The sequence below is a fragment of the Rhizobacter sp. genome (genome assembly GCF_046595475.1).
Lineage (GTDB): Bacteria > Pseudomonadota > Gammaproteobacteria > Burkholderiales > Burkholderiaceae_C > Rhizobacter.
The window spans coordinates 57,672-158,899 of sequence record NZ_JBKJOQ010000122.1 but is presented as its reverse complement, the minus strand read 5'-3'; the positions used below and the strand labels follow the sequence as shown (position 1 = coordinate 158,899).

Below are 101,228 nucleotides of genomic sequence, written 5' to 3'. Positions count from 1 at the left end.
CTGCACCTGCACCTGCACCTGCACCTGCACCTGCACCTGCACCTGCACCTGCACCTGCACCTGCACCTGCACCTGCACCTGCACCTGCACCCGGCGCGATCACCATCGGCATCGATGCCACGGCCGACGTGCACGCCATCTCGCCGCTCATCTACGGCGTCGCCGCGTTCGACAACGTCGCGAGTGTGCTGGGTGCGCTTAACAGCCCCGTCAACCGCCACGGCGGCAACTCGACCACGCAATACAACTGGCAGCTCAACGCCTCGAACCACGCGCAAGACTGGTACTACCAAAGCATCGCTGAAGCGTCGCCCAACCCCGGTCAGGCGGTGCTCGATCTGGTGAGCGCCAACAAGCAGGCCAGCGCTGACAGCATGGTCACCATCCCCACGCTGGGCTGGGTGGCCAAGCTCGGGCCCAACCGCGGCAAGCTGGCGGGCTTCTCGATTGCCAAGTACGGTGAGCAGCAAGACCGCGACTGGCAGTGGTTTGCCGACGCTGGCAACGGCAACCGCCCCAACGGCGCGCCCATCACCGGCCACGACCCCAACGATGCCGCCACACCGTCAGACGCCAACTTCCAGCGTGGCTTCGTCGACCTGCTGAAGCAACGCCACGGGGCCGCAACTGCCGGCGGCGTGAAGTATTACGTGATGGACAACGAGCCGGGTATCTGGCACGGCACGCACCGCAACGTGCACCCGCAGGGCGCGAGCCTCGATGAACTCTTCAACACCATCGTGGCGCACGCCGGCATGGTGAAGACAGCCGACCCCGGCGCGCTGGTGGTGGCACCCGAGGAGTGGGGCTGGACCAACTACTTGTCCTCCGGCAAGGACACGCAGGCCGGTGCGTATTGGAACGGCCCTGACCGCGCGGCCCACGGCGGCATGGACGCCATGCCCTGGCTGCTGCAAGCGCTCAAGCAGCACGAGACGCAAACAGGCAAGCGCCTGCTCGATGTGTTCTCGCTGCACTATTACCCACAAGGCGGCGAATACAGCAACGACACCAGCGCCGCGATGCAAGGCACGCGCAACCGCTCGACCCGCTCGCTGTGGGATGCCAACTACGTCGACACCACCTGGATCAACGACAAGGTCAAGCTGATCCCGCGCATGAAAGCCTGGGTGAACCAGTACTACCCGGGCACCCAGATCGCCATCACCGAATACAGCTGGGGCGCAGACGCCCACATCAACGGCGCCACGGCGCAAGCCGACGCCCTGGGCATCTTCGGCCGCGAAGGGGTGGACATCGCGACGCGCTGGACGGCGCCTGCGCCATCGCAGCCCACCTTCAAGGCGATGCAGATGTACCGCAACTACGACGGTGCGAAGTCGACCTTTGGCAACCAGTCGGTGCGCGCCAGTGTGCCCAACCCCGATGCGGTCTCGGCCTTCGCGGCGTTGCGCAGCTCAGACGGCGCGCTGACGGTGATGGTCGTCAACAAGGAAGCCGCCAGCCACGCACTCGACCTGCGCTTCAGCCACTTCGGCGGCGGCAGCGGCAACGTGCAACGCTGGCAGCTCACCAGCGCCAACACCATCCAGGCGCTCGGCGGCCTGGCCTACAGCGGCAGCCGGCTCGCCGACACGGTGCCGGCGCAGAGCATCACGCTGTACGTGATCCGCTGAGGCTTCCTGAGGCCTGTTGAGACAGTGACGACCATGCTCAAACCGCCACCGCCTCGTCTTCGGCACCGCTCTGCTGCAGGCGCCACATTTCGGCATAGCGCCCATCCAGCATCAGCAGCTCGGCATGCGTGCCGCGCTCCAGAATGCGCCCCAGCTCCATTACCAGAATCTGGTGCGCATCGACCACGGTGGAGAGCCGGTGCGCGATCACCAGCGCCGTCTTGTTGCGGGCCACGCCCTGCAGTTCGGCCTGGATCGCCCGCTCGTTGGCCGAGTCGAGCGCCGAAGTCGCTTCGTCGAAGATCATCAGCGGCGGGTCTTTGAGCAGCGTGCGGGCGATGGCCACGCGTTGCTTCTCGCCGCCGCTCAGCTTCAGGCCGCGCTCGCCCACGGCGGTGTCGTAGCCCTTGGGCGTGGACACAATGAACTCGTGGATGCGCGCTGCCTTGGCAGCCACTTCCACTTCAGCCTGGCTGGCGCCTGCGCGGCCGTAGGCAATGTTGTAGGCCACGGTGTCGTTGAAGAGCACCGTGTCTTGCGGCACGATGCCGATGGCCTGGCGCAGGCTGGCCTGCGTCACGCGGCGTATGTCTTGCCCGTCGATGCTGATGCTGCCGGCACCCACGTCATAGAAGCGAAACAGCAGCCGCGCCAGCGTGCTCTTGCCCGAGCCCGAGGGGCCCACCACCGCCACCGTCTTGCCCGCCGGTATCTCGAAGCTCAGGTCGTGCAGGATGGGCCGCGCCGGCTCGTAGGCAAAGCTCACGTGGTCAAACTTCACGTTGCCATGCGCCACCTGCAAAGGCTGGGCGTCGGGCGCATCAGCCACTTCGCGCTCGCGCTCGAGCAGGCCAAACATTTTGTCGAGGTCGAGCAGGTTTTGCTTGATCTCGCGGTACAGCACGCCCAGGAAGTTGAGCGGGATGTAGAGCTGGATCATGAAAGCGTTGACCATCACCAGGTCACCCAGCGTCATGCGCCCGTCGACCACACCGGTGGTGGCGCGCCACAGCATGGCCACGAGGCCGGTGGCGATGATGAGCTGCTGCCCGGAGTTGAGAATCGACAGTGTGGTTTGCGCCTTGAGTGAAGCTTTGCGCAACCGCTCCAGGCTCTCGTCGTAGCGGCGCGTCTCGAAGCCTTCGTTGTTGAAGTACTTGACGGTCTCGTAGTTGAGCAACGAGTCGATGGCTCGGCTGTGGCTCACCGAGTCGAGCTCGTTCATCTGCTTGCGAAATTGCGTGCGCCAATTGGTGACCGTGATGGTGAAGGTGATGTAGACCGACAGCGCCGCGATGGTGATCCAGGCAAACCAGGCATCGAACTTCACCGCCAGCAGCGTGAGCACCATCGTCACTTCGATCAGCGTGGGCACGATGCTGTAGAGCGAATACGAGATGAGCGAGTGCACGGCGCGCGTGCCGCGCTCGATGTCGCGCGTCATGCCGCCGGTCTGGCGTTCCAGGTGAAAGCGCAGGCTCAGCGCATGCAGGTGGCGAAACACGCTGAGCGAGATGCTGCGCGCCGTGCCTTCGGTGGCCTTGGCGAAGATCAACTCGCGCAGCTCCGTGAAGAGCGAGGTGCTCAATCGCAAACCACCGTAGGCCAGCAGCAGGCCGAAAGGCACCACCATCAGCGCGCGCGCATCACCGGGCTTGAGCGAGAGGTTGTCGACCAAGGTCTTGAGCAACAGCGGCACGCCCACATTGGCCATCTTGGCGCCCACCATGAAGGCCAGTGCCAGGCCCACGCGCCAGCGGTACTGCCACAGGTAGGGCAGCAGCTTGCGCAGGGTCAGCCAATCGGAGCGGGGTGCCACGGGGGCACCTGGCGCGGCAGGGGCGTCAGGCAGGGGAGCAGAGTAGGCAGCAGGGCGCATCGAGAGGCGAAGACCGGTGTTGAGTGAAAGTGAGCATCTGGGCGCGGTTTTCAAGGCGGGTGCCGAGTGTGCGCGCGTGAGCAGGGGCGGGAGCGTGGCCGACAATGCCACATCACGACCGAACAGGCGCAGCGCCATGACAAAACCCACTGCCAACGAGCCCACCCCCGTCGTCACCTTGCCCACAGACGGCGACCTGGTCATGCGCGTGATGCCCATGCCGTCTGACGCCAACGGCAATGGCGACATCTTCGGCGGCTGGATCATGGCGCAGGTAGACCTGGCCGGCTCGGTGCTGCCCAACCGCATTGCCAAGGGCCGCATCGCCACCGTGGCGGTGAACCAGTTCATCTTCAAGCAACCGGTGTCTATGGGCGACTTGCTCAGCTTCTATGCCCACGTGGAGCGCATCGGCCGTACCTCGGTCACGGTGCGGGTGGAGGTCTATGCCGAACGCAACCCGTCTGATCTGCAGGTGGTGAAGGTGACCGAAGCCAACCTCACCTATGTGGCGATCGACGCGCAAGGCCGGCCGCGCGCGCTGCCGGGGCAATAGCCGGTTCAGTGGCACGGCCGCAGCAGCTGGCCTTCAGGCCCGGCGCTGCCGCGTAGGCGTGGTCTCGGGCAGGCGCGGCACGATCTCGTTGGCGATCATGCCGGCGAGCTGCTCGGCCCACAGTGCATAGACCGGTGGGCCGGGGTGAAAGCCGTCTTCTGCCATCAACACGCTGCTCACCACGCTGTCTGAGGGCTGGTCGTTCACGAACGGCAGCGGCAGCCACCAGCGCTCAGGCCAGCGCCCCACCCACACGCTGAGTGCGCGGTTGTAAGCCTGCGCATCGGTGCCCAGCACCCAGCGCAAGGGGTTGGGCAGCAGCGGAAAGGAATGGATAGGCGGTATGCCGCTGTGCACGATGTGCTTCACGCCGGCGCGCTTGCCGGCGGCGCGGTCAAGCTTGTCCAGTCGCGTAAGCCACAACTTGATGGGTACCTGCGCGATCACGTCGTTCAGGCCCAGCGCCGTGACCATGACATCGGCCGGGTAAAGCGACAGGTTGCGCACGGCGGCCAGTGAGGCCTGCGTGGTGTCACCCGTGCGGGCAATGAGTTGCCACACCACCGCACCGCCCACGCGTTGAGACAAGGCTTCACTGAGCCGCCCCGCCAGCGCCTGGGTCTGGTTCTTGGCACCCACACCCGCCGCCGACGAGTCACCGACGATCAACACCCTGAGACACACCTTGCCGGTACCGGCCACGCCTTCACGCGGCCCCTCGGCCTCTGGCAGGCGCAATGCATTGCGCCGCACCTGCCGGCCCTGCCACAGCAAGAGCGGCAAGAGCGCGATTTTCAGAACGGTGAAGAGCCAGGGGCTCAAGTGAATTGCGTGAAGTCCGGCTGGCGCTTCTGGAAAAAGGCGCTGAACGCTTCTTTGGCCTCGGGGCTGGTGAGGCGCTCGCCGAAGACGGCGTTCTCGCCGTCGATGGTCTTGAACAGCTGCTCGGTCAGCGGGCCGCGCATCAGCCGCTTGCTGGCGCGCACGGCGCCGGGTGCCAGCGTGTTGAAGCGCTCGGCGATGCGGCGTGCGTGCGGCGCCACTTCGGCGGCTGGCAGCACGGCGTTGGCGATGCCGCACTCCACCGCGTCGGCGCCGGTGAAGGGGTCGCCCAGCAGCAGCTTCTCGGCCGCCTTGCGCTGGCCCATCAGCTGAGGGATCAACTGGCTGGACGCGAACTCTGGCACCAGACCCAGCGCGACAAAGGGCATCACCAGGCGCGCTTCATCAGACACATAGACGAAGTCGCAGTGCAGCAGCATGGTGGTGCCGATGCCTATCGCTGCGCCTGTCACGGCGGCGATCACCGGCTTGTCGCAAGCGATGAGCGCGTTCATGAAGATGCGGGCAGGCGATTCAGAGACACCGCCCGAGCGCTTCATGAAGTCTTCGAGGTCGTTGCCCGACGTGAAGATGCCGGGCTGGCCGGTGATGAGCACGCTGCGCACCTTGCCATCGGCAGTGGCGGCGTTCAAGCCATCGGCCATGGCCTTGTACATGTCGCCGGTGAGGGCGTTCTTCTTCTCGGGGCGCGCGATCTCGATGGTGTACACGCCGTTGAGCAGCGCGGTCTTGATGGCCATGGTGTCTCCTGTCTGGTCTGGGTTACTTGTCAATTGGCAGTATGCAATGCGAGCCACTGCGACACCTGCGGCCACAGCGTGGGCGCAAAGCGCTGGCGGAAGAAGCCGAAATGGCCAATGCGCTTCTCACCCACGTCTTGCGGCGCGATGCGGCGCATCTCGCGCGGCGCGCCGGCGTAGAAGGCATGCATGTCGGCGGTGTTGCGGGCCGACATGTACTCGTCGTCGGTGAACGAGAGCGACAAGATGGGCGTGCGGATGGCGGCATAGTCAGCACGCATCTTGGCGCCACCCACCCCCACCAGATAGTCACGGTCAAGACAGGCGCGCCGCCATTGCCGCATCACGCCCAGCGGCAGGTCGCCCACCTTGCGCAGGCGCTTGCCGGGGAAGTAGCCGTACAGCGGCATCACCAGCGGGCAGATGACAAACCACAGCCACCACACATAGGCTCGCACCTTGAATGCCTGGCGCAGCCAGTAGCCCGTGCCCACACCGATGGTGACGACGCGTGACACCCGCGAGCGGTTGGGCACCATGCCGAAGATCTGGCCGCCCAGGCTGTGGCCCAGCCAATGAATGGGTGTTTGCTTAACGACCTGTGTGTCTAGCCAGGCCAGCGCCGCTGCCGTGTCTTGCTCGGCCCAGGTGTTGATGTCGGTCTTGAGGCCGCGCAGCGAGCCCTTCATCTGCGCAGGGCGCGACTCGCCCATGCCGCGGTAGTCGAAGCTCATCACCGCATGGCCCTGGCTCACCAGCCACTGGGCAAAGTCGGCATAGAAGCGCTGAGGCACGCCCATGGCCGGCACGATCAGCAACGCCGAGTGGCATTGCGCCGGGTCGCCGTACAGCCGGCCTTGCAGGCCGAAACCATCGGCCGCGTGGAATTCGAAAGATTGCATCTCAACTCCTCCCTCGATCTCTGCGGCCGTGCTCGCTCCTCTGCGCACCCGATGAATCAGACGCGTTCGAAAATGCCCGCTGCGCCCTGGCCGGTGCCCACGCACATCGTGACCATGCCGTACTTCAGGTTGTGGCGGTGCAGCGCATGCACCACGGTCGCCGCACGAATGGCACCGGTGGCGCCCAGCGGGTGGCCGAGTGCAATCGCGCCGCCCATCGGGTTCACCTTGGCAGGGTCCAGACCCAGGCTGTTGATGACGGCGAGCGATTGCGCCGCGAAGGCTTCGTTCAACTCGATCCAGTCGATCTGGTCGTGCGTGAGACCGGCGTACTTGAGCGCCGCCGGGATGGCCTCGATCGGGCCTATGCCCATGATCTCGGGCGGCACGCCGCGAGCGGCAAAGCTCACGAAGCGCGCCAGCGGCTTGAGGTCAAACTGCTTCACCGCTTTTTCGCTGGCGAGGATGAGCGCACCGGCGCCATCGCTCGTCTGCGAGCTGTTACCGGCCGTCACGCTGCCCTTGGCGGCGAACACCGCGCGCAGCTTGGCCAGGCCTTCGAGCGAGGTGTCGGCACGCGGGCCTTCATCGAGGCTGACGGTGCGCACCTTGGTGCCTTGCTCGCCCGCTTGTCCGTTGTTCGCGAGGTTAGGAAAGCGGTCGACCACGTCAATCGGCGTGATCTCGGCGCTGAAGTCACCCGCCTTCTGCGCCTTGAGTGCGCGCAAGTGCGATTCAAGCGCGAAGGCGTCTTGCGCCTCTCGGCTCACCTTCCACTGCGCAGCAACCTTCTCGGCGGTGAGGCCCATGCCGTAGGCAATGCCCACGTTTTCGTCGCGTGCAAACACCTCGGGGTTGAACGACGGCTTGTTGCCGCCCATGGGCACCAGGCTCATCGACTCGGCGCCACCGGCGATCAGCACGTCGGCCTCACCGACGCGAATGCGATCGGCCGCCATCTGAATGGCCGTGATGCCCGAAGCGCAAAAGCGGTTCACCGTCACGCCACCCACCGGGTGGTTGAAGGCCAGGCCCACGGCGATGCGCGCCATGTTCATGCCCTGCTCACCTTCGGGGAAGGAGCAGCCGATGATGGCGTCTTCAATCGCCTTCGGGTCCAGGCCCGGCACCTGCGTCATCACGCTCTTGATGGCGGCGACCAGCAGGTCGTCGGGACGGGTGTTCTTGAAGAAGCCACGGCCCGAGCGGCCGATGGGCGTGCGGGTGGCGGCGACGATGTAAGCGTCTTGAACTTGTTTGCTCATGTTCTGGGCTCCGATCAGTTGCGGACGGGCTTGCCGGTGGACAACATGCCCATGACACGCTCTTGTGTTTTGGGGTGCTCAAGCAAGCCGCAGAAGTGCTTACGCTCCAACGCCATCAGGTACTCCTCGTTGACCAGCGAGCCGGCATCGACGTCACCGCCACACACCACATCGGCAATCAGCGCGCCGATGTAGAAGTCATGAGGGCTGATGAAGCCGCCGTCACGCATGTTGACGAGCTGTGCCTTGATGGTGGCGATGGCGTTGCGGCCCGCCACCGGGAACAGCGACTTCGCCGGTGCGCGGTAACCGCTTTCAAACATCGCTTTCGCTTGTTGCGTGGCGACGTAGAGCAGCTCGTCCTTGTTGGGCACGATCACGTCGCTCCACAAGAGGAAGCCATTCTTGCGGCTGTCGATGGCGCTGGTGCCCACCTTGGCCGTGGCCGCGGCGGTGAAGCCGTCGGTCAGAAATTTCATGATGTCGGCATTGGCATTCGCCGCCGTGGCCATCTCGGCCGCACGGCGCGCGATGTAGGTCAGGCCACCGCCGCCAGGCACCAGGCCCACGCCCACTTCGACCAGGCCCATGTAGCTTTCCATCGCGGCAACGCGCTTGGCCGAGAACACGGCCAGCTCGCAGCCACCGCCCAGCGCAATGCCGCGTATGGCCGAGACCACCGGCACGCTGGCGTAGCGTATGCGCAGCATCGCGTCTTGCAGCTTCTTCTCTTCGGGGGCGATGCCCTTGGCGCCGCTCTTCATGAAAACGGGCATCAGCGCTTCAAGGTTGGCACCGGCCGAAAACACGTCATCCGGTGACCAGATCACCAGGCCCTTGTACTTGGCCTCTGCAATCTCGACGGCCTTGAGCAAGCCTTCGATCACCAGCGGGCTGATGAGGTGCAGCTTGGCGGTGATGCTGGCGATGAGCACTTCACCGTCTAGCGTCCACACGCGCACTTCGTCGTTCTTGAACTCTTGCGTGCCCGACTTGAGCGGGTCAGCCGCGCCGGAACCGAACAAGGCTTCAGGGAAATATTGACGCTCGTAGACCGGCAGCATGCTCTTGGGCAGGTACTTGTTCTGCGAAGCGCTCCACGAGCCTTCAGCAGTGTGAACCCCATCGCGGCCATCAAAGACCCAGGCGGGCAGGGGTGCCTTGCTCAGCGCCTTGCCGGCGTCGATGTCGGCCTTGACCCACTCGGCCACTTGCTTCCAGCCGGCTTGTTGCCACAGCTCGAACGGGCCCTGGTTCATGCCGAAGCCCCAGCGCAGCGCTTGGTCGATCTCGCGCGCCGAGTCAGCCACGTCGGCCAGGTGCACGGCGGCGTAGTGGAAGCCGTTGCGCAAAATGGCCCAAAGGAATTGCGCTTGCGGGTTGGTCGACTCGCGCAGCAGCTTCAGGCGCTCGGCCGGTGCCTTCTTGAGCATGCGGGCGACGATCTCATCGGCCTTGCCACCACCCGCAACGTACTCACCCTTGGCCGGGTCGAGGCGCAAGATGTCTTTGCCGACCTTCTTGTAGAAACCAGCGCCGGTCTTCTGGCCCAGCGCGCCCTGGGCCATCAAACCGCCCAGCGCAGCTGGCGTGGCATAGGCGCTGTAGAACGGGTCGTCCTGCAGGTTGTCTTGCATGGTCTTGACCACGTGGGCCATGGTGTCCAGGCCCACCACGTCGGCAGTGCGGAAGGTGCCGCTGGAGGCGCGGCCGAGCTTCTTGCCGGTGAGGTCGTCGACCACGTCGTAGCTCAGGTTGTAGGTCTCAGCCTCTTTCATCGTCGACAGCATGTTGGCAATGCCCACACGGTTGGCGATGAAGTTGGGCGTGTCTTTCGCGCGCACCACGCCCTTGCCGAGCGCGGTGGTGACGAAGGTCTCAAGCTGGTCAAGAATCTGCGGCTCGGTGGCCGGGGTGGGGATCAGCTCCACCAAATACATGTAGCGCGGCGGGTTGAAAAAGTGGATGCCGCAGAAGCGATGGCGGATCTCTTCAGGCAGCACGTCAGACAGCTTGGTGATCGACAGACCCGAGGTGTTGCTCGCCACGATGGCGTGTGGCGCAATGAAGGGCGCGATCTTGGCGTAGAGGTCTTGCTTCCAGTCCATGCGCTCGGCGATGGCCTCGATGATGAGGTCGCAGTCGCGCAGCAGCTCGCTGTGCTCTTCGTAGTTGGCCTGCTGGATGAGGGCGGCGTCTTCGGGCACGCCCAGCGGGGCCGGGCTCAGCTTCTTCAGGCCTTCGACGGCCTTGGTCACGATGCCGTTCTTGGGGCCTTCTTTGGCAGGCAGGTCGAACAGGATCACGGGGACTTTCACATTGACCAGGTGCGCGGCGATCTGCGCACCCATCACGCCGGCGCCGAGCACGGCGACCTTGCGAACATTGAATCGGCTCATTGCTTCTTCTCCTGGGGAAATTTTTTGATCTGAAACTGAGAGTTATTCAGCGCGGTGCCAGGTCTGCGAACGGCCAAACATCGGAGCCCCGATGTAGCCACGCACCTCCAGCTTCTTGCCGTCAACGCTTGGCTTCAGGCGCAGCTTGTAGGTCTTGCCGTTGCCGGGGTCGAGGATGGTGCCGCCATCCCAGAGGCCATCGGTCTCGGCGTTCTTCGTGATCCCGCGGATGATGGTCATGCCAATGATGGGCTTGCCCTTGGCGTCACCACTGCATTCATCGCACACGGCATCGGGCTTCGCGTCGGGGCCAAGCAACTTCTCGATGCGGCCGGCGAGCACGCCGCCGCTCTCGGTGATGCGCACCTGCGACTTCTCGGCCTTGGTCTCATCATCGATCGTCTTCCACAAGCCCGCAGGGCTGGCCTGCGCCATGGCGGAGGACATCAAAAACGTAGCGCTCAGCGCCATCAGTACACGCTTCATCATCTCTCCTGGCAGTCTCGTTATGGGGAAGGGAAATGGGCAAGAAAGGGCAGCTTAGAACAAAGCCTCTTCCATCTCCATCAGCGGCGCCAAGCCCGCGCGCGCAGTGCGGATCAGCGACGCGGTTTCGGGCAGCAGCTTGGCGAAGTAGAAGCGCGCAGTGGCGAGCTTGGCCTTGTAGAACGGGTCACCCGAGCCTTGCTTCTCGAGCGCCACCTTGGCCATGCGGGCCCAGAAGTAGGCAAACACCAGGTGGCCGGCCACGCGCAAGTAGTCAACCGCGGCGGCGCCCACTTCGTCTTGGTTGCCGAAGGCCTTCATGCCCAGCTCGGTGGTGAGCTTGGTGAGCTTGTCGCCCAGGTCGGCCAGCGGGTTGATGAACTCTTGCATGGCTTCATTGGTGCCTTGGTCTTCCACGAAAGCCTGCACGATCTTGCCGAACTTCTTCAGCTTGGCGCCGTTGTCGCCCAGCACCTTGCGGCCCAGCAAGTCGAGCGACTGGATGGTGTTGGTGCCTTCGTAAATCATGTTGATGCGGGCATCGCGCACGTACTGCTCCATGCCCCATTCCTTGATGAAGCCGTGGCCGCCATAGACCTGCATGCAATGCGAAGTGGCGATCCAGGCGTTGTCGGTCAGGAAGGCCTTGATGATGGGCGTGAGCAGGGCCACCAGGTCGCCGCATTCCTTGCGCGTGTCTTCGTCGTCGGACGACAGCTCTTTGTCGAGCTGCAGCGCGGTGTACATCGACATCGCACGGCCGCCTTCGGCATAGGCGCGGGCGGTGAGCAGCATCTTGCGCACGTCGGGGTGCACGATGATGGGGTCGGCTGCCTTTTCGGGGGCCTTGGGGCCGCTCAGGGCACGCATCTGCAGGCGGTCTTTCGCGTAGACCACGGCGTTCTGGTAGGCCACTTCGGTCAGGCCCAGGGACTGGTTGCCCACGCCCAGGCGGGCAGCGTTCATCATCACGAACATGGCGGCCAGGCCCTTGTTGGGTTTGCCCACCAGGGTGCCCGCGGCGCCGTCGAGCGCGAGCTGCGCCGTGGCGTTGCCGTGAATGCCCATCTTGTGCTCCAGGCCCGTACAGAAAATCGGGTTGCGCGCACCCAGGCTGCCGTCGGCGTTGACCAAGAACTTGGGCACCGCGAACAGCGAGATGCCCTTGGAGCCGGCTGGAGCGTCAGGCAGACGGGCCAGCACCAGGTGAATGATGTTTTCAGCGAGGTCGTGCTCGCCGGCCGAGATGAAGATCTTGGAGCCGGTGATCTTGTAGCTGCCGTCGCCTTGCGGTTCGGCCTTGGTGCGCAAAAGGCCCAGGTCAGTGCCGCAATGCGACTCGGTCAGGCACATGGTGCCGGTCCATTCGCCGCTGGTGAGCTTGGGCAGGAAGGTCTTCTTTTGCTCGTCGGTGCCGTGGGCGTGCAAGGCCTCGTAGGCGCCGTGCGACAGGCCGGGGTACATCGTCCAGGCCTGGTTGGCCGAGTTGAGCATTTCGTAGATGCACTGGTTCACGGTGATGGGCAAGCCCTGGCCGCCATAAGCCGGGTCGCAGCTCAACGCAGCCCAGCCACCTTCGACGTACTGCTTGTACGCTTCCTTGAAGCCCTTGGGCGCCGTCACTTCATGCGTGGCCTTGTTCAGCGTGCAGCCCTCTTCGTCGCCGCTCTGGTTGAGCGGGAAGATCACCTGCGAGGCGAACTTGCCGCCTTCTTCGAGCACGGCATTGATGGTGTCGGCATCGACGTCGGCATGCTTGGGCAGAGCCTTCAGTTCTTCCGGCACGTTGAGCACTTCATGCAAGAGAAACTGCATGTCGCGCAACGGGGGGGTGTACTGGGCCATGGTGAACTCCTTGAATATGGAAATGGAAAGACAGATAACGGGTTATCGGCGCGTGGCACGCGAAGCTTGACGGGGTGCGGGCGGGGCCGCATGGCCGGGCTCGGCGTAGTAAGCAACGACGCGCTCAAAGCCATTGCGCGCCCGGTCGAGCACGCCGGGCAAACGCAGGAAGCGTGCGTCGTGGTGCACCGCCAGAATGTGGCCGTGAATCTCGAACAGCATCTGCAGCGGGTCGCTGTCTTCGCGCAATTGGCCTTCGGTGATCGACATGCGGATCGCGCGCTCCAGCGCCAAGTGCCATGAGCGCACCATGTCGACCAGAGCGTCGCGCACGGGGCCAGGCCGGTCGTCGAACTCGACCGCACCACTGATGTAAATGCAGCCCGAATCGACCTCGATCGACACGCGTTTGATCCAGCGCTCGAAGAGTGCGCGCAAGCGCGGCAGGCCACGCTCTTCGCGCAGCGCAGGAAAGAAGACTTCTTCTTCGAACTTGGTGTGGTATTCGCGGATGACCGAAATCTGCAGCTCTTCGCGCGAGCCGAAGTGGGCGAAAACGCCCGACTTGCTCATGTGCATCAGGTCGGCCAGGGCACCGATCGACAAGCCTTCCAGCCCCATGTGCGAAGCCAGGCCCAAAGCCGCTTCAAGAATGGCTGCGCGTGTTTGCTGGCCCTTTTGCATCTGCTTGGGGCTTTCGCGTACAGGCTTGTGGACAACACTCATGCGATGGCTTTGCTGGTGGCAAATAAAACGAACGATCGTTCTATTCTTACTCAGTTTCCAGAGCCGTGGAACGTGTTTTCAGCTGCCTTTGTCACCTTTTTTCTAGGCGTGGCTGCCTAGGCGGGGAGAAGGGTTCATTCACGCAAGGGTTAACCCTCAATTTTCGACCGCTAGGATCACCGCATGAAGATTGCCGTCGTGGGCCTTGGGGCCGTGGGTGGGTTGATTGCCGCGCGCTTGGCGCTGGCCGGCCATGAGGTGAGTGCCTTGGCGCGTGGCGCCACGCTGCAAGCGGTGCGCGCTCAGGGCCTGCGTTTGCGCATGGGTGGCAATGAGCAGGCGGTGCGCATCGCGACCAGTGACGATGCACAGGCGCTGGGCCCGCAAGAGCTGATCGTCATCGCACTCAAAGGCCAGGCTTTGCCCGAAGTGGCGCAGCAATTGACGCCACTCCTTCAGCCCAAAACTCTGGTGCTGCCGGCGATGAATGGCGTGCCCTGGTGGTTCTTGCGTACGCAGGCGTTGAGCGAACGGCTGAACCCCACGCTGAAGAGCGTCGACCCACAGGGCACGCTCGACGCGGCCCTGCCGCCGACGCAGGTGCTGGGCTGCGTGGTGCACCTCACCTGCTCACAAGCTGAGCCGGGCTTGGTGGTGCATGGTTTCGGTGAGCGCCTGATCATCGGCGAGCCTCAAGGCGCACTGAGTACGCGGGTAACGCAGCTGGCGCAAGTGTTCACCGACGCGGGTTTCCGGGGCGAGCCCAGTGCCGACATCCGGCGCGACATCTGGTTCAAGCTGTGGGGCAACATGACGACCAACCCGGTGTCGGCCCTCACCAGCGCCACTGCCGATCGCATCCTCGACGACCCGCTGGTGCGCAGCTTCATGCTGCGGGCCATGGCCGAAGCCGCAGCCATCGGCGAGCAGCTGGGTTGCCCCATCAGCCAATCGGGCGAAGAGCGGCTCGTCGTCACGCGCCAGCTCGGCGCGTTCAAGACCTCGATGCTGCAAGACAGCGAGGCCGGCCGCTCGCTGGAGATCGACGCGCTGGTCGGCGCCGTGCACGAAATCGGTTTGAAGCTTGGCCTTCCCACGCCGCATATCGACACCGTGCTCGGCCTCACGCGCTTGATGGCGCGAAGCCGCGGCCTCTATCCACTGGGCTGATGATCGTTTGATGACAATGTGGCGCAATCGCCGCTGCCTGGCGCGCCACTGTTGAGCTAAAGCGCCGGAATGGATTACTCTCTGCCTCAGGAGAATGTTCCGTGGAAGTGCTGCAGCTCGATGTATCCGGCCGCCCTCAATCGTGGATCTCGGCCAAAGAAGCGGCGATCCTCTACGCCAGTGATGGCGTAGCCTGGACGCTCGGCGACGCGTTCTACGTGCTGCGCGGCGGCATGCAGCGCCGCACCGGCCTGCAGTCGCGCATCGAGGTGCACCCCATCATCGCGGTGCGTGGCGCGGTTCCCAGCCGCGCCTGGCGGCAAACGCCAGCGCTCTCCAACCCCAAACTTTTCAACCGCGACCGGCTCGTGTGCGCCTATTGCGGCGGGCGCTTCCATGTAGACGACTTGACGCGCGAGCACATCATGCCCACGTCACGCGGCGGCCACGACACCTGGATGAACTGCATCACCGCCTGCCGCGCCTGCAACGGCCACAAGGGCAACCGCATGCCTGAAGAGGCGAACATGTCGCTGATGTACTTGCCCTATGTGCCCAGCCTGCACGAAGACATGATCCTGCGCGGGCGCCGCATCTTGGCTGACCAGATGGAATTCCTTCTGGCCAGCGTGCCCCGCCACAGCCGCTTGAGGGTCTAGCCTGGCTAAGACAGAGCCGCCAGGTCTGCCTCGACCTGCTCTGCGTCTATGAACTGAATAGCGTGCCAGCCCTTTGCACGCGCCATCTCGACATTCCTGGCCACATCGTCGATGAACACCGTCTGTGACGGTTCGATGCCGAAGCGCCTGATGGCCAGCTCGAAAATCGCCGGCTCGGGCTTGATGAGCTTCACGCGCGAAGAAAAAACACCGTCGGTGAAACGCGAAAAGAAGGCGTGGGTGTTCTCCAGATGCACGGCGTAGGGCTCAGGCATGTTGGACAAGAAGTACAGGCGGTGGCCGCGGTCGTGCAATCGGTGCAGCAGATCAACCGTGGCCTTCTGCGCCGCCAGCTCGCCCGGCACGGCCTCGATCACCGCCTGCACCTCGCCCAGCTCGAAGCCCAGGCGCTGTGCAATCAACGGGGCCAGCTCTGGGATTTCAATCGTGCCGCGGTCGAAGCGGCCCCAGTCGCCTTCGTAGTTCTGAAAGAAGTCGAGCACCAGCTGCTCGGCCGCCGCTTCGTCTACCGCACGCTGGGGCAAGGTACGTCGCAGCAGCTCGGCCGGGCGCCACTGGAACACCACGCCGCCGAAGTCGAACACGATGTGCTTCTTCACGCGCGTAGCCTTTCGATCAAGCCTGCGGTGGAAGCATCGAGCCCGCCTGTATCACCAGACGAAAGACGCGGCAACAGGTCGTTGCACAAGGCTTTGCCGAGCTCCACACCCCATTGGTCGAAACTGTTGATACCCCAAACCGCACCGCTGACGAACACGCGGTGCTCATACAAGGCGATCAATGCGCCCAGGCTGCGTGGCGTGAGCTGGTCCAGCAGCAAGGTGGTGCTGGGCCGGTTGCCGGGGAAGGTGCGGTGGCGCGCTAGCGTTTGCGCATCGAGCGCAGCAGACGCGGTAGGCGCTTTCTCGGCCGCCGCCTGCGCGGTGCTTTTGCCCAGCATCAACGCCTGGCTCTGGGCCAAGCCGTTTGCGAGCAACTTGGTGTGCAGGTCGTGCAACTGATGCGTGGGCCGCTTGACGAGGATGAACTCGACCGGGATCACGTCGGTGCCCTGGTGCAGCATTTGGAAATAGGCATGCTGGCCATTGGTGCCCGGCTCGCCCCAAACGACCGGGCTGGTCGCGAACGGCAGCGCCTCGCCGGCGAGGTCGACGCGCTTTCCATTGCTTTCCATTTCCAGCTGCTGCAGATAAGCCGGCAAGCGTTTCAAGCCCTGGTGATAGGGCGCCACGCTGCGGCTGGGAAAACCGTGAAAGTTGCGGTACCAGACATCCAACAGGCCCAGCAGCACCGGCAGGTTTTGCGCGAGCGGCGCCTGCGCGAAGTGCTGATCCATCTCGTGGGCGCCGCCGAGCATCGCGCGGAAGTTCTCTGCGCCTATGGCCAGCGCAATCGGCAAGCCGATGGCCGACCACAGCGAGTAGCGGCCGCCCACCCAGTCCCAAAAACCAAAGGTGGTGCCGATGCCAAACTCGGCCGCGGCCGCCACGTTGGTGGTCGTGGCGACAAAATGCTTGTGCGTGTCGGTGCCGCCGTGGGCCAGAAACCAGGCTTTCGCCGCCTGCGCGTTGGCCAGTGTTTCTTGCGTGGTGAACGTTTTGCTCGCGATCACGAACAAAGTGTCGGCCGGGTTCAAGCCGCGCAGCACAGGCGTGATGTCGTGACCATCGACATTGGAGACGAAGTGGAAGGTGAGGCCGCGATGCGAAAAAGCATCAAGCGCCGGCACCACCATCTGCGGCCCCAGGTCGCTGCCGCCGATGCCGATGTTGACAATGTGGCGGATACCGCTCTTGGCGGTGTCGCGCACCGTCTCGGCGTAGGCCAACATGCGGTCAAGAACCTCATGCACTTCGGTGCTGAACAAGCCCTCGCCTCGCGGCGCACGCAGCGCGGTGTGCAGCACGGCGCGGCCTTCGGTGATGTTGGCCACGTCGCCGCGCAGCATCGCATCGCGATGCGCCTCGACCTGGCACTCCGCTGCCAGGTCAAGCAAGAAACGCCGTGTGGCGACGTCGATCAGGTTCTTCGACAAGTCGGCGAATACTTCGGGCGCTTGCACCCCAAAAGCTTCGAAGCGCCCAGCGTCGCGGGCAAACGCCTCTCGCAGATCGAAGCCCCTGCCGTGCGCTTCGTAGTGGCCCCGCAGCGCCGCCCAGGCTGCAGTGCGGTCACAACGCTGCGCGCTCACTTCAGGCCCACGATGATCTTGTCGAGCTTGGCCGCGTCGACCGCGAAGGCGCGTATGCCTTCGGCCAGCTTCTCGGTGGCCATCGCGTCTTCGTTGAGTGCGTAGCGAAAGCTTGCCTCGTTGTAGGTGATCGCGTGCACAGGCGCATCGTGCGCAGCGCTGGGGTCAAGCGCGCGGGCCATCGGGGCCTCGCTGGCTTGCAGCTGCGCGAGCAGCTCGGGGCTGATGGTGAGCAGGTCGCAACCCGCAAGCGCCACGATCTGTCCGGTGTTGCGAAAGCTCGCGCCCATCACCTCGGTGTCGATGTCGAACTTCTTGTAGTAGGTATAGATCTGCGCCACCGACTTGACCCCGGGGTCGTTGATCCCGGCGCTTGCAGCCTCGTCCCACGCAGGGCCTGCAGACTTCTTGTACCAGTCGTAGATGCGACCCACGAAAGGCGAGATGAGCCGCACGCCCGCATCACCGCAGACCACGGCCTGGCAGAACGAAAACAGCAGCGTGAGGTTGCAATGAATGCCCTCGCGTTCCAGGATACGCGCCGCCTGCATGCCTTCCCAGGTGGCGGCAATCTTGATCAGCACGCGCTCGCGGCCTATGCCCGCCGCCTCATACAAGGCCATGATGCGGCGCGCGCGCTGCACCGTGCAGGCGGTGTCGAAACTCAGGCGCGCATCGACCTCGGTAGACACGCGACCCGGCACCACCTTGAGGATCTCGCGGCCGAAGCGCACCAGCACTTCGTCGACCACTTCTTCAGGCGGGCGACCGCGGTGCGCCGCCACGGTTTCAGCGAGCAAGGGTGCGTACTCGGGCTGTTGTACCGCTTTCAAGATGAGAGAAGGGTTGGTAGTGGCGTCGCGCGGCGCGAAGGCACCAAGCTGCTTGAAGTTGCCTGTGTCCGCCACCACGGTGGTGAACTGTTTGAGTTGCTCGAGTTGGTTCATGGTGAGGGCGCATGCAGCAGCGATGCGCCATTAGAACCCGAGCGCATGCCCCGTTGGGTCACGCGGAAACGGTTTGACGCAACCAAGAAACTTCGGCATCATTCTGATGAAACTAAATTACATTCACGGCCCTGCATGTCTTTCGATCTGGTCTTTTTTGGCGGCACCGGCGACCTCACCTGGCGCAAGCTCATGCCCGCGCTGTTTCAGGCCTTTCGCCACGGCAAGCTGCCGGCCGGCGGGCGCATCTTGTCGGTGGCACGTGACGAGCAGACCGACGACAAGTACCGCGGCTGGCTGAAAGAACGCTTCCAGGAAGTCGAGGGCCCCAAGCGGCCTAGCGATGAAGAGTTCGCCCGCTTCGCCGAGCTGCTGCACTACAAGCGCATGGACCTGTCGCAGCCGGCTGATTACGGCAAGCTCAAGTCGTGGCTCGAAGAGCGCGATGCCGACACCGCGGTGCTGTACCTCGCGACCAGCCCCCACCTGTTTCCTCAGATCTGCGAGCAGCTGGGCGCCGCCGGGCTCAATGGCCCGAGCATTCGCGTGGTGCTTGAGAAACCGCTGGGCCATGACCTCGCCAGTGCGCAAGAGATCAACCGCGTGGTGCGCTCGGTGTTCAGCGAAACCCAAGCCTTCCGCATCGACCACTACCTGGGCAAGCCTTCGGTACAGAACCTGATGGCGCTGCGTTTTGGCAACGCACTGTTCGAGCCGCTGTGGCGGCGCGAGAGCATTGCCAACATCCAGATCACGTTGGCCGAAGGCCTGGGCGTGGGCACGCGCGGCGACTTCTACAACCGCACCGGCGCGCTGCGAGACATGATCCAGAACCATGCACTGCAGCTGCTCACCATGGTGGCGATGGAGCCACCGTCGAGCTACGACGCTGACGCCATCCGCGACGAGAAGCTCAAGGTGCTGCGCTCGTTGAAGCCCTTCACCAACGAGAGCGTGACCCGCGACGTGGTGCGCGGTCAGTACCGGGCTGGCAACGCCGCCGGCAAACCGGCCGTGGGCTATCTGCAGGAAGAAAAAGTGCCGGCCAACAGCCATTGCGAGACCTTCGTGGCCTTGCGCACCGAAGTGCAAAACTGGCGCTGGGCCGGCGTGCCTTTCTACCTGCGCACCGGAAAGCGGCTGGCCGCGCGCGACGCGCAGATCGTGGTGAACTTCCGGCCCATGCCGCACAGCATCTTCCCAGGGCACAACCAGCCGAACAAGCTCGTCATCAAGCTGCAACCGGAAGACGGGCTGGAGCTGCACTTGCTCGCCGCCACGGGCGCGGGGCAACAAGAGATGCTATCGCCGGTGTCGCTCGACCTCGACTTCGACAAGGCCTTCGCAGAGAACCGCGTGGGCGCCTATGAGCGCTTGCTGCTCGATGCGATTGCTGGGCGGCTCAACCTCTTTGTGCGCAGTGACGAGCAGGAGCAGGCATGGCGCTGGGTAGAGCCGGTGTTGCATGCGTGGAGCAAGGACACGTCGGGCCCTCGCCCCTATGCCGCGGGTACCTGGGGGCCTGCGGCTGCGAGCGCGCTCGTTGCACGCGACGGCTACGCATGGTCCGAAGAACAGTGATGACCACCCCTCATCCCATGGGTACATGGGCCGCTCCCCCAAGGAGCGTGGGCCTTGCTTTGGGGCGGCACCGCGCCGCGGCCCTGTAATGCTCGACCGCATACGGGCCTCCATTCCCGCCCTGCCTCCCGCCGAGCAACGCGTCGCCAAGCTCGTGCTGGCAGACCCCCGCAGCTTCACCGCTCTCCCGGTGGTCGAGCTGGCGGTACGCGCCCAGGTGAGCAAGCCCACCGTCGTGCGGTTTTGCCGCAGCGTGGGCTATGACGGCCTGACAGATTTCAAACGCAAGCTGGCAGGCAGCGTAAACGAGGGCGTGCCCTTCGTGCACCGCGCAGTCGATGAAGATGACAAGCCCAACGACATCGTCGTGAAGGTGATCGACAACGCAGTGAGCGCGTTTCTCAAGTACCGCAACGACGCCGCCGGCCACGCCTTCGAGCGCGCGCTGACGGCGCTGGCCACGGCGGGCAAGGCCGGCCGTCGCATCGAGTTCTATGGCGTGGGCAACTCGGGCATCGTCGCGCAAGACGCGCAGCACAAGTTCTTTCGCCTCGGCGTCAACGCGGCTGCCATCAGCGACAGCCATGTGCAGGTGATGAGCGCGACCATGCTGCAACCGGGTGACTGCATCGTCATCATCTCGAACTCAGGCCGAAGCCGAGACCTGATCGACGTGGCCGAAATCGCTCGCAAGAAGGGGGCTACCTCCATCTTCATCACGGCGAGCGGCTCACCACTGGCACAGATGGGGCAAAGCGGCACGCAGCAGATCTTGCTGCCCGTCGACCACCCGGAAGACTTCGACCGCTACAGCCCGATGGTGTCTCGCTTACTGCACCTGGTGGTGATCGACATCCTGACCACCGGCGTGGCACTGCGCCTAGGCAAAGAGCTGCGCGCCACGCTGCAAGACATCAAGCGCAACTTGCGCAGCAAGCGCTACACGCCGCAGGAATAGCCCTAAGGCTCAAGCCACCGGCTCGGCCGGCATCAGCAAAGCATCGACGCCATACAGGCGCGCCAGTTCTGCGAGTTTCGGCGGCGCACTGCGCACCGCAAACCCCTTGCCCCACGCCTGAGCGAGACGCTGGCACTCCAGCAGCACAGCCAAGGCCGCGGAGTCAAACTGCTGCAAGCCCGACGCATCAACCGTGACAAGGGGGTCGTTCTGCGTCTTGATCTCTTGCTGCAGGGCCTGCGACAGCATGCGCTGCGTGTCGCGGGCTTCCTGTGTGGTGACGGTAGCGGGCAGCACCAGCATGATTAGCTCTTGCCTGCCGCTGCCTTGTTACGCTCGGCCAGCTTGGCGATCAGGCCGTCGATGCCGCCGGAGCTGATCTCTTGCGCAAAGCTGTTGCGGTAGTTTTCCACCAACCACACGCCCAGCACGTTCACGTCGTAGATCTTCCATCCGCTGTCGCCCTTCTCGAGGCGGTAATCGAGCTGGATGGGGTCACCCTTGCCGCGGATCTCGGTTCTCACGACGACCTCGGTGTCGGCTGCGGCGGCACGCATGGGCTTCAGCTGCACAGTCTGGTCACGTACCTGGGCGAGGGCGCCCGAATAGGTGCGCACCAGCAGGGTCTTGAACTCGTCTTGCAGACGCTTTTGCTGGTCGGGCGTGGCCTGGCGCCAATAGCGCCCCACCGCCGACGAGGTCATGCGCTGGAAGTTCACATGCGGCATGACCTTGGCCTCGACCAGCAGCATCACCTTGTTGACGTCGCCGGCCTGAATAGACTTGTCGGCCTTGGCCGAATCGAGCACCTCAGACGACACCTGCTTGACCAGGGCATCGGGTGCCTGCTGGGCCTGGGCCACACCCACCGCCGCCATCAACACAGCAGCAGCTGAAAACCATGACATGAAACGTTGGCGAAGCATTCTGTTTTCCTTTCAGTTCGCGAGCCCGGGGGGTCACCACCAGGCATTGGAGGTCACTCGAATCGATGAGTTCAACTCATAACGCGCCAGGCAGGCCCGCGGTTGGCAGCATTACATGGCAGCAACAATGGAACACCCGCCTCAGGGCTTGGGCTGCGAGGCCGCGGATGCTGCCGGCGCAGGCGCTCGCAGCGGGGGGGCATCTTCCTCTTCATACTTTTCTTCGGGCGGGTCGCCGTCGAACACCAGGCTTCGGCGTCGCTGCAAGTACGCATCTCGCACGAACACATATTTGTCGAGCGCAATGTCGTCCAGCAGGCCGCTGGCGCCGAGAAGGTTGGCACGCGTGTTGACCACCTGCAGGCTGGTGATGGCGTACTTACCGGCCTCTGCGGTGACCGCAAGCGCAGGCGACACCTGGGCGTCGAGCGGCAAGGCCAATGAATCGCGGAACGTGGAAGACCCGAGCACCGGCCAGATCACGTACGGCCCCGGCGCCATGCCCCAATAGCCCAGCGTCTGCCCCAGGTCTTCGCCCTGCCGGTCAGCACCGAACTCGCTGGCCACGTCGAGAAACCCCCCAAGGCCGAACAGGGTGTTGGTGCCGACACGTATCACGTCTTGCAGTCCGTTGGCGAGCTTGCCTTGAAGGAAGTTGTTGAGCGCCGACCACACGTCGGAAATGTTGCCGAAGAAGTTGTTCACCCCGCGCCTGATCGGCTGAGGTACCACCTTCGTGTAGGTCGTGGCCGCAGGTTTGAGCACGGTGCGATCAAGCGAATCGTTGAACGCGTAGACCTTGCGGTTCCACCTCTCCCAGGGGTCGATTTGCTGCGATCGCGTAAGGGAGGCGCCTGGCGCCGTGGTGGCACAGCCGGTCAGCAACACCAGTAGCGCGATCAACAACGACGCGCTCAGCCCTCGCATCACTTCTTGGCTCCGCCAGGTGCAGCGGTCGAAGCGCCAGCGTCAGCCGCCTTGTTGAAGAGAAACTGGCTGATGAGGTTTTCCAGCACCACGGCCGACTGGGTCTGCGTGATGGTGTCACCCGCGACCAGGTTCTTCTCGGCGGCGCCGGGCTCCAGGCCCAGGTACTGCTCACCCAGCAGCCCCGCGGTGAGGATCTTGGCCGAGCTGTCCTTGGGGAAGACAAACTTCTTTTCCAGCTGCAGCATCACGCGAGCCTGGTAGCTCTTGTCGTCGAAGCTGATCGATTCGACCCGCCCCACCACCACACCAGCGCTTTTGACCGCAGCGTGCGGCTTTAAGCCACCGATGTTGTCGAATTTCGCGGCGACCGCGTAGGTTTCATCGAAGTTGAGCGTTAACAAATTGCCCGCCTTGAGGGCCAGGAAAAGCACCGCCGCCGAGCCGATCAACACAAACAAACCGACCCATACATCGTGACGAGATTTTTGCATCGCCGTCGCTCCCATCAAATCGAAAACATCATCGCCGTCAAGACGAAATCAAGCGCCAGCACTGCCAGCGATGCCATCACCACGGTGCGCGTCGTGGCCGCGGACACGCCCTCAGGGGTGGGCCGACAACTGTAGCCTTGCAGCAGCGCGATGAAGGTTACCGTGAAGCCAAACACGATGCTCTTCACCACACCATTGCCCACGTCGGCCCACACTGAGACGCCGCCTTGCATCTGCGACCAGAAGCTGCCCGGGTCGATGCCGATCAGCGGCACCGCCACCACCCAGCCCCCGAGCACGCCCACGGCGCTGAACACCGCGGCCAGCAGCGGCATGGCCAGCACGCCGGCCCAGAAACGCGGCGCGAGCACGCGCTTGACCGGGTCGACGGCCATCATCTCCATCGCCGCCAATTGCTCGCCGGCTTTCATCAAGCCGATCTCAGCAGTGAGCGATGTACCGGCCCGGCCGGCAAACAGCAAGGCGGTGACCACGGGGCCAAGCTCACGCACCAGCGACAGCGCCACCAGCAAGCCCACTGCCTCGGCCGAGCCGTAGCGCTGCAGCGTGTAGTAACCCTGAAGCGCCAGCACGAATCCAACGAACAAGCCTGACACGGTGATGATCGACAGCGACCGGTTACCCAGGAAGAAAAGCTGGTCGACCACCAGGCGCAGGCGGCCAAAGGTGGGGCCGACCAAGGCCACCAGACGCGTGAACAGACGCGCGCCTTCGCCCACATCGGCCAGCCTGCTGCGCACCGAAAAGCCCACTTCGGCAGGGTTGAGCCAGTTCATCGCGCGCCCACCCCGAAGTCTTCAGCCACCGGCACGGCGGGGTAATGAAAACGAACCGGCCCGTCGGCCAAACCGCCGACGAACTGCTTGACCAAGGGGTCTTCGCTGGCCCGCATTTCGGCTGGCGTGCCCTGTGCCGCGATGCGGCCATTGGCCAGGAACACCACGTGGTCGGCGATGAGAAAGGTTTCGTCCACGTCGTGCGACACCACGATGCTGGTCACGCCCAAGGCGTGGTTGAGGTCTTTGATGAGCGTGGCGGCCACGCTCATGGAGATAGGGTCGAGGCCGGCAAACGGCTCGTCGTACATGATGAGATCGGGGTCGAGCGCAATCGCGCGCGCCAGCGCGACTCGTCGGGCCATGCCACCGGAGACCTGCGACGGCAACAGGTCACGCGCACCACGCAGGCCCACCGCGTTGAGTTTCATCAGCACCAGGTCACGGATCATCGCCTCCGCCAGGTTGGTGTGCTCGCGCAACGGGAATGCAACGTTCTCGAAGACAGACAGGTCGGTGAACAAGGCGCCGAACTGAAACAGCATGCCCATGCGGCGACGGGCGGCGTAGAGGCCTTGTTCGTCCAGGGTGGCCATGTCGACGCCGTCGAGCAGTACCTGGCCCGTCAGGGGCTCGAGCTGGCGGCCGATGAGGCGCAGCACGGTGGTCTTGCCGCCACCGGAAGTGCCCATCAACGCGAGCACCTTGCCGCGTGGCACGCTGAGGTTGACGCTTTCGAGAATGACGCGCTCGTCGTATCCGCAGGTCACATCGCGGAGTTCGATCAGGGGCGTGTCGGGGCCGGTTTTGTTGAGGGCGGTCATGAGCCTCGGGACGGTCAGGTCGTCTTGCGGGTCGCCGGATGATAGGCGAAGCGTGTGGTTGCAACTCGACAACAAGACGGTGATGCATTTCACGTTCTGCGCCGTCGATCTGGTTCGCTCGTCCGTTCGTCGCACGGGGTGCCGCAACCAGGTTTCGCGCTGATAGTCTGCATCCATGTCAAGTCCCGTCCCCAGGATCAGCCCGCCTTACCGGCCTTCTTCCCATCAGGCAAATCGCATGACAACGACCCCCAACCGCACCATCAGCCGTGGCTCACCCATGTCGGGGCGAGGCTTTACGCTCATCGAGATCATGATCGTGGTGGCGATCATTGCCATCCTGGCGGCCATTGCGCTCCCGCAGTATCGCGACTATGTGTTGCGCGGCCAGTTGGTTGAAGCTTCGAATGGGCTCTCGGCACTGCGCGCCAACATGGAGCGGTACTACCAGGACAACCGCACCTACGCGGCCGTGGGTGCGCTTCTTCCACCGTGCGCCTCGGTCGACCCGAGGCCGCGCACCTTCGGCACCTTTGTGATCACTTGCGACGGCGCACCTACCGCCGCGGCCTACCTGCTGATGGCCACTGGCAGTTTGCCCACCAGCGGCTTTGTCTTTACGGTGGATCAGGCTGACGTACGAATCACGCGAACTGTCGGTGTGACGGGATGGGGCGCCAACAACTCCCCATGCTGGATTCTCAGGCGGGGGCAGGCATGCAACTGACACGTTCGTCCGCTTTGCATAGACCGCACGGCTTCACGCTGATCGAACTGCTGGTGACCATCGCGCTGATGGCCGTCCTGTTCGGCCTGGCCGTGCCGGTATTCGGTGAATGGGTACGCAACGCACGCGTACGGACAGCAGCCGACGCGCTGCAGAACGGTGTGCGTACCGCACAAACAGAGGCGCTACGGCGCAATCGGCAAGTAGTGTTCTTCTTGACGAATGCGCAACCCGTCATGGGCATTAGTGCGGCAGCGAATGGGCGAAACTGGTCCGTACAAACCGTCGCGCGGTTTGACGACACCCAACCCGAGTTCATCCAGGGTGGCGCGCTGGCCGATGTCGCGTCGGGGGTCACCGTCACAGGCCCCATCGCTTTGTGCTTCAACTCCAATGGACGACTGATTTCGAACCCGAATGACAGCGGGCCCACCGGAACCGGTGTCACCAATGCCGTTTGCGACGCGGCCAATGTCCCCCCCTTCGATCTGACGCTGCCTGCGTACGCCGATGCGCGCGCTTTAAGAGTGACTGTGGGCTTGGGCGGCCAGGTCCGCATGTGTGACCCCTTGCGCTCCCTCGCCACTTCACCTGATGGGTGCTGACATGCCACAACCTTTCTCCGTCCGTCGGCTTCAACGCGCTCAAACAGGTTTCACTCTGATTGAAGTGCTGGTTGCCCTGCTGATCTGCTCGTTCGGGCTGCTGGGCATCGTGGGGCTTCAAGCGCGCGCGATGCAATATTCGGTCAGTGCAGAAGACAGCGGCCGCGCGATCTTGCTCGCGAACGAGATCACCACCGAGATGTACACCCTCAAAACCCTGAACCTGCCGACAACCGTCACCGACGCGTGGCAATTGCGTGTGGTAACACCGTCTGCCGGCGGCCTGCCGGGCGGCCAAGGAACCGTGTCGGTAGCCGGCAATGTGGCCACCGTCACGATCCAGTGGCGGGCCCCTGGTACCAGTGGTACGCAAAACCAATACGTGACCCAGCTGAGCCTCTAGCCATGAAGATGCACCCACTCAGGCACGAGCGCAACGCCGGCTTCTCGCTGATCGAGCTGCTGGTGGCGATGGCCATCGGCCTCATCGTCACCGTTGCCATCACCAGCGTGATGGTGAATTTCGGAAATGGCAGGCGCACTGGCACCGCATTGAACGACGCCAACCAGAGCGCTATCTATTCCGGTTTCGTGATGGATCGCTACATCCGCAATGCCGGCAGCGGCTTTGCGCAGCGCTCGGACGAGGCCTTTGGCTGCCTGATCAACGCCTCGGAGAACGGTACGGTTCTCTTGCCTCACGCCGGCAACTATCCCGCACCATTCGACGGCATTCCAGCGGCAACCAGGGCGCGCCGGTTGATCCCGGTGCTGATCGAGCAGGGAGCCGCGGGCGCCGGTGGCGACGTTGTGACCGTGATCGCCGGCACTTCCGGAATGGGGGAGTGGCCGCAGGCCGTAGCCGCCGCGAGTGTGACAGTCGCCGGCCTGCAGCTGGGCAATACATTGGGCTGGCGAGGCGGCGACATGCTTCTGCTGGCCGACAACACCGTGCCGGCCGGTTGCCTGATCGAGCAGGTTCGCAACGGCTTTGCGGGATCGGCCACCACCCAGTTGCCCTTCAGCGGAGCCCCGAGTGCAGGCTCTTACTACACAGCGGCGGGGCAAACGGTCAGCCCGAGCAGTTTCGGTGCTGGCAATGACACGTTGGCTATCCAGCTTGGCAACGCCACGGGCAACCCGCCACAGTTTCAAATGTTCGCCGCTGATGCCAGCGCGAGGCTGCAGAGCTTCGACCTGCTGCGTGATGACGGGGTCGTCCCCCTGGCTGACGGCGTGATCGAGATGCGGGCTATTTACGGCACCACCCTCACTACCAACCCCAACCGCACACGCGATGACTGGGCCGATCCAGGTGCACCACCCTTCACCGCCGCAGAGCTGAACACCGGCTCTGCCGCTGCGTTGATCAACCTGAGGCGCGTCGTCGCCGTGCGAGTCGCCGTGATCCTGCGCTCTTCACTGCGCGAGCGAGACCCGATCGACCAGCCCGGCAGCGTGACGATGTTCAGTGGCCTGCCAGGTGAGCGAACCCGCACGTTCACGGCGGAAGAAATGCATTACCGCTATCGCACGGTCGAAATGACCATACCCCTTCGCAACATGCTGTACGAGCAGCCATGAAGAACATCAACCGGCACACCATCATGACCCGATCCAATCGAGCACAACGCGGCGTCGTCCTTTTGTTTGCCTTGATCGCGCTGCTGGTGCTCATGATCGGCGCTGTCGCGCTCGTGAGATCGTTCAACACGACCCTGTTCAACACCGGGAACATCGCGTTCAAGAAGGATCTACAGAACCAAAGCGAACGCGCGGCCACGCAGGTCTTGACCGCTCTCGGCACCAGCGGAGCACTCTCGACACCCGCCGTTCGGGCCCAAAACCTTCAGGCGCAGAACTACAGCGCCCAAATGCTCGTTAGCAACGAAAAGGGCATCCCGCTCGCCCTGCTGACGACTACCGCCTTCGGTGTCGTGGGCAACATCGCCAACGACATCGACCTCCCAGACCAGAACGTTCAAATCCGCTATGTGATCGACCGGCTGTGCTCCAGCGCTGGCGACGAGACCTTGCTCGGTGCCAGTGCATGCGTTGTAGCCAGCGGCGCCGCCAAAGACGACGGCAGTGCGGACATACCGACGGGCTCAGGAACTGGTCACGCCATGCCGCAGCAGAACCAGATCGTCTACCGACTGAGCATTCGCGCAAACGGGCCGCGCAATACGCAGGCGTACTTCCAATCAACATTCGCGTTGTAGCAAGCAGGGCAAGTCATCATGAAAACCTTCGAAGCCTCCTCCCATGTCAGCGTGAAGCCACAAGCGTGGTGCTGCGGTTCCCTGTCCAGGGTGGCTGCCATCCTGAGCCTCAGCTTGGCCGCTGGCGCTGCTCTGGCGCAGGTACCGCTGGCCAACCAACCGCTGCTCACCGCCAATGAGATTCCCGGCAACCTCGCGCTGGCGTTGTCAGTCGAGTTCCCGACCGCCATCAGCGTCGCCCACATCAGCAGCACGTATACAGCGGCGAATACTTACCTGGGCTACTTCGACCCGGCGAAGTGCTATTCCTACCGCTCCAGCTTGTCCGATTCGACGGTGACACCCAACACTATCGCACCGGACAGCTACTTCTACCCCGATGGTGCTGCCACGGCCGCGCACACCTGCACCTCAAAATGGAGTGGCAACTTCCTGAACTGGGCCACGATGCAAACCATCGACCCGTTCCGCTGGGCACTGACGGGTGGCTATCGTGTGATCGACACCGCCAGCCTGACCGTGCTTGAAAAAGCATGGGGCTCAGCACAGGGTGCCAACTCCAACTTTCCCACCAGATCGATCAGCACTTCAGCGACGCTAACTGGTGCAACCCCGCTGGGGTGGAGCAACCTGACGATGGAGATCTGGCAGCGCGGCAACAAGCTGCGCTTCTATCGCAGCGGCGTGACGGGCACGCCCGCTCACTACGGAGCCGCAGCGCTCAATAACAACACCGTGTACGAAGTGTTCGTACGCGCCAAGGTCTGCGACCCTGCAGGCGCTGCCGGTGGGCTCGAAACCAATTGCACCCGCTACGGCTCGAACTACAAGCCAGAAGGCTTGATCCAGAAGTACGCCAACAAGATCCGCTACAGCGCTTTTGGCTACCTGAACGATGGAAGTCTCAGCAGAGATGGCGCTGCGCTCCGCGCCCGCCAAAAGTTCGTCGGGCCGACCTCGCCAGTGCCGGGCTCGACTGCCGTGACAAATGCCGGCAGCGAATGGGACTCGAACACGGGTGTTTTCGTCGTGAACCCCGATCCCGCCGATGCGGCCGACACGGCCACCATCTTCGGCCCGATCCCGAACAGTGGCGTGATGAACTACCTCAATAAGTTTGGCCTGTCGGGCAGCTACAAGACATACGATCCGGTCGGCGAGCTCTACTACGCGGCGGTGCGCTACTTCAAGAATTTGGGCAACGTGCCTGAGTGGACGGCAGTCGGCGCGGCAAGTGCGGCCACAAAAGCAACCTGGGCCGACCGGTTCCCGGTGATCAGGACTTGGGATGATCCCATCCTGTACTCCTGCCAACGCAACTTCATTCTGGGCATCGGTGACACCCACTCGCATGCGGACGCCAACGTTCCGCGAACGGACACCCCCGCAGGCGGCAGCGAGCCCCCCATGCCGAGCGCAGTGAGCAGCGACACCTCGGTGAATGCAGTGACCGCAACCGACCGCGTTGGCATCATCCAGGGCATCGCCAACCTGGGCACAGCGCGGCCTTGGGGCGCCGGGAGCAACAACAACACTGCCCTGATGGCAGGCTTGGCCTACGACTCCCACACCATGGACATCCGCCCGGATGTGGCGGGGCAACCGAAGACCATTGGGAAGCAAACCATCGATACCTACTGGCTCGATGTCCAGGAATACCAGGAACTTCGAGCCAACAACCAGTTCATGCTGGCAGCAAAATATGGTGGGTTCACGGTGCCGGTTGGTTTTAACCCCTACACACAAGCCACCGCGTTGCCCCAGGCATGGTGGTCAACGTCAGGTGACGTGCTGAACACCACAAATGGCGGTACACCGGCGACGCAGCCCCGCCCTGACAACTACTTTCTGGCCGGGGCCCCAGACAAAATGGTGGCCGGACTCACCACTGCGTTCAGCGACATCGCCAGCCGCCTGACCCAAACCTCTACTGGAGTCGCACTACCCTCGCCGCAGGTCACCGCGGTGGACAACATGAGCTTCTCTTCGCTCTACGACGCCTCGACCTGGACCAGCGAGGTCCGTCGCGACGCACTGACCCTCCCAGACACAGGTAGCCCGACAACGGTAATTCAGTGGTCGTTCCCGAGCAGCGCCGCCACCCAGTTCGGCAACTCCGGTTGGAATACCGGCCGACGCGTCGTGACCTGGAACCCCAGTTCAGGGCCAGCGGGCGCGGGTGTCCCCTTTCGAATTGCGAGTCTCTCTGCGAGCCAGGTCGCTGCGCTCGATACCACCTACCGGGCCAGTAACGACAGCGCCGACTTCTTGAACTACCTGCGCGGCGAACGCCTCCACGAGCAAGCGTCCACGGCCCCCAGCAGCAGCCGGGCTTACCGTACGCGCACCAGCCTGCTTGGCGACATCGTGGACTCCAAGTTGGTACCGATTGGCAAGCCCTCGTTCCCGTACAAAGAGGAATTCAACCCGGGCTACACCACCTTCAAGACCGCCTGGCAAAACCGCCCGACCGTGGTCTACGTGGGAGCCAACGATGGCATGCTGCATGCCCTTAATGCGGTCGACGGAACTGAGCTGTTTTCCTATGTGCCAAGTGCCCTGTTCAACGGCCCCTACAACACGCCGGCGGTAGACGGTTTGGCGGCGTTGGGCAATCCGGGCTATGTGCACCACTATTACGTCAACTCGACGCCCACCGTGTTTGACGTCGACCTTTCAGCCACCGTCGGTGTGGCTACAGGCACCCCCACCAACTGGCGTTCCGTGCTGGTCGGCGGTCTGGGCAAGGGTGGCAAGAGCTACTACGCGATCGACGTCACGGATCCGGCCAGCATGACCTCGGAAGCGGCAGTGGCCGGCAAAGTTCTGTGGGAGTTCACCGACCCAGATCTCGGCTTCACCTACGACGGCCCCGTCATCGCCAAGACGCGCAAGTACGGCTGGGTGTTCGTGTTCCCGTCCGGATACAACAACGCCGATGGCCGAGGCTACCTGTTCTTCGTCAATCCCCGTACCGGCGCCTTGCTGGAGAAGGTGACAACCGGCGTCGGCACAGCTATCGACCAAGCCGGCCTGGCCTATGCCAACGGCTATGTCCCGCGCTACGGTGAACAGATGATCGACTCCGTCTACGCTGGCGACCTGCTGGGCAACGTCTGGCGCCTGGATGTAACCGCGGCAACCGGAAACTATCCGGCCCCCGAGCTGTTCGCCCGCCTGAGCGACTCGCTCGGAAACAGGCAACCGGTGAGCTCACGCCCCGTCATCGAAACCGATCTCGGCAGCCGCTATCGATATGTCTTCATCGGCACGGGTCGCTTGCTGGACACCAGCGACATCAACTCAACCCGTAAGCAGGCGTTCTATGCCCTGCGCGACGGAAACAACGTTCGCTTCAATCGCAGTACCGACCCCGGTGTGACCTTGCCGATCACCCCGGCGATGCTCTCGCAGGTCACCGATCCTCTGGTTGGCGCGACCGGCGTTCCCGCCATCGGGTGGTACCTGAACCAGGACTATGTGGATGCCCTGGCCTGGCGCTCCATCTCCAGGCCGAATGCTTCATACGCCCCCTTGGTGCTCTTTACCTCCATCCTGATGACCAACGCGGACGTGTGCCAGCCCAATGGCCGGAGCCGGATCTACGGGCTGAGGTTTTCAACTGGACAGAGCATGCTGTTTGACATCGACCCGAACGGGACGAATGCGAGCGCCGCCGTTAGACAGTCCTTCATCGGCGTCGACGGTATTGTGCTGAGCACCCAGATCGTGAATCAAACTCACGGCGCAAATGATCCTGCAACCAGTCGCGAGGGAGCCGGGGGTATCTACGATACAAGCGGTGGGGCCAAAGGTAGGTTCGAGTTCGAAAAGGGAGCCGGGCAAGGGCTGCGCCGCATGAACTGGCGCGAGATCCCGGTGGCTGACTGATTCGAGCGCTGCTAGAGGCGAGATTCAGCGAGCTGTTCGCTGAATCTCATCAGGACTGGCAGCAAAACAAAACGGGCCCGCGTGGGCCCGTTTTTCGTTTGCGATGCAAATACCGCCTTTGCAGACTCAGCGCGGCAGGTCGCTCGCCCCCATCAAGAACTCATCGACCGCCCGCGCCGCCTGGCGCCCTTCGCGAATCGCCCACACCACCAGCGACTGCCCGCGGCGCACGTCGCCCGCTGCAAACACCTTCTCCACATTGGTGGCATAGCCGCCCGTGAAGTCAGTGCCAGCTTTGGCGTTGCCGCGCGCATCCTTGTCGACGCCAAACGCATCGATCACGCTCGCCACAGGGTTCACAAAGCCCATCGCCAGCAACACCAAGTCAGCCGGCAGCACTTGCTCGGAGCCTGCCACTTCGACCATCTTGCCGCCCTGCCACTCCACCCGCACTGATCTGAGTGCCTTGACCTTGCCCTTGTCTTTGCCCTCACCACCAATGAACTCCTTAGTGGCGATGGCGAACTCGCGCTCGCAGCCTTCTTCGTGGCTGGAGCTGGTGCGCAGCTTGGTGGGCCAATAAGGCCACACCAGCGGCTTGTTCTCTTGCTCAGGAGGCATGGGCAGCAGCTCGAATTGCGTCACGCTTTTGGCGCCGTGGCGGTTGCTGGTGCCCACGCAATCGCTGCCGGTGTCACCACCGCCGATCACGATCACGTGCTTGCCGTCGGCGCGCATTTGATCCTTGAGCTTGTCGCCCGCGTTGACCTTGTTCTGCTGCGGCAAAAATTCCATCGCGAAGTGCACACCGTCAAGATCGCGACCTGGCACGGGCAGGTCGCGTGACTGCTCGGCGCCGCCAGCCAGCATCACAGCGTCGAAGTCGGCCCGGAGCTCGTCGGGTGAAATGGTTTCCTTGGCCCAATTGGTGACCTTGCTGCCCTCGGGCAGCTTGCCGACCATCACACCGGTGCGAAAGGTGACGCCTTCTTTTTGCATCTGCGCCACGCGACGGTCGATGTGGACCTTCTCCATCTTGAAGTCTGGAATGCCATAGCGCAGCAGCCCGCCCACGCGGTCGTTCTTCTCGAACACCGTCACATCGTGGCCTGCACGCGCGAGCTGCTGCGCAGCGGCCATGCCGGCGGGCCCAGAACCGACCACAGCCACCTTCTTGCCCGTCTTCACCTTCGGCGGGCGCGGCTGCACCCAGCCCTCAGCCCAGGCGCGGTCGATGATGGCGTGCTCGATGCTCTTGATGCCCACCGCATCGTCATTCACATTCAATGTGCAGGCGGCCTCGCAAGGTGCGGGGCAGATGCGGCCGGTGAACTCGGGGAAGTTGTTGGTCGAGTGCAGCACCTCGATCGCGTTCTTCCAATCGCCGCGGTACACCAGGTCGTTGAAGTCGGGAATGATGTTGTTGACCGGGCAGCCGTTGTTGCAGAACGGCGTGCCGCAGTCCATGCAGCGCGCGCTCTGGACCTTGGCGTCGTCTTCCTTCAGGCCGATGACGAATTCGTTGTAGTTCTTAACGCGCTTCTGGACGGGCTCGTAGCCCTCTTCCACTCGCTCGTACTCCATGAAGCCGGTGACTTTACCCATGATGCTGTCTCGTTTCTTGGGAGGTGATTCGTTCAAGCCTTGGCGCGGCTGCTCTTGCCGGCGGGCTGGTCTGCGGCACGAGCTTTGGCGATGGTGTCGCCAGCTTGCTTGGCGGCATTCATCTCACCGAGTGCGCGCTTGTATTCGTTGGGGAAGACCTTGACGAATTTTCCGCGGGCCTCGGTCCAGTGATCGAGGATCTCGCGCGCCCGCAGGCTGCCCGTCCAACGGTGGTGGTCGTTGAGCAGCCGCTTGAGCGTGGCTTCGTCAGTCTCGCCGCGGTGCCACACCGCCTTGTCGGAGCCCGCCTCTTGCTCGGCCGCGCTCAGCACCTTCTCAAGCGACACCATCGCGGTGTTGCAGCGCTTGGCGAACTGGCCGTCTTCGTCGTAAATGTAGGCAATGCCACCGCTCATGCCGGCGGCGAAGTTGCGGCCGGTCTTGCCGAGCACCGCCACCGTGCCGCCCGTCATGTACTCGCAACCGTGGTCGCCTGTGCCTTCGACCACGGCCGTGGCACCCGACAGGCGAACCGCAAAGCGCTCGCCGCCCACACCGCGGAAGAATGCTTCACCGCTGGTCGCACCATAGAGCACGGTGTTGCCGACGATGATGTTGCGCGTGGCGTCGCCGCGGAAGTCAATGCTCGGGCGCACCACCACGCGGCCACCCGACAAGCCCTTGCCTGTGTAGTCGTTGGCATCGCCGATCAGGTAAAGCGTGATGCCCTTGGCGAGGAAAGCGCCGAAGCTCTGGCCGCCTGTGCCTTCCATTTGCATGAAGATGGTCTCGTCGGGCAAACCCTCAGGGTGATGGCGCACCAGCTCACCCGACAACATGGCGCCCACCGTGCGGTTGACGTTGCGCGTCTGCTCGATGATTTGCACCTTCTCGCCGCGTTCGATAGCAGGTCGACACTTTTCGATCAGCTTCACGTCGAGCGCACGGGCGAGTCCGTGGTCTTGTGTTTCAACGTGGCGGCGTGCCACGTCGGCAGGCGCGCTCGGCTGATGGAAGATGCGGCTGAAGTCGAGGCCTTTGGCCTTCCAGTGCGCAATGCCCTTTTTGGTGTCGAGCAGGTCAGAGCGACCGACGAGGTCGTCGAACTTGCGAATACCCAGCTGGGCCATGATCTGGCGAGCTTCTTCAGCGATGAAGAAGAAGAAGTTCACCACGTGCTCAGGGCGCCCTTGGAACTTGGCGCGCAGCACCGGGTCTTGCGTGGCCACGCCCACCGGGCAGGTGTTGAGGTGGCACTTGCGCATCATGATGCAGCCCTCGACCACCAGCGGCGCGGTGGCGAAGCCGAACTCGTCGGCACCGAGCAAGGCGCCAATGATCACGTCACGCCCGGTCTTCATCTGGCCGTCGGCCTGCACGCGAATGCGGCCGCGCAAGCGGTTGAGCACCAGCGTTTGCTGGGTCTCGGCCAGGCCCAGCTCCCACGGCGTGCCTGCGTGCTTGATGGAGCTCCACGGCGATGCACCTGTGCCGCCATCGTGCCCTGCAATCACCAGGTGATCGGCCTTGGCCTTGGTCACGCCGGTGGCGATCGTGCCCACACCCACTTCAGACACCAGCTTCACGCTGATGTCGGCGCGCGAGTTGGCGTTTTTCAGGTCGTGTATGAGCTGCGCCAGGTCTTCAATGGAATAGATGTCATGGTGCGGCGGCGGCGAGATCAGCCCCACACCAGGCACCGAGTAACGCAGCATGCCGATGTACTCGCTGACCTTGCCGCCGGGCAACTGACCGCCCTCGCCTGGCTTGGCACCTTGCGCCATCTTGATCTGAATCTGATCGGCCGACACCAGGTACTCTGTGGTCACACCGAAGCGGCCCGAAGCCACTTGCTTGATCTTCGAGCGCAGCGAGTCACCGGCCTTGAGCTCGTAGTCAGCTTCGACGACCTTGCTGCCGACCACGTCGGACAGCTTGGTGCCGTCAACGATCTGGATGCCCTTCAACTCGTTGCGGTAGCGCGCCGGGTCTTCACCGCCTTCACCGGTGTTGGACTTGCCGCCGATTCGGTTCATGGCGACCGCCAGCGTGGCGTGCGCTTCGGTCGAAATCGAGCCCAGCGACATCGCACCGGTGGCGAAGCGCTTGACGATCTCTTTGGCTGACTCGACTTCGTCGACCGGTATCGCCTTGGCGGGATCGAACTTGAACTCGAACAGGCCACGCAAGGTCATGTGGCGGCGCGACTGGTCGTTCACCAGCTGTGCGTATTCCTTGTAGGTGTCGAACTTGTTTGCACGCGTGCTGTGCTGCAGCTTGGCAATGACGTCAGGCGTCCACATGTGTTCTTCGCCGCGCACACGCCAGGCGTACTCGCCGCCTGCATCGAGCATGCTGGCGAGTACCGGGTCGTCGCTGAAGGCCGCCTTGTGCATGCGAATGGCTTCTTCGGCCACGTCGAACACATCGATGCCGCCCACCTGGCTGGCCGTGCCGCGGAAGTACTTCTCTATGAGTGTCTTCTCCAGGCCGATGGCCTCGAAGAGCTGCGAGCCGCAGTACGACATGTATGTCGACACGCCCATCTTGGACATGATCTTCGACAGGCCCTTGCCGATGGCCTTCACGTAGTTGTAAATGGCCTTCTCGGCCGACAGATCCCCCGGCAACTCCTTGTGCATGGAGGCCAGCGTTTCCATCGCCAGGTAGGGGTGCACAGCTTCGGCACCGTAGCCCGCAAGCACCGCGAAGTGATGCACCTCGCGCGCAGAGCCGGTCTCGACCACCAGGCCCGCCGTGGTGCGCAGGCCCTCGCGCACCAAGTGCTGGTGCACGGCCGACAACGCCAGCACCGCTGGGATGGCGATGTGGTCGCGGTCCATGTGGCGGTCGCTGATGATGAGAATGTTGTGGCCGCTCTTGATCGCGTCGACGCTCTCGGCGCACAGCGACGCGAGCTTTGCCTCCACGCCTTCATCGCCCCAGGCCAGCGGGTAGCTAACGTTGAGCTCGTGGCTGCGGAACTTGCCGTAGGTGTACTTCTCGATCTCGCGCAGGCGACCCATGTCGGCGAAGTCGAGCACCGGCTGCGAGACTTCGAGCCGCATCGGTGGGTTGACTGCGTTGATGTCGAGCAGGTTAGGCTTGGGGCCAATGAAGGAGACGAGCGACATCACCACCGCTTCGCGGATCGGGTCGATCGGCGGGTTGGTGACCTGCGCAAAGAGCTGCTTGAAGTAGTTGTAGAGCGGCTTGTTTTTGTCCGACAGCACCGCGAGCGGCGAGTCGTTGCCCATGGAGCCTGTACCTTCTTCACCGGCCTGCGCCATCGGGCTCAGCAGGAACTTGATGTCTTCTTGCGTGTAACCGAAGGCCTGCTGGCGATCGAGCAGCGACTCGCTGAACTCACTGGCGCTACCGGTGGCCTCGATCGAGTCGAGACGCACCCGCACGTTTTCGATCCACTGGCGGTAAGGCTTGGCGAGCGCGAACTGGTTTTTCAGTTCTTCGTCGTCAATGATGCGGCCCTGGTCGAAGTCAATCAGGAACATCTTGCCCGGCTGCAGGCGCCACTTCTTGACGATCTTGTTCTCGGGGATCATCGGCAGCACGCCGGATTCAGAGGCCATCACCACCAGGTCGTCGTCGGTGACGATGTAGCGCGAGGGGCGCAGGCCATTGCGGTCCAGCGTGGCGCCGATCTGGCGGCCGTCGGTGAACACCATCGATGCAGGGCCGTCCCACGGCTCAAGCATCGCAGCGTGGTACTCGTAGAAGGCGCGGCGGCGCTCGTCCATCGTGGTGTGCTGCTCCCAGGCCTCGGGAATCATCATCATCGCGGCGTGCGCGAGCGAGTAGCCGCTCATGGTGAGCAGCTCAAGTGCATTGTCGAAGGTGGCGGTGTCGGACTGACCTTCGAAGCTGATGGGGTAGAGCTTTTGCAAGTCATCACCCAGCACCGGAGACTTCATCACGCCTTCGCGGGCACGCATCCAGTTGAAGTTGCCCTTAACGGTGTTGATCTCACCGTTGTGCGCCACCATGCGGTATGGGTGGGCCAGCGGCCATTCGGGGAAGGTGTTGGTGGAGAAGCGTTGGTGCACCAGGGCCATGGCCGAGGTGACGCGCGGGTCTTGCAGGTCTTTGTAGTACTTGCCCACCTGGTTGGCGAGCAAAAGGCCCTTGTAGATGATGGTGCGGCAGCTCATGCTGGGCACGTAGTACTCGTGGCTGTGAGTGAGCTTCAAGCGCTGGACGGCGCTGGAAGCCGTCTTGCGGATCACGTAGAGCTTGCGCTCCAGCGCATCGGGCACGATCACGTCGGGGCCGCGGCCTATGAAGATCTGCCGAATGATCGGCTCCTTCTGGCGCACCGTGGGCGACATAGGCATCTCGGCATCGACCGGCACATCGCGCCAGCCCAGCAGCACCTGACCTTCAGTCTTGACTGCGCGCTCGAGCGCCTGTTCGCATGCCAGGCGCGACGCGTGCTCCTTGGGCAAGAAGATGATGCCCACGCCGTATTCACCGGGCGGAGGCAGCTCGACACCTTGCAGCGCCATCTCGGCACGATAGAACTCGTCCGGGATCTGGATCAGGATGCCGGCGCCGTCGCCCATCAGCTTGTCAGCCCCCACTGCACCACGATGGTCGAGGTTTTCCAGGATCTTCAGACCTTGCTCGACGATGCTGTGCGCCTTGTGGCCCTTTATGTGGGCGACAAATCCGACGCCGCAAGCGTCGTGCTCGTTAGACGGGTTGTAGAGGCCGAATTCGGCCGCGTCGTGCATTTCTTCAGGGGCAGCAAACCCTTGGGCGGCCTGGTTCATGGCGCACTCCGTCTCAAAGCTGTGGATGAGGCGAAGAATACTGCAGCGCAGCAGCGCCTTCAATGAAATTAATTAGGGTCAGAAACAGATTATGAAAGCATATTTCACAAGGTTAATTTATTGGGGGCAGATCTACTCCAACACCACCTTACGCGGCCTGCCGCGGGCCAACGGCGATATCCTCCGCTGAGTATTACTCGCCAGTGTCGCCAGAAATTCCGGAGAGCCGAGAGGCCAACCTCCTTTGGCCGCCTCGGCAAAAGCAGAGATCTCTTGAGATGTGAGCGCCTGCTGCCAGATTTCCCTATATGCGACTTCACGCTCGAATGGCGTATTTCCGAGAGCCCAGTACTGAAGCGGGTCGCTGATCAAAGCGTCGGTGCGAGCCCCCAAATGGTGCGATGAGCTTGACCACATGTTTTCCCACGGCCCCGCTCCACTCTCTCCTTCGGTGGCTGGTTGTTCTGCGTAACGCATGCACCTAAGCAAGTGGCGTTCCGGCTCGATAACGGTGGCCCTGAAACGCCCTTCCCAGACGCTTCCCGAGTGGCCGTGGCGGCGGTTGAAATTGCTGCCATAGCGACGCCCGACCGCCTGCATCACGAGGCTCAGGCTGTCCTGCGCAGTCGGCGTGGCCAAAAGCCTTACCTCGTTGTCCCGCAGCCCGTACGCATGGAGCGCCACGCCATGTTGGGTTGTTGCTGCATGCAGCAACGCCAGGAAAAATTTCCGGTCAACGTCATCGCGAAATACCGGCTGGTGGTTGTGCCCTAGCTGCACCAGGAGATGAGGCCAACCAGGGATGCACAAGCGGGGCAGGCGAGCCATGGGCGCGTCAATCGAAGAGGCGGCGCCCGGTGAGGCGCTCATGCTCGCGCAAGGCGAAGCGATCGGTCATGCCAGCGATGTAGTCGGCGGTATCGCGCAAGCTCGCGGTTGCACCGGCAGTTGCCCATTCCGCGGGGTCGGCTCGATAGGCCGCGAAGAGCTCGCGGATGACTTCCTTGGCGCGGTCGGTGGTGGCAGCCACTTGGGGGTGCCGATAGAGATTGGTGCGCAGGAATCGCTTCAATTCAGCGCTCTCGGCGGCCATGCCTGCGCTGAAGCTCACCAATGGAGGCGATGCGCGCACGCCATCCACGCTCGTCGGCGCCTCTTGCCGCACAGCAGCTTCAGTGGCCTCGAGCACGTCATAGACCTGAGCGGAAAGCATTCGCCGAATGCTTTCGAAGAGGAGCTTACGGCCGATGAGCGTTGGGTGCTGGGCCAAGGCCTGCCGCCGAAATTGATCGAACAATGGCACCTCTTCCAGTTGCTCCATGCTGAGCAGGCCTGAACGCACGCCATCGTCCACGTCGTGCGCGTTGTAGGCAATCTCGTCGGCCAGATTGCACAACTGAGCTTCCAGGCCGGGCTGAGTACGGTTCAGGAACCGGAGCCCCACGCCCCCGGGTTCTGTTGCGACCAACCTCTCAGCGTGACGCCGAGAGCAGTGCTTGAGAATACCTTCACGGGTTTCAAACGTGAGATTGAGCCCGTTGAAATCAGGGTAGCGTTCCTCGAGTGCATCGACGACGCGCAGACTTTGCAGGTTGTGCTCGAAGCCGCCACTCTGGGCATCTACCCCAAGCAGGCAATCGTTCAGCGCGTCTTGCCCCGCGTGCCCGAATGGTGTGTGACCGAGGTCATGCGCAAGAGCGATAGCCTCGACAAGGTCTTCGTTCAAGCCCAACGTTCTCGCAATGGAGCGCCCGAGTTGGGCAACCTCAAGTGAATGAGTCAATCGCGTGCGAAAGAGATCCCCTTCGTGATTGAGAAAGACCTGAGTCTTGTAGACCAGGCGGCGAAACGCGGTGCTGTGAACGATTCGATCTCGGTCGCGCTGATACTCGCTGCGCGTGGGCGCAGCCGGCTCTGCATGGCGCCGGCCCCGTGACGCCAAGGGGTCGCACGCGAAAGGCTTGAGCATGAATCCGGTCTCTTGCGCCTTGTCAGCTTGCGTGGGTGGCAATCACGTCGCGCACCATGCCGTCAGGTGCTGCTCGCACCGAAGCCCGACCGGGGGCATCAATCACCACGAAGCGGATCTCGCCACCTTCAGACTTCTTGTCGACCCGCATTAATTCCAGGTATCGATCGGCACCCAAGACCGGGCCCCGAATGGGCAGCCTGGCGCGTTCGATCAACCTTGTCAGGCGTTCAACATAGGTTTTGTCAACTAGCCCCAGCCGGCACGACAGATCGGCCGCCATCACCATTCCGCACCCCACCGCCTCGCCGTGCAGCCAAGTGCCGTAGCCCATTCCGGCCTCAATCGCGTGGCCAAAAGTATGGCCAAAATTGAGAATCGCCCTCAGGCCAAACTCACGTTCATCTTGTCCCACAACCCAGGCCTTGATTTCACAAGAGCGCTTGATGGCATAGGCGAGCGCGGTCTTGTCACGAGCCCACAGGGCATCAAGGTTGGCTTCGATCCAAGTGAGAAAAGCGTCGTCCGCGATCGGTCCGTACTTGATCACTTCGGCCAGGCCGGCAGCCAACTCGCGGTCGGGCAGGGTATCGAGCGTGTCCAGGTCGGCGATGACACGCAGCGGCTGGTAGAACGCGCCGATCATGTTCTTGCCCAGCGGGTGGTTGATAGCGGTCTTGCCGCCCACAGACGAGTCAACTTGCGCCAGCAATGTGGTGGGCACTTGCACGAAAGGCACGCCACGCATGTAGCAAGCCGCAGCAAAACCGGCCACATCACCAACCACCCCGCCACCCAGGGCGTAGATCACGGTCTTGCGGTCACAGCCGGCTTTCAACAGCTCTTCAAAAATGTGATTGAGTGACGCCCAGTCCTTGAACGACTCACCGTCCTGAATCTCTATGGTCAAGACCTTCGGATAGTTTCTTTCGAGCGCAGTACGCAAGCCCTGAGCGTACAAGCTGGCAACGGTGGGGTTGGTGATGATCGCGGCAACGGAGGCAGAGGGCAGCCCCTCGAAGCTCGCGACTTGATGCAGCAACGCAGCACCAATCAAGATGTCGTAGCTGCGATCTTCCAACTGAATACCGACTACTTCGGTTCGCCTTTGCATGCCGGCAGTGTAGCCGCGCGACCCCTAGGGACTTCGGATGCGCCCACGGCAGCGCCGATGCTTGAAGGCACTGCCGACGGGTCAATCAAACCTGCCAGCTCGAGCTGCATCAAGACCACGTTGACCAAAGTTCCGACCGACGGGCGCCCCGTCTCGACGACGAAATGGGCAATATCACAATACAACTCATCGCGCTGCTTAAAGAGATCTCGCAACCTCCCAAGCGGATCTGGCACCTGAAGCAATGGGCGCGCCGTGTCATTGCGCAGTCGCCGGAAGATTTCTTCCGGCGAAGAGCGCAAGTACACAACGTGACAACGCTCTTTCAGACGCTGCCGATTCTTTTCTCGAAGCACGGCGCCCCCGCCTGTGGCGAGCACCAGATGGTCACCGGCCGTCACTTCTTCGACGAGTGACTCTTCGATGTCTCGGAAACGAGCTTCGCCGTGAGACTCAAAGAAAGATCGGATCGAGGAGCCGATGCGCTTCTCGATCAATGCGTCCGTGTCTGCGAATTTCCAAGCGAGACGTTTGGCCAACTGGCGGCCTACGGTGGACTTCCCGCCCCCCGGCATCCCAACAAGAGCAATCACAGGGCAGACCAAGGGCTGAACGCTGTCAGCCAGCGGAGCCAAGCTCTCTGCTCCTTTTAAGGCCCTGAAGCGGCGTAAGAAACCTTGATGGTGGCCACACGCTTCAGATTATCAAGAACGGTCACAACCGCGGGGTCGAAACAGCCTTGTATGTAAATGGCTACCCGCTGATTTCGATTGGAGACGGTGTAAGTCCCCGCATTGGTAGGCGCAATACCTCCCGGCGCGCCGAATGTTATGCCTGGACTGGCTGCATCGGCAGGATCCGGATCGTATGGGCTGTAAAGGGTATAGGGTGCCGTTCCACCGATGATGGTGTATTCGCCACTTTTAATCAGCGCGCACGTGGCCGCCGCGGTTTCCCACTTCACCTCCGCGGGGGAGACCTGAAAGTCTGAGGCTTGCCCTGCTCCGTCGTCACTGCTCCCCCCGCAAGCTGTCATTGTCACGACAGCAATCATCGCTGCGTAGGAACTCTTCAGCAGATTAGCTTTCATCGATTTCACCTGTTTCTAATTTCGGTCGGTTTACCCAAAACTATCGCGCAGCCGACCGATCGCTGATCACCTTTGGCGTGAGGAAAACCAACAGCTCGGTCTTGCTCGTGGTGCGCGTCCGTGTTTTGAAAAGATTGCCCAGCAGAGGGATGTCTCCCAGCAACGGCACCTTCGTCACATCTTCCCGCTCGTTCTGAGTGAAGATGCCGCCGATGACAACGGTGCCGCCGTTCTCCACCAATATTTGAGTACGCACGTGTTTAGTATCAATCGCGAAGCCAGCGGCAGTGCTTCTGCCAACACTGTCTTTGTTAATGTCGACATCGAGAATAACGTTGCCTTCAGGCGTGATCTGCGGGGTAACCTCAAGCTTCAAATTCGCCTTGCGGAACTGAAGGGCGGTCGCACCGCTTGACGTAGCAGTTTGGTAAGGCAACTCCTCGCCCTGCTCAATCAGTGCCTTAACTTGGTCGGCAGTGATGACGCGCGGACTGGAAACAATTTTTCCCTTACCGTCAGCCTCCAAGGCGGATATCTCAAGATTCAGAAAGCGATTGGCCGCAGCACTGAATAGCGAGACCGCAAACGTCGCGGCTCCATAATTGTTCTGACCCACGGCAGGAAGACTCACGAACTGCGTGTCATTGAATGGAACGGTCGTCCCTGAGACTTGCCCTGTCTGAAGTCCAATTGCATTCAAATTCCCGCCAATACCTACGCTCAACTCAGGAGTTCCATAGCCAGCCACGCCTCCGCGCAAGCCGCGCAAGTCAGTTGATCCTAGTTTGACACCCAAGGATCGGCCGAACGTGTCTCCAGCCTCCACGATGCGCGCCTCAATCAGCACCTGCCGAACGGGAATATCAATTTTGGCGATCATCGCCTGAATCTCTTCTAGCTTAGAAGGGATATCGCTGATGAAAAGTTGATTGGTACGTGACTCGGAGATCACGCTGCCGCGCGCCGACAAAATACGAGTCGCCGCTCCTCCACCGCCGCCGCCAGACTGACCTGACAGTCCCTTGGCGACCTCTTCGGCTTTCGTGTAGTTCAGCTGGAATGACTGTGTACGCACAGGCTCCAAGCTTGCGATCTGCGCCTTGGCCTCCAAGTCAACTTTTTCCTTGGCGGCCAATTCGTCCTTAGGCGCAATCAAGATAACGTTGCCTGACTTGCGCAAACCCAAACCTTTTGCTTGGAGAATGATGTCTAGCGCCTGATCCCAAGGTACGTCCTTGAGCCGCAGAGTCACATTCCCTGTCACCGTATCGCTGGTCACGACGTTGAAATTGGTGAAGTCAGCGATCACTTGAAGCAAGGCACGAACTTCAATATTCTGGAAATTCAACGACAACTTTTCACCTGCATAGCCCGGCCCCTGAACCAGTTTGTTCGGGTCTGTCTTTTGAACACGAACCTCAAGTACGAATTGATTGTCGGTCTGATAGGCGCTGTGCTCCCAAGCGCCACGAGGCTCAACCACCATCCGCACTCGATCACCATTCTGGAAAGTGGAAACGGACTGAACGGGAGTCCCGAAATCCGTGACATCAAGTCGACGACGCAAGTTTTCAGGCAAGCTTGAACGCAAAAACTCGACGACGAGGCTCTGCCCTTGCTGCCGAATATCGACACCAACCTGGTTGTTCGGGAGGTCAACAACGACGCGGCCGGAGCCGTCGGGCCCCCGGCGGAAGTCGATCCCTTTCAAGGCCAACTGCGACTGGTTTTGATTTTCAGCAAAGTGCACCGGTTGGTCAGGCGTAGCGCTGGAAACGGCGGGCGACGCCGCACTGTCCATGACCACGAGCAAGAACTTTCCCTGGATCTGCGCCTTGTAGTTCGCCGCCTGCTTCAGATTCAATACAAGCCTCGTCCGCTCACCGGCTTGAGCCACGTTGACCGATCGAAGATTCCCTTGATTGATTTCAATGTTGGAGCGCCCCATGGCGTTCCCAACATTTGGCAGATCCAGTGCAATTCGCGGCGGTGTTTGCACGGTGAAACCCGAAGGCACAGCCGTTAGAGGTTCAGACAGCTCAATCCGCACGACCTCTGAGCCAGCCTGCTGAGAACTGTTGACTGACTGAATCGCGTTTTCGGCGAGCGCTACTCCGGATGCACCGAAGAGCAACGCGAGCACCAAGATACGAGCCCGCAACTTACCCATGATCTGTATCTCCTGCATGTTCTTCATCGCGCCTTCTCCTGAAGCTGAAGGGAGCTGGTGCGCTCAATCCACTCGCCCGCTGCGTCCTGGACAATCTCGCGAAACGAGATGTCGGTTTCAGAAATCTTGGTGATCTTTCCGTAGTTCTGCCCCAGGTAGTCACCCTGTTTGACCTGGTACAGAAGGTTGTCTACTTTCAGCAGCGCATAGGGGCGCCCCAGCTTTGTCACACTGCCCACCATGCTCATACTGTCAAGCGGATAAGCTTCCAATGGCTCCTTGCGGCGATTGATTTCGGCCGCAAGCAACGAGTTGGACTGCCGCGCCTCCTGTTTGATCGCCACAGTCAATTTTTGAGTACTGAACGGCTCGACCGCATTGCCAGCCAAATAAGGCTGTGGGTTGAATTTTTTGGGCGCGGACAACGGAGAAACATTGGGCTTGGCTTCTCGGCGCTGTTGCTCGATCCATTGCTGCAACTCATCCTGCGAGCCGCTGCAGCCTACAAGCCCAGACAAAACAAGAACGCTGGCACAGAAGGCCGGCAACAAGCGCACAGATAGTGTGCTGATCATTTTTTAGCCCCTGCCTTGGCGCCCGCAGCTTTGGCGGCAGCGGCCCTTTGCTCACTCACTTCGTTGGCGTCAAGATACCTGTACGTTCGCGCAGTGGCTTCCATCGACAACAAGCCGCTTGTCTCTTTACCTGAGGCGTCTTTGCCAGCCCCGATCGTCAGGCCATGCAACGTGACAATTCGCGAAAGGTTGGCCACGTCGGCCGCAAAATTTCCAATGTCGTGGTATCGCCCTGATACGCGCAAAGCGATGGGCAACTCAGCGTAGTAGTCCTTGACCAAAACTTGTCCCGGCCTGAACAATTCAAATTGCAAACCGCGCCCAAGCCCCGCCTGATTGATGTCAGAGAGAAGCGCGTCCATCTCGGCTTTACCTGGGAGCTGCTTCTCAAGCTGGGTCACATACTCTTCGACTTGAAGCTTCTGCTTGCGCAACTCTTCAAGATTGACAGCTTGCGCGAGTTTCCCGCGATAGTCCTGCTTCAGGGCCGGCTCTTTGCTCCGCTCTGCTTCCAACTGTTCATCAACACCAGACAGCAAGAAAAACCAGCCGGCAATAACAACGAGGATCGCCAGAACAATCCAACTCGCGAACTTAGGCAACACAGGCCATTGGCCTGGCTCATTCGGATTGAGCCCTCGAAACTGCGAAGCAGCGGCACCAAAGACTGAATTCAGGTCGACATTGACGGATTTAGCTTGTGTAGCCATGACGTCGTCTTTCAGGGTTTCGCCGGCTTCGCAGCGGCAGCACCCGACATCACGGGCTGTGAAGCTACGCCGGAAGCAGCGGCGGCAGCAGCCTTCGCATCGACATCTTGCGGACGCTTGATGCTGACTCGCATAGCAAAGTCATAGAGCCGCTTCTGTTCGCGATTGGCAGTTTGGACGGTCGCGGCCTTGATCTCAACCAATTCAGGACGCATCAACCATTCGGAGTTATTGCCAGTATTTCTCAGCAACTCGGAGACGCGCTCGTTGGTCTGCGCGACACCAGCCAAGTTAAGCACTTGCCCTTCTTGTTTGATCGTGCGGTAGTAAATGCCTTCCGGCGTCTGCTTCACCAACTCATTCAGCACATGCACAGGCACGTTGCGATCGATCTGCAAATCTTCAACGGCCTTTTGCCTGGCTTTGAGCGCATCAATCTCGGCGCGAAGCGTGGCAATGTCTTTGATTTGAACTTCAAGCTTCTGAATTTCAGCCGACAAAAACGCATTGCGCTGCTGCTGACTGGCCGTCATTTGTTGCAGAACCAGATACCACATGCCGACCGCCGCCACACCCGCCGCGGCAGCCAACCCTAGCCCGAGAAAGAAGGCCGCCTTGCGGCGCTTACGCTTTTCTTCCCGATGCGGAAGCAGATTGATCAAGATCACTGCAAGAACCTCCGCATCGCCAGGCCACAAGCCGTCAGGTAAGAAGGAGCCTCGCGGCGAAGCTTGCTCTCGCGAACTGCCGAGCCGAGTTTCATGTTGTCAAATGGGTTCACCACCATCGAGGCAAACCCGGTCAACTCCGTCACACGATCCTTCAGGCCAGGCAAGGTTGCAGTACCGCCAGCGAGCATCACGTAATGCACCTTGTGATGCGGCGTACTCGTAAAGAAGTACTGCAGGGCTCGGCCGATTTCTTGCGAAAGGCTGTCGACGAAGGGCGCGAGGATCGACGTCTCGTAGTCTTCGGGGAGATCAGACGCCAGCTTCTTCTGCTCAGCCTCTTCGAACGAGAAACCGTACTGGCGTGAAATCAGCTGAGTAAGTTGAGAACCGCCGAAGGCCTGATCTCTGTCGTAAAGCATCTCGTCATCACGCAGCACCTTGAGGCTGGTGGTGTCAGCGCCAATCTCGAAGAGCGCCACCAATGCATCCGCACCTTCGTTGGGCAACGCTTCGATCAAACGCCCCATTGCCAAGCGTGACGCATGCGATTCGATGTCCAGCACCACGGGCTTGAGGCCGGCAGCTTCAGCCAAGCCCTGACGATCCTGCACACGGTCTTTGCGGGATGCAGCAATCAGCACCTCCACATCACCGACGGATGTGGGGCTCGGGCCAATGACAGAGAAGTCAAGACTAACCTCATCCAATGAGAACGGGATGTATTGGTTCGCCTCAGACTCAACCTGCAACTCAAGCTCTTCTTCGCGTAGGCCAGCGGGCAGCATGATCTTCTTGGTGATCACCGCTGATTGAGGCATTGCGAGCACAACCTGCTTCGTCTTGGTGCCACTCTTGGTGACCACCCGGCGCACCGCATCGGCGACTTCATCGAATTTTTCGATTTGGCCATCGGTGATCCAGCCCTTTTCGAAGCTTTCGGCCGCGAAACGCTCTAACACGTACTCACCGGAGGCGCTCTGCCCGAGTTCCACCAATTTGACGCTGGATGAACTGATGTCCAAGCCGATCATCGGTGGATGCTTACGGCCCAACAACATGTCTAGGAAGCTCACTGACGCCCTCTCCCAACGTGCTTTTACGTACGCCGGATTGTTAAGAAGTTACTTCAATGCTAGCAGTAAAGTCTTTGTACAACAAAGATATTTCCAATTTTCACAACCTCGCGTCGTTGCAAAACGCAGACGCAAAAAGGTGTCAAAAATTGGCATTCACGGGTCAACCCTGATGAGCCTCCCAAGCATTTGCCAAGCAGTTCACGATCTGCCGGAGACGCCGGAGCGCTTCCTATAATCACGCCCACTTTTGTTGGAGTTCCATGAGCGAATCCGAGCGCCCAGTCGCTACCGCGACCCGCACCCTTGCTTCACTGCCCCCTTGGGCGCGCTGGCTGGCCGGAGGCGCAGCGTGGCTCTTGGGCTTGCTGGTCGCCGGGATGTTGATGTTCGCGCTGCTGGGCGGGCTGGCGCTGGCCGTCGCTTACCCCAACCTGCCCGAGATAAGCGGCCTGCTGGACTACCGGCCCAAGCTACCGATGCGCATCTACTCCGCCGACGGCGTCTTGCTGGGGGAGTTTGGTGAAGAGCGACGCAATTTCACGCCCATCGCTGAGGTTCCTAAGGTGATGCAGCAAGCCGTGTTGGCCATCGAGGACGCCCGCTTCTACCAGCACAGCGGCGTGGACTACAAAGGCGTGCTCCGCGCGGGGCTTGCCCAGTTCGCGGAATCGCGCAGTCAGGGCGCCTCGACCATCACCATGCAGGTGGCGCGCAACTTCTACCTGTCGACCGAGAAGACCTTCACCCGCAAGATCTACGAGGTGCTGCTGGCCCTGAAGATCGAGAGCGTGCTGACCAAGGAGCAGATTCTCGAGGTCTACATGAACCAGATCTTCCTCGGGCAGCGGGCCTACGGCTTCTCAGCGGCAAGTGAAATCTACTTCGGCAAGCCGCTCAAAGACATCACCATCGCCGAAGCAGCCATGCTCGCCGGGCTGCCAAAGGCGCCCTCGGCCTACAACCCAATCACCAACCCACGGCGCGCCACCATCCGTCAGCAGTACATCATTGACCGCATGCTGGAGAACGGGTTCATCACCCCGGATCAGCACGACGCGGCGCGCAGCCAGCCCCTGAAGTATCACGAGCCGACCGAAGTGGCCGTTCACGCCGAGTACGTAGCTGAAGTGGCGCGACAGATGATCTTCAGTCAGTACGGCGACGAGGCCTACCACCGCGGCCTCAATGTCTACCTAACGCTGAACTCCGCCGAGCAGACGGTGGCCTATCGCGCGCTGCGCAAAGGCATCCTCGACTTCGAACGCCGGCAGGTCTACCGCGGGCCCGAGGCCTACATCGACCTGCCCGCCAATGCCAAAGACGTTGACGCGCGAGTTGCCGAAGCGCTCGATGAGCACCCCGACAACGACGAATTTCGTGCCGGCGTGGCGCTTGAAACCCACCCACGCAAGGTTGTGGCGGTGCTGCAAAACGGCGAATCAATCACCGTCACCGGCGAGGGCCTGAAGCCCGTGACGTCGGGCCTGGCCGAAAAGGGCAACCCCAAGACGCAGATACGACGTGGCGCCGTCATACGCTTGGTGAAAGGGGCGAAAGGCGATTGGTCGATTACCCAACTGCCTGAGGTTGAAGGGGCATTCGTCTCGCTCAACCCGCGCACCGGCGCAGTGCGCACCATGGTGGGCGGCTTCGACTACGCGAAGAGCAAGTTCAACCACGTGACTCAGGCCTGGCGCCAACCTGGCTCGAGCTTCAAGCCGTTCATCTACTCGGCCTCGTTGGAAAAGGGCTTTACACCGGCCACGGTGATCAACGATGCGCCCTTGTTCTTCGACGCTGGGACGACCGGCAGCCAGCCCTGGGAGCCGAAGAACTACGACGGCACCTTCGATGGGCCCATGTCCATGCGCCGTGGCTTGGCGAAGTCGAAGAACATGATCTCTATTCGCATCCTGCAGGCCATCACGCCCGCCTTTGCGCAAGGGTGGATCACGCGCTTCGGCTTCGAGCCTGAGCGGCACCCGGCCTATCTCACCATGGCGCTGGGGTCCGGCTCGGTGACACCACTTCAGATGGCGTCGGCCTACGGCGTCTTTGCCAACGGCGGCCACCGCATCAACCCTTTCCTGATAAGCAGAATCACCGACTCCAAAGGCCGCGTGCTGAACGAAGCCAAGCCACAGGCACTTGACGAGAGCTCGCGCACGCTGGACGCGCGCAACGCGTTCATCATGACCAGCCTGCTGCAAGAGGTAACACGCTCAGGCACCGCAGCCCGCGCTCAAGGCACCCTGAAGCGCCCCGACATCTACGGCAAGACCGGCACCACCAACGACTCGATGGACGCGTGGTTTGCCGGCTTCCAGCGCAACGTGGTGGGCGTGGTCTGGATAGGCTACGACAACCCGCGCAAGCTGGGCGACCGCGAAACGGGCGGTGGCCTCTCGCTGCCAGTCTGGATCGACTACATGTCGCAGGTATTGAAAGGTGTGCCGGTGGAAGAGCCCTCAGCCCCAGAAGGCGTGGTTAACCTGGGTGGCGAGTGGTACTACGAAGAATTCACTCACGGGAACGGCGTTAGCAGTGTGGGCCTGGAAGACAAGCTTCCCGCTGCGCCCAGCGAGGAAGAAAAGAAAAGCATCCTCGATCTGTTCAAACGCTGATACGTCAGGCGGGCGCCGCAAACCGCAGCGCCATGCCCGACTGCTCACTCGCGCAGGCTGAAAGCGCTTCGAAGAACTCCCGCCCTTCGCGCGTATCGAGCCACCGCCCATTCACGTATTTGTAGTGATAGCCACCCGAGCGGGCCGCCAGCCAAAGCTCATGCAACGGGGGCTGCGTGTTGAGCACGAGCTTGCTGCCATTGGGGAAGCTCAGTTCAAGCAGGCCACCGGTGCGGTGCGCGTCGATGTCAACCACATCGTCTTGCAACCATTGATCCGCAGCCGCTTCGACCGAAGACAGCACCGCCGAGGTGAGGCTGCTGAACTGTCCATCGGTAAGGGGTGTGGGAATGAGTGCGACCGTCATAATTCACCGCATGTTGAAACTGAAATTCAGTGTAGCGGCCCACCCTATCAAGCTGCTCGCAATAGGCCCATTGATCGCAGTCTCTCTGCTTGCGGGGTGCGGGCAGAAAGGCCCACTGGTTCAGGCGACGACGTCACCGGCCACGGCTTCACCGGCCGCTTCAACGCCGCGCTGAACGGCGCTCTACAAGCGCCCTTCTTCGACCGCGTGGCAGGCAACCTGCACGCCCTCAATCTGAAGCAGGGCCGGCCGCTCATGGCGGCATCGATCGTTGGCGTGAGGGCAGCGAGGGTGGAACGAGCAACCCGGCGGCGGGTTGAGCGGGTTAGGCACTTCACCTTGCACAGGTATGCGTGCGCGGCCGCTCATGGCAATGTCGGGAATGGCGTCCAGCAGCATGCGGGTGTAGGGGTGACGTGGTTGCGCAAACAGCGTGGTCTTGCCCGCCACCTCGACCAGACGCCCGAGGTACATCACGCCCACCACATCGCTCACGTGGCGAACCACGGCCAGGTTGTGCGAGATGAACAAATAGGTGAGGCCTCGGCTGCGCTGCAGGCCTTTCATGATGTTGAGCACCTGCGCCTGCACCGACACGTCGAGCGCCGAGGTCGGCTCGTCACAGACCAGGAATTCCGGCTGCGTGGCCAGGGCCCGCGCGATCGACACCCGCTGGCGCTGGCCACCAGAGAACTGGTGCGCGAACTTGTCCATGTCGGCCGCCACCAACCCGACCGAGCCCAGCAGCTCGACCACTCGGTCTTTCAGCTCCGCGTCATTGCGAACGAGCCCATGCTCGGTCAGCGGCTCGCCCACGATGTTTCGCACCTTCCAGCGGGGGTTGAGGCTCGCATAAGGGTCTTGAAAGATCATCTGCATGCGTCGACGCAAGGCCAGGGCCTGTGGCCCGGCCAATGTGTGCGCGATGGCTTGCCCATCGAACCGCACCTCACCTCCGCTCGGCGTGTGCAGCGCCACCAGCATGCGAGCCACCGTGCTCTTGCCGCAACCCGATTCCCCCACCAAGCCAAGCGTCTGGCCCCGCTCGATCGAGAAGCTCACGCCATCTACCGCATGCACCCACTGGCGCGGGCGCCGCTCGATAACGCGGTTCAGCCACGGGGCGGACACGTCGAAGCGCTTGGTCAGGTCGCGCACCTCCACCAAGGCACTCATGCCTTGGCTCCCGCTTCATGCAACCAGCAAGCAGCACGTGTCACACCGGCGTTCATGAGGTCAGGGCGTTCGCTGCGGCAGCGTTCCATCACGCGTGCGCAACGGGGGTTGAACGCGCAACCCGAGGGTATGGCCGTCAGGCGAGGCATGGTCCCGTCGATCTGCAGCAAGTGCTCGCGGTCTTCATTCATCGCAGGAATCGCCCCCATCAGGCCCACGGTGTAAGGGTGAGCAGGCGCGTGGATCACCGATTGCACCGGACCAATCTCGGCCACGCGGCCGGCATACATCACGGCCACGCGATCGCAGGTCTCGGCAATCACTCCCATGTCGTGCGTGACCAGCATCACCGCGGCACCATGCTCTTTGCACAAGCGCTTGAGCAGCGAAATGATCTGCGCCTGAACCGACACGTCGAGCGCCGTCGTGGGCTCGTCCGCCACGATCAGCTTGGGGTTGGCTGCGAGTGCCAGCGCAATCACCACACGCTGCCGCATGCCGCCCGAAAACTGGTGCGGGTACTGCTCGAAGCGCTCTGGTGCCGCCGAAATACCCGTTTCCCGCAGCAGGCCGATGGCGCGCTCGTGCGCCTGCGCGGCCGTCATCGGCAGGTGCGCCCGAATGGTCTCGGTCAGTTGTCGGCCCACGGTGTACAGCGGGTTCAACGAGGTCAGCGGGTCCTGGAAAATGGCGCCGATGTGGCGGCCTCGCAGCTTGCGCATCTCGTCATGGGGCAGCTTGTCGATGCGTCGGCCATCGAACCAGATTTCACCCGATGCCACGCGGCCCGGTGGGTCGAGCAAGCCGATGATCGCCGCGGCTGTCAACGACTTGCCGGCCCCTGACTCACCCACGACACCCAGGATCTCGCCCGGCGCGATGCTGAACGAGATGTCATCGAGTGCCAGCAGGGTGCCGTGGCGCGAAGGGAATTCGACGCGCAGTTTCTTGACCTCGAGCAAAGGCACGGTCATGGGTTCAACGCAAGCGCGGGTTCAGCGCATCACGCAGCCAGTCGCCCAGCAGGTTGACGCTCAAGGCAATCATCACGAGCACCGCGCCAGGAAAGATGGTGATCCACCACTCGCCCGACAGCAGAAAATCATTGCCTACGCGGATCAAGGTACCGAGCGAAGGCGACGTGACGGGCATGCCTACGCCCAGAAACGACAAGGTCGCTTCGATGACGATGGCCGAAGCCACTTGAATGGTGGCAAGCACGGTGACGGGCCCGAGTGCATTGGGTAGCACGTGCCTGCGCATGATGCGCAGCGGCGCCACGCCGATGACACGCGCGGCCTGCACATATTCCTTGTTGCGCTCGACCAGCGTGGAGCTGCGCACCGTACGCGCGTACTGCACCCAGCCGGTGAGCGCGATGGCCACAATCAGCACGCCAAACGCCAGCGTGTCGTGCGCCGTCGGAAAAAGCGCTCGCCCCACACCATCGACCAGCAAGGCCACCAGAATCGCCGGGAACGACAGCATCACGTCGCACACCCGCATGATGAAGGCGTCGGTGCGACCGCCGACAAAGCCGGCCACCAATCCCAAAGTCACGCCTACCAGCATCGACACCAGCACCGATGCCACGCCCACCATCAGCGAGATGCGCGTGCCGTACATGAGCGCCGAAAGAATGTCTCTACCTTGAGCGTCGGTGCCCAAGACGTACTTGGCACGCCCTTCGGGCAACCAGGCAGGCGGCACCAGCGCATCGGCCAATTCCAGCGTGGCCAGGTCGGTGGGGTTGTGCGGGGCCACCCAGTTTGCGAAGGCGGCGCAGAACACGCAGACCAAGGCGACTGCCGCCGAGGCCATTGCCAACGGTGAACGCCTGAAGCTGTACCAGACATCGCCTCCGAGGAAACGCGCCAGCGCGCCGCCGCTCACTTCAAGGTCACCCAGCGATAGGGCATGTAGTTGTCGGGCAGTTGGGTGAGCTCGATGTTTTTCTTCATCGCCCAGGCCAAGGCCTGTTGATGCAATGGCAGATGGCCCACATCATCGCTGTGCAAAGCGAAAGCTTGCTTGATGAGGGCATCGCGCTTGGCCTGGTCGGTCTCGCTCTGGATCTGTAGCGTGAGCTCGTCCACCTTGGGGTTGCTGTAGCTACCGAGGTTGAACTGACCTTGCCCTTTGTCCGTGGGTGTAGCGATCAGAGAAGACAGCGCGTTGTGGGCATCGTAGGTGCTGGGTGTCCAGCCCAACAAGTAGAAGCTGGTGTCACGGCGCAGGATCTTCGGGAAATACGTGACCTTGGTCTCGGTCTGCAGGTTGATCTTCACACCAATGCGGGCCAGGTTGGCAGCCACCGCCTGGCAGATGTCAGCATCATTCACGTAGCGGTCGTTGGGGCAGTTGAGGCTGACCTCGAAACCCGAGCCATAGCCAGCTTCGTCCATCAGCTTCTTTGCAGCCTCCACGTCGTAAGGCAGGCGCTTGTTCTGCTCGGGCGAAAAGCCGCGAATGCCTGGCCCCACCATCAGCGCTGTAGGCAGCGAGGCACCCCGCATCACCCTTGTCTTGATGGTCTCGATGTCGATTGCCTGATAGAAGGCCTGTCGCACCCGCTTGTCCTTGAAAGGGTTCTTGCCTTTGACGCTGGAGAACAGCAGCTCATCGCGCTTCTGGTCCATGCCCAGGAAGATGGTACGCAGCTCGGGCCCTTGCATCACCTTGAGGTTGGGTGAGGTCTTGATGCGCTCCACGTCTTGCAGTGGTACGGGCTCCATCAGGTCGATCTCACCCGACAGCAAGGCCGCCACACGGGTGGCCGCATTGCCGATGGGCGTGAAGATCACTTCATCGACATTGCCTTCAATCTTTCCCCAATAAGTGCCGTTGCGAACCAGCACCGTGCGCGCCGAAGGCTGGCGCTCTTTCAGCCGATAGGGCCCGGTGCCGTTCGCCTTGAAGCTGGCTGCGTTTTCGATGCCTTTGCGGCGGTCCACCGGGTTGGTGGCCTTGTTGTCCTCGCACCATTTCTTGCTCATCATGAAGACGTTGGTCAGCACGTCGGGCAGGATGGGAAACGGTGTGAGGGTCTCGATTTCAACCGTGTTTGCATCGACCTTGCGCACCTCTTTGAACGACGAGGTATAGCTTTGCATGTCGGAGCCTGAGCCGGCGGCGCGCGCAAACGAGAAGACCACGTCGTCGGCGCTAAAGGGTGTGCCATCTTGGAAGCTCACGCCGCGCCGCAACTCGAAGCGCCAAACGGTCGGCTTGGTCTGGGACCACCGCATGGCCAAGCCCGGCGTAAGGGCGAGCTTCTTGTCGCGCGCCACAAGCGGCTCGTAAACGTTGTTCGTGAAGCTGAGTTGCAGAGACTCGTTCAACGAGTGCGGGTCCATCGACTGCGCGTCTCCTTGATTGGCCACGCGAAGCGTCACGGCCTGGGTCGCACCCACCGACGACAACCACACCAGAAACAGCAACAAAGACTTCAGTTTCATCACGTGCTCCTTGTCTTGAATGAGATGTCAATGAGCATTGCCGGAAGGCTCGGCGCGCAACCGCGGATCGACCACAAAGTACAGCAGGTCCACCACCAAATTGATAGCGACGAACACCAGCGCAATGACACAGAGATATGCAGCCATCACCGGAATGTCGGCGAAGGTTACTGCCTGAATGAACAACAGGCCCATGCCTGGCCACTGAAAAACCTGCTCGGTGATGATCGAGAAGGCAATCAAGGAGCCCAACTGCAGGCCGGTGATGGTGATGACCGGCACCAAGGTGTTCTTCAGTGCATGGCCGAAGTACACGGTGCGGTTTGGCAGACCGCGCGCGCGCGCGAATCGAATGAAATCGGTGCGCAAGACTTCGAGCATCTCGGCACGCACCAAACGCATGATGAGCGCCAGCTGGAATATCGCCAACGTGGAAGCGGGCAGGATGAGGTGCTTCCAGCCATCCAGGGTAAAGAAGCCCGTGACCCAGCCGCCCAGATCTGTCAGCTCGCCCCGGCCGAAGCTGGGCAACCACTGCAATAGCACCGCGAACACCAGGATAAGCAGGATGCCGATCAGAAAGGTTGGCAAGGAGACCCCCAGCAACGACAGCATCATGACCAGTTGCGCGCCGGCGCTTCCACGTCGTAAAGCCGCATACACACCAAGCGGGATGCCCACCGCCAAAGCCAGGAAGGCTGCGACAAGAGAAAGCTCCAACGTCGCGGGAAATCTCTCAGCCAAAAGGGATGAGACTTTGCGGCCCTGACGCAAACTCAAGCCGAACTCACCCTGCACTGCGTTGCCAATGAAATGCGCAAACTGCAGGGGGAATGGCTTGTCCAGACCCAGATCCACACGCAGCTGCTCGCGCTGCGCCGGCGTTGCGTCCTGCCCCAAGAGATTCGTGACGGGATCGCCTACGTACTGGAAGAGCATGAACGCAATAAAGGCTACCGCCAGCATGACGCCGATGGCCTGAACAAAACGATGAAGGATAAAGGCAAGCATCTGGAGCAGTGTTTTACATCGAGCTGATGCATTCGCCGCTGACGCCATGAAAAAGGCCACCCGAAGGTGGCCTTGAATTCAAGTTCGCGCGACGAGCACGAACGCTGAATCAGAAGTCGTGGCGAACGCCCACGTTGAAGGCGCTGTTGTTCGAGTAGCCGGTCCCTGCGGGGAGAGCAGCGGCGTTGACGCCGTCCTTCTTCGCCTGGGAATAGTCTGCGTACAGACGAGTCCGCTTGCTCAGGAAGTAGTCGTAGCCAACACCGATTTTCTGCTCGGTCTTGTCGTCTTGTGGCTTCAGGCGGAAAAACGCTGCCTTCAGGACGCCCGGGCCAATAGGCGCCGTCAGGGCGACTTCAACGATCTTGTTGGTATTGACACTGCCCACACCCGTCTTGCTGCGACCGAAGTACACGATGGGGCGAATGAAACCGAGGTTGTAGGCAAAGCCAACATTGACCAACGAGTTGCCGTCAACCGAGTTACCGGCAGCAGTTTGACCAGCCGCCAGGGTGCCAGAGCGTGAAACCTTTTCGTAGCCGAGGCCCGCGTAGATCGGACCAGCCGTGTACTCGGCATTGAAGCCGGTGTCGCGGCCAACATTTCCTTCACTCAAGCCTACTGCCGCATTTGCAGTGAAGCCACCCAAGTTCGGCGTCTTGTAGCCGACCGTGTTGGCAGTGCGCACACCACCGCCATTGGTGGTCGGAGTAAGGAAGCCGGCCCACGCCTTCGACCCCACCTGTGCAACACCGTCCCAGCCGAACGGGTCGGTCTTGAGTGCAATCCAGAACGCCGGGGTATACCAGCGACCGAAATACACGCTACCAGCAGCAGCACTGGTCAATTGCACGTAGCTGCCGCCATCCCAAAAATTGGGGTTTGCGGTCACAGCGCTCGGGTTGACCTGGCCGGTATCGGGAGCAAAGCGGTGCTCGATGAGGAACTGGGCAGACATGCCGCCACCCAGGTCTTCGTTACCACGGAAGCCCAGACGTGAGCCGTGCGCTTGCTTGAGTTGCCATGCCTCCGAGGTGCCATTGGCGCCGTTATTCGGAGCGGTGCCGCCATTGCCCTTGGTGATGCCTTGGTCAATCTGACCGTAGATGGTCACAGACGATTGAGCCGAAGCAACACCAGCGAACGCGCCCAGCACTGCGAGAGCGAGAAGAGATTTTTTCATTGCGACTATCTCCTAGGTTGAACAAGGGGTCCCGGGCATTCCCTCCCTTTCGGGGAAGCCAGGCCGAACTCCTCAGCGGAAGTTGGCGTATTGCACCAGAGGGCCGAAGGCGTTGCAAAGGTTCACGACTGAAATAGAGCCAATTGTTGTGGGCGAACAACGAGAAAAAATGCCATTCACAAGCGCCGGAATCACCCATGAATTCATGTTCGGGAATGCCTTCGAAAGGCATTTTTCACCTAGGGTAATCTCGGGGGCATGAGTTCCATCAAGATCACGAGAAAGAGATCGGCCGTCGACGACTGGCTTAGCGCCGCAGACATCGCGTTGCGCACGCTCTCAGGCGTCAGCACAGCAGCACGGCCCGCGCCGCAGCCCCCGGCGACGAAGACATCTCTCGATGCGCCTGATTCGAAGCTGTCGGCATCGTTGATGCGCGTGAATCACGTGGGCGAAGTCTGTGCGCAAGCGCTGTATAGCGCTCAGGCTTTGGCGACACGAGATCCATTCTTGCGCGCGAGTTTTCGAGAAGCTGCTCGTGAGGAGACAGATCACCTGGCCTGGACGCATCACCGCCTGCGCGAACTCAACGCACGACCCAGTCTGCTGAACCCTGTGTGGTACGCAGGAGCCTTCGGCATCGGGTGGGTGGCAGGGCGAATCAGCGATCGGGTCAGCCTGGGCTTCGTCGTAGAGACAGAAGCGCAAGTTGAACAACACCTCGCGTCCCATCTCGACAAACTCCCGGCGGCAGACTTGGCTTCAAGAGCCATTGTGGAACGGATGAAAGAAGACGAAGCGCGCCACGGTGCGCAAGCGCGGCAAGCGGGTGCCGCCAACCTGCCAGCCCCAGTGCGTTGGGCGATGCGCGCCGCCGCAAAGGTGATGACGACCACCGCCCATCATTTTTGAGCACAGTGCTAAACGCTTAGCGTCAAGCCTCGGCGATCTCGTGGCTGGTGGTGATCTCGGCAGTCTTCGCCAGCATGATGCTGGCCGAGCAATACTTCTGGTGCGACATCTCGATCGCCCGCTGCACCGCCGCCTCGGGCAACGCCTTGCCTGTCACGACGAAGTGCATGTGAATGCGGGTGAACACCTTTGGATCTGTGGCAGCGCGCTCTGAGGTCAGCTTGACCTGGCAGCCCGAAACCTTGTGCCGCCCACGCTGCAGGATCAACACCACGTCATAGGCTGTGCAGCCACCCGTTCCGGCAAGCACCGTTTCCATCGGTCTCGGAGCGAGATTTCGACCGCCCCCATCCGGTGCGCCGTCCATCATCAACACGTGGCCGCTGCCCGTTTCAGCCATGAAGGCCATGCCGCTTGCGGCCACCCAATTGATCGTGCATTCCATCTCGAACTCCGCCTGCTGAATCGATCACCAAAATGGTGATTGTGCGGCTCCCCAAAAGTGCGTCGGATCACACATGCAAATGCGGAAAAAATATTGCAGCGCAACATAACTCCAAGATACACTTCGCGCACTGGCGTTCAGCGTGTATTTCCGTTAACACCAACCGTTTGTCTCCTCCACCTCCTCCATTGGTGGATTCAACCCAAGGCAGCGATGCCTTGGGTTTTTTTCTGGGTCGCACCGTATCATCCGGCGCCCAGAAACCACCCCCTGCAGGAGACGCCATGACCGGCCCCGTTCGCCCCGCAAAGCCACGCCGCGCCAAGAGCCGCGACGATGAACTCGGGCTCGCCGGTTACCTGCAAAAAATCCTCACGGCCCGCGTGTACGACGTGGCCATCGAGTCGCCGTTGGAGCTCGCCAAGAGCTTGTCCAAGCGTGTAGGCAACCAGGTCTGGCTCAAACGTGAAGACACGCAGCCTGTGTTCAGCTTCAAGCTGCGCGGTGCATACAACAAGATGTCGGGGCTGAACGCCGTACAGCTCAAGCGGGGCGTGATCTGCGCCTCTGCCGGCAACCACGCACAAGGTGTCGCGCTGGGAGCGCACAAGCTGGGTTGCAAGGCCTTGATCGTGATGCCCACAACCACGCCCAAGCTCAAGATTGACGCGGTGCGTGCCTTGGGTGGCGACGTGGTGTTGCACGGCGAAAGCTATTCCGACGCCTATGTGCATGCGCTCGAGCTCGAACGGCAGCACGGCCTGACCTTCGTGCACCCCTTCGACGACCCCGACGTGATCGCCGGACAAGGCACCATCGCGGTCGAGATCCTGCGCCAGCACCAGGCGCCGATCGACGCCGTGTTCGTGGCCATCGGTGGCGGCGGTTTGATCTCGGGGGTGGCGGCCTACATCAAGTCGGTGCGTCCAGAGATCAAGGTCATCGGCGTTCAGACCACCGATTCAGACGCCATGGTGCGCTCGGTCAAAGCCGGCAAGCGCGTGCAACTGAATGACGTGGGCCTGTTCTCTGACGGCACAGCCGTCAAGCTCGTCGGCGAAGAAACCTTTCGCCTCACACGCGCCCTGGTCGACGATTTCGTCGTGGTCGACACAGACGCTGTGTGCGCCGCCATCAAAGACGTGTTTCAAGATACGCGCAGCATCCTGGAGCCCGCAGGCGCCCTCGGTGTGGCTGCCATCAAGCAATACGCCGAAACGCACAAGCTCAAGGGCAAGACGCTGGTGGCCATCACCTGCGGCGCCAACATGAATTTCGATCGGCTGCGCTTCGTGGCCGAGCGGGCCGAGGTGGGCGAAGAGCGAGAAGCGGTGTTCGCTGTGACCATCCCCGAGGCTCGCGGCAGCTTCAAGCGCTTTTGCGAGCTGATCGGGCCGCGCAGCGTCACCGAGTTCAACTACCGCATTTCCGACGAGAAGAAGGCCCATGTATTCGTCGGCCTTGCGACCAGCAACCGCGGCGAGTCAGACAAGCTCACCCGCAGCTTCGCCAAGCACGGCTTCGCCACCGTCGACCTGACCCACGACGAGCTCGCCAAGCAACACCTGCGGCACATGGTCGGCGGTCGCAGCGAGCTCGCACGCGACGAGCGCCTGTTCCGCTTCGTTTTCCCAGAGCGGCCGGGGGCGCTGATGCAGTTCCTCTCCAGCATGCACCCGGGGTGGAACATCAGCCTCTTCCACTACCGCAACCAGGGCGCTGACTATGGTCGCATCCTGGTCGGCATCCAGGTGCCGCGCGGCGACAAGAAGGTTTTCAAAGACTTCCTGCAGGGGCTCACCTACCCGTGGGTCGACGAAACCGAAAATCCCGCCTACCAGTTGTTTCTGCGCTGATACGCAGCGCGTTGTGCCTGAAAGCGGCACTGCCTCACAATCCCAGCCCATGCCTGTCAGTCGATCGCTCATCTCCCCCACCGCCAACCCGCTGCTTGAGCGGGCGCTGCGCGACAAACTCAAGCGGCGCAGCGAAACCACCGGCAAGCTGGGCGAGCTTGAGCCCTTGGCGATCCGCCTTGGCTTGGTTCAAAACTCCCTCAAGCCGCGCTTCAAGGCGCCACAAATCGTCTTGTTCGCCTCCGACCACGGCCTGGCGGTGGATGGCATCGGTGCGGCCGGCCAATCGTCCACGGCGCGTCTGGTCAACAGCGTGCTCACCTCGCAACTGCCAGTGTCGGTGTTCGCTCGCCAGCAAGGCATGGATCTCAATGTGGTCGACTGCGGCGTGGCCGAAGCCGTGGCGCCGCACCCAAGGCTCATGGCCCGCAAGATTGCCCACGGCACGCGCAATGCGCGCGTCAACATGGCCATGACGCTCGACCAAGCACACGCCGCCATCCGGGCCGGCATGGAGATCGCCGACTCGATGGTGGGCAACCTCATCGCCTGCGCAGGCATAGGTGTGGGCTCACATGAAAGCGCCGCACTGGTGTTGACCGCCCTGTCCGGCGAGCCGATACACAACCTGGTGATGACGCCCGCCATGACGTCGGAAGACGAAACGCGCGTGATGATGGTGCTGCAGGCGGCGCAAACCCGGCATCGGGAACTCACCGATCCGGTCGAGGTACTGGCAGCCTACGGTGGTTTCGAGATCGCCATGATGGTCGGCGTGATGCTGGTGGCGTCGAGCAAGCGGCGCCTCGTGATGGTCGATGGCATGCCGGCCTGCGCAGCGCTGATGGTGGCAGCGCGCATCGCACCCACCGTGACCGACTACTGCGTGTTCTGCCGCAGCCACGGCCACCCGGGCCTGTCGGCCACGCTGGGCCTGTTCAAAACACTCGCGCTGCTCGAGCTGGGCATGGAAAGCACCGACGGCACCGGTGCCACGCTGGCTTTCCCGCTGGTGATGAGCTCGGCGGCCCTGCTGACCGAAGTGGCCGAAGGCGAGGATGCAGGGCCCTCACAGCCAGCAGACATCGGCCCGTCATCGGACCCAGGTCGCCCGTAAAGGCTTCAGCGAGACGCGTTGGGGTCGCCCATGCCCGGCCGCGGCGCGCGCGCGCCGGCTGGCGGCACGGGTGCTGGCGCGGTAGCGGGGTTGATGGCCTGCACCGGCCTTTGCGCACGTGCAGGCGGTGCGGGTCGAGGCTGAGCAGGGGCAGGCATGGAGGTCGGCTCACTTCCCACCCGGGGCAATGACCCCGTGGCAGGCGGGGGCAGCACCGGAATCTCAAGCACAAACGACGTGTTGCCTTCGGCAGCGCCGATAGACGCGGTGCGCAGGCTCACATTCTTCAACACCAGTTGATCTTCGAGCTGGGCACCGGCCTTGAAGGCGCGGGCCGGTTTGCCGTCGATCGAGATCAAGGCCACACCAGGCGTCATGCCTGACGGGCTGGGCTTCGCGGCCATCACACCCAGCAGCTTGAAGCGACTGCTGGCCTGGGGTGCCAAGGCCACCGAGGCCACAGGCTCCGCGCCGAGCAGGCGCGAAAGATCACCACGTACCTGTGTGGTTTCGCCGACGACCACCGCATTGGCCGGTACTGGGTCGGCGCGCACGAGCAGGCGCATGCCCCAGAACACGGTCCCCGCAGCCACCAAGGCCCAAATCACGAAAGCTGACAATCGCGCAATCATCGGACGATTATCATTCAACGCCTCAACCGCCCGCCATCCGTGCAAGTCATGAACTCTTTTGCCAAGCTTCCCGCGCCGCGCCGCGCCCGCGGCTTCACCCTCATTGAGCTGATGGTGGTGCTGGTGATCATCGGCGTGCTGGCCGCCTTGATCGCACCCAATGTGCTCGACCGCGCAGACGATGCGCGAGTGACCGCCGCACGCACCGATGTCAACAACATCATGCAAGCGCTCAAGCTGTACAAGCTCGACAACCAGCGCTACCCCTCTGGTGACCAAGGCCTGCAGGCACTGGTGACCAAGCCCACAACGGGCATCATTCCCCCCAACTGGAAGCCCTATGTGCCCAAACTCCAGAACGATCCCTGGGGCAAGCCATACCAGTACGCCAACCCCGGCGTGAAAGGTGAGATCGATGTGTACAGCTTGGGTGCCGACGGCCAGATCGGTGGCGAAGGCAAAGACGCTGAAATCGGCTCCTGGCAATAGGCCCCAAGCGAGGCGGTCATTCGTCAGGGGCTTTACCCTGATCGAACTGCTGGTCGTTGTGGCGCTCATCGCCATTGCTTCGGGCTTGATGACCCTGTCGCTGCGCGACCCCGCGGGCACCCAGCTCGAAAACGAAGCCGCTCGCCTGGTGGCCTTGCTCGAATCGGCCCGCGCCGAGTCGCGTGCGTCGGGCATGACAGTGCGCTGGGAGCCGCACGGCGCCGAGCCCAATTCCGAAGGCTTTCAATTCGTCGGCCTCACCACGGCGAGCGAATTCCCCAGTCACTGGCTGGGCAGCGGAGTCTCGGCCGAGATCGTCGGCGCGCGCGCCGTCGTGCTCGGCCCCGAGCCCTTGATTCCGCCGCAGCGCATCGTGCTGCGGCTCGAAGACCAGCGCCTGGCCGTGGCAAGCGATGGCCTCGGCCCTTTTGTCGTGGTCGACGGCGACCCGGCGGCGCAACAGCCATGAAGCCGCTACTGCCCTGCCGCACACGCGGCTTCACGCTCATCGAGGTGATGGTCGCCCTGGCCATCGTGGCGGTGACCCTGGGCGCTGGCATGAAGGCTGCCGGCGCGCTGACCGACAACGCGCAGCGCATCGTCGAGGTCACGTCGGCACAGTGGTGCGCTGAAAACGAGCTCACCGAGCTCAAGCTCACCAAGTTCTTCCAGGTGCCCACCGAAATCGACTTCACCTGCGAGCAGTTTGGCGTGGCCTACAAAGGAAAACTGATCTCACGCCGCACACCCAACCCCAACTTCCTGCGGGCCGACGCACAAATCTTCAACGAAGACGACCGCCCTGTACTCACCCTGTCTACCGTGCTCGGGCGCTGACATGCACGCACGCCACCACCACGCCCCGCGCGGCTTCACGCTCATTGAAGTGCTGGTGGCCATGATGATCATGGCCATCCTGGCCGTCATGGCGTGGCAAGGCGTTGACGGCATCGTGCGCACGCGCGCCGCAAGCCAGGGGCGGCTCGAACAGTTGCTGCGCCTGAACACCGTGATCGCCCAGTTCGAGCAAGACCTGGCAGCTACGCAAGACAGTGGTGCCATCCCGCAGCCCCTGCCCAGTTTTGACGGCATCTCGATGCGCCTCACACGGCGTGCGCCCCAAGGCCTGCAGCTCGTCGTGTGGTCCTTGCGCGGGGGCACCTGGCTGCGCTGGGCCGGTCCGCCAGTCACCACCGTGAAGGCGCTGCAAGAAAGTTGGTTGAGCACGCAGCAATTCATCGGCAATGAAGCAGGGCAATTGCGCACGCTGACCGGCATCACCGAGTGGCAGGCGTACTGCTATCGCGGCAATGCCTGGAGCAACTGCCAGTCAAGCGCCGGCGACACCGCACTCGCACCCGCCGTGGGCGCGAGCGCACCCCCAGTCAACGCCGACCCGCTGAAGGCGGTGCGACTGGTGCTCAGCTTCGGCGAAGGCAGTGGCTTCAATGGCAGCGTGACGCGAGAAATCGCGCTCGGCCCGCAATGAAGCCGCTGCGCACCCATCGACCACGCGCCCGCCAGCGCGGCGCGGCCTTGCTGCTGGCGATGATCATCGTCACCCTGATCGCCACGCTGGCGGTGTCGATGGTGTGGCAGCAGTGGCGCGCCGTGCAGGTCGAAACGGCCGAACGCTCGCGCTCCCAGTCGGCCTGGATACTGTTGGGAGCGCTCGACTGGGCCGGGCTGATCCTGAAGGAAGACGCACGACCCTCCGCCGCGCAGGTCGACCACCTCGGCGAGCCCTGGGCGGTGCCGCTGGCCGAAGCGCGCCTCTCCACCTTCCTGGCTGCCGACAAAGACAACACCGACGACGCGCCCGAGGCGTTTCTCTCCGGCAGCATCACCGACGCGCAGGCGCGCTTCAACTTGGGCAACCTCGTCGATGCCAGCGGCAAGGTGTCCGAACCCGACGTGAACGCGCTGCGCCGACTGTGCGAGAACGTCAACGTCAGCGTCACCGTGGCCGACCTGCTCGTCAACGGCTTGAAAGCCGCCTACACCCCGGCCGGCGCACCGGGTGCGGTGAACGACCCACCACTCGCGCCCAGGCGCATTTCGCAGCTCACCTGGCTCGGCATCGACACGCAAGCCCTGCAACGCCTGGAGCCTCACATCGTGATGCTGCGCGACCGCACCACCGTCAACATCAACACCGCGGGACGCGAAGTGATCGCGGCGATGATCCCAGGGCTCAACGTGGGCGATGCGGAACGCCTGGTGCAATACCGGCAACGCACGCCCTTCAAGAGCCCCCAAGACATCCAGAGCCAGTTGCCCGGCACCAACGCAGAAAGCCTGGCGGGCGTCGGCGTCCAGTCGCGCTTCTTCGAAGTGCGTGGCCGCTTGCGGCTGTCAGACCGTGTGCTGGAGCAACGCTCGCTGGTCGAGCGCAACCAGCGAACCATCACGGTGTTGACCAGCGAGCGCATCAACTCCACCGACAGCGGGCGCTGAAAGAGATGCTGAGACCCGTTGCAACGAACACTACAAGAACACGCCGCAAGCTGTTGATTCGGGTAGGTTTGTACGTCCGTGCACTTACATTTCCGCTACCCTCGCACCCTGTATGAGTACGCTTGTCGTTCAAATCCCATCGCGCCCCCGGCTGCAAGCCCGTGACCCGGACCGCCCTGCGCTTGAAGGCCTCGGCACCGAGTACGCCTACGTCCTGAGCCCCAACGGCATCGACCTGACTTCGCAGGGCCGTTGCGCCGTGGCGCTGTTGCCCAAGGCGGCGGGCGCTGTGGCCGTGCTGTCCGACACCGACGTGAGCTGGCACCGCATCACCCTGCCCAAGGCACCCGCTGCGCGCCTGCCGGCGGCCTTGATGGGCGTGCTCGAAGAAGCCTTGCTCGAAGAAGCCTCGAGCGTGCACATCGCTGTTGCGCCCAACGCCACCGCAGGCCAGCCCACCTGGGTGGCTGCGGTCGACCGCAACTGGCTCACCGGCGAGTTGGCGGTGCTCGAAAAGGCGCATGTGTTCATTGACCGCGTGGTGCCAATGTCATGGCCCGACGAGCCACCCACCGGCCACTTCGCCGAGCTGGGCGACCCTTCACAAGGCGCCACGCTCACCTGGGCCCATGCCGATGGCGTTGCCCAGATCGCCCTACAGGGCACCCTGGCGCGCGCCCTGCTGCCCACACCCTTGCCAGAAGGCGTGCGCTGGAGCGCCACGCCGGCCACCGCTTCGGCAGCCGAGCGCTGGCTGGGCGCACCCGTTACCGTGATGGACTGGCCGCAGCGCGCGCTGCAGGCGTCGCGCTCGCTGTGGAACCTGCGTCAGTTCACGCTCGCTCGCAAGAACCGCGGCACCCGGGCCCTGCGCGATGTGTGGCGCCAGTTTCTCAACCCCGCCTGGAAGCCCATGCGCTACGGGCTGATCGCCCTGGTGGGGGTGCAGCTGGTGGGCCTCAACCTGTGGGCTTCGCACCAGCACAGCGCCGTCGAAGGCAAGCGCCAGGCCATGGTGCGGCTGCTGCAGACCACCCACCCGCAAGTGCGTGGCGTGCTCGATGCCCCGCTGCAGATGCAGCGCGAGACCGACACCCTGCGCGCAGCGGCCGGCAAGCCCGGTGAAACCGATCTCGAACCCATGCTGCAGGCCGCGGCCGGCGCCTGGCCCGGCGGCCGCCCTCAGGTAGACACGCTGCGCTACGAGCCCGGCAAGCTCACCCTGTCGGCCACGGGCTGGGACCCCTCCGAGATCGAGCAGTTCCGCAATCAATTGCGCCCGAGCGGCTGGCAGGTCGAGGCCATCGATGGCCGCGTGACCGTGAGCCGCTCGCCCTCCAACGCCAACCCGGGGCGCCTGTGAAAGCCCGCACCATCACCCTCCCCACCCCGCTCAAGGCGCTGAGCACCGAGGCCTCCGAGCGCTGGCGTGCACTGCCGCCCCGTGAGCGGCTGGGCCTCACGCTGGCCGGCGTCGCCATCGGCATTGCCGTCGTCTGGATGATCGCGGTGGCTCCGGCCCTGCGTACGCTGCGCGAAACCCCGGCGCAGATTGACGAGCTCGATGCCAAGCTCCAATCCATGCAGCGCATGGCAGTTGAATCACGCGAGCTGCGCGGTGCGGCGCCGGTTCCGGCCACACAGGCCGCACTCGCCCTCAAGTCGGCCACCGATCGCCTGGGCGAGAAAGGCCGCATCGCGGTGCAAGGCGATCGCGCCACGCTCACCTTGAGCGGCGTGACCGGCGAAACCTTGCGCGCCTGGCTGACCGAGGCGCGCAGCGGTGCGCGTGCCCGGCCGGTCGAGGCCCAGCTCTCCAAAGGGCAGCAGGGCTACGCCGGCACCATCGTCCTCACCATCGGAGGGAGCCAGTGATGGCGCGCCAACCCGCTCGCCGTGGCATTCGCCGCCGCTTTGCTTCGAGCGCCGTGCCCACGCACTGGCAAGAATCGTCGTATGCCGAAATGGCGTGGGAAAAGTCCCGCAACGCAGCCTCACGCTGGGCCATGGGCGGCGTCGTGCTAGGCCTCTTGATCGGGCTCATCGTCTTTGCGCCCGCCACCTGGCTGGCCAGCGCCGTCAACAGCGCCACCGGCCAACGTGTGCAGCTGGCCGACGCGCGCGGCAGCGTCTGGTCGGGCAGCGCGGTGGCCGTGTTGACAGGTGGTGTGGGAAGCCGCGACGCCAGCGCCCTGCCGGGGCGGCTGGAGTGGTCGCTCGGCCTGAAAGGCCTGGGCTTCGAGTTGCGCATGCAGCACGCCTGCTGCCTCAACGGCACCGTCAGCCTGCTGCTCAAGCCCGGTCTGGGCCGCTTCTCGGCCACGCTGGCACCCAAGCCCGATTGGGTGGGCCAATGGCCGGGCGCGTTTCTCGGCGGGCTGGGCACACCCTGGAACACCTTGCAGCTGGGCGGCTCGCTGCGGCTGTCGTCGCCAGGGCTGAAACTTGAATCGGTGCAAGGCCGCTGGCTGGTAGAAGGCCAGGCCGACATCGAGATGCTGCAAGCCTCGTCGCGCGTGTCCACGCTCGAGCCACTGGGCAGCTATCGCTTCACCTTGACGGGCAGCGCAGGCGCCCCGTCGCAACTGCGCCTGAGCACACTCGAGGGCGCCTTGCAGCTCTCAGGCGAAGGCACGGCAGGCGCCAACGGCGTGCGCTTCCGCGGCGAAGCCAAGGCAGCCACCGAAGCCGATGAGGCTGCACTCAACAACCTGCTCAACATCATCGGCCGGCGCAGCGGCGCCGTGTCTGTCATTTCGATCGGATAAGCATGAACAAGCGCTCCACCTGCAGGCCGCCTCGGCGACCACTCACCGCCGCCCTGGTGGCCGTGATGATGTGCACCTCGCTGGCCCCGGTGCCGGTGGCGCTTGCCCAGCAGCCGAAAGAATCCCGCTTCAAGGGCGAGCCCGTCACGCTGAATTTCGTCAACGCCGAGATCGAAGGCGTTGCCCGCGCGATGGGCGCCATCCTCAAGCAGCAATTCATCGTCGATCCCCGCGTCAAGGGCAGCATCACGTTGTACAGCGAAGAGCCCTTGTCGCCGCGCGAGGCCTACCTCAACTTCCTGGCCGCCCTGCGCGGCCTGGGTTTCACGGTGGTGGAGTCGGGCGGCCTGTTCAAGGTGGTGCCCGAGGCCGATGCCAAGCTGCAGTCGAGCACGGTGTCGGTCGGTGCGGTGTCGCGCCAGGGCGACCAGGTGCTCACGCAGATCTTCAAGCTGAGCCACGAGAACGCCAACAACCTGGTGCCGGTGCTGCGCCCCTTGATCAGCCCCAACAACACCATCAACGCCAACCCAGGCAACAACACGCTGGTCATCACCGACTACGCCGACAACCTGGCGCGCATCGGCAAGATCATCGCGGCGATGGACACGCCGAGCTCGGGTGACGTGGAAATCATTGCCCTCAAGTACGCCGTCGCCACCGATCTGGCCACCATGGTGCAGCGCCTGAGCGACGGCGGCAGCTCCGTGCCCGGCGCCCCCGGCCTGGGCGGCGCCACCTCGTCGATCATGGTCGACCCGCGCAGCAACTCGCTCATCGTGCGCGCTGCCACACCGGCCCGCATGGCCAGCATCAAGTCAATCGTCGACAAGCTCGACCAGCCGACCCAGGGCAACAACCCGATGGGCAACATCTACGTCGTGTACCTGAAGAACGCAGACGCGACCAAGCTGGCAACAGTGCTGCGCGCGGCCTACGGCGCCGGGGGCAGCGGCTCTAGCGGCGGAGGCGGGAGCGGTGGAGGTACCAGCCCGTCGGCCCAGCAGGCAAACCTTTCCGCGGGCAACGCAGGGGGCGGCGGGCAAAGCGCTGCCGCTGCCGCGCCCGTCACACCCTCGGCCGGGCCTTCCACCGGCGGGATGATCCAGGCCGACCCGGCGACCAATGCCCTCATCATCACGGCCGCCGAGCCGGTGTACCGGCAATTGCGAGCCGTCATCGAACAACTCGATTCGCGTCGTGCGCAGGTTTACATCGAAAGCATGATCGTCGAAGTGACCGGCGACAACGCCGCTGACTTCGGCTTCCAGTGGCAAGGCATTTCCGGCAAGAAGGGCGACTCCAACATCGTCGCGGGCGGCACCAGCTTCGATGCAGGCGGCGCCAACATCATCGACCTGTCGGTGGCTGCGGCGGGCGGTCGCACCACGGCGGGCGCCGCACTGCTCGGCCTGCCCAATGGCTTCAACATCGGTGTCTTGAAGAACCTGGGCAACGGGCTTTACGGCCTGTCGGCCATCGCCCGCGCCTTGCAGAACCAGACCAACACCAACATCATTTCCACGCCTAACCTGATCACGCTGGACAACGAAGAAGCCAAGATCATCGTCGGCAGCAACGTGCCTTTCATTACCGGCCAATTCACCAACACCGGTGGGGCCACGACCAGCCCCTTCCAGACGGTGGAGCGCAAGGACGTGGGCATCACGCTGCGCATCAAGCCGCAGATTGGCGAGAACGGCGTCGTGCGCATGACGCTGTTCCAGGAGTCATCGAGCTTGAGCGACAAGGTCGCCCCCGGCACCACCACGGCAGGCCCCACCACCAACAAGCGCTCCATCGAATCGACCATCGTCGTCGACGACGGGCAGATCATTGTGCTGGGCGGCCTGATCGAAGACCGCTTTACCGACACCGTCAACAAGGTACCGCTGCTGGGCGACATCCCGCTCATCGGCGCGCTGTTCCGCAGCCAGAGCCGGCAGAAGACGCGCACCAACCTGATGGTCTTCTTGCGGCCCACCGTGCTGCGTGACGCGGCAACTTCCAACAAGCTGTCGACGGACCGCTACGACCTTATCCGCGCACAGCAGCAGGGCGGGCAGCCTGAGCGCAGCTTTGTGACGCCAATCAACGAATCGCCAGTGCTGCCGACGCTGCCCAGCGTCACCAACACCGAGAAGCCGCTGAGCGTGCAGCCCGCTGCAGCGCCCGCAACCGGCGCCACCCCGGCCGCCGTGAAGAACTGATCATGGGCGCGCGCCACCCCCTGCCCTACGCCTACGCCAAGGCGCACACGCTGCTGCTCGAAGACGACGGCGAGCGCCTGGTGCTGTGGGCACCCGAAACGGTGTCGCTGCCCGCGCTGAGCGAAGTGCTGCGCCTGTACCAGATCGACTCGCTGGAGCGCGAGTCGGCCAGCACGCTGGGCAACCGCATCGCCGTGGCCTATGCCGGCGGCGAGTCGAGCGCCGCCACCGTCATCGGTGAGGTGGAAAGCAAGGTCGACCTGAGCCGCATGATGCAAGACCTGCCAGCGGTCGAAGACCTGCTGGAAGCGGCCAACGACGCGCCCATCATCCGCATGCTCAACGCTCTGCTCACGCAGGCCGCGAAAGACGGTGCCAGCGACATCCACATCGAGCCGTACGAGCGCTCAAGCTCGGTACGCTTCCGCGTCGACGGCACGCTGCGCGAGGTGGTGCAGCCCAACAAGGCGCTGCACGCGGCGCTGATCTCGCGCCTGAAGATCATGGCCGAGCTCGATATTTCAGAAAAGCGTTTGCCGCAAGACGGCCGCATCTCGCTGCGCATCGGTGGCCGCGCAGTCGACGTGCGGGTGTCCACGCTGGCCTCGTCGCACGGCGAGCGCGCCGTGCTGCGCTTGCTCGACAAGGGCGAATCGAAATTCACGCTCGAAGGCCTGGGCATGGGCGGCGACACGCTGCAGCGCTTCGACAAGCTGGTGCAGCAGCCGCACGGCATCGTGCTCGTCACCGGCCCCACCGGCTCGGGCAAGACGACTACGCTGTACGCCTCGCTGGGCCGCATCGACACCAGCACCACCAACGTGTTGACGGTGGAAGACCCGGTGGAGTACGAGCTGGGCGGCATCGGCCAGACGCAGGTCAACCCGAAAATCGACCTCACCTTCGCCAAAGCCTTGCGCGCCATCCTGCGGCAAGACCCCGACGTGATCATGATCGGCGAAATCCGCGATTACGAAACCGCGCAGATCGCCGTGCAGGCTTCGCTGACCGGCCACCTGGTGCTGGCCACGCTGCACACCAACGACGCGCCCAGCGCCGTCACGCGGCTCACCGACATGGGCATCGAGCCCTTCCTGCTCAGCTCCAGCCTGTTGGGCGTGCTGGCGCAGCGCCTGGTGCGCAAGCTCTGCCCGCATTGCAAGAAAGAAGACGCGCGCGGCCGCTGGCACCCGGTGGGCTGCGGCGAATGCGGCCAGAGCGGCTACAAGGGCCGCACGGGTGTGTACGAGCTGATGGTGGCCGACGACAAGGTGCGCGGCCTGATCCATGCCCGCGCCGCCGAGTCGCAGATCTTTGTGGCGGCTGAAGCCAACGGCATGCGCTCGATGCGTGAAGACGGCGAGCGGCTGGTGACTGAAGGTGTCACCTCGCCGGAAGAAGTGATGCGCGTGACGCGGGAGTAGACGATGACCATCGCAAGCACGCGAGACCCAGCGCCGGGCCGCCCCAAGCCGGGCTTGACCCCCTTGGGGGATCGACTGTGCTACTCCTCGGCCGAGGGGCAGTAACGTGCCTGCCTACAAGTTCGAAGCGCTCAACGCCGCGGGCAAAACCACCACCGGCCTGCTCGAAGCCGAAAACCTGAAGGCCGCCCGCACGCAGCTGCGTGCTCAGGCTTTGGTGCCGCTCGATGTGACCCAGGTCGCCTCGGCCGGCACCCAGGCCACCGGCGGGCTGCGCCTCACGCGCAAGGTTTTCAACTCCACCGGCCTGGCCGTCTGGACACGCCAGCTCGCCGGCCTGGTGGGCTCGGGCCTGCCGCTGGAGCGCGCCCTCACCGCCTTGAGCGACGAGGCCGAAGACCAACGCCAGCGCGAGCTGGTGGCGCACCTGCGCAGTGAGGTCAACGCCGGCTCGACGTTTGCGCGCGCGCTCGCCAGTGCACCGCGCGAGTTCGACGACGTCTACCGCGCCGTGGTGGCCGCAGGTGAGCAAAGCGGCGCGCTGGGCACCGTGCTCGAGCGCCTGGCCGACGACCTGGAAGAACGCCAGTCGCTACAAGCCAAGCTGATCGGCGCCACGCTCTACCCGGCCATCGTGTCGCTGATCGCCATCGTGATCGTGATCTTTCTCGTCACCTACGTGGTGCCGCAGGTGGCCTCGGTGTTCACCAACTCCAAGCGCGCGCTGCCCGGCCTCACGGTGGCGATGCTGGCCATCAGCGCCTTCATTCGCCACTACGGCTGGTTGATGCTGCTGCTGCTAATAGGCGCCGGCGTGGGCCTGAAGCTGATGCTGCGCAACGAGGTGTTTCGCGAGCAGTTCGACGCCACTTTCCTCACCCTGCCGCTGATCGGCAAGCTCGCACGCGGCTACAACTCGGCGCGCTTCTCCGGCACGCTGGCCATGCTGGCCGGTGCCGGTGTGCCCATCCTGAAGGCGCTGCAAGCCGCGGCCGAAACGCTGTCCAACCGCGCGATGCGCGCCGATGCGATGGACGCACTGGTGCAGGTGCGCGAAGGCGCGCCGCTCGCCTCGGCACTCGCCGGCAAGAAGCGCTTCCCCGGTCTCTTGGCCATGTTTGCCCGCTTGGGCGAGCAAACCGGCCAATTGCCGCAGATGCTGGATCGCGCCGCGCGCCAGACCAGCATGGAGGTGCAGCGCCGCGCCATGGCCATGGCCACCATTCTTGAGCCCTTGCTCATCGTGGCCATGGGCGGCGTGGTGATGTTGATCGTGCTGGCCGTGCTGCTGCCGATCATTCAGCTGAACACCTGGGTGAAATAGGGCCCCCCAGTCGCTTCGCTCCTGCCCCCGAGGGGCGCCACCCAGCGGCCCGGCAGAGCCGGATCCGCGGGCGTTGCTTGAGGGAGCACTTCGCTGCGCTTGTGCGAGCCGTCGCACATTTCACTGCCGTTGGGGCTGAGGTATCGAAGCCTGCTTGGCGGGCACTTCGCTGCGCTTGTGCGAGCCGTCGCACATCTCGCTGCCGTTCGGGCTGAGGTATCGACGCCTTGCGTTGCTTGGGCTCTGGCATGGCTCCTGCGTGGCCATTGCGTGCAGAACTGAACGGTCTTTCGGGTTTTCATTGATGGTTGCTCCTGCCGGGGCTGCGTTTCAATGGATTGAAGGTCTGCGTCCTCTGGAGGTTTTATGAGCGCATCCAAGCAGTTGGTCACAGTGTCACCAGGCTCATCGCGAGGTGGTATCCCGATCGCGCGCATGCGCAGCTTGTACAGAGTCGACGAGGTCGGCCTGAAGCTGGACAAGCTGCCTCAAAAGGAACACGAAGGCCTGCGCTCCACCTACGAGCGCATGTTGGAGAAGGGCCCGGAGCGTTTCCAGGTCAAGCCCTCCGGTCTGCCGGCCATGGGCTACCTCTACGACGACCTGCCCAATTTCTCTGAGGTGCTCGACGACATCAAGCGCCAGATCGCCCTGTGCGAAGACAGCCGCGATGCACTTGAGATCACGCCGCTGCTGCTGCTCGGCCCGCCCGGCGTCGGCAAGACCCATTTCGCACGCGAGTTGTCTCACCTGCTGGGCACCGGCATGGGCTTCATGTCGATGAGCTCCATGACCGCCGGCTGGGTGCTCTCGGGCGCTTCCAGCCAATGGAAGGGCGCACGCCCGGGCAAAGTGTTCGAGACGCTGGTCGACGGCCAATACGCCAACCCGGTGATGGTGGTCGACGAGATTGACAAGGCCGGCGGCGAGCACGCCTACGACCCGCTGGGCGCGCTGTACAGCCTGCTTGAGCACGACACGGCGGGCAGTTTTACCGACGAGTTTGCTGAAGTGGCCATCGATGCCAGCCAGGTGATCTGGGTCGCCACCGCCAACGACGGCCGCGCCATTCCCGAGCCCATCTTGAACCGCATGAATGTGTACGAGGTGCTCGCACCCGACCGGGAGGCGGCCCGCCACATCGCGGCCAAGCTGTACCGCAGCATCCGCAGCGACCACGACTGGGGCAGCCGCTTCGCGCCCGAGCCCGACCACGACGTGCTCGACTGCATGTGCGAGATGGCCCCGCGCGACATGCGCCGCGCCTGGATGACGGCCTTCGGCAATGCCAAGCTGGCCCGCCGCGACCGCGTGGAGCCGGGCGACTTGCCCGAAGCCGGCTTCAAAAAATCGAGCATCGGCTTCGTGCAATAGACCAAACCCTGAGCTGAAAGCGGCTCAGTGCGTTTTGAGGGATGGTGAAGCCTTCTGTTGGCGATAAGCTCGGCCCAACAGGAGGCCCACGCCATGTCTTTGCACCGCACCACCCTGCCGCTTGCCCTCGCGCTCACCTGCCTGGCATCCCAGGCCCAGACGACCCAACCTACCCCCGCCGACTGCCCACCCGAGCAGCGTGACGATTGCAAGCCCGGCGACGAGCCAGACCGCGGCACGCGCAACAACGATGCCGCCTCGCCGCAAGTCTCGGCCGATGCCCCGCTGCCGGCAGCGGGCGGCGGCGGCGGTCCGGCAACCACGCTGCGCTACGACCGCGGGCCCCTGAAGGTGCGCAACTACGGCCTCAGCGTGGGCGTCGACCACGCCCTGTCACGCCAGTGGGTGCTCGGCGGCCTGGTCAATGTGGCCAAGGGCCGTGTGGAACGCAGCCAGACCGAGACCGCCACCAACATCAACGGCACCAACACCTTTCAAAGCGACACCACGGTCAACACGCACAGCACCTCGCTTGCCGCGTCGCTCAGCTACTTCACCACCAATGCCATCGCCTTCGACGGCGTGCTGTCGTACATGCGCACCCAGCTGGAAACACGTCGCGTCAGCGCCGGGCAAGGCGAGTTCAGCGGCGACAACCTGAGCCACAGCTGGGGCACGTGGCTCAGCGCCAGCCGCATCTGGCGCTTCGGCCCACGTGCGTTCATCCCGCAGCTGGGGCTGGAGTACGTCGACACCCGCACCGACGCGGTGGCTTTCGTCGACGCGGCAAACCCCGCAGCAGCCCCCCCGCCTTTCAGCGTCAGCGACCACCGCCAGCGCACGCTGGCCACCCTGCTCAGCGCGCAACTGCAGCAGCCCTACAGCATGGGCTTCGGCACGCTCACTCCCTATGTGCGGGCGACCTGGCGCGAGCGGCTGTGGAAGAAGGCAAGCCCCATCACCGCAACGAACTCCAACAACCTGGTGCGCGACCTCGACCCCGATGCCGCCGAGAGCCGCAGCTCCATTGGCCTGGCGGGCGGCGTGATCGCTCAGTTCACGCGTGGGGTCAGCAGCTTCGTCGATGTGTCCTACCGACGCGGCACCAACCAACTGCGCGAAACGCGGCTGGGCCTGGGCCTCAAGTTCGAGATCTGATCGCAGCCCATGCCCATGGCCCGCAGTTTCATCACCGGCCTGAGCGCGCTGCTGCTCGCTGCGTGCGGCAGCACGCCCACCACGGCGCCGGCCAGCCTGAGCGAAGAGCAGTTGATGATCGTCGACTGCGTGTTGCCCGGCCAGGTGCGCCAGCTGGGCAATTTCGCCACCTCGCTGTCGGCGCGGCGCCCACAGAAGCTGCCGGCCTACGAATGTGCACAGGCCGGCGGTGAGTTTGCGCTCGCCACCCGCGACCCAGCTCGCGCGCTGGCCATCTGGCTGCCGTTCGCCCAGCAAGGGCAGGCCGAAGCGCAAACGCAAGTCGGCGAGATGTACGAGCGCGGCATCGGCACGGTGGCCGACTACGCCACCGCGGCGCAGTGGTACGCCAAAGCCAGCCAGCAAGGCGACAGCCGCGCGCTCATCAACCTGGCCTCGCTTCACGAACGCGGCCTGGGCGTGAAGCGCGACCCGCTGCTCGCGGCCAGGCTGTTCCGCCAGGCCAGCGGGCAGGCCGGCGTGCCGGGCCGCGTCACCATCGACCTGGTTGACCCGGTCATCGTGGTGCCCACACCGGGGCAAGACGGTGCAGCGCCCGTCGTGCCGCTGCGTGGCCAGGGCGAGCGGCGCGAGATCCGCGGCAAGGTCAGCTCCGAGGCCGGCGTGCGCCAGCTGATGCTCAACAACAAGCCGCTGGCAGTCGATTCGCAAGGCATGTTTCGCACCGAGCTTGACCTGACTCAAGGCGCATCTGACGTGCGCCTCACCGCCACCGACCGACAAGGCACCCAGGCTACGCTGAGCTTTCGCGCGATCCCGGGCACGGGCGCAAGCTTGCCCAAGCTCAGCCACGGTCTGCCCAACACGCGCTACCACGCACTCATCATCGCCAACCAGGCCTACCGCCACTGGCCCAAGCTGAACAACCCGGTCAACGATGCGCAAGACCTGAAACGCATGCTGGAGCAGCGCTACGACTTCCAGGTGACGATGCTGGTCGACTCCACTCGCCGAGAGCTGTTCAGCGCCTTCAACGCGCTGCGCACAAGCCTGAAGCCTGAAGACAACCTGCTCGTTTTCTATGCCGGCCACGGTGACCTGGAAGAGAGCACCCAGCGCGGCTACTGGGTGCCGGTCGACGGTGAGCGTGACAACCGCAGCAACTGGGTGTCGGTGGTCGACGTGACCGACCAGATCAACGCGCTCGGCGTGCACCAGGTGCTGGTGATCGCCGACTCGTGCTACTCGGGCACCATGGCGCGCACCGCGCTTCCCGTGGCCGATGCCGACCTGGTGGGCGAGCGCCACTGGGATGCGCTGCGCGCCATCTCGCAGTTGCGCGCCCGCGTGGCGCTCACCTCGGGCGGGCTGGAGCCGGTGGTCGACGGCGGTGCCGGCCGCAACTCGCTCTTCGCCAGCAGCCTGCTCGACGTGCTCGCGGCCGTGAACGAACCCATCGAAACGCGCCGCCTCTTTGATGCGCTGGCGGCGCGCTTCAGTCTGCGCGCACAGCGCCTCAAAGTGCAGCAGAAGCCGCAGTACGCGCCGATTCGATTTGCAGGCCACGAGGCAGGCGACTTCATCTTCGTGCCCAAGCATTGATCACAACCAACGAAACACGGCCTGGTCGGCCATGAAACACGCGTGAAGCGCGCCAACGCGATGCTGTGAGCTCCAGACATCAGGAGCTATTCATGACCCCCGTACAAATAGGCCATGTGCGCCGCAGCTTCGCGCTGATCGAGCCCATTGCGCCGCAAGCCGCCGCCATCTTCTACGACAACCTCTTCACCGCCGACCCCAGCCTGCGCCACCTCTTTCAGGGCAACATGGCCCAGCAAGGCGCACGCTTGATGACGATGATCGGTGCCGCCGTGGGCCTGCTCGACGACCCCGAGACGCTCACGCCCACACTGCGCAAGCTAGGCGCACGGCATGTCAACTACGGCGTGCGCGACGAGCACTACGCCACTGTGGGTGGTGCGCTGCTCAAGACACTGAAGCAAGGCCTGGGCACCGCCTACACCGACGAGGTGCACGCGGCTTGGGTGACGCTCTATCGAGTGGTCAGCTCCACCATGATGGACGCGGCGCGAGGCGTGTCGGCCAGGGCCGCTTGAAGGCTCAGGCCAGCAACTGCGCCACAGCCGCCAACAAGTCCGCCTTGGAAAACGGCTTGTCGAGCCCAGTGCAATGCGCTTTGCGCAAAAACTCGCGTGCCCCAGGCGACAAGGTGTCGCCGGTCACAAAGAGCATGCGCTGCGCAAGCGTCGGGTGCTGCTGCGCCACTTCGCGCCACAGCGTGGCGCCGTCCATCTCGGGCATGTGCAGGTCGGACACGATGGCGTCGAAGCGGGCAGTCTCCAGCAGCGCCAGCGCCACAGCGCCCGACTCGGCCGTCGCCACTTCGTAGCCTGCGTCTTCGAGCATGTCGCGCATCAGGCCAGCAATCTCGGGTTCGTCGTCGACCACCAGCACGCGCTGCTGCTCGCCTTCTGCCTCTTGCAGCGGTATCGGCCCAGACTCTTGCAGCGGCTCGCCGCTGATGGGCAAATTGAGCCGGAAGCTCGCACCGCCCACATGGGCCGTGGGCTCCAGCGTCAAATCACCGCCGTGGTCGCGAGCGAGCGAGCGCGACACCGCCAAACCCAGGCCCGTGCCTATGCCTTCGGGCTTGGTCGTGAAGAAGGGCTCGAAGAGCTTGCCGCGCAGGTCGGCGGGCACGCCGGGGCCGTTGTCTGACACGCGCAGCCACACGCGCGGCTCGCGGTTCTCGCGCCGCACCTCCACACCACTTTCGATGTGCACGCGCCGCTCGCCTTCGGTGGCAGAAAGCGCCTGCTGCGCATTCACCAGCAGGTTGAGCACGATCTGGCCGATCTGATCGCCATCGGCCTTCACGGTGGGCAGCTCGTCGATCAGGTGCAACTGCATCTCGACGCCGTGGCTGCGGTAGCTGTAGCTGAGCATCTCGGCCGCGGCGCGCGTCAGGTCGTTGAGCGACACGCTCTCGCGTGTGGCCGGCTTGCTGCGCGCCATGTTGAGAAAAGTGCGCACGATGCGGCCACAGCGCTCGGCCGCTTCGCGTATGCGCTGCACGTCGAGCTTGATGGCGGGGTCGTCGCACTTTTCTTCGAGCAGGCTCGCCCGGCCCATCACGATGGCCAACGGGTTGTTGAGCTCATGCGCCACGCCAGCCAGCAGGCTGCCCATGGCGGTGAGCTTCTCGCTCTGGCGCAGGGCGTCACGCTGGCGCTCGATCTGCTGCTCGGCGTTGTAGCGCTCGGTCACGTCGACCAGCGACGCGGTGTAGTAGCCGGTGCCGCCCACGTTCGTGCGCCACAGCACCATCTCGATCGGGAACTCGCTGCCGTCGGCGCGCAAGGCGTGCAGCTCCATGCGCTTGCCGAGCACGCGGCCCTCGCCGCCAGACTCCATGCGGCGCAAGCCGGCCTCGTGCTGCGCACGGTAGCGCTCCGGCATGATGACCTCGCTCACCAACGCGCCGATCACGTCCGCGCGCTTGCGGCCAAACATGGTCTCGGCCGCTGGGTTGAATTCGACAATGCGCCCTTGGCCGTCGGTCGAGATGAGCGCAGCGAGCGCATGGTCGACGATGGCGGCCTTGAGCGCTTCGCTGGCCTTCAGCTGGTCGAGCTGCTCGGCGAGTTGCTCTTCACGCAGCTTCAGGTCGGTGTGGTCACGGCCAAACACCACAATGCCCTGCACCTCGGCGCCCTGCGGCGCAAACGGCACCATGGTCTCTTGCAGGAAGCGGCGCCCGCGCGTGGGGTACTCGACCCAGCCTTGCCAGCGCAGCGTGTCGCCATTGAACAGGCGCTCGGCCCAGGGCAGATAGCCGGTGTAAGCCGCTTCACCAATGACCTTCGACAGGTGCTGACCAATCACCTGCCCGGCAGGCTGGCCGTAGAACTCCAGCGCTTCTTGGTTGGCGTAGAGGAAGCAGTGGTCACGCCCCACCACCGCCACGCGGGCGGTGATGTTGTCGAGCAACGCGCTCATCAGCTCTGGGGCGAGCGGAGGCAGGGGCGACTTCTCTTTGCCCCATTGGTTGGGGCCCGTCCAGACGAATTCGCGCTCCAAGCCTTTCGTCATGACACGGTGGTCAAGTGGCCACAGAGACCGCGGGCACGAACACATAGCCCACGTTGCGCACCGTCTTGAGCACCTCAGGTTTGTCGGGGTTGGTTTCGATCTTGCGGCGCAGCCGCATCACGCGCAGATCAATCGAGCGGTCAAACACGTCCCAGCCGCGGTTGTGCGCCTGCTCCATGATCTGGTCGCGGTTGAGCGGGCGGTTGGGGTTGCGGGCAAACAAGGCCAACAGGTCGAACTCGGCGGCGCTGATCTCGATCTCGGTGCTGTCGGCACTGAAAAGGCGGCGCTCGTCCAGGTCGAGCTGACACGCGCCAAACTGCACGCGGCGCGCGTTGACAGCCGCTGCGGCGGTCACGACCGGCTGCGACAGCTTCAGGCGCCGCGTCACGGCGCGCACGCGCGCCAGCAGCTCGCGCATCTCAAAGGGTTTGGGGATGTAGTCGTCGGCGCCCAACTCCAGGCCCACCACGCGGTCGACCGACTCGCCGGCGGTGGTGAGCATCACCAGGCCGACCCGGGGGTGGGCATCGCGCAGCCAGCGCGCCAGCGAGAGGCCGTTTTCACCAGGCATGTTGACGTCGAGGATGGCCAAATCGGGCAAGGCTTCGGCGATGGCGAGGCGGGCGGCGGCGGCATCGGGCGCGGTGCGCACAGCAAAGCCGTGGCGGCCGAAATACTCGCTCAACAGCGAGCGCAACTCGGGTTCGTCGTCAACCACCAACACCGTGGTGCCGGTGCTCGCATCGCCCTGCGTCATGGCCTGCGTTCCCTTGTGCTGTGTTGCAAGGGCCGGATCATATCGGTCGGCCACCGGGGCAGCCCGGGCCATGTCGGCCTGGCTCAGCACCGCCGTGATCCACTCGCGGGAAGGGGTTTGGCTCATCGCCGGGCGATCAGACAGCACCGTGCGTCGCCACCAGGTCTTCGGCAAAGGCTTCGCTGCGGAACACCACCGGGCGGGTGTCGGCAAAGTCGGGGCGGTGCGCTCGCACATCGCGCGAGCGAGCCGCCGCCTTGCGGATCGAGTGGCCACCGTGTGCGACGGGGCGGGCAAAGAAGCGTTGCAGCGTGGTGGTGACGATCTCGGTCATGTCGGTACTCCGGTGGTCTGGGGCAGCGCATGGCTGTCTGCCCACCTCGCCACTGTCGCGCCGGCCGGTATCAGCACCGTTTCAAGTTCCAGCCCCGAATGTTTCGTTTGTTTCAACGCGGCAGGCGGGCTCTTATGATCGAGCGATGCCTGTCACCCTTGCCGGCCAACTGGTCGTGGCCATCTCCTCTCGCGCGCTGTTCGACTTCGAAGAAGAAAACCGCCTCTTCGAAGCCGGCGACGACCGCGCCTACATGCAGCTGCAGCTGCAGCGCGTGGCCGAACCGGCCAAGCCCGGCGTGGCGTTTTCGCTGGTCAACAAGCTGCTGGCCTTCAACGCAAAATCGCCCTCGGTCGAGGTGGTGATCTTGTCGCGCAACGACCCGGTGTCGGGTATGCGTGTCTTCCGATCGGCCAAGCACTACGGCCTGCCCATCCAGCGCGGGGTGTTCACGCGCGGGGAGTCGCCTTGGCGCTACCTGAAGCCGCTCAACGCCAACCTCTTCTTGTCGACCAACGAGCCCGACGTGCGCTCGGCGCTCGAAGCCGGCGTGCCGGCGGCGCGCGTGTACCCGCACTCGGCGCGCGCGTCTGACGCGCACCCGCATGAAGTACGCATTGCCTTCGACGGCGACGCGGTGCTGTTCTCTGACGAAGCTGAGCGCGTGTTTCAGCACGCCGGGCTCGACGCCTTTCAGGCCCACGAGCGCGACCGCGCCAACTTGCCGCTGGCGGCCGGCCCCTTCAAGCCGCTGCTCGAAGCTTTGCAGCTGCTGCAACGCCAACAGTCGCCGGCCATGCGAATCCGCACCGCGCTGGTCACGGCCCGCAGCGCGCCGGCACACGAGCGCGCCATACGCACGCTGATGGAATGGAACATCGAGATCGACGAGGCCATGTTCCTCGGCGGCTTGCCCAAGGGCACCTTCCTGCGCGAGTTCGAGCCCGACTTCTTCTTCGACGACCAGGCCGGTCACATCGAAAACGCCGCGCCGCATGTGCCTTCGGGCCACGTGGCCGCGGGCGTCTCTAACCTTTGATCTGAGACATCCAGCCTAAGCCCGCCGAAGTGCCCGCACGCGGGCGGTACTCGCAGCCGATGTGGCCGCTGTAGCCCAGCGTGTCGATCAACTCGAAGAGATACGGGTAGTTCAACTCGCCTTCGTCGGGCTCATGCCGCTCGGGCACGCTGGCCACCTGCATGTGGCCGACGTGGCCGGTGGGCAGGTACTGGCGCAGCTTGGCGGCCACGTCGCCCTCGACGATCTGGCAGTGGTACAGGTCCATCTGCACTTTGAGGTTGGGCGCGCCCACTTCGGCCACGATGTCGTGCGCGTGGTCTTGGCGGTTAAGAAAGTAGCCGGGCATGTCACGCCGGTTGATGGGCTCGATCAGCAGGTCGACGCCCACATCGGCTGCACGCTGCGCCGCCCACGCCAGGTTGCGCAGGTAGGTGGTTTGCAACGGCGCGCGGTCGGCATTCGCGGGGGCGAGGCCCGCCATCACGTGTATGCGCGGGCAGGCCAGCACCAGCGCGTAGTCGAGCGCCTGTGCAAGCGCGCGCTGGAAGTCGTCTTCTCGCCCCGGCAGGCAGGCCAACCCGCGGTCACCTGAAGCCCAGCTGCCGGGTGAGGCGTTGAACAGCACCTGCTGCAAGCCATGGGCCTTCAGCAGGCCCGCCAGCAGATCCGCCGCGTACTCGTACGGGAACAAGAACTCCACCGCCGAGAAGCCATCGCCCGCCGCGGCCGCGAAGCGGTCCAGGAAAGCGTGCTCTGCATACATCAGGCTGAGGTTGGCGGCAAAGCGTGGCATGGGTCGGGACGATAGCAGCCCCAGGTTCGCGCTTTCACCCAAATGACAGCGAGATTCGCACTGGCTTGGTATAAAGAAAGTCACCTACTCAACAAGACGGAGACAGCACATGAACTACCGACGCCTGGGCCGCAGTGGCCTCCAAGTAAGTGAGTTGTCTTTGGGCTCCTGGGTCACGTATCACAACCAGGTTGATGTCAACGCCGCCAAGGAGATGATGGCCGCGGCCTACGACGGTGGCGTCAACTTCTTCGACAACGCCGAAGCCTATGCCGATGGCCAGAGCGAGGTGGTGATGGGCGAGGCGCTCAAGGCGCTGAAGTGGCCACGCCTGAACTACATCGTCTCGACCAAGTTCTTTCTCGGGCTGGCACGCAAGGAGACGACGGCCATCAACCGCCGCGCCACGCTCAACCGCAAGTATTTGTCGCAGGCCATAGACGGCTCGCTCAAGCGCATGGGCCTCGACTTCATCGACCTCGTGTACTGCCACCGCCCCGATCCCCTCACGCCTATCGAAGAAACCGTGTGGGCCATGAGCGACATGATCACGCAGGGCAAGGCGCTCTACTGGGGCACCAGCGAGTGGAGCGCAGGCGACATACGCGCGGCCTACGAGATTGCCGACAAGCACCACCTGCACAAGCCGCTGATGGAGCAGCCGCAGTACCACCTCTTCCACCGCAAGCGCGTAGAGAAGCAGTACCTGCGCCTGTACGAAGACATTGGCCTGGGCCTTACAACGTGGAGCCCGCTCGCCAGCGGCCTGCTCACCGGCAAGTACAAGGCCGGTGTGCCCGAAGACAGCCGCGGCGCGCGGCGCGACATGGCTTTCATCGTCGAGAGCGTGACCGACCAGGCCAAGAACGCGGCCGTGGCCAAGCTCGAAGTGATCGCCGCCGAGCTGGGCTGCAGCGTGGCGCAACTGGCCATCGCCTGGGCCGCCAAGAACCCGCGGGTGAGCACGGTGATCACCGGCGCGTCGAAGATCAGCCAGCTGCAGAGCAACTTGGGAGCGGTTGATGTGATCCCCAAGCTCACGCCCGAGGTGCTGCAGCAAATCGACATCATCACGATGCCCTTGGCCGCCTGACGCCGCGCAGATGAAACTGAGTTTTGCCTCCAGCTGAACCGGAGCTTGCAAACCGTACCATCGCCCTCATACTTGCCCTTCACAGGCAGGATTTCCCTGCACACCCCTGAGAGCCCGCATGAAACGCATTCTGTTAAGCCTGTTCATGGCCTTTTTGAGCCTGAGCTTTGCCACCACCACCGTGGAGGCCAAGCGCCTGGGCGGTGGCGGCTTTTCCGGCATGAAGCGGCAAACACCGGCGCCGCAACCGGCACAGCCGGTGCCTGCGAAGCCAGCAGCCACTCCGGGCACCGCTGCTGCTGCACCCGCGGCGGCCGCGCCGAAGCGTTCCTGGATGGGCCCCATCGCCGGCATCGCCGCCGGCTTGGGCATTGCCGCGCTGATGAGCCACTTCGGCATGGGTGAGGGCATGGGCAACATCCTCACGATGATGCTGATCGGTGTGGCGCTGATCTTCGTGGTGCGCTTCTTGATGAGCCGCTTCGGCGCGGGGGCTGGTAATCGCAACAATGCGCCGCTGCAGTTTGCGGGCGCCGGTGCGGCGCCTGCCTTCGGCTCCGGCAGCGCGCACCAAGCCGCCATCGAGCCGAGCTTTGCCGCAGCCCCCGCAGGCAACCTGCCGGCGGGCTTTGATGCACCTGCCTTCGAGCGCATCGCCAAGCTGATCTTCATCCGCATGCAAGCGGCCAACGACGCCAGCAACCTGGAAGACCTGCGCCAGTTCGCCACGCCCGAGATGTTTGCCACCTTCCGGCTTGAATTGCAGGAACGCAAACCAGGCGCTCAGCAGACCGACGTGGTGCAGCTCAACGCGCAAGTGCTCGACTTTGCGCAAGAGGCCGACCGCCAGATCGTCAGCGTGCGCTTCCACGGCCTGATCCGCGAAGAAAAAGATGCGGCCACGACCACATTCGACGAAATCTGGCACCTGGTGAAGCCAGCCGACGGCAGCCGCGAGTGGGCCATCGCCGGCATCGCGCAGACCGACGCCGTTTGATGCGCTAGCGGCCCGCCGAGCCCGGCGGGCCCTCCCACCCCAACAGCTCGGCCAGACGGCTCATCACCCAGCCAGCCTCGGCCTCGTTGACGACGGCTTGCCCGGTCAACAAGCCTTCTCGCATGCGCCCGAGCACATCGGCCTCGGTGATGCCCAGCTCCCACAGCCGCTGCTGCGCCGGTTCGGTCAGCATGCTCGCCAGGTCTTCACAGAACTCGTAGCGCTCCTGGATCTCCGCACGCGGCGCGTTCGGCTTGATGCGCCCCGGCGCTACAAAGAGCGCGATGAACGACGGCGGGATTTCGATTTGGCTTTCGTCCGACATGCAGGGATTGTCACCAAGTGGGCCGGTCCCCTGCACTGTGGAGGAAAACCGCCGCGCGTTGCTATTCAGTAGAGGATGCGGCAGCGAATGGTGTCGGGCAGCGAGCACAGGTCGGCCAGCGCTGCTTCGGGCGCCGCGGTGTCGACGTCGATCACCACGTAGCCCACCTCGTCGCGCGTGCTCAGGTACTGCGCCGCCACATTGATGCCCGCCTTCGACAGGCGCTCATTCACCCGCGCGATCACGCCCGGCACGTTGCGGTGTATGTGCAGCAGCCGGCTGCGCCCGGTGTGCTCGGGCAGCGCCACCTCGGGGAAGTTGACCGACGAGGTGGTGGAGCCGTTGTTGCTGTAGCGCACGAGCTTGGCGGCTACCTCTTTGCCGATGTTGGCCTGCGCCTCCAGTGTGGAGCCGCCGATGTGCGGCGTGAGCAGCACGTTGTCGAAGCGGATCAGCGGCGACTCAAACTTCGAGTCATTGCCCTGCGGCTCGACCGGAAAGACGTCGATCGCCGCGCCCTGAATGTGGCCGCTTTCCAGTGCCTCGGCCAGTGCGTCTATGTCGACCACCGAGCCACGCGAGGCATTGATGAGGTGCGAGCCGCGCTTCATCGCCTGTATCTGCTCACGGCCCATCAGGCCCTTGGTTGACGCCAGCTCGGGCAGGTGCAAGCTCACCACGTCAGATGTGGCCAGCAGCTCGTGCAGGCCATCCACCGGGTTGGCATTGCCCAGCGGCAGCTTGGCCTCGATGTCGTGAAAGATCACGCGCATGCCCAGCTGCTCGGCCAGCACACCGATCTGCGTGCCGATGTGGCCGTAGCCCACGATGCCCAGCGTCTTGCCGCGCACCTCGAACGAATGCTCGGCGCTCTTGGTCCAGCCGCCACGGTGCAGCACCGCGTTCTTCTGCGGGATGCCACGCATCAGCATCACGATCTCGGCCAGCACCAGCTCGGCCACGCTGCGCGTGTTGGAGAACGGCGCGTTGAAGACCGGTATGCCGAGCTGCAAAGCCGCGTGCAGATCGATCTGGTTGGTGCCTATGCAAAACGCCCCGACTGCCGTGAGCTTGGGCGCGGCCTGCAACACCTCGGCCGTGAGCTGTGTGCGAGAGCGGATGCCCAGAAAGTGCGCGTCGGCCAGCACCGCGCGCAACTCGTCGCCAGCCAGCGCCTTGGGCGAGCTGACGATCTGGGTGTAGCCGTCGCGCCGCAGCGCATCTACCGCCGAGGCGTGTATGCCTTCGAGCAGCACGAACTTGAGTTTGTCTTTGGCGACCGAGAGGCGGTTTGTCATGGGGGCCCAGAAGGTAAAGAAGCGTGAGTTGCACAGCGTACGCCATGCGCTGGGGAACCGCCGATGCAGGGGCTCATCCAAATACGCGTCAGTGGCCCACCTGACTAGCGCGCCATGTCCTACAGCTGCAGGGCCACTGCGCCGTCACCATCTACTTCCACCGTTGCCCGGAGACCCCATGGCAGATCAGCCCACCCACCTTGAGCGCAAGGCTCGCGCGATGCTTGTCACGGTCGCCGTGAGCGTCGTCGCCGCGCTTTCAGCCTTGCCCGCGCTGGCGGCCGATGAGCATTCAGCCGCGGCACTGCAAGCGCGGTATGAGCAGCTGGCCCCCGAGCTGGCGCGAAGCGCGTTCCAAAAACCTCTGAAGCTGTCCAGTAGCGAGGTGGGAAACCAGCTGCAGGGCAGCATCGACGCCGTCTTGCCCCAGCCCTTTGCGCGGGCGCGCGAGCACCTGCAACAGCCCGCCGCCCTGTGCGAGATCTTGATGCTGCAGATCAACACCAAGCAATGCATCGTCAACGGCCGCGCGCTGGCGGTGCGCATCGGGCGCAAGTACGACCAACCGGCGGAAGACGCCTACGCGGTGGGCTTCGTCGTGCAACCCGAAACCACCACCACCGACTACCTCAACGTGCGCCTCAGCGCCGAGGCCGGCCCCTTTTCGACGCGCAACTACCGCATCCAGCTGCAGGCGATTCCGCTCGAAGGTGGCAACAAAACCTTCCTGAGCCTGCACTATTCGTATGGCATCGGCCTCGCGGCCAAGCTGGCAATGCAGGGCTACCTGGCCACCGTCGGGGCCAGCAAGGTGGGCTTCACCCGCGACGGCAACTCGGGCTACATCGGTGGCATGCGCGGCGCGGTCGAGCGCAACACCATGCGCTACTACCTGGCCATCGACGCCTATCTCGCCTCGCTGGCCGCGCCGCCCGCGCAGCAGCGCACACAGCGCCTGGAAACCTGGTTCGCCTCGACCGAGAAGTACGCCCGCCAGCTGCACGAGATCGAGCGTGACGAGTACTTGGCGATGAAGCAGAACGAGTACCAGCGCCAGCCCTCCCCCGGTTGAGCACAGCCTCAGCTGCCACCGCTTGCCGGCCCGCTAAACCACCCCGCGCACGCGCCCCAGCACATCAGCGCACACCGAGATGGTGGTCGCAGGCTCGGCGGGCTTGGTGATGTGCGCCGCAAAGCCTGAGTCGAGGGCCCGCTGCTTGTCTTCGTCGCGTGCAAACGCGGTGAATGCGATGGCCGGCACCTGGCTCGCGAGCCGCACGCGCCGCAGCAGCTCGTAGCCGTCAACCTGCGGCATGCCGATGTCGCACAGCAGCAGCGCTGGCTCGCCCCGGGTCAGCTCTTCAAGTGCAGCTTGGGCACTGCCCACGGCCACGGCGTTGGCGCCGTATTGGTTGAGCACGGCCGTGACCACCTCGCGACCCTCGGCGTCGTCGTCCACGACCAGGATGCGCGCGCCCTGCAAGGCAAGCACCTTGTCGGCTGGCGGCAGCGGAGCGTCGCCCAGGCTGCCCAGCCGCGAGGCCTTGTGTGGCAGCACGTGCGTCTGCCTCAGCGGCAGTGTGACGGTGAAACACGCGCCCTGCCCAAGGCCGCTGCTCTGCGCTGCGATCTCGCCGTCATGCAGCTGCACCAGGCTCTTGCAGATGGACAGGCCCAGCCCGAGCCCGCCGTATTTGCGGGTCGACGAGCTGTCGGCCTGCGAGAAGCGCTCGAAGAGGTAGGGCAGAAACTGCGCGTCTATGCCGTCGCCGCTGTCGGACACGCGCACCACCAACTGGTCGCTGCCCACGTCCACACTCACCGTAACCGAGCCGCCCGCAGGCGTGAACTTCACCGCATTGGTGAGCAGGTTCCAGAACACCTGCTGCAGCCGACCCGGGTCGCAGTCGAGCAGGGTCGTCAGCGCGCTGCGCGGCGGCTCGACCAGCTCGACCGCCTTCTTGGCGGCATCGAGCCGCACCGCATCGATCGCGGCCATCAGCGGTGTGCCTATGGGCAAGCGCTCGATGCCCAGGCTGACCTTGCCCGACATGATGCCGTTCACGTCGAGCAGGTCGGCAATGAGCTGGGCCTGGGCGCGCGCGTTGCGCGAGATGCGCTCGACCGCTTCTTGCGCCTTCTCGGGCCCCAGCCGGCCGCTGCGCAGCAGCTCTGACCACGCGAGGATGGCATTCAGCGGCGTGCGCAGCTCATGGCTCAGCGTGGCAAGAAACTCGTCTTTCATGCGGCTCGCACGCTCGGCCTCGGCACGCGCCGTACGCTCCGATTCGTTCAGCGCCGCGAGGTCTTTCTCTTGCTGCAGGCGCTTGGTGATGTCGCGCGTGGAGCCGGCCACGGTGGTCACGCTTCCGTCAGGGCCTATCACCGGGTTGAAGATGTACTCGAACCAGCCTTGCACGCCGGTGGGGCTGGCATAGAAGGTCTCGCCCACCACCTGCGCCTTGGTGACGAACACCTGCTCGATCTGCGCACTCAGCCGGTCGGCCAGGTCTTGGGGGTACGGCAAGTCCCAGAAGGTCTTGCCCACGATCTCTTCGAGCGTGATGCCAAGCAGGTCGAGCAGGGGCTTGTTGGAATAAGTGAAGCGCAGCTGGCGGTCGAAGGTGTAGGCGAAGTCTTGGATGCTGGAGAGCGCCATGTCGAAGGTGCGGGCCTGGGCGGCGCGTATCTCTGCTTCGAGCTGCAGCCGGCTTTCGGCTTCGACCTGCTCGGTTACATCGTGACCCTCCACGAAGATGCCGGTGGTGCGGCCGGCGCTGTCGAAGATCGGCTGGTAGACGAAATCGAGGTGGCGCAAAGCAGCGGCCTCGCCCGCGATTCCCTCAGGCGTGTAGGGCAAGCGCCGGCCCAGGAAGGGTTGGCCTGTGGCGAACACCTTGTCGAGCAGCGCCACGAAGCCTTGCGCCACCACCTCGGGCAGCGCCCGCGCGACAGACTTGCCCACCAGCTCGCGAGCGGCGCCCACGAGCCTGTGGTACGAGGGGTTGGCCAGCTTGAACACATGCTCAGGGCCTTCCAGCACGGCGACAAACCCGGGCGCTTGCTCGAACAAGAGCCGCAGCAGAGGCTCTGGCGCAGAGGGCTGATCGTTGGCGGGCTGCTGCATTCTGTGAGTCGGGCGAGGCTTGCTCTCGGGACGAGAGGCTCGGGCCATCGTAAACGACTCTCACCAGATGCCGGCGCCGATCGCCGAGATCTAGCGGCAAGCAACCGCCTCAGTCACTCGTGAAAATCAAACGTCGCGAACCCGGCCTCTCTCAGCAGGCTGTCGCGCCGGGCGGAGTTGTAGTCGGCTTTCATCATCTCGCTGACCAAGGAGCGGAAGTCTGTGGTCGGCGTCCAGCCCAGCTTGCGCTTGGCTTTGGACGGGTCGCCCAGCAGGGTCTCCACTTCGGTCGGCCGGTAGTAGCGCGGGTCGACGCGAAGGATCACATCGCCCACCTTGCATGACGCCGCCATGCCGCTCTGCGGTGCCTCTATGCGCGCCACAACACCCACTTCGCTGCTGCCGCTGCCGTTGAACTCCAAGGTGATGCCCAGCTCTTGCGCGGCAAACATCGCAAACTGGCGCACGCTGTGCTGCACGCCGGTGGCAATGACGAAATCTTCTGGCTCTTCTTGCTGCAGCATCAGCCATTGCATTTCGACGAAATCTCTTGCATGCCCCCAGTCGCGCAAGGCGCTCAGGTTGCCGAGGTACAGGCAGTCTTGCAAACCCAAGGCGATGCGCGCCAGCGCCCGCGTGATCTTGCGGGTGACGAAGGTCTCGCCACGCAGCGGGCTTTCGTGGTTGAACAGAATGCCGTTGCAGGCATACATGCCGTAGGCCTCGCGGTAGTTCACCGTAATCCAGTAGGCGTAGAGCTTGGCCACCGCATAGGGGCTGCGGGGGTAGAAGGGCGTGGTCTCTGTTTGCGGCGTTTCCTGCACCAAACCATAGAGCTCGCTGGTGCTGGCTTGGTAGAAGCGGGTGGTCTTCTCCATGCCGAGAAGGCGCAGGGCTTCGAGCATGCGCAAGGTGCCGGTGCCATCGGCGTTGGCTGTGTATTCGGGCATCTCGAACGAGACCCCCACATGGCTCATCGCCGCCAGGTTGTAGATCTCGTCAGGCTGCACCTGCTGGATGATGCGCGTGAGGTTGGTGCTGTCCGTCAGGTCCCCGTGGTGCAAGATGAAACGCGGGTGATCCTCATGCGGGTCTTGGTACAGATGATCGATGCGCTCGGTGTTGAACAGCGACGCGCGCCGCTTGATGCCATGCACCTCATAACCCTTGCTCAGCAGCAGTTCGCTCAGGTAAGCGCCGTCCTGGCCGGTCACGCCTGAAATCAATGCCCGCTTGGCGACGGTCCGCTTGGGCTGCGCAGTGGTGTCATTCAGCACCTCGATGGGGTTCGTGTCGTCGCGTTTCATGATCCCTGCTCCTCTTTGGTCGGCCGACGGTAGCGGCCGTTCATGACAAGGTCATGGCCAAAAGGGGGCTGTCTGTGATGTGACTGTCACATGGTGCTGCTAACTTGCCCGCTTCACCCCGATCCCGAATTGATTCGGCATGCCCCCGTCCCTCGCTCGACTCTTCAACCGCATTGCGATGCGCCTGCTGGTGCCTTGCATCGTCGCGTCGTGTATGCACGCGGCTTGTGCGGCCACGGGGTCGACTGGGGTGTTCGTGATCGAGAATGATCTGGAATCGATTCGCCTTTCGGATCAGGGCGAGCTGCCGTCGGCGCGGCTGCTGGTGGCATCGCCTTCGCAAGCCGACAGCGGCCCGCCCGCTGCGCTGGCACACACAGCGGTCACCACGCGCTCGGCATTTGCAGCTGACCCAAAACTTGCCGCGTTGGTGCAGGCGGCGGCCACTGCACATCGCCTTCCTGCCGCGCTCGTGCAAGCGGTGATCGCGGTCGAATCGGGCTACGCGGCGCGAGCGGTTTCTCCGCGTGGTGCACGCGGGCTCATGCAGCTGATGCCCAGCACGGCAAGGGCATACGGCGTCACTGACCCTTTCGACCCCTACCAAAACATCAATGCCGGCGCGCGGCACTTGCGCAGCCTTCTGGATCAGTTCGGCCAGGACACGCGCCTGGCACTTGCCGCCTACAACGCCGGCGCAGGCGCGGTGATCCGTTACCACCACAGCATTCCGCCTTTTGCAGAAACCACGGCCTATGTGCCGCGTGTTCTGGGGCAACTGGCCCAGCTGCAGAACCCTTCAGCCCTCACCCCACAGACACCATGAACCACTTCCCATTTGATCGACTGACAGCGCTCCTGGTGTTGATGTCTGCCCTGGGGGGATGCGGTGGTGGCGGTGACGACGCACCGGCGCCCGGCAGCAGCACGCCGCTGACCTACCCCAGCTCGGGCCCGTTCGGTTGGACGCTGAAGGCCTCGGGCTCGACCACCGCGCTCAAGCACGGCTTGTCACTCGTTCACCCCAGCCTGCCAGACAACGAGTACGTGATCGAAGTGGCCAGCGAGGCCATCACCGACACGCACATGGTGGTGAGCGGAGTCGTGAACGCCAGCCAGCTCACGGCCACCTCCATTCAGCCCCATGCGCTGGTCTACATTTTCGGCGGCGACGTTCGCAGCGTGCCCATGCAGGCCGACGGTACTGCGCCGCTCACGCACGTGAGGCGCTCACAGACAAGATCGGCCTGCCGCTTCGTCCTGAGTGCGAACGACCACGCCACGCCAGACAACTCCCGTTTCATCGTGTCCACGGCTGGACGAGACGGCACGTGCAGTACCGGCGACGATGGCGTCGCCGAGGTACGCCTGTCCGCAAGCGGCGGGCTCGGCTACACCATACTCAGCGGTGACCGCCCTCTGGATGTATCACGCGACCCGGTCACACTGGCACCGCGGGGTTGGATCTACCCGCGCTCGGTGGAGCTGTGGAGCCCCAGCACCACCCTCACGACCCGCGCCGCCGGCACGGCCGCCATCACCCGCGTGGTGGCCAGCACCTACAACTCGGCGCTGGTGGAAGATGGCACACAACTCAGCGTGATGAGCTTCTCGGGTGCCGCCACGGTGACTGAAACCCCGCTGAACGGCGCCCTCACGGCAGGCAACGGCTGGCAACTGATCGGCTTCGACGCAGAAGCCTTCTACGTTTACGACGGCAACCCAGCCAACACCTTCGCTTCACCCTGGAAGGTACTGAAGATCACCCGCGCCGCCCCCACGGCAACAACACTCGCCAGCGGCACAGGCCTGATCACCATCGCCAGCATGGGTAGCAACGTGCTCTACCTGACAGTGTTCACCGCCACCGACAACCGCCTGGTGCGCGTCAGCAAGCTGAGTGGCACGAGGTTCGAGACGACCTTCCCCATCGATGTCAAACCCTCGGTGCAAACCAGCGCCAACGGCAGGCACCAGCAATGGGTGGTCACGGGTGTTGGCAGCGCAAGCGTGAGCCATGCAATCGACATCGTCGATGAAAGCGGCGCTACGCTCTACTCGGCCGCAGGAGGCTACCCCTTGAGCGTGGCTGAAGCCGGCACCGAGAACTTCAATGTCAGTGAGAGCCGCACGCGCTTCATCTTTGCCCAGGGATTCGGCAACCGCGCTTTCAATGGCGCCACGCTGGTGAGCTACGACACCACCACGGGCACGGCCCGCGAACTCGGCCCCCTGCCAGGGGCCGCCGAGTTCGGCACCGACTTCTCGTTTGCCAGCGCCGTGGGCGGGCCTACCAATTTCGGCGTGGGCTTTGCCACACGTTCCAGCGGAGGCATCTACCAGGCCTCAGGGTCGAAAGTCTTCTCGTTTGACCTCGGTACGGCCAACAGCATGAGAACTGCGACAAACCATTGATGAAGGCGGTGCGCGCCTTGCGATATGCACTGGTCGTGCCTTGCGCGGCCCTCGCCTTGCAGCGTGTGCTGTACGGCAAGGCGTCGGCGTTGCTGCCCAATCTCTCGCGCTACCCGGTCAGCTGCTTCTTCGACACGCTGTACCACCTGAATGAAGGCTGCCAGAAAGCCCACTCAGCAGCAGTCGCGGCCCAGATGCCCCTGGTATTGCCCACCCAACCCTCTGATGCGCGCTGACACCCCCCCTACGCTGATCCAGGTCGTGCCTGAAGGCCAGGGTGGCGTGTTCGACTACCTGCAATGCCTCAAGGCGCAATGGGACGCTCGCGGCCTGAGCTCGCATGTGATCGCCTTGTCCGAGCGGGTGGCGGCAGAGCGCTCGCTGGCCGCGCGCATCGACGCTTGCATCGGCGAGCCCGGCCCCGAGCGTTGTTCGGTCGTGCTGCACTTTTCTGGCTACGGCTACGCCAAACGCGGCGTGTGTTTCTGGCTGCTGGATGAACTGCAAGCCTTGCGCGCAGCCCGCCCGCACACCCTGCGGCTCACGGTGGTGTTTCACGAGTTGTTTGCGAGCGGCCCACCTTGGCGCTCTGCATTCTGGGTCTCAGGGTTTCAGAGGCGCATCGCAACCATGCTGGCCCAGAGGGCCGATGCGGTCTGGACGAACACTCAGAGACACGCAAACTGGCTGCGTCACGAGATCCGCGGCGGCGTCAGCCTGCACCAGCGGGCTGTGTTTTCAAACGTAGGCGAACCACACAGCGTGTCGCCACCGTCGGATAGGGCTGCGCGCGCCGTGGTGTTCGGCCTGTCGTCCACGCGCCAACGTGTCTTCGAAGCGCTGCAGGGCCACGAGGCGGCATTGCAACGGCTGGGCGTTCAAGAGCTGGTCGAGGTCGGCAGCGGCGTGGCAGCAAAGGGCAAGCCGCTTGGCCTTCCCAGCCGTCACCTCGGCCGGCTGGAACAAGCTGAACTCGGGGCGCTGTTGCAGTCGTCTCGCTTTGCCCTGGTCGACTACCCCGCCGACTGCCTGGCCAAATCGGGTGTGTTCGCGGCCTATGCGGCGCATGGCTGTGTGGTGATCGACACCAGCCCGCCTGGCCCCGACTGCGATGGCCTCGTCGGCGGGCGCGACTACTTCTCTTTGCAGACACTGGCCGTCGAGGCCGAGTCGGTTCTTGAAGCCAACACGCTTGAGCTTGCCGCGGCGGGCGCTCACCGCTGGTACAGCGAACACCGTCTGGATCTGCAGGCGACCCAGCTGTGGGCCCTGGCGGCGGCATGAAGCACGACCAGCGCTTCGTCTGGCTCGATCTCGCACGGGGCTTGTGTGCCATCGCGGTGTGCGCAGGGCACCTGCGCAGCGCCATCCTTGTGGATCACACATCCCTGAGCGCAAGCTCGTGGACGCAAAAGCTCTTTTACCTGTCCACCGGCTTCGGCCACCAGGCCGTGATGGTGTTCTTCGTGTTGAGTGGCTTGTTCGTGGGCGGGGCCGTGCTCAGGAACCGAGACACGTTCAACTGGCAGAAGTACGCGATAGCCCGGCTGTCGCGCCTGTGGGTGGTGCTCATCCCGGCGCTCCTTGTCACCGCGCTGGTCGACTGCTGGCTCAGCCGCCATGCCCCCGACGTGCTTGCCGGCAGCCACCGCGCGTTGTGGAACTCGGGCCCCTCGCCCGGTGAGGCTTACTCGGCGAGCTTGTCCACCGGGCTGTTGAATCTTCTGTTCCTGCAAACCATCGTGGCCCCTGTTTTCGGCACCAACGGGCCACTGTGGAGCCTGGCGAACGAGTTCTGGTACTACGTGCTGCTGCCGCTGTGCGCGCTCGCCATCGGTGGGCGTGCGAACGGCGAACCACTTGCTCGGGTCACCCGGTTCACCACCGGGCTGCTGGCCCTGGCAGTGTTGTTCTGGTTGCCGGCCGGTGTTCGTGAAGGCTATTTCATCTGGCTGCTCGGCTTGATCATCTATCGCTTCAGTGGCCAGCTGAGGCCGGCCGCCGCCAGAGCCACCACGGCCGTGGGCCTGTTGCTGTTCGGCGCCGCGCTGGTGTACAGCAAAGTGGGTTCGACTCAATCGGGTTGGGGTGTGCCGGCCGACTTCGTCGTCGGCGGCACGTTCTGCCTGCTGTGCATCGGTCTCGTCAACTTGCGCAGTGAGGCCGTTCCCCGTTCGCTGGCAAGGTGGGCTCATGCATCGTCGGAGTTTTCGTACTCCCTCTACCTGCTGCACTTCCCGCTGGTGCTGTTCATTGCGACCCGGTTCTACGGCACCGCCAAGCTGCCGCCCGATGCCCAAGGGTTGCTCCAATTCGGTTTGTGGCTGCTTGTGTTGCTGCTGCTCGGCGCCTTGTTCTGGTACTTGTTCGAGCGAAGAACCGATGCGATTCGCCGCTGGGTCACGCTCAAGGTGGAGCGACCACCGCTCACGCCCCGCCCTTCGCCATGAAGCGTCTTTTTGCCAAAGCCATTTTTCGCCTGCGGGCCAACGCTCGCCTCTATGTGGCCGATGCCCTGCGCACCGCGTACTGGCGTGCGCAAGGCATGAACATCGGCCGGGGGACGACGCTACCCAGGGTCCACGTGACTTGGCCTCACCAGGTGTCCCTGGGCAGCAACTGCTCCCTCGAACACGACGCCTATTTCAAGTTCGACGGCATCTACCAACCGGGGCCGAGCTTGAGGTTCGGCGACACGGTGTTCATCGGTACCGGCTGCGAATTCAACATCCGGGTCGGCATCAGCGTGGGTGCCAACACCCTGATCGCGTCGGGCTGCCGCTTCGTGGACCATGACCATGGGTTCTCGTCGCGTGCCATCCCGATGGGGCAACAGGCGGACGGTGCCGAAGCGCCCATCGTCATCGAAGACGACGTCTGGATCGGTGCCAACACGGTGGTGCTCAAGGGCGTCACCATCCGCCGTGGCGCGGTGGTCGCGGCGGGGTCTGTGCTCACCCGTTGCGTGGGTGCCTATGAAATCTGGGGCGGCGTGCCTGCCAAGAAGCTCAAAGACAGGCCCGACGCATTCACATTGACTCTGGCACCCGTACCGGGCGAGCCGATGGCCACCGAAGCGACACCCACCGGCGCTCGATGAAGAGGTGAAACACGATGGCTGCAACGATGCAGCACAGCAAGGCCACCACGAAAGTGATCAATGCGCCCACGGCACCGCGCAAGCCCAGCGCCATTGCCACCTTGCAAACCAGGCTGATCACCGGGTAGTGCAACAGGTACAAGACATAGGACGAATCGCTCAAAAGCTTGACCCACGCCGAGTTGCGCTCGGGGGGCCGGCCATCTTCACAGTTCGTCAGGGCCAACAAGATCACGCAGGCCAACGAGGTGAAGGCCAGGCTGGAGTCGGCGATCCAGTCAACGGCGGGGTTTTCGTGCGAAAGCACCGCGACCAAGAGATAGGCCGCCACCGCGCCCCATGCGACCAAGCTCGCATTTTTCATGGGCGGCAAACGTTGCGACAACCAGGCCGTTGCTGCGCCAAAGGCGAAGTACAGCAAGTAGCCCGCGGACAAAAACTCACCATAGAACCCACATTGCCACTGCGAGCAGGCCACCGCGTTGGCAGCCAGCAACAGGCTCAGCATCAGCCCCAGTGCACGATTGAAGATCCATGTGGCCACCACCAGGTAGGAGACCACCTCGTAGTGCAGCGTCCAGGCGGCGACGATGACCGGCGCGCCCGTGGGCCACCGTGCGTTCGGGTATTGCGGGATCAACATCCATGTCTTGAGCATCTGCCACGGGTCATGGGGAATCACCTCGCGCAGGCTGGGGAAGAAGATCGCGGGCAGCATCACCAACAACAGGATGAGCCAGAACGAGGGGTACAAGCGGACGAAACGCTTCTTCAGAAAGGGCCAGACCTTGCCCGGTTGATCGACGCTCTTCGCATAAGCCAGTGTCAGGACGAAGCCGCTGAGCACGAAGAAGAAAGGCACGCGTGCGCCCCCAAAGCCGAAAATCTTCGCGAAGAAATTAAAGTGAAAGTAGCGCACAAGCGCGAGGGTGCCGCTCAGGTGGTAGAGCACTACGCAGATCGCCAGGATCGCGCGCACCGAATTGAGTGACCAGTACATGCGTGTCAGGCAAGCGCAGTCACATGGCCAGCAATGCCGCGCGCAGGTCAGTAGCGATGCGCAGGCCCAAGTACCCGAACCCCACCGGGTTCGGGTGCACACCGTCAGCAGACAGGTAAAGATCGCCGTTGCCCGTGCCGTTGGGAGCCGCGCTGGTGCCGGTTCCGGTCTGCCACGGCCCGGTCGGCGCAGCGCTGGCACCAGCGCTGTTGACCCAGCTGCCGACCAAGTTGTCGATGAAGATCCAAGGCCCGCCGACCGACTGCAAAGCCGCCTTGATGGTGTCGGCCTTCGAGCGATCCATCACGGCGGTTGAGAAGGTCGAGTTCGGTGACCAAGGGCCGAGTGCCGCCAGCACCGCAAGCGGCAGCTGGCGGCGCAGTTCGATGTAGTAGGCCGTGACGCTGGCGTTGAAACTCGCGAGCGCGTCGGCTGCAGTGGCAAACGGCGGAATGGCAAACGCGTTGTTGTCATTGATGCCGCCGGCGGTGATGAATAAATCCGGCTGGGCATCAACGATGCTCGGCAAGCGGGCGAGAAATGTGTTTCCCGCAGCCCCGTTGATGCCCCCATTGCGCCCATAGCCGGTGCCACCGCCCGCGTCGAGGTCAAGGTGCGGAATGCCCAGCCGGGCGGCGGCCTCGTAGAACGCTCCGCCCAGCCAATCGGGGCCCGCACCGCCGCCATAAGAATCGGCCATCACCGCCACCGAGGGTTCGCTCGATCTATCCCACGGCCGCAGCGAGTCTTGCGGGCCGATCACGAGGGCCGCGGGGCCGCGCGCCGAGACGCCATAGACCGAGATGTGTCGCGTCGCCGCGCTGCCGAAATCAAAACGCACAAGGGCGTTGGGGGCCGACAGCCGAAGGCCCGGCACACCAGCGCGCAGTTCAGCGTTGACGATGCCTGGCGCCATGTACTTCCCGTCGGCAATCAGCGTCACCCAAACGTTGTCACCTGCGAACAAGATTTCAAACGCGGCGCCGTCGAAGATGAAATGCAGGCCGCAGATGCCGTTGCTGTCGACCGTGGCCGACGCGCGATAGGGCAAGGCCACGGGGTAGATGATGTCGTTACCACTTTTGCCGGGGAACCCGCCATGCAGCTCCCAGCGGTCGCGCCGATGGCCCCATACCTGAGGCACGGTCATCAGCGTTTGCAGTCTGGGGTTGACCAACGGCGGGTAGAACACCGCGCCAGAGCCCAGCGACGAAACATCCGCATCGGCCGCCCCCTGCAAAACTTCAACCGGGGCGTTCGCGGCGGTGAGCGCCGGGCGCTGCAATCCCGCCTTCAAACGATCGAGCGACGTGGGCGCCGGGGGGGCTGGCGGTGGCGGCGCAGGGGCATCGCCCCCACCCCCGCATGCGGAAAGCATGGTGGCCGTGGCGCCCGGCGCCAGCGTCAAGGCACCGAGACGCTTCAGCACGGTGCGACGCGAGGCATGCGCCTCCGTCTTCTGCATGTCGGCACCGGCGGTAGAGAGTTTGCGAATGTCGAGGGTCATGGCAAGGTTCTCCGGGATTCAAACGCCAAGACGCGCTGGTAGGTGCCGAGGTAACGCTCGATCGCATCGGTGGCGTCGAAGCGCTGTGCGCTGGCACATGCCTGGCCGGCGACATGCTCGCGCTCGGCCTCCGACCGGCTGAGCACGTCAATCAGTTGGCGTGCTCCGCCCTCGGCCCAAGCCGCAACGTCGTCGGCGAACATCAGCCGCGGCAGATAAGTAGCGACGTCGGCACCGACCTCGGTCATCGGCGCCTCGTCGGTGGTGATGACCGGGCAGCCGCAGGCCAGGGCCTCGGCAATCGGCCAACCAAAGCCTTCGGCCAGGCTGGGGAACAGCAGCGCCCGGGCATGCGAATACAGCGCTTCGACCGTGTCGTTTCCCAAGCCGCTGGCGAAGCGCACCTCGGCCTGCGGCGGCACGTGCAAGAGCGCGGCTTGCACGCCCGCACTCGGTGGCGGCGAGACCAGCCACAGTGGCAGCGGCGTGTCACCCCTTGCCACTACGGCCCGCGCATACGCCGCGTACAGACGCACCACACCGGCGCTGTTTTTGTACCACTGGCCTCCGCCGATGTGCAGCAGGCAACCGCGCGCATCGGGTGTCAGACCGGCTTGCTGCAGCACCTGCCGTGCCGCATCGGATGCCAGGCGGCGGTAAGGGTGGTTCAGCCCGTTGTAGATGACCTCCGAGGTCACGGGCGTCACGCCGCCGTAGCGGTGCAGGTCATCGCGCGACTGGTGCGATATCGAGATGAAGTGGCGCGCCTGGCGAAAGCCCCGGCGGATGTAGCGCTGGTACACCTGCCCGCTGAGTGAGGTCGGGTTCTCCGGGATCTCGCCGAGCGCCGAACGCAAGGCCAGCAGGTCGTGACAATGCACGACATGCGGCCGGTCAGCAGCGTGTGGAACCCACGGCCCCAGCGCCTGGTCACAAAAAACGTACAAGGTGTCGCGGGGGTCGCGCCGCATCGCGGCCCGCATCTGCCGCGGGAACAGCAGGTACTGGTCGACATAGCCCGCCCATTTCGACCAGCGCCCGGTGGGCACCCGCCCATGCACCCAACCATCGGGCTGTCGCAGCGCCACTTGGTGGCCGCGCGCGCGAAACGCCTCGGCCAGCATGCGCGCAAAGTGCGCCTGGCTGTGCGAGCCGAGGAACGCCGGGTGGGTGTAGAGCACGAGGTTCACGCCGCACCCTGGCCACGCGCCCAGCGCAGCGGAGCTAGCCGCTGGGGCAACAGCGGCAGCAAGCAGGCCAGCGCACCTTTCAAGGTGGGCATGGCGCTCAGCGAGCGCGCCGCGTAGCGCAAGCAATCGGCACGCCGGCCACCGGCCCAGGAGCGCGTGGCGCAGTCGTAGAAACCCAAGGCCGCTTTTCGCTTGGCCTCGGGCCGAATGGTGGCGAATCGCACATCGCTCGCCACGCTGTGCCAGCAGGCGGCGGCCCCGCTCAGCCAGGCGATGCCGCCCTGGGCACTGAGGCTGGTCTCGTGGGCACGCCAGGCGCTGAGCCGCTCACGCACATACCAAGCCCCTTGGCCACCGCAGCACAGCAGGTAGGTCAACCACAGGTCGTAGGCCGGCCCGGCCTGTGCGGGCAGCTCGGCCGGCAGGGCTGCGCGGCGAAACACGGCACCCATCGCCATAGGAATCACCTGCTCGGCCAGCAGCCGCTCAAAAGGCCGATGCATGCCTTCGGCCAGCGCAGAGCGGCCCCACGCCCGCGAGTTGTGCTCGCTTTCGCTTTCGAGCCGACGGCCCGCGCCATCAATCACCCAGTGGTCACAGAACGCCAGCGTGGCCTCGGGTTCGCGCTCCAGCACGCCGACCAGGCGTTCGACGAAATGTGGCGCCAGCCAGTCGTCGTGGTTCAGCACCGCGATGTACCGCCCTTGGGCACGGCCAAACGACACCCAGTGGTTGCGCGCTACCCCCAACGCCGGCGCGTTGTGGCAGTAGCGCACCCGCGGGTCGCGGAACGACTCGACCAGACGGCGCAAACGCTGGTCAGGCGAATCATCCGACACGATCACCTCGATCTCCTGCACGGTCTGCGACAG

General features: G+C 63.7%; 93 protein-coding genes (1 of these 93 only partly in view). 42 read left to right on the top strand and 51 right to left on the bottom strand.

Annotation, left to right across the window (positions count from 1 at the left end; all coding sequences use genetic code 11):
• A partial coding sequence (locus AC30QB_RS22435) for a glycoside hydrolase family 44 protein (RefSeq protein WP_489548499.1) occupies positions 1-1,637 on the top strand: 1,637 nt, incomplete at its 5' end.
• Between the two features lie 37 nt (positions 1,638-1,674).
• Here the strand turns inward: AC30QB_RS22435 and AC30QB_RS22430 are convergent.
• Entirely contained in the window at positions 1,675-3,516 is a 1,842-nt protein-coding gene (locus AC30QB_RS22430; RefSeq protein ID WP_489548498.1) for an ABCB family ABC transporter ATP-binding protein/permease, read from the bottom strand.
• Positions 3,517-3,652: 136 nt separating this feature from the next.
• Here AC30QB_RS22430 and AC30QB_RS22425 point away from each other — a divergent pair, with 136 nt between their 5' ends.
• On the top strand, positions 3,653-4,072 hold the full coding sequence (locus AC30QB_RS22425) for an acyl-CoA thioesterase (protein ID WP_489548497.1): 420 nt from the start codon (positions 3,653-3,655) through the stop codon (positions 4,070-4,072).
• A gap of 33 nt (positions 4,073-4,105) precedes the next feature.
• On the opposite strand, the gene AC30QB_RS22420 is transcribed toward AC30QB_RS22425, so the two are convergent.
• The 8 genes from AC30QB_RS22420 to AC30QB_RS22385 are packed head-to-tail and all read right to left on the bottom strand — an operon-like array spanning position 4,106 to position 13,278.
• Positions 4,106-4,894 carry an SGNH/GDSL hydrolase family protein gene (locus tag AC30QB_RS22420; RefSeq protein WP_489548496.1) on the bottom strand — a complete coding sequence of 263 codons (789 nt, stop codon included), beginning with the start codon at positions 4,892-4,894 and terminating at the stop codon, positions 4,106-4,108.
• A complete protein-coding gene (locus AC30QB_RS22415; RefSeq protein ID WP_489548495.1) occupies positions 4,891-5,655 on the bottom strand; it encodes an enoyl-CoA hydratase in 765 nt (254 codons plus the stop codon). The genes AC30QB_RS22420 and AC30QB_RS22415 overlap by 4 nt, the downstream gene beginning before the upstream one ends.
• 29 nt (positions 5,656-5,684) lie before the next feature.
• On the bottom strand, positions 5,685-6,557 hold the full coding sequence (locus AC30QB_RS22410) for an alpha/beta hydrolase family protein (protein WP_489548494.1): 873 nt from the start codon (positions 6,555-6,557) through the stop codon (positions 5,685-5,687).
• A 56-nt stretch (positions 6,558-6,613) separates the two neighbouring features.
• Positions 6,614-7,822 (bottom strand): acetyl-CoA C-acyltransferase, encoded by a 1,209-nt coding sequence (locus AC30QB_RS22405; protein WP_489548493.1) that lies wholly within the window; start codon positions 7,820-7,822, stop codon positions 6,614-6,616.
• A 14-nt stretch (positions 7,823-7,836) separates the two neighbouring features.
• Positions 7,837-10,221, bottom strand: a complete 2,385-nt coding sequence (locus AC30QB_RS22400) for a 3-hydroxyacyl-CoA dehydrogenase/enoyl-CoA hydratase family protein (RefSeq protein WP_489548492.1) — start codon at positions 10,219-10,221, stop codon at positions 7,837-7,839.
• Positions 10,222-10,263: 42 nt separating this feature from the next.
• On the bottom strand, positions 10,264-10,707 hold the full coding sequence (locus AC30QB_RS22395) for a DUF2147 domain-containing protein (protein WP_489548491.1): 444 nt from the start codon (positions 10,705-10,707) through the stop codon (positions 10,264-10,266).
• A gap of 54 nt (positions 10,708-10,761) precedes the next feature.
• On the bottom strand, positions 10,762-12,552 hold the full coding sequence (locus AC30QB_RS22390) for an acyl-CoA dehydrogenase C-terminal domain-containing protein (RefSeq protein ID WP_489548490.1): 1,791 nt from the start codon (positions 12,550-12,552) through the stop codon (positions 10,762-10,764).
• 42 nt (positions 12,553-12,594) lie between these two features.
• Positions 12,595-13,278, bottom strand: a complete 684-nt coding sequence (locus tag AC30QB_RS22385; RefSeq protein WP_489548489.1) for a TetR/AcrR family transcriptional regulator — start codon at positions 13,276-13,278, stop codon at positions 12,595-12,597.
• Between the two features lie 183 nt (positions 13,279-13,461).
• Here AC30QB_RS22385 and AC30QB_RS22380 point away from each other — a divergent pair, with 183 nt between their 5' ends.
• Both AC30QB_RS22380 and AC30QB_RS22375 read left to right on the top strand, forming a co-directional pair.
• Positions 13,462-14,448, top strand: a complete 987-nt coding sequence (locus AC30QB_RS22380; RefSeq protein WP_489548488.1) for a 2-dehydropantoate 2-reductase — start codon at positions 13,462-13,464, stop codon at positions 14,446-14,448.
• Positions 14,449-14,549: 101 nt separating this feature from the next.
• Positions 14,550-15,107, top strand: coding sequence for an HNH endonuclease (locus tag AC30QB_RS22375; RefSeq protein WP_489548487.1), 558 nt, complete (start codon positions 14,550-14,552; stop codon positions 15,105-15,107).
• Between the two features lie 5 nt (positions 15,108-15,112).
• Here AC30QB_RS22375 and AC30QB_RS22370 read toward each other — a convergent pair whose 3' ends face one another.
• From AC30QB_RS22370 to tal, 3 genes are read right to left on the bottom strand one after another with little or no spacing between them, the layout of a single operon-like run.
• Positions 15,113-15,727, bottom strand: coding sequence for an HAD family hydrolase (locus AC30QB_RS22370; protein WP_489548486.1), 615 nt, complete (start codon positions 15,725-15,727; stop codon positions 15,113-15,115).
• On the bottom strand, positions 15,724-17,319 hold the full coding sequence (pgi, locus tag AC30QB_RS22365) for a glucose-6-phosphate isomerase (RefSeq protein ID WP_489548485.1): 1,596 nt from the start codon (positions 17,317-17,319) through the stop codon (positions 15,724-15,726). Before pgi ends, AC30QB_RS22370 begins: the two co-directional genes overlap by 4 nt.
• On the bottom strand, positions 17,316-18,266 hold the full coding sequence (tal, locus tag AC30QB_RS22360) for a transaldolase (protein ID WP_489548484.1): 951 nt from the start codon (positions 18,264-18,266) through the stop codon (positions 17,316-17,318). The genes pgi and tal overlap by 4 nt, the downstream gene beginning before the upstream one ends.
• Positions 18,267-18,401: 135 nt before the next feature.
• On the opposite strand from tal, the gene zwf reads away from it, so the two are divergent.
• Together zwf and AC30QB_RS22350 are read left to right on the top strand one after the other, a co-directional pair.
• A complete protein-coding gene (zwf, locus tag AC30QB_RS22355; RefSeq protein WP_489548483.1) occupies positions 18,402-19,847 on the top strand; it encodes a glucose-6-phosphate dehydrogenase in 1,446 nt (481 codons plus the stop codon).
• 88 nt (positions 19,848-19,935) lie between these two features.
• Positions 19,936-20,805: a MurR/RpiR family transcriptional regulator gene (locus tag AC30QB_RS22350; protein WP_489548482.1), complete on the top strand. Its 870-nt coding sequence runs from the start codon at positions 19,936-19,938 to the stop codon at positions 20,803-20,805.
• A 9-nt stretch (positions 20,806-20,814) separates the two neighbouring features.
• Here AC30QB_RS22350 and AC30QB_RS22345 read toward each other — a convergent pair whose 3' ends face one another.
• The 6 genes from AC30QB_RS22345 to AC30QB_RS22320 all read right to left on the bottom strand — a co-directional run bounded on the left by AC30QB_RS22345 (position 20,815) and on the right by AC30QB_RS22320 (position 24,773).
• Entirely contained in the window at positions 20,815-21,108 is a 294-nt protein-coding gene (locus tag AC30QB_RS22345) for an STAS domain-containing protein (protein ID WP_489548481.1), read from the bottom strand.
• Positions 21,109-21,110: 2 nt separating this feature from the next.
• On the bottom strand, positions 21,111-21,731 hold the full coding sequence (locus AC30QB_RS22340; protein ID WP_489548480.1) for an MlaC/ttg2D family ABC transporter substrate-binding protein: 621 nt from the start codon (positions 21,729-21,731) through the stop codon (positions 21,111-21,113).
• A 141-nt stretch (positions 21,732-21,872) separates the two neighbouring features.
• A complete protein-coding gene (locus AC30QB_RS22335; RefSeq protein WP_489548503.1) occupies positions 21,873-22,658 on the bottom strand; it encodes an MlaA family lipoprotein in 786 nt (261 codons plus the stop codon).
• Positions 22,658-23,152, bottom strand: a complete 495-nt coding sequence (gene mlaD, locus AC30QB_RS22330) for an outer membrane lipid asymmetry maintenance protein MlaD (protein WP_489548479.1) — start codon at positions 23,150-23,152, stop codon at positions 22,658-22,660. The genes AC30QB_RS22335 and mlaD overlap by 1 nt, the downstream gene beginning before the upstream one ends.
• Positions 23,153-23,166: 14 nt before the next feature.
• A complete protein-coding gene (gene mlaE, locus AC30QB_RS22325; RefSeq protein ID WP_489548478.1) occupies positions 23,167-23,949 on the bottom strand; it encodes a lipid asymmetry maintenance ABC transporter permease subunit MlaE in 783 nt (260 codons plus the stop codon).
• Complete coding sequence (locus tag AC30QB_RS22320) at positions 23,946-24,773, bottom strand: ABC transporter ATP-binding protein (RefSeq protein ID WP_489548477.1); 828 nt, start codon at positions 24,771-24,773, stop codon at positions 23,946-23,948. Before AC30QB_RS22320 ends, mlaE begins: the two co-directional genes overlap by 4 nt.
• Positions 24,774-25,011: 238 nt before the next feature.
• Here AC30QB_RS22320 and AC30QB_RS22315 point away from each other — a divergent pair, with 238 nt between their 5' ends.
• Genes AC30QB_RS22315 through AC30QB_RS22290 form a run of 6 tightly spaced genes read left to right on the top strand, consistent with a single transcriptional unit; the run spans position 25,012 to position 32,218 of the window.
• A complete protein-coding gene (locus AC30QB_RS22315) occupies positions 25,012-25,500 on the top strand; it encodes a type IV pilin protein (protein ID WP_489548476.1) in 489 nt (162 codons plus the stop codon).
• A complete protein-coding gene (locus AC30QB_RS22310; protein WP_489548475.1) occupies positions 25,491-26,105 on the top strand; it encodes a GspH/FimT family pseudopilin in 615 nt (204 codons plus the stop codon). Before AC30QB_RS22315 ends, AC30QB_RS22310 begins: the two co-directional genes overlap by 10 nt.
• Before the next feature lies 1 nt (position 26,106).
• Positions 26,107-26,508: a type IV pilus modification PilV family protein gene (locus tag AC30QB_RS22305; RefSeq protein ID WP_489548474.1), complete on the top strand. Its 402-nt coding sequence runs from the start codon at positions 26,107-26,109 to the stop codon at positions 26,506-26,508.
• Positions 26,509-26,510: 2 nt separating this feature from the next.
• A complete protein-coding gene (locus AC30QB_RS22300) occupies positions 26,511-27,689 on the top strand; it encodes a PilW family protein (RefSeq protein ID WP_489548473.1) in 1,179 nt (392 codons plus the stop codon).
• Positions 27,686-28,327, top strand: a complete 642-nt coding sequence (locus AC30QB_RS22295; RefSeq protein ID WP_489548472.1) for a pilus assembly PilX family protein — start codon at positions 27,686-27,688, stop codon at positions 28,325-28,327. The genes AC30QB_RS22300 and AC30QB_RS22295 overlap by 4 nt, the downstream gene beginning before the upstream one ends.
• Positions 28,328-28,345: 18 nt before the next feature.
• Positions 28,346-32,218 carry a pilus assembly protein gene (locus AC30QB_RS22290; protein WP_489548471.1) on the top strand — a complete coding sequence of 1,291 codons (3,873 nt, stop codon included), beginning with the start codon at positions 28,346-28,348 and terminating at the stop codon, positions 32,216-32,218.
• Positions 32,219-32,344: 126 nt separating this feature from the next.
• Here the strand turns inward: AC30QB_RS22290 and AC30QB_RS22285 are convergent, their stop codons facing one another.
• The 12 genes from AC30QB_RS22285 to AC30QB_RS22230 all read right to left on the bottom strand — a co-directional run bounded on the left by AC30QB_RS22285 (position 32,345) and on the right by AC30QB_RS22230 (position 47,943).
• On the bottom strand, positions 32,345-33,823 hold the full coding sequence (locus tag AC30QB_RS22285) for a glutamate synthase subunit beta (protein WP_489548470.1): 1,479 nt from the start codon (positions 33,821-33,823) through the stop codon (positions 32,345-32,347).
• Positions 33,824-33,855: 32 nt separating this feature from the next.
• The gene (locus AC30QB_RS22280) at positions 33,856-38,613 is read right to left on the bottom strand and encodes a glutamate synthase-related protein (protein ID WP_489548469.1); all 4,758 of its coding nucleotides are present in this window, start codon (positions 38,611-38,613) and stop codon (positions 33,856-33,858) included.
• Between the two features lie 132 nt (positions 38,614-38,745).
• Positions 38,746-39,441 (bottom strand): transposase, encoded by a 696-nt coding sequence (locus AC30QB_RS22275; RefSeq protein WP_489548468.1) that lies wholly within the window; start codon positions 39,439-39,441, stop codon positions 38,746-38,748.
• A gap of 7 nt (positions 39,442-39,448) precedes the next feature.
• Positions 39,449-40,582, bottom strand: coding sequence for a deoxyguanosinetriphosphate triphosphohydrolase (locus AC30QB_RS22270; protein ID WP_489548467.1), 1,134 nt, complete (start codon positions 40,580-40,582; stop codon positions 39,449-39,451).
• 22 nt (positions 40,583-40,604) lie between these two features.
• Positions 40,605-41,696 (bottom strand): 3-dehydroquinate synthase, encoded by a 1,092-nt coding sequence (gene aroB / locus AC30QB_RS22265; protein ID WP_489548466.1) that lies wholly within the window; start codon positions 41,694-41,696, stop codon positions 40,605-40,607.
• Positions 41,675-42,289, bottom strand: coding sequence for a shikimate kinase (locus AC30QB_RS22260; protein WP_489548502.1), 615 nt, complete (start codon positions 42,287-42,289; stop codon positions 41,675-41,677). The genes aroB and AC30QB_RS22260 overlap by 22 nt, the downstream gene beginning before the upstream one ends.
• 56 nt (positions 42,290-42,345) lie before the next feature.
• Positions 42,346-42,786 (bottom strand): hypothetical protein, encoded by a 441-nt coding sequence (locus AC30QB_RS22255; RefSeq protein WP_489548465.1) that lies wholly within the window; start codon positions 42,784-42,786, stop codon positions 42,346-42,348.
• A gap of 40 nt (positions 42,787-42,826) precedes the next feature.
• Positions 42,827-44,983 carry a type IV pilus secretin PilQ gene (locus AC30QB_RS22250; RefSeq protein WP_489548464.1) on the bottom strand — a complete coding sequence of 719 codons (2,157 nt, stop codon included), beginning with the start codon at positions 44,981-44,983 and terminating at the stop codon, positions 42,827-42,829.
• Positions 44,980-45,531: a pilus assembly protein PilP gene (locus AC30QB_RS22245; RefSeq protein ID WP_489548463.1), complete on the bottom strand. Its 552-nt coding sequence runs from the start codon at positions 45,529-45,531 to the stop codon at positions 44,980-44,982. Before AC30QB_RS22245 ends, AC30QB_RS22250 begins: the two co-directional genes overlap by 4 nt.
• Complete coding sequence (locus AC30QB_RS22240; RefSeq protein ID WP_489548462.1) at positions 45,528-46,241, bottom strand: type IV pilus inner membrane component PilO; 714 nt, start codon at positions 46,239-46,241, stop codon at positions 45,528-45,530. The genes AC30QB_RS22245 and AC30QB_RS22240 overlap by 4 nt, the downstream gene beginning before the upstream one ends.
• An 11-nt stretch (positions 46,242-46,252) precedes the next feature.
• Positions 46,253-46,909, bottom strand: a complete 657-nt coding sequence (locus AC30QB_RS22235) for a PilN domain-containing protein (RefSeq protein ID WP_489548461.1) — start codon at positions 46,907-46,909, stop codon at positions 46,253-46,255.
• Positions 46,906-47,943: a pilus assembly protein PilM gene (locus tag AC30QB_RS22230; protein ID WP_489548460.1), complete on the bottom strand. Its 1,038-nt coding sequence runs from the start codon at positions 47,941-47,943 to the stop codon at positions 46,906-46,908. Before AC30QB_RS22230 ends, AC30QB_RS22235 begins: the two co-directional genes overlap by 4 nt.
• A 305-nt stretch (positions 47,944-48,248) precedes the next feature.
• Here AC30QB_RS22230 and AC30QB_RS22225 point away from each other — a divergent pair, with 305 nt between their 5' ends.
• Entirely contained in the window at positions 48,249-50,612 is a 2,364-nt protein-coding gene (locus AC30QB_RS22225; RefSeq protein ID WP_489548459.1) for a penicillin-binding protein 1A, read from the top strand.
• A gap of 4 nt (positions 50,613-50,616) precedes the next feature.
• Here AC30QB_RS22225 and cyaY read toward each other — a convergent pair whose 3' ends face one another.
• Complete coding sequence (gene cyaY, locus AC30QB_RS22220) at positions 50,617-50,979, bottom strand: iron donor protein CyaY (protein ID WP_489548458.1); 363 nt, start codon at positions 50,977-50,979, stop codon at positions 50,617-50,619.
• On the opposite strand from cyaY, the gene lptM reads away from it, so the two are divergent.
• Positions 50,963-51,154, top strand: a complete 192-nt coding sequence (lptM, locus tag AC30QB_RS22215; RefSeq protein ID WP_489548457.1) for an LPS translocon maturation chaperone LptM — start codon at positions 50,963-50,965, stop codon at positions 51,152-51,154. The two genes, cyaY and lptM, sit on opposite strands and share 17 nt — an antisense overlap.
• An 8-nt stretch (positions 51,155-51,162) precedes the next feature.
• On the opposite strand, the gene AC30QB_RS22210 is transcribed toward lptM, so the two are convergent.
• The 6 genes from AC30QB_RS22210 to AC30QB_RS22185 form a co-directional block, all read right to left on the bottom strand.
• A complete protein-coding gene (locus tag AC30QB_RS22210) occupies positions 51,163-52,155 on the bottom strand; it encodes an ABC transporter ATP-binding protein (RefSeq protein ID WP_489548456.1) in 993 nt (330 codons plus the stop codon).
• Complete coding sequence (locus AC30QB_RS22205; protein WP_489548501.1) at positions 52,152-53,123, bottom strand: ABC transporter ATP-binding protein; 972 nt, start codon at positions 53,121-53,123, stop codon at positions 52,152-52,154. The genes AC30QB_RS22210 and AC30QB_RS22205 overlap by 4 nt, the downstream gene beginning before the upstream one ends.
• Positions 53,124-53,133: 10 nt before the next feature.
• Positions 53,134-54,048 (bottom strand): ABC transporter permease, encoded by a 915-nt coding sequence (locus AC30QB_RS22200; RefSeq protein ID WP_489548455.1) that lies wholly within the window; start codon positions 54,046-54,048, stop codon positions 53,134-53,136.
• On the bottom strand, positions 54,045-55,613 hold the full coding sequence (locus tag AC30QB_RS22195; RefSeq protein ID WP_489548454.1) for an ABC transporter substrate-binding protein: 1,569 nt from the start codon (positions 55,611-55,613) through the stop codon (positions 54,045-54,047). Before AC30QB_RS22195 ends, AC30QB_RS22200 begins: the two co-directional genes overlap by 4 nt.
• A gap of 27 nt (positions 55,614-55,640) precedes the next feature.
• A complete protein-coding gene (locus tag AC30QB_RS22190) occupies positions 55,641-56,624 on the bottom strand; it encodes an ABC transporter permease (RefSeq protein ID WP_489548453.1) in 984 nt (327 codons plus the stop codon).
• A gap of 109 nt (positions 56,625-56,733) precedes the next feature.
• Positions 56,734-57,807 carry a porin gene (locus AC30QB_RS22185; RefSeq protein WP_489548452.1) on the bottom strand — a complete coding sequence of 358 codons (1,074 nt, stop codon included), beginning with the start codon at positions 57,805-57,807 and terminating at the stop codon, positions 56,734-56,736.
• Positions 57,808-58,065: 258 nt separating this feature from the next.
• On the opposite strand from AC30QB_RS22185, the gene coq7 reads away from it, so the two are divergent.
• Complete coding sequence (gene coq7, locus AC30QB_RS22180) at positions 58,066-58,719, top strand: 2-polyprenyl-3-methyl-6-methoxy-1,4-benzoquinone monooxygenase (RefSeq protein ID WP_489548451.1); 654 nt, start codon at positions 58,066-58,068, stop codon at positions 58,717-58,719.
• 22 nt (positions 58,720-58,741) lie between these two features.
• On the opposite strand, the gene AC30QB_RS22175 is transcribed toward coq7, so the two are convergent.
• A complete protein-coding gene (locus AC30QB_RS22175) occupies positions 58,742-59,164 on the bottom strand; it encodes an OsmC family protein (protein WP_489548450.1) in 423 nt (140 codons plus the stop codon).
• A 284-nt stretch (positions 59,165-59,448) separates the two neighbouring features.
• On the opposite strand from AC30QB_RS22175, the gene ilvA reads away from it, so the two are divergent.
• Both ilvA and AC30QB_RS22165 read left to right on the top strand, forming a co-directional pair.
• Positions 59,449-61,020 carry a threonine ammonia-lyase, biosynthetic gene (gene ilvA / locus AC30QB_RS22170; RefSeq protein WP_489548449.1) on the top strand — a complete coding sequence of 524 codons (1,572 nt, stop codon included), beginning with the start codon at positions 59,449-59,451 and terminating at the stop codon, positions 61,018-61,020.
• 49 nt (positions 61,021-61,069) lie between these two features.
• The gene (locus AC30QB_RS22165) at positions 61,070-62,137 is read left to right on the top strand and encodes a nicotinate-nucleotide--dimethylbenzimidazole phosphoribosyltransferase (protein ID WP_489548448.1); all 1,068 of its coding nucleotides are present in this window, start codon (positions 61,070-61,072) and stop codon (positions 62,135-62,137) included.
• 5 nt (positions 62,138-62,142) lie between these two features.
• Here AC30QB_RS22165 and AC30QB_RS22160 read toward each other — a convergent pair whose 3' ends face one another.
• Positions 62,143-62,769, bottom strand: a complete 627-nt coding sequence (locus tag AC30QB_RS22160; protein ID WP_489548447.1) for a type II secretion system protein N — start codon at positions 62,767-62,769, stop codon at positions 62,143-62,145.
• A 48-nt stretch (positions 62,770-62,817) separates the two neighbouring features.
• Here AC30QB_RS22160 and gspG point away from each other — a divergent pair, with 48 nt between their 5' ends.
• The 15 genes from gspG (at position 62,818) to AC30QB_RS22085 (ending at position 78,093) form a co-directional block, all read left to right on the top strand.
• Entirely contained in the window at positions 62,818-63,258 is a 441-nt protein-coding gene (gspG, locus tag AC30QB_RS22155; protein WP_489548446.1) for a type II secretion system major pseudopilin GspG, read from the top strand.
• Positions 63,185-63,727, top strand: coding sequence for a pilus assembly FimT family protein (locus AC30QB_RS22150; RefSeq protein ID WP_489548445.1), 543 nt, complete (start codon positions 63,185-63,187; stop codon positions 63,725-63,727). Before gspG ends, AC30QB_RS22150 begins: the two co-directional genes overlap by 74 nt.
• Positions 63,724-64,095 (top strand): type II secretion system minor pseudopilin GspI, encoded by a 372-nt coding sequence (gene gspI / locus AC30QB_RS22145; RefSeq protein ID WP_489548444.1) that lies wholly within the window; start codon positions 63,724-63,726, stop codon positions 64,093-64,095. Before AC30QB_RS22150 ends, gspI begins: the two co-directional genes overlap by 4 nt.
• 1 nt (position 64,096) lies before the next feature.
• On the top strand, positions 64,097-64,747 hold the full coding sequence (locus AC30QB_RS22140; protein ID WP_489548443.1) for a PulJ/GspJ family protein: 651 nt from the start codon (positions 64,097-64,099) through the stop codon (positions 64,745-64,747).
• Positions 64,744-65,715, top strand: a complete 972-nt coding sequence (gene gspK, locus AC30QB_RS22135) for a type II secretion system minor pseudopilin GspK (protein WP_489548442.1) — start codon at positions 64,744-64,746, stop codon at positions 65,713-65,715. Before AC30QB_RS22140 ends, gspK begins: the two co-directional genes overlap by 4 nt.
• 112 nt (positions 65,716-65,827) lie before the next feature.
• Positions 65,828-67,078 carry a type II secretion system protein GspL gene (gene gspL, locus AC30QB_RS22130; protein ID WP_489548441.1) on the top strand — a complete coding sequence of 417 codons (1,251 nt, stop codon included), beginning with the start codon at positions 65,828-65,830 and terminating at the stop codon, positions 67,076-67,078.
• Positions 67,075-67,590 (top strand): type II secretion system protein M, encoded by a 516-nt coding sequence (locus tag AC30QB_RS22125; protein WP_489548440.1) that lies wholly within the window; start codon positions 67,075-67,077, stop codon positions 67,588-67,590. The genes gspL and AC30QB_RS22125 overlap by 4 nt, the downstream gene beginning before the upstream one ends.
• Complete coding sequence (gspN, locus tag AC30QB_RS22120; RefSeq protein WP_489548439.1) at positions 67,590-68,483, top strand: type II secretion system protein N; 894 nt, start codon at positions 67,590-67,592, stop codon at positions 68,481-68,483. The genes AC30QB_RS22125 and gspN overlap by 1 nt, the downstream gene beginning before the upstream one ends.
• A gap of 2 nt (positions 68,484-68,485) precedes the next feature.
• Positions 68,486-70,693: a type II secretion system secretin GspD gene (gspD, locus tag AC30QB_RS22115; protein ID WP_489548438.1), complete on the top strand. Its 2,208-nt coding sequence runs from the start codon at positions 68,486-68,488 to the stop codon at positions 70,691-70,693.
• 2 nt (positions 70,694-70,695) lie between these two features.
• The gene (gspE, locus tag AC30QB_RS22110; protein ID WP_489548437.1) at positions 70,696-72,117 is read left to right on the top strand and encodes a type II secretion system ATPase GspE; all 1,422 of its coding nucleotides are present in this window, start codon (positions 70,696-70,698) and stop codon (positions 72,115-72,117) included.
• 106 nt (positions 72,118-72,223) lie between these two features.
• Positions 72,224-73,441: a type II secretion system inner membrane protein GspF gene (gene gspF / locus AC30QB_RS22105; RefSeq protein WP_489548436.1), complete on the top strand. Its 1,218-nt coding sequence runs from the start codon at positions 72,224-72,226 to the stop codon at positions 73,439-73,441.
• Positions 73,442-73,807: 366 nt separating this feature from the next.
• Complete coding sequence (locus AC30QB_RS22100) at positions 73,808-74,815, top strand: AAA family ATPase (RefSeq protein ID WP_489548435.1); 1,008 nt, start codon at positions 73,808-73,810, stop codon at positions 74,813-74,815.
• 93 nt (positions 74,816-74,908) lie between these two features.
• Positions 74,909-75,973 (top strand): autotransporter outer membrane beta-barrel domain-containing protein, encoded by a 1,065-nt coding sequence (locus AC30QB_RS22095; protein ID WP_489548434.1) that lies wholly within the window; start codon positions 74,909-74,911, stop codon positions 75,971-75,973.
• Positions 75,974-75,988: 15 nt separating this feature from the next.
• Complete coding sequence (locus tag AC30QB_RS22090) at positions 75,989-77,575, top strand: caspase family protein (protein ID WP_489548433.1); 1,587 nt, start codon at positions 75,989-75,991, stop codon at positions 77,573-77,575.
• A gap of 92 nt (positions 77,576-77,667) precedes the next feature.
• Positions 77,668-78,093 (top strand): globin family protein, encoded by a 426-nt coding sequence (locus tag AC30QB_RS22085; RefSeq protein ID WP_489548432.1) that lies wholly within the window; start codon positions 77,668-77,670, stop codon positions 78,091-78,093.
• Positions 78,094-78,097: 4 nt separating this feature from the next.
• On the opposite strand, the gene AC30QB_RS22080 is transcribed toward AC30QB_RS22085, so the two are convergent.
• The 3 genes from AC30QB_RS22080 to AC30QB_RS22070 are packed head-to-tail and all read right to left on the bottom strand — an operon-like array spanning position 78,098 to position 81,183.
• Positions 78,098-80,089 (bottom strand): hybrid sensor histidine kinase/response regulator, encoded by a 1,992-nt coding sequence (locus tag AC30QB_RS22080; protein ID WP_489548431.1) that lies wholly within the window; start codon positions 80,087-80,089, stop codon positions 78,098-78,100.
• Between the two features lie 10 nt (positions 80,090-80,099).
• Positions 80,100-80,975 carry a response regulator gene (locus tag AC30QB_RS22075; RefSeq protein WP_489548430.1) on the bottom strand — a complete coding sequence of 292 codons (876 nt, stop codon included), beginning with the start codon at positions 80,973-80,975 and terminating at the stop codon, positions 80,100-80,102.
• Between the two features lie 10 nt (positions 80,976-80,985).
• Positions 80,986-81,183, bottom strand: coding sequence for a hypothetical protein (locus tag AC30QB_RS22070; protein WP_489548429.1), 198 nt, complete (start codon positions 81,181-81,183; stop codon positions 80,986-80,988).
• A 145-nt stretch (positions 81,184-81,328) separates the two neighbouring features.
• Here AC30QB_RS22070 and AC30QB_RS22065 point away from each other — a divergent pair, with 145 nt between their 5' ends.
• On the top strand, positions 81,329-82,222 hold the full coding sequence (locus AC30QB_RS22065) for a 5'-nucleotidase (protein ID WP_489548428.1): 894 nt from the start codon (positions 81,329-81,331) through the stop codon (positions 82,220-82,222).
• Here the strand turns inward: AC30QB_RS22065 and otnI are convergent.
• Positions 82,212-82,997, bottom strand: coding sequence for a 2-oxo-tetronate isomerase (otnI, locus tag AC30QB_RS22060; RefSeq protein WP_489548427.1), 786 nt, complete (start codon positions 82,995-82,997; stop codon positions 82,212-82,214). The genes AC30QB_RS22065 and otnI overlap by 11 nt on opposite strands.
• Positions 82,998-83,106: 109 nt before the next feature.
• Between otnI and AC30QB_RS22055 the strand changes: the two genes are divergently transcribed.
• On the top strand, positions 83,107-84,090 hold the full coding sequence (locus AC30QB_RS22055; RefSeq protein ID WP_489548426.1) for a potassium channel beta subunit family protein: 984 nt from the start codon (positions 83,107-83,109) through the stop codon (positions 84,088-84,090).
• Positions 84,091-84,208: 118 nt separating this feature from the next.
• Positions 84,209-85,087 (top strand): Tim44 domain-containing protein, encoded by an 879-nt coding sequence (locus AC30QB_RS22050; RefSeq protein ID WP_489548425.1) that lies wholly within the window; start codon positions 84,209-84,211, stop codon positions 85,085-85,087.
• 4 nt (positions 85,088-85,091) lie between these two features.
• Here the strand turns inward: AC30QB_RS22050 and AC30QB_RS22045 are convergent, their stop codons facing one another.
• Both AC30QB_RS22045 and serA read right to left on the bottom strand, forming a co-directional pair.
• A complete protein-coding gene (locus tag AC30QB_RS22045) occupies positions 85,092-85,412 on the bottom strand; it encodes an ATPase with chaperone activity (RefSeq protein WP_489548424.1) in 321 nt (106 codons plus the stop codon).
• A 65-nt stretch (positions 85,413-85,477) separates the two neighbouring features.
• Positions 85,478-86,710 (bottom strand): phosphoglycerate dehydrogenase, encoded by a 1,233-nt coding sequence (serA, locus tag AC30QB_RS22040; RefSeq protein ID WP_489548423.1) that lies wholly within the window; start codon positions 86,708-86,710, stop codon positions 85,478-85,480.
• Between the two features lie 178 nt (positions 86,711-86,888).
• Here serA and AC30QB_RS22035 point away from each other — a divergent pair, with 178 nt between their 5' ends.
• A complete protein-coding gene (locus tag AC30QB_RS22035; RefSeq protein ID WP_489548422.1) occupies positions 86,889-87,782 on the top strand; it encodes a hypothetical protein in 894 nt (297 codons plus the stop codon).
• A gap of 33 nt (positions 87,783-87,815) precedes the next feature.
• Here AC30QB_RS22035 and AC30QB_RS22030 read toward each other — a convergent pair whose 3' ends face one another.
• Together AC30QB_RS22030 and gmd are read right to left on the bottom strand one after the other, a co-directional pair.
• A complete protein-coding gene (locus AC30QB_RS22030) occupies positions 87,816-89,837 on the bottom strand; it encodes an ATP-binding protein (protein WP_489548421.1) in 2,022 nt (673 codons plus the stop codon).
• A 113-nt stretch (positions 89,838-89,950) separates the two neighbouring features.
• A complete protein-coding gene (gene gmd, locus AC30QB_RS22025) occupies positions 89,951-91,144 on the bottom strand; it encodes a GDP-mannose 4,6-dehydratase (protein WP_489548420.1) in 1,194 nt (397 codons plus the stop codon).
• Positions 91,145-91,283: 139 nt separating this feature from the next.
• Between gmd and AC30QB_RS22020 the strand changes: the two genes are divergently transcribed.
• The 6 genes from AC30QB_RS22020 to AC30QB_RS21995 are packed head-to-tail and all read left to right on the top strand — an operon-like array spanning position 91,284 to position 96,659.
• The gene (locus tag AC30QB_RS22020) at positions 91,284-91,970 is read left to right on the top strand and encodes a lytic transglycosylase domain-containing protein (RefSeq protein ID WP_489548419.1); all 687 of its coding nucleotides are present in this window, start codon (positions 91,284-91,286) and stop codon (positions 91,968-91,970) included.
• Complete coding sequence (locus tag AC30QB_RS22015) at positions 91,967-93,559, top strand: hypothetical protein (RefSeq protein ID WP_489548418.1); 1,593 nt, start codon at positions 91,967-91,969, stop codon at positions 93,557-93,559. The genes AC30QB_RS22020 and AC30QB_RS22015 overlap by 4 nt, the downstream gene beginning before the upstream one ends.
• Entirely contained in the window at positions 93,559-93,795 is a 237-nt protein-coding gene (locus AC30QB_RS22010; protein ID WP_489548417.1) for a hypothetical protein, read from the top strand. The genes AC30QB_RS22015 and AC30QB_RS22010 overlap by 1 nt, the downstream gene beginning before the upstream one ends.
• A complete protein-coding gene (locus AC30QB_RS22005; RefSeq protein WP_489548416.1) occupies positions 93,785-94,843 on the top strand; it encodes a hypothetical protein in 1,059 nt (352 codons plus the stop codon). The genes AC30QB_RS22010 and AC30QB_RS22005 overlap by 11 nt, the downstream gene beginning before the upstream one ends.
• Positions 94,840-96,009: an acyltransferase family protein gene (locus AC30QB_RS22000; RefSeq protein ID WP_489548415.1), complete on the top strand. Its 1,170-nt coding sequence runs from the start codon at positions 94,840-94,842 to the stop codon at positions 96,007-96,009. Before AC30QB_RS22005 ends, AC30QB_RS22000 begins: the two co-directional genes overlap by 4 nt.
• Positions 96,006-96,659, top strand: coding sequence for an acyltransferase (locus tag AC30QB_RS21995; protein ID WP_489548414.1), 654 nt, complete (start codon positions 96,006-96,008; stop codon positions 96,657-96,659). The genes AC30QB_RS22000 and AC30QB_RS21995 overlap by 4 nt, the downstream gene beginning before the upstream one ends.
• On the opposite strand, the gene AC30QB_RS21990 is transcribed toward AC30QB_RS21995, so the two are convergent.
• The 4 genes in view from AC30QB_RS21990 to AC30QB_RS21975 are tightly spaced (at most 19 nt apart) and all read right to left on the bottom strand, a layout consistent with a single transcriptional unit that may run on beyond the window.
• Positions 96,589-97,659, bottom strand: coding sequence for an acyltransferase family protein (locus AC30QB_RS21990; protein WP_489548413.1), 1,071 nt, complete (start codon positions 97,657-97,659; stop codon positions 96,589-96,591). The two genes, AC30QB_RS21995 and AC30QB_RS21990, sit on opposite strands and share 71 nt — an antisense overlap.
• Positions 97,660-97,678: 19 nt before the next feature.
• A complete protein-coding gene (locus AC30QB_RS21985; RefSeq protein ID WP_489548412.1) occupies positions 97,679-99,166 on the bottom strand; it encodes an SGNH/GDSL hydrolase family protein in 1,488 nt (495 codons plus the stop codon).
• Positions 99,163-100,356: a glycosyltransferase gene (locus tag AC30QB_RS21980; RefSeq protein WP_489548411.1), complete on the bottom strand. Its 1,194-nt coding sequence runs from the start codon at positions 100,354-100,356 to the stop codon at positions 99,163-99,165. Before AC30QB_RS21980 ends, AC30QB_RS21985 begins: the two co-directional genes overlap by 4 nt.
• Positions 100,353-101,228, bottom strand: partial view of a glycosyltransferase family 2 protein gene (locus AC30QB_RS21975; RefSeq protein WP_489548410.1) — the 3' portion only. 81 nt of this gene lie beyond the right edge of the window; 876 of the gene's 957 nt are visible here — the last part of the coding sequence; the start codon falls outside the window, past its right edge; its stop codon occupies positions 100,353-100,355. Before AC30QB_RS21975 ends, AC30QB_RS21980 begins: the two co-directional genes overlap by 4 nt.

What these genes read in the sequence shown, in the direction of transcription:
- AC30QB_RS22430 (WP_489548498.1), bottom strand. Translation starts at nt 3,516, where the DNA reads ATGCGCCCTGCTGCCTACTCTGCTCCCCTGCCTGACGCCCCTGCCGCG.
- AC30QB_RS22425 (WP_489548497.1), top strand. Translation starts at nt 3,653, where the DNA reads ATGACAAAACCCACTGCCAACGAGCCCACCCCCGTCGTCACCTTGCCC.
- AC30QB_RS22415 (WP_489548495.1), bottom strand. Translation starts at nt 5,655, where the DNA reads ATGGCCATCAAGACCGCGCTGCTCAACGGCGTGTACACCATCGAGATC.
- AC30QB_RS22410 (WP_489548494.1), bottom strand. Translation starts at nt 6,557, where the DNA reads ATGCAATCTTTCGAATTCCACGCGGCCGATGGTTTCGGCCTGCAAGGC.
- AC30QB_RS22405 (WP_489548493.1), bottom strand. Translation starts at nt 7,822, where the DNA reads ATGAGCAAACAAGTTCAAGACGCTTACATCGTCGCCGCCACCCGCACG.
- AC30QB_RS22400 (WP_489548492.1), bottom strand. Translation starts at nt 10,221, where the DNA reads ATGAGCCGATTCAATGTTCGCAAGGTCGCCGTGCTCGGCGCCGGCGTG.
- AC30QB_RS22395 (WP_489548491.1), bottom strand. Translation starts at nt 10,707, where the DNA reads ATGAAGCGTGTACTGATGGCGCTGAGCGCTACGTTTTTGATGTCCTCC.
- AC30QB_RS22390 (WP_489548490.1), bottom strand. Translation starts at nt 12,552, where the DNA reads ATGGCCCAGTACACCCCCCCGTTGCGCGACATGCAGTTTCTCTTGCAT.
- AC30QB_RS22385 (WP_489548489.1), bottom strand. Translation starts at nt 13,278, where the DNA reads ATGAGTGTTGTCCACAAGCCTGTACGCGAAAGCCCCAAGCAGATGCAA.
- AC30QB_RS22380 (WP_489548488.1), top strand. Translation starts at nt 13,462, where the DNA reads ATGAAGATTGCCGTCGTGGGCCTTGGGGCCGTGGGTGGGTTGATTGCC.
- tal (WP_489548484.1), bottom strand. Translation starts at nt 18,266, where the DNA reads ATGAACCAACTCGAGCAACTCAAACAGTTCACCACCGTGGTGGCGGAC.
- zwf (WP_489548483.1), top strand. Translation starts at nt 18,402, where the DNA reads ATGTCTTTCGATCTGGTCTTTTTTGGCGGCACCGGCGACCTCACCTGG.
- AC30QB_RS22350 (WP_489548482.1), top strand. Translation starts at nt 19,936, where the DNA reads ATGCTCGACCGCATACGGGCCTCCATTCCCGCCCTGCCTCCCGCCGAG.
- AC30QB_RS22345 (WP_489548481.1), bottom strand. Translation starts at nt 21,108, where the DNA reads ATGCTGGTGCTGCCCGCTACCGTCACCACACAGGAAGCCCGCGACACG.
- AC30QB_RS22340 (WP_489548480.1), bottom strand. Translation starts at nt 21,731, where the DNA reads ATGCTTCGCCAACGTTTCATGTCATGGTTTTCAGCTGCTGCTGTGTTG.
- AC30QB_RS22335 (WP_489548503.1), bottom strand. Translation starts at nt 22,658, where the DNA reads ATGCGAGGGCTGAGCGCGTCGTTGTTGATCGCGCTACTGGTGTTGCTG.
- mlaD (WP_489548479.1), bottom strand. Translation starts at nt 23,152, where the DNA reads ATGCAAAAATCTCGTCACGATGTATGGGTCGGTTTGTTTGTGTTGATC.
- mlaE (WP_489548478.1), bottom strand. Translation starts at nt 23,949, where the DNA reads ATGAACTGGCTCAACCCTGCCGAAGTGGGCTTTTCGGTGCGCAGCAGG.
- AC30QB_RS22320 (WP_489548477.1), bottom strand. Translation starts at nt 24,773, where the DNA reads ATGACCGCCCTCAACAAAACCGGCCCCGACACGCCCCTGATCGAACTC.
- AC30QB_RS22315 (WP_489548476.1), top strand. Translation starts at nt 25,012, where the DNA reads ATGACAACGACCCCCAACCGCACCATCAGCCGTGGCTCACCCATGTCG.
- AC30QB_RS22310 (WP_489548475.1), top strand. Translation starts at nt 25,491, where the DNA reads ATGCAACTGACACGTTCGTCCGCTTTGCATAGACCGCACGGCTTCACG.
- AC30QB_RS22305 (WP_489548474.1), top strand. Translation starts at nt 26,107, where the DNA reads ATGCCACAACCTTTCTCCGTCCGTCGGCTTCAACGCGCTCAAACAGGT.
- AC30QB_RS22300 (WP_489548473.1), top strand. Translation starts at nt 26,511, where the DNA reads ATGAAGATGCACCCACTCAGGCACGAGCGCAACGCCGGCTTCTCGCTG.
- AC30QB_RS22295 (WP_489548472.1), top strand. Translation starts at nt 27,686, where the DNA reads ATGAAGAACATCAACCGGCACACCATCATGACCCGATCCAATCGAGCA.
- AC30QB_RS22290 (WP_489548471.1), top strand. Translation starts at nt 28,346, where the DNA reads ATGAAAACCTTCGAAGCCTCCTCCCATGTCAGCGTGAAGCCACAAGCG.
- AC30QB_RS22285 (WP_489548470.1), bottom strand. Translation starts at nt 33,823, where the DNA reads ATGGGTAAAGTCACCGGCTTCATGGAGTACGAGCGAGTGGAAGAGGGC.
- AC30QB_RS22280 (WP_489548469.1), bottom strand. Translation starts at nt 38,613, where the DNA reads ATGAACCAGGCCGCCCAAGGGTTTGCTGCCCCTGAAGAAATGCACGAC.
- AC30QB_RS22275 (WP_489548468.1), bottom strand. Translation starts at nt 39,441, where the DNA reads ATGGCTCGCCTGCCCCGCTTGTGCATCCCTGGTTGGCCTCATCTCCTG.
- AC30QB_RS22270 (WP_489548467.1), bottom strand. Translation starts at nt 40,582, where the DNA reads ATGCTCAAGCCTTTCGCGTGCGACCCCTTGGCGTCACGGGGCCGGCGC.
- aroB (WP_489548466.1), bottom strand. Translation starts at nt 41,696, where the DNA reads ATGCAAAGGCGAACCGAAGTAGTCGGTATTCAGTTGGAAGATCGCAGC.
- AC30QB_RS22255 (WP_489548465.1), bottom strand. Translation starts at nt 42,786, where the DNA reads ATGAAAGCTAATCTGCTGAAGAGTTCCTACGCAGCGATGATTGCTGTC.
- AC30QB_RS22250 (WP_489548464.1), bottom strand. Translation starts at nt 44,983, where the DNA reads ATGAAGAACATGCAGGAGATACAGATCATGGGTAAGTTGCGGGCTCGT.
- AC30QB_RS22245 (WP_489548463.1), bottom strand. Translation starts at nt 45,531, where the DNA reads ATGATCAGCACACTATCTGTGCGCTTGTTGCCGGCCTTCTGTGCCAGC.
- AC30QB_RS22240 (WP_489548462.1), bottom strand. Translation starts at nt 46,241, where the DNA reads ATGGCTACACAAGCTAAATCCGTCAATGTCGACCTGAATTCAGTCTTT.
- AC30QB_RS22230 (WP_489548460.1), bottom strand. Translation starts at nt 47,943, where the DNA reads ATGATCGGCTTGGACATCAGTTCATCCAGCGTCAAATTGGTGGAACTC.
- AC30QB_RS22225 (WP_489548459.1), top strand. Translation starts at nt 48,249, where the DNA reads ATGAGCGAATCCGAGCGCCCAGTCGCTACCGCGACCCGCACCCTTGCT.
- lptM (WP_489548457.1), top strand. Translation starts at nt 50,963, where the DNA reads ATGAGTGCGACCGTCATAATTCACCGCATGTTGAAACTGAAATTCAGT.
- cyaY (WP_489548458.1), bottom strand. Translation starts at nt 50,979, where the DNA reads ATGACGGTCGCACTCATTCCCACACCCCTTACCGATGGACAGTTCAGC.
- AC30QB_RS22210 (WP_489548456.1), bottom strand. Translation starts at nt 52,155, where the DNA reads ATGAGTGCCTTGGTGGAGGTGCGCGACCTGACCAAGCGCTTCGACGTG.
- AC30QB_RS22195 (WP_489548454.1), bottom strand. Translation starts at nt 55,613, where the DNA reads ATGAAACTGAAGTCTTTGTTGCTGTTTCTGGTGTGGTTGTCGTCGGTG.
- AC30QB_RS22190 (WP_489548453.1), bottom strand. Translation starts at nt 56,624, where the DNA reads ATGCTTGCCTTTATCCTTCATCGTTTTGTTCAGGCCATCGGCGTCATG.
- AC30QB_RS22185 (WP_489548452.1), bottom strand. Translation starts at nt 57,807, where the DNA reads ATGAAAAAATCTCTTCTCGCTCTCGCAGTGCTGGGCGCGTTCGCTGGT.
- coq7 (WP_489548451.1), top strand. Translation starts at nt 58,066, where the DNA reads ATGAGTTCCATCAAGATCACGAGAAAGAGATCGGCCGTCGACGACTGG.
- AC30QB_RS22175 (WP_489548450.1), bottom strand. Translation starts at nt 59,164, where the DNA reads ATGGAATGCACGATCAATTGGGTGGCCGCAAGCGGCATGGCCTTCATG.
- ilvA (WP_489548449.1), top strand. Translation starts at nt 59,449, where the DNA reads ATGACCGGCCCCGTTCGCCCCGCAAAGCCACGCCGCGCCAAGAGCCGC.
- AC30QB_RS22165 (WP_489548448.1), top strand. Translation starts at nt 61,070, where the DNA reads ATGCCTGTCAGTCGATCGCTCATCTCCCCCACCGCCAACCCGCTGCTT.
- AC30QB_RS22160 (WP_489548447.1), bottom strand. Translation starts at nt 62,769, where the DNA reads ATGATTGCGCGATTGTCAGCTTTCGTGATTTGGGCCTTGGTGGCTGCG.
- gspG (WP_489548446.1), top strand. Translation starts at nt 62,818, where the DNA reads ATGAACTCTTTTGCCAAGCTTCCCGCGCCGCGCCGCGCCCGCGGCTTC.
- AC30QB_RS22150 (WP_489548445.1), top strand. Translation starts at nt 63,185, where the DNA reads ATGTGTACAGCTTGGGTGCCGACGGCCAGATCGGTGGCGAAGGCAAAG.
- gspI (WP_489548444.1), top strand. Translation starts at nt 63,724, where the DNA reads ATGAAGCCGCTACTGCCCTGCCGCACACGCGGCTTCACGCTCATCGAG.
- AC30QB_RS22140 (WP_489548443.1), top strand. Translation starts at nt 64,097, where the DNA reads ATGCACGCACGCCACCACCACGCCCCGCGCGGCTTCACGCTCATTGAA.
- gspK (WP_489548442.1), top strand. Translation starts at nt 64,744, where the DNA reads ATGAAGCCGCTGCGCACCCATCGACCACGCGCCCGCCAGCGCGGCGCG.
- gspL (WP_489548441.1), top strand. Translation starts at nt 65,828, where the DNA reads ATGAGTACGCTTGTCGTTCAAATCCCATCGCGCCCCCGGCTGCAAGCC.
- gspN (WP_489548439.1), top strand. Translation starts at nt 67,590, where the DNA reads ATGGCGCGCCAACCCGCTCGCCGTGGCATTCGCCGCCGCTTTGCTTCG.
- gspD (WP_489548438.1), top strand. Translation starts at nt 68,486, where the DNA reads ATGAACAAGCGCTCCACCTGCAGGCCGCCTCGGCGACCACTCACCGCC.
- gspE (WP_489548437.1), top strand. Translation starts at nt 70,696, where the DNA reads ATGGGCGCGCGCCACCCCCTGCCCTACGCCTACGCCAAGGCGCACACG.
- AC30QB_RS22100 (WP_489548435.1), top strand. Translation starts at nt 73,808, where the DNA reads ATGAGCGCATCCAAGCAGTTGGTCACAGTGTCACCAGGCTCATCGCGA.
- AC30QB_RS22095 (WP_489548434.1), top strand. Translation starts at nt 74,909, where the DNA reads ATGTCTTTGCACCGCACCACCCTGCCGCTTGCCCTCGCGCTCACCTGC.
- AC30QB_RS22090 (WP_489548433.1), top strand. Translation starts at nt 75,989, where the DNA reads ATGGCCCGCAGTTTCATCACCGGCCTGAGCGCGCTGCTGCTCGCTGCG.
- AC30QB_RS22085 (WP_489548432.1), top strand. Translation starts at nt 77,668, where the DNA reads ATGACCCCCGTACAAATAGGCCATGTGCGCCGCAGCTTCGCGCTGATC.
- AC30QB_RS22080 (WP_489548431.1), bottom strand. Translation starts at nt 80,089, where the DNA reads ATGACGAAAGGCTTGGAGCGCGAATTCGTCTGGACGGGCCCCAACCAA.
- AC30QB_RS22075 (WP_489548430.1), bottom strand. Translation starts at nt 80,975, where the DNA reads ATGAGCCAAACCCCTTCCCGCGAGTGGATCACGGCGGTGCTGAGCCAG.
- AC30QB_RS22070 (WP_489548429.1), bottom strand. Translation starts at nt 81,183, where the DNA reads ATGACCGAGATCGTCACCACCACGCTGCAACGCTTCTTTGCCCGCCCC.
- AC30QB_RS22065 (WP_489548428.1), top strand. Translation starts at nt 81,329, where the DNA reads ATGCCTGTCACCCTTGCCGGCCAACTGGTCGTGGCCATCTCCTCTCGC.
- otnI (WP_489548427.1), bottom strand. Translation starts at nt 82,997, where the DNA reads ATGCCACGCTTTGCCGCCAACCTCAGCCTGATGTATGCAGAGCACGCT.
- AC30QB_RS22055 (WP_489548426.1), top strand. Translation starts at nt 83,107, where the DNA reads ATGAACTACCGACGCCTGGGCCGCAGTGGCCTCCAAGTAAGTGAGTTG.
- AC30QB_RS22050 (WP_489548425.1), top strand. Translation starts at nt 84,209, where the DNA reads ATGAAACGCATTCTGTTAAGCCTGTTCATGGCCTTTTTGAGCCTGAGC.
- AC30QB_RS22045 (WP_489548424.1), bottom strand. Translation starts at nt 85,412, where the DNA reads ATGTCGGACGAAAGCCAAATCGAAATCCCGCCGTCGTTCATCGCGCTC.
- serA (WP_489548423.1), bottom strand. Translation starts at nt 86,710, where the DNA reads ATGACAAACCGCCTCTCGGTCGCCAAAGACAAACTCAAGTTCGTGCTG.
- AC30QB_RS22035 (WP_489548422.1), top strand. Translation starts at nt 86,889, where the DNA reads ATGGCAGATCAGCCCACCCACCTTGAGCGCAAGGCTCGCGCGATGCTT.
- AC30QB_RS22030 (WP_489548421.1), bottom strand. Translation starts at nt 89,837, where the DNA reads ATGCAGCAGCCCGCCAACGATCAGCCCTCTGCGCCAGAGCCTCTGCTG.
- gmd (WP_489548420.1), bottom strand. Translation starts at nt 91,144, where the DNA reads ATGAAACGCGACGACACGAACCCCATCGAGGTGCTGAATGACACCACT.
- AC30QB_RS22020 (WP_489548419.1), top strand. Translation starts at nt 91,284, where the DNA reads ATGCCCCCGTCCCTCGCTCGACTCTTCAACCGCATTGCGATGCGCCTG.
- AC30QB_RS22015 (WP_489548418.1), top strand. Translation starts at nt 91,967, where the DNA reads ATGAACCACTTCCCATTTGATCGACTGACAGCGCTCCTGGTGTTGATG.
- AC30QB_RS22010 (WP_489548417.1), top strand. Translation starts at nt 93,559, where the DNA reads ATGAAGGCGGTGCGCGCCTTGCGATATGCACTGGTCGTGCCTTGCGCG.
- AC30QB_RS22005 (WP_489548416.1), top strand. Translation starts at nt 93,785, where the DNA reads ATGCGCGCTGACACCCCCCCTACGCTGATCCAGGTCGTGCCTGAAGGC.
- AC30QB_RS22000 (WP_489548415.1), top strand. Translation starts at nt 94,840, where the DNA reads ATGAAGCACGACCAGCGCTTCGTCTGGCTCGATCTCGCACGGGGCTTG.
- AC30QB_RS21995 (WP_489548414.1), top strand. Translation starts at nt 96,006, where the DNA reads ATGAAGCGTCTTTTTGCCAAAGCCATTTTTCGCCTGCGGGCCAACGCT.
- AC30QB_RS21990 (WP_489548413.1), bottom strand. Translation starts at nt 97,659, where the DNA reads ATGTACTGGTCACTCAATTCGGTGCGCGCGATCCTGGCGATCTGCGTA.
- AC30QB_RS21985 (WP_489548412.1), bottom strand. Translation starts at nt 99,166, where the DNA reads ATGACCCTCGACATTCGCAAACTCTCTACCGCCGGTGCCGACATGCAG.